The sequence below is a fragment of the Pantoea sp. S61 genome (assembly GCF_016625145.1).
Lineage (GTDB): Bacteria > Pseudomonadota > Gammaproteobacteria > Enterobacterales > Enterobacteriaceae > Pantoea > Pantoea rwandensis_B.
On the sequence record NZ_JACVUO010000009.1, the window covers coordinates 1 to 115,343 of the forward strand.

Consider the following 115,343-nt stretch of genomic DNA (forward strand, 5'->3'; position numbering starts at 1 on the left):
AACTGCCGGATCGTTCAACCGATCATTTTTGTCTTAACTGATCGGCATTACACCCAATAGGGTGCCTTTTTCATGGGCGTGATTTTTTTGATATGCTGTTGAAAAATTTCGTCGTTTGGCAGGAGTGATGTGGTTATGGTTTATGATCTGATTGTGGTGGGCAGTGGATCGGTGGGTGCCGCCGCCGGTTTTTACGCAACCCAGGCAGGCTTATCGGTATTGATGATTGATAGTGCCCATCCTCCGCACAGCCAGGGCACACACCACGGTGAAACACGCCTGATCCGCCATGCCTATGGCGAAGGTGAACGCTACGTCCCGCTGGTGCTGCGCGCACAAACCTTGTGGGATGAGCTGGAACGTCAGAGCGGTGAACGCATCATGCATCGAAGCGGCATCCTCAATCTGGCCCCCCTCACCTCCTCATTTATCCAAAATGTCATCGACAGCGCCAAAACATATCAACTGGAAGTAAAAATCCTGCAGGCAGACGAAGTGCGCAAGCGCTGGCCGCAGATCTCTGTGCCCGACGGCTATATTGGGGTATTCGAACCTCACTCCGGCTTCCTGAAATGTGAGCAGGCAGTTCGTAGCTGGATACAGCTGGCTGAACAGGCGGGTTGTGCGCAACTGTTTAATTGCCCGGTGAGTGAAATCGCTCGCGATGGCGATTTGCAGCAAGTCACTACCCGCGACGGCGTGTTTCGCGCGCGTAAATTGTTGGTCAGTGCCGGTACCTGGGTGAGTGAACTGGTAAAAGATCTGCCGGTACAACCGGTGCGTAAAGTCTTCGCCTGGTATCAGGCAGATGGTCGATACAGCGAGAACAACCAATTTCCTGGCTTCACGGTGGAGATGCCTGATGGCAGTCACTTTTATGGCTTCCCTGCCGACAATAATGCATTAAAAGTGGGGCGTCACGATGGCGGGCAGCTGATGCAGAAACCCGAAGATCGTAAACCTTTCGGCAGTATCGCTGCAGACGGCAGTGAAGCCTTCAGCTTCCTGCGTCAGTTCTTACCAGGGGTTGGCGTTTGCTTACACGGTGAGGCCTGCAGCTATGACAACACACCTGACGAAGACTTTATTATAGATACCCTTCCAGGCGAGCCCAATCGATTAATTATTACCGGCTTGAGTGGACACGGATTTAAATTTGCCAGCGTTTTAGGTGAACTTGCCAGTGAATTTGCCCAGGATAAGCCCTTCTCCTTTGACCTGAAGCCGTTTTCACTTTCGCGCTTTGCTTAACGTTGTCTCGCTGGCGCCCCAGGCGCCAGCATTATTGACGCAAGCTGACATTAATAGTTTTTTCCTGACATTTTAGCGTTAAGATTGCCGCATTAGGTGTAGCAATATTCAATTCCATTTTATTTCCCCGCCAGCCGTACAGCCATTGTCAATATTTCTGACGCAGATATCGATATAAACGCACAATTTCCGAATGTCTTGTTAAATTTTATAGAAAGGTAAGCTTAATTGCTTTCATATTTCAAAATATGGATGCTTATTACCATCTATTTCCAGATATGGATTCACTTTTATGTGGCGTAACTCCAGACAACATTTCGGGCTAATGACCATTATGTTGCATTGGCTAATGGCGCTGGTCATTTACGGCATGTTTGCGCTGGGTCTGTGGATGGTCGGATTGGGATATTACGATGGCTGGTATCACAGCGCCCCGGAAATCCACAAGGGTATTGGCATCCTCCTGTTTGCCACATTACTGCTGCGCCTTGGCTGGCGTGTTATCTCTCCCCCGCCCGCCCCCTTACCACACTATTCCCCCTTAATTCGCCGCTCCGCCAGCCTGACTCACGGGCTGTTGTATGGCTTGTTATTGCTGCTACTGGTCAGTGGCTACCTGATATCGACCGCCGATGGCAAAGCTATCTCTGTGTTTGGGTGGTTCGAAGTGCCTGCCCTGTTAAGTGGAGCAGGTGCACAGGCCGATTTGGCTGGCGCTCTGCATTTGTGGCTGGCCTGGGGGTTAGTGCTGTTTTCCGCCCTGCATGGGCTGGCTGCATTAAAACACCATTTTATTGATCGAGACTTCACATTGAAAAGGATGCTGGGTTACCGCATCCCGTTAACCTCTGAAAAGGAGAAGTAAAATGCTAAAGAAGACGCTACTGACACTGAGTGCCGCCAGTCTGTTAGGCACCAGTTTGCTGGCCAGCGCAGCAGACTATAAATTTGATAAAGAAGGCCAGCACGCCTTCGTACAGTTCCGTATTCAGCACCTGGGTTATAGCTGGTTATACGGCACGTTTAAGGATTTTGACGGGACTTTCACCTTTGACGAAGCCAACCCTGCGAGCGATAAGGTTAACGTCACCCTGAACACCGCCAGCCTCGACACTAACCATGCCGAACGCGACAAGCATATTCGCAGTGCCGATTTCCTTAACACCGCCAAATTCCCGCAAGCGACTTTCGCCTCAACGGCAGTCAAAAAAGAGGGTAACGATTACAAGATCACAGGTGATCTGACGCTCAATGGCGTGACAAAGCCGATCACCCTTGCTGCACGCCTGCTGGGCGAAGGTAAAGATCCCTGGGGTGGCTATCGTGCCGGCTTTGAAGCTAACGGTGAAATTGTGTTGAAGGAGTTCAATATCACTAAAGATCTTGGACCGGCATCGCAGAAAGCAGAGCTGATTATTTCAGTAGAAGGTGTGCGGCAGTAAGGCAGTAAGCAGTAAGGCAGTAAGGCAGTAAGGCAGTAAGGCAGTAAGCAGATCCAGCCTGAGGTCATGCGATCTCAGGCTGGATGTCGTTTACTTTTTCTCTGGCGCGGGAATCGCCATCGTCATATTGAGTAAACCACGCGACTTGTTGAACACTTTATTGCCGTTTTCACGGCCTGCGCGGCGTGAACGCTGCTCCTCCGGTGTTAATGTCGCCTCTTCCATGCACAGCGGGCTGCAGCAGTTGTGGTATTTCTCCGCACAGCTCGGGCACTGAATGAACAGCAGATGGCATCCGTCATTAACGCAGTTAGTGTGACTGTCGCACGGCACGCCGCACTGGTGGCAACTTGAGAGAATGTCGTCAGAAATACGTTCGCCCATACGTTCATCAAACACAAAGTTTTTGCCTTTGAAACGGACAGGTAAACCCTGCTCACGCGCACGGCGGGTATATTCAATGATGCCGCCTTCAATGTGGTAAACATCATTGAAGCCTTTGTGTTTCATCCACGCACTGGCTTTTTCGCAGCGGATACCGCCGGTGCAGTACATGACAATTTTTTTGTCTTTATGCTCCTGCAGCATATCCACGGCCATCGGCAGCTGATCGCGGAAAGTGTCGGCGGGGACTTCCATCGCCTGATCGAAATGGCCCACTTCGAATTCGTAGTGATTACGCATGTCGACAAACACCGCATCGGGATCATCCAGCATCGCATTAACGTCTGCGGCTTTTAAATAGGCACCGACATCGCTGGCATCAAAGCTTTCATCTTCAATGCCATCGGCCACGATGCGCTCACGAACTTTCAGGCGCAGTACCCAGAAGGATTTGCCATCATCGTCCAGCGCAATGTTCATTCGCAAGTTATTTAAGGCCGGATCAAACGCATACAGTGCGGTTTTCATGGCTTCATACTGGCTGGCAGGTACGCTGATTTGCGCGTTGATCCCCTCTTTTGCCACGTAGACGCGTCCAAATACCTTGAGCTTTGTTAGCGCAACGTAGAGGGCATCACGGAAGGCTTTCGGATCGGCAATCTGGAAGTACTTATAAAAAGAGACTGTGGTACGCGGCTCGTTTTCAGCCAGCATACGTTCTTTCAGCTCTTTATTGGAAACAAGGTTATGTAACACTGGCATGGTGTTCGATCCTGTTAGCAATCAGAGAAATTTAGCGCGCACATGATACCTGAATTCCGCTCAATGCAAAGCCCCTGGTCAGATAATCCTGAATGGCGTGATTACCGACGCAATTCTCCGCCGCAGTTGTAGATTAATGCGCAATCTGACTGCCTTACACCCGCCTGCAGGCTATGCTTGATTTCAGTCAGCACGAAAAAATGGCATAATCACGACAAATAACAGAAACCGGACTCTCTGGCACAAGACGCAGGATACTGACATTTCCATGACTCAACTTCCCCATTTTTCCCGTGAACTTCTTCACCCGCGTTACTGGCTAACCTGGATAGGTATTGTTTTTCTTTATCTGCTGGTGTTACTTCCTTACCCGGTGCTGCATACGATTGGCTGTGGCCTGGGCCGCATTGCCATGCGCTTCTTAAAACGTCGTGTGGAAGTCGCGCAACGTAACCTGGAACTCTGTTTTCCGGATATGCCTACCAGCGAACGTGAAGCCATGGTGAAGCACAACTTTGAATCGGTTGGCATGGGGCTGATTGAAACCGGTATGGCGTGGTTCTGGCCTGACTGGCGTATTCAAAAATGGGTGACCACTTCCGGGCTCGAACATGTCAGCCATGCGCTTGCGGAAAAACGCGGCATTTTATTGATTGGCATGCATTTCCTGACGCTGGAGCTAGGTGCTCGCGTGTTTGGCATGCACAATCCAGGCATTGGCGTTTACCGGCCGAATGACAATAAGCTCATCGACTGGCTGCAAACCTGGGGACGCATGCGCTCAAATAAGAGCATGCTGGATCGTAAAGATCTCAAGGGCATGATTCGCGCCATGAAGAACAACGACATCATCTGGTACGCTCCTGATCATGATTATGGCCCGCGCAGTAGCGTGTTTGCCCCTTTCTTTGCCGTGCAGGATGCCGCAACCACCACGGGCACGCATATGTTGATTCGATTGGGCAATCCCAGCGTGATCCCGTTTCTCGCTCGCCGCCTGCCCAACGGACGCGGTTATGAGCTCAAAATGATGCCTGACATTCGCCATAAGTTCTCGCTCGAGAATGAACTCGATACCGCTATCGTGATGAATAAAGTGGTAGAAGAGACCGTTCTGTTGGCACCAGAGCAGTACATGTGGTTGCACCGCCGTTTTAAAACCCGCCCTGAAGGTCAACCATCGCTGTATTGATGTGATGTGGAGCACAGTCCGTGCTCCACGCTTTCCTGAGAAAATTTGCGTTATTTCACGACGATAGTCTGTCAATTTTAGTCAAACCGGGCCAGTCTGAATTCAGGCTGATGGCATTGTTCGGTCCATATTTAACTTTATCCATGGAGCAGAATAACCTGTCGAAATGCAGAATATCAATCTTTGTTAACAAAATGTAAACACTAAAATGCGCATCTCTTTGAATTCTCATCCAGCCGCATCAAAAAGCTTCATCCATGGAAACAGGTGGTCACGGATCTAATTTTGACGCATTCCAGGCCTATTCCTATTTAATTTTGCTGAATGCTTTTGATCCGCTTATCAATCCAGTAAAATTAACTTACATAACAAGGTATTGTCTTAGTCCACCCCCTCTATATTCTGTTTCTATGAAAGAAGAGCTATGCTTATTCCTTTCTGGAATTTGTTAGCGAAATCGATTCCAGTTAATTTCAACCGTGACAGTTAGCCAAATAACTGCCCTTCTAAAAATATAAAAAGATTACACACAGCAAATATATCGCAGGAACCTATAATATGAATAAAGGCATCTATTACTACGTGACAATCAGTACTGATCAAGAGGGCTACCACCTCTTGCATCGGAAAGAGTGTAAACGTCTACCCGTTAAGGAGGATATGGTTTTTATCGGTACGCTCTATAATTTAAATCAGGCTTTATCAACCGCTCGTATTAATTTTAAAAAGGTGAAACCCTGTATTAAATGCTGCATTCGTTACTCTGCTCCTATTATTCGCGAGTCAGTACGTCCTGTACTGCATTTCCCGCAAAAGATGATCTAAACGGTTTGGGCGGTTGAATTGCATTCATCCGCCCGCCGTTATTCTATGCCCGTCCTGCACACTTCCATTTTTCGTCTATTCTTCTGTGAAATCCCTTTCAACAGACATGGAGTTCATTATGAGCTTATACAGCACGCTTGAAGAAGCTATCGACGCCGCACGCGAGGAGTTTCTCGCCAGCCAGACGGATGTGCACGAGGACGATGTCAGCGTGAGCCAGTTCTCGCTACAAAAGTACGTGATGCAGGATGGCGACATCATGTGGCAGGCAGAGTTCTTTGACGGTGAAGGTGAACAAGGTGAGTGCTTACCGATCTGCAGCGGTGAAGCCGCTCAGGCGGTATTTGACGGCGATTTCGACGAGGTGGAACTGCGTCAGGAGTGGCAGTCGGAAAACACCCTGCACGAGTGGGATGAAGGGGAATTCCAGCTGGAGCCCCCACGCGATCTTGAAGAGGGTGAAGCGGCGGCAGAGGAATGGGAAGATGACGATAGCCCATCGGATAAATGGGCGTAAGCGTTACTCGTAAGGGCCGTGGCTGGCATCGACGGGCAGCAACAGCGTATCCATCACCAGCGAGAGTGGCAGATCAAGGATGGTCAGCACGCGCCATGGCCCGTCACGCACATCCCATTGCACACCGGGATAATACTGGCTGCCATGTCCCTGTCCTGGAATGGTTCGGCTGATAATACTGCCGCAACCGCTCAGCACGAGTGTGGTGGCACACAATACGGTTAATTTAAGGAAATAATTCACAACATTTACTCACAATGAACTGGCGTTAGTTTAACCGGGTCTCGGGTGGAATAACTACACTTGCGCGCGTAAAGATTGTGTTAGTCAGAATGTTGGCAAAAAAAAAGCGGCATCGCTGCCGCTTTCAGGGTTTTCAAGGTTAGCGCTGTGGAAGCGCCTCAGGATTGAGTTTCAATTTCTGATAACTCTCCACCCATTGATGATATTTCTCTGCACTTTCCCACAGGCGTGAGTGCACGCGCGCCAGTACGACTGGGTCACTGATCAACTGCAAACGTTGTTCACGGTTGAGTTTCTCAGGCGCATCGCTCAGAGCCTGGTCGACACGACGGTCACGCGCATGATCAAGCAACGCACTCTGTTTATGGCGCGACGTGGCCATAGCGGTTGCCAGGGCGTTGAATGCCGGGTTGAACAAAGCGTGCATAAAGCCATTCTTCAACGCACGCTCGCGATTCAGTTGCAGGTAGTGATCGGTATCAACCAGTTCTTTCGGTGGTTCATACTCTTCCGGGATCAGGAACAGCTTCGCATTCTTACTCTTTTGCCCCACCGTTGCACGGCTCGACATCACCGACACAAACGGCGACAGGATCAGTGAGAATACAATCGGCGCCAGCCACCACAGGAAGTTCAGATCGAGCACACCCATACCGGCCGCCCAAACAATACCTAACAGCATCTGAGAACCATGACGACGGAAAGCTTCGCCCCATGGTGTGGCATCGTCATCACGCTGCGGTGAGTTCCACACCACTTCCCAGCCGAGGAACGCGCTGACCACGAATACCGTATGGAACAGCATACGCACCGGTGCCAGCAGCACCGAGAACAGCATTTCCAGAATCAGCGAGCAGAACAGGCGAATGGCACCACCGTACGGCTTGGCACCTTTGAACCAGATCAACACCACACTGAGCAGTTTCGGCAGGAACAGCAGGACCAACGTGGTAGAGAACAGCGCGATCGCCAAATCAGGACGCCACTGCGGCCACACCGGGAACAACTGGCGCGGTTGCAGGAAGTAGGTCGGTTCCATCAGCGTATGTACCACCTGCAACGCGGTGGACAAGGCGAGGAACATAAACCACAACGGCGCTGACAGATAAGACATCACACCGGTCAGGAACACTGCACGGTGAACCGGGTGCATCCCCTTCACCAGGAACAGGCGGAAGTTCATCAGGTTACCGTGGCACCAGCGACGGTCACGCTTCAGTTCATCCAGCAGGTTCGGCGGCAGTTCTTCATAAGAGCCCGGCAGATCATAGGCGATCCACACCCCCCAACCCGCACGACGCATCAGCGCGGCTTCAACGAAGTCATGCGACAGAATCGAACCAGCAAAAGAACCTTCACCTGGCAGCGGCGCTAACGCGCAGTGCTCGATGAAAGGCTGAACACGGATGATGGCGTTGTGCCCCCAATAGTGCGATTCACCCAACTGCCAGAAGTGCAGACCGGCGGTAAACAGTGGACCGTAAACACGGGTGGCGAACTGCTGGCAACGTGCATACAGCGTATCCATGCCTGACGCTTTTGGCGACGACTGGATAATACCGGCGTTCGGATTGGCTTCCATCATGCGCACCAGGCCGGTGAGACACTCACCGCTCATCACGCTGTCGGCATCCAGCACCACCATGTAGCTGTAATTGCTGCCCCAGCGACGGCAGAAGTCATCGATGTTACCGCTTTTACGCTTCACACGACGACGGCGACGGCGATAGAAAATCTTGCCTGCGCCTCCGACATCACGCACCAGCTCCATCCAGGCTTTCTGCTCAGCGATGGCGATATCCGCATCGTAGCTGTCGCTCAGGATATAGACATCGAAGTGCTCGGCATTACCGGTGCGCTGCACCGATTCCCAGGTGGCACGCAGACCGGCGAATACGCGTTCAACGTCTTCGTTACAGATCGGCATGATCAGTGCAGTACGATGCTCCGGATTGAGCGGCTCATCACCGGTGGTCGAATACGAGATGCTGTACTTGTCGCGACCCATCATCAACTGCAGGAAGCCCATCAACGCAGTCCAGAAACCCGCAGACACCCAGCAGAACAGAATGGCAAACAGGAACAATATCCCGGTTTGCAAAATGTAAGGCAGGATCAGCTCTACCGATTGCAGCCAGTTCTGGTTAAACAACTCGATCGGATCGAGCAGCGTCCAGCCCTGATAGGGCAGAATGGTTTTCATGTACCAGGTCGCCACTACCGTCTGCAAAATCGTCAGAATCAGCAGGACATAACGGCGCATAGAACCGACATGACGCCACTTATCCTCGGTCTTTTGCTCTTCCGCTGTGGCATAACGCGGCGTGGATTTTTTCCCACGCACAGAATCCCATGCACGCGCGATAGGGTTGGTGCGCCAGATCTCAGGGAACATCAGCGAGCGCTTCACTTTAGGCATCGCCTTCAGCGTGGTGCGGTCGAGATAATCCTTACTGAGTTGTTGACCCTCAGCCAGTGAATCCGGCCAGGCCATCTGTACGCGTGATGACACCGATTTTAGCGGCGCATCATCCGGGCGATCGCTGGCGGCAACATCTTGCCCCAGCGCCGTATGAATAGCGTGGAACGCCTGGGCATTCTGTAACGAATCACTCAGACGAGCGCGCCCCGCCGCATCAAGCGGCAGGGCCTCCACGTAAGATTGAGGTAAAAAAGTCGATTTATTCATTGGCAGGTAGCTGATAGCTCCAGGTTTCCGTCAATGTCTTGTCGCCGCTCACCAGCGCCGCACGCATTTCGGTCGGCTGCTTGTTATCTTTCACGCGCAGACGCAAGACCAGACGCCAGCCTTTAGTCACCGGGTTGTAGCGCACACTCTGCTCAACCACATCGGCGTTGTTGCCCACACTGACCTGAGGCGCAACCTGGGTATTGTCCGGCAGTTTGCTCATCGCTTTACCGACGAAGTCGATGGTAAAGGCGATAGAACCATCCGGTTGACGCACCAGGTTAGACTGCTTCACATCACCCGCAGAACGCAGTGTGTTTTTCACCCAGGCCACATCATCCTGATGCAGTTGGTTTTCATCACGCGTGAAGTGCAGACGATACTGGAAGTTCATCTCTTTGCCCGGCTCTGGCAATGACTCTGGTGTCCAGAAAGCCACAATGTTGTCGTTGGTTTCATCCGCTGTCGGGATTTCGACCAGTTCGACACGGCCTTTGCCCCAGTCACCCTGTGGCTCAACCCAACCGCTTGGACGCAGATCGTAGCGATCGTCGAGATCCTGATAATGGCTGAAATCGCGGCCACGCTGCAGCAAACCGAACCCTTTCGGGTTTTCCACGGTGAACGTGCTCACCGCCAGGTGTTTCGGGTTGTTCAGCGGACGCCAAATCCATTCACCGTTGCCAGCATGAATCGACAATCCGTTAGAATCGTGCAGCTCATTGCGGAAATTGGTCACCGGTGAAGGCTGGTTAGCGCCAAACAGGAACATACTGGTGAGTGGTGCCACGCCCAGTTTGCCGACGTTATCACGCAGGTAAACTTTAGACTGCACATCCACCGTCGACTCTTTGCCCGGTTTGATAATGAAGCGATAGGCACCGGACGCACGTGGTGAATCCAGCAGTGCGTAGATCACCAGCTGCTTGTCCTGAGGTTTTGGACGTTCAATCCAGAACTCTTTAAAGCGTGGGAACTCCTCGCCTGATGGCAGCGCGGTATCAATGGCCAGGCCACGCGCAGAAAGACCATACACCTGACCTTCGCCAATCACGCGGAAATAGCTGGCGCCCAGGAAACTGGTGATTTCGTCGTCTTTACCCTTTTTGTTTAAAGGATACAGCACTTTAAATCCGGCAAACCCGAGATTCTTGACGGAATCAGCATCGTGTTTCACGTTGCCGAAGTTGAAATAGTCAGGGTTATATTTGATTTCACGTACTGATGAGGCGGTGACTTCATTGATTTTCACCGGCGTATCGAAATACATGCCCTGATGGTAAAACTCGAGCTTAAACGGCGTGCGCAGTTTGCCCCAGTATGCTTTGTCGTGGTTAAACTGGATCTGCTGATAATCCGCAAATTTCATATCACGAAACTGAGAGGGTAAATTGCTCTTCGGCGCTTCGTAACCTTTCCCTGCCAGCGCCTTGGCTTGTTTTGCCACATCATCAATGTTGAACGCCCAGCTATTGTTGGCGTACAACGCCAGCAGAACTGCCGCGCCTACCCAGCGCATTTTTACCAGTCCCACTTTTTTATTCACATTATTTAGCACATCCCCCCCTTTCGTGTGCTCAGATCAAACCCGTTTATCTTAAAGGATTATTCGGTTTTCCGACAGCTTATGCACAAGATTGTTCCGCTGATTTGTAAGCTGAAAGTGTGCTTTTCGGATAATTAAACCCTTCAGGTTAAGATACAGAATCACCTGATAGTATACGCTGTTTACAGGCGGTAGAATTTTCATCCAGCATAATCCGGTTTCAGGGTGAAACCGGCAAGTAAACTGACAAATTGGAAGCTTATGAGTTCAGCAAAACCCGAACGCGAATATTTTCTCGACTCCATTCGAGCGTACTTAATGTTATTAGGCGTGCCCTTTCACGTCTCGTTGATTTACTCCACACAGCGCTGGGCCGTGAATAGCCACGATGCCTCGATGTGGTTAACCGTTTTGAATGACTTCATCCACGCCTTCCGCATGCAGGTGTTCTTTGTTATTTCTGGTTATTTTTCCTACATGCTTTACCTGCGCTATCAGCCTCAACGCTGGCTGAAGGTCCGCATGGAGCGCGTGGGGATCCCGCTGTTAACCGCCATTCCGCTCATTACCCTGCCGCAGTTTTTTATGCTAAAAAATCTGACCGACAAAGTGGGTAATTGGGACAGTTTTTCTCTGTATGACAAGTACAACACGCTGGCATGGGAACTGATTTCTCATCTGTGGTTTTTACTGGTTTTAGTGATTCTGACGGCACTCGGCATGCTGACCTTCCGCTGGCTGCGCACTCAGCAGCGGAAGATTGATTATCAGCAGGTAGGCTGGGGGAAACTGACGCTGACATTGATGGCTTATGCATTGGTCTGGTGCCTGTTCCGTCGCGCGCTGTTCTATGCCGTACCGGCCGTGTTCGCCGATGGTCTGTTCAGCGTGGCCGTGATGCAAACCCTGACGTTCCTGCCGTTCTTTATGCTGGGCGCATTAGCATGGAAACATCAGGCGCTGAAAGCCTTGTTTGTGCGTTTCAATCCGGTGATGTGTTTTGGCGCCATTGCGGTATTTATCGCTTACAGCCTGAATCAGCGATACAGCAGCGGTGATGGCTGGCTGTATGAAATCGATGAAGTGATCTCAACCCTGATGGGACTTTGTATGCTGAATGTCTGCTTTAGCTTTGGCCACAAGCTGCTGAATAGCCATTCACCGCGCATCATGTATTTAGTGAATGCCTCGCTGTTTATCTATCTGGTGCATCATCCGCTGACGATTCTGTATGGCATTTACGTTACCCCGCACATTAGCAGCAACACCCTGGGTTTCTTTGTCGGTCTGCTGATGGTGTTTGGGATGGCCTTTATGCTGTATGAAATCCATCTGCGCATCCCGCTGCTGCGTTTCCTGTTCTCCGGTAAACCACAGCGCAATACGGTTAAAGCGCCCTCTGCCACACGGTAATCTGCATTAGCCCCTGCAATGCGGGGGCGATTGTTGTCCGGTGCGTCAGGATGTCTTTGTCATTTACAACAACCACTCCACCGGTAAGCGCCACACCAACCGCACCAGCAGTCTTTGTATCCACGTACACTGCGGCTCATGCTTGTGCACCACCTCACCTGCTTCACCGGCATACTCAACCCAGTTCACCCGCCCCCAGTTGTCCAGACGCAGTGTCCAGGCGTGATCGCGCATCCCGGCTATAAAGCGCTGATGAGTTTGCTGCGCCAGGGCTTCACTCTCAATCACCAGTCCCATTTCGGTATTCAGCACCGCAGAGCGGGGATCAAAATTAAACGAGCCGATAAACACCTTTCGGTTATCGACAGTGAAGGTTTTCGCATGCAAGCTTGAGCCGGAATTACCGGTTAACCCACGGTCATGCGGGGCTTCACTGGCATTAGCTTGTGGCTTCATTTCATACAGCGCGATACCGTGACGCAGCAGCTTTTTACGCCAGCGCGCATAACCTGCGTGCACCACGGACACATCATTGGCCGCCAGTGAATTGGTGAGTATGGCGATTTTGACACCCCGCCGCTTCAGTGCGACCAGATGAGCCACGCCGGCACGCGTGGGCACAAAATACGCCGAGATGATATCGAACTGCTGCTGCGGCGTGCCAATCACCTCCAGCATACGTTGCGGCAATAGGCTGGAACGTTTCGCTTTGCCCAGTCCCTTGCGCGGATCATCACTCAACAGACGCGATTCTGCCCACGTCATCTGCATTGATCCCTGTTCCATTTGGCTGACAAAAGAAGAGTGCTCCAGCCGCGCCAGATAACGCTGAACGGCTTCACTCTGCTGCCACTCTGCCGGTAAACGCACAGCCTGATGGGCATCGCCCGAGACATCCACTACCGCGCGCAAGGGTGAAACCGCTTTGCTCTGCCAGTAGCGCTCGAAATCGTGCGCGACCTGATGTACCACCGGGCCAATCGCCAGCACATCCAAATCGGTAAACAGCGGCTCATCGCCAGTACCGAAATATTCGTCGCCGATATTGCGCCCACCGACCAGTGTCACGGCCCCATCCACCGTCAGGCTCTTGTTATGCATGCGTCGATTAAGCCGGGCGAAATCGGTCAGGTAGCCGAGCGCGCGTAAGGTGCGAAAGGAAAACGGATTGAACAAGCGCACCGCAATATTCGGATGGCGATCCAGTTCGGCCAGCGTGTCATCCAGGCCCGGCGTATTGTTGTCATCTAATAGCAAGCGCACTTTGACGCCCCGTTCGGCAGCATCCAGCAGCGCGCTAAACAGCAAACGCCCTGACATATCGTTGTGCCAGATGTAGTACTGCACATCAATGGTGTGCTGCGCCATGCCCATCAACAGATAGCGCGCGGCAAAGGCGTCCAAACCATCGTTGAGGGGATGGATGCCACTCATCTCGGGATGCAGCGCACAACGTGCATCAACAATCTCTCGTAACCCTTCGCCCGATGGCGGCTGCTGAACGGATGCTGCTTCACTCATACCGAATCCCTGAATTCACTGGATCTATTATTGTTGGTCTTGCCCGCGCCGGATGGCAATCAGAGACATCTGCTACTGCTCGCTGACGCGCCTTTCATTTACAGTCTAGACTTAGGCTTGCGTTCTGCCCCCGACGTTTACCGTGAGGAGAGGATGATGACTCAGCAATCCCCGCGCCATCACCCGCAGCTTTTCCGCAGTTTCTTCCAGGGTAGCTTCCCCTGCTCCACCGCCTGTCGCAGTGGTGGCCGGCGTATGGATATGGTGATCAGTAGTGGTCACGACATGTTACTGGAGAAAGATTACGCTGCACTGGCGCAGGAAGGATTACACACTGCCCGCGACGGTGCACGCTGGCATTTGATCGAAGCCACGCCTGACAAATACGACTGGCGCAGTTTTTTACCCATGGTTCATGCCGCCGCACGTCATGATATGCAGATTATCTGGGAGCTGGCGCATTTTGGATACCCGGAACATCTCGATATCTGGCGCAGCGCCTTTGTCGATCATTTTGAGCGTTTCGCACGTGCCATGGCACAACTGATGCGTGATGAAGGCGTTGAACACCCTTTTTTCACCCCGATAAACCAAATCTCGTTCTGGTCATGGGCAGGAGCCGATGTTTCCTGGCTTGATCCCTATGCCAGCGAGCGTGGCCGCGAACTTAAACGCCAGCTGGTACGCGCCTCGCTGGCGGCGATGCAGGCGATTCGTGAAGTTTATCCTGATGCGCGCTTTGTGCTCACCGATCCGCTGGTACAAATCGCCGCCGATCCCGACAACCCCGACAGTAAGCCCTATGCAGATGCACAGCATCAGTCCCAATTTGAAGCCTGGGACTGGATTGCCGGGCGCGATGCGCCGGAGCTGGGCGGACGTGAAGATTTCCTCGATATCCTCGGCCTGAATTACTACCCCGATAACCACTGGTTCTTTTCCGGCGATACCATCCCTGCTGAACACGCGACTTATCAACCGCTGCATCGCCTGATGCTGCAGTGCTGGCAGCGCTATCAACGTCCACTATTACTGGCAGAGACCGGTGCGGAAGGTGACGCACGCGCTCCCTGGCTGCGGCATGTCACGGAAGAGGCGCTGTTAGCACTGGATGAAGGCGTGGCGCTGGAAGGGATTTCGCTCTATCCGGTAGTCGAATATCCGGCCTGGGCAGACGATCGACGTTCACCTGGCGCGCTGTTTGGCCTGGGCGATCCGAATGGCAATCGCACGCTGCACGAAGCGCTGGCGCTAGAGCTGCGCAGTCAGCAAATTAAGTGGCACAAGCGGGAGCAGCAGGATTAAGAGTTTTGCGTCGGATTAACTTTTGGCGGACAGGTTTGTACATCAAGTGTGGGATCGGCGGGATGGCGCACATCAGTCAGCCACGTCATAGTGAACAGAAACACCACGCCAATTAAACAGGCGGAGAGCAGGCCAATTATGGCGATCAGTTTGTCATCTCGGGCTTCCATCGACATCTCCTTGCAGGCTTCCATGAACTGTTGCTGACCTTAGCTCATCCATAATGTCACCATCAGGACGAAGATTATAAGGGTAACAGAGGTCACTGCAAGTACCACAATAGCGAAGTGCGCATCATCCAGAGATTGTCGTAAAGGCTCGTCGTGATCGTCAGGTGGCGCGGGTGAACTCATGTTGACTCAATAACAAAGGACTTTTATGCGCAGGATTGCCGCACTGAGTGTAATGGAATGCGTGGCAAGGTACAGAAATATTTCAGTATAAAAGGACAACAGGGACGCGATGGCGTCCCTGTTAAGCGCGGATTAGAAATCGTAGCTCATGGAGACTTTCAAGGTGCGAGGATCGCCCTGGTAAATGTAGGTGCCGTAGCTTTCTACGCTTGACCAGTACTTCTCATTGGTGACGTTATCAACGCCCACGCGCCAGACCATATCATGGTCGTTCAGCTTGGTGCGGTAACGCACACCGAGATCCAGCGTGGTGTAACTATCCAGCGACTTGGTGTTCTGCGCATCGGCATACTGTGAGCCTGAATGGTTAACATAAGCCGTGGCTGTTAAGCCATCCACCGGTTTGATGTCGTATTCGGCACCCAGAACAAAGTAGTAACGAGGAACGCCAATCGCCTGTTTGCCATTCAATGTGCCGTTAGCAGATTCGGTGATCTGTGCATCCAGCCAGGTGGCACTGCCGTTCAGACGGAAACCTAAAACCGGTTCGCCAAACAGATTCAGCTCAACCCCGCGGTTACGTTGCTCGCCGTTCAGCGCATAAACATTATCGCTGTTAGTGATCGCGTTAGGTTTGCGGATATCAAACAGTGACAGCGCTCCACCAACACGATCAAAGTCAACCTTCACGCCCACTTCATTCTGCTTAGAGTGCGCGATCCCGGTGGTTTTACCGTAGTTGGCGGCGGTATTTGGCGCCGCGCTACCCGGTTGCAGGGCTTCGGTGTGGTTGGCATAGAAAGAAACCTCTTTCCATGGCTTATACACCACGCCGTAAGTTGGCATCCAGCGGCTGGCATCAAAGCGAGAATCGGTATCTTCCGCACCTGAGTTGTTATCGTAGCTACGTACCACGACTTTCTGATGACGAGCACCGGCAGTGAACAATACGGTGTCATCAAAGAAGCCTAAGGTATCGCTCAGCAGATAACCCTGAGTACGCGTGCGGCCCGTGGTCAGCGGATCGTGGTAATCACCACTCCCTGAGGTCGTTTCCGGGACAGCAGTGGTCGGGGTGTTATAAATATTGGTGTCTACTGACGCTGCGCCATAACGCCACGCCGTTTTATTCGCCTGAGTGACAGCAGAATAACCAAAGTTAACTTTGTGGGTGACAAATCCGGTGGTGAAGTTACCGCGAATACCCGTCATGCCACTGAAAGCATCGCTGATACGGTTGGTATCTAAGCGGCCATACTGCGCATCGCCGCTGGCATCGGAGACCGCCGGGCTGGCATACAGGCCAATTTCATGGGAGTGCTGAGCACCCACCGCACCGTACCAGGTCCAGCTATCGGTTAAATCATACTCGGCCTTCGCCATACCGAATTCACTCTCGATATTGCTGTAGACCCAATGCTGGCTGGTGTTATGCGTGGCAGCTGTGGGGGCAGGAATGAAGTCTAGCCCACTCACGTTGACGCCGATACGGTCACCGTGGAAGGTCTGTTTCTGGTAGCCGACGTCCAGTGAGGTACGCAGGCGATCGCCACGGAAATCCAGGCCAAGTGAAGCGGCAGTGGTGCGGCGTTTAGCGCCATGCACTGCGGTCTCACCTTCACGATCCAGTACATTGACGCGAACGCCAAATTGATTGTTATCACCAAAACGACGTCCGGCATCAACCGATCCGCCCACCTGAGAAGACGACGTGTAATCCAGGCCGACACGCGCCATTGGCGTATCTTCCGCGTGTTTTGGCTCAAGGTTGATCATGCCGCCAACGCCTGACGTTGCCGCACCGTTAACCAGTGAGTTAGCGCCTTTAAACACTTCCACGCGATCAATCAATTGGGTATCGATGACCTGACGCGGCACGACACCTGGCAGTCCGCCATAGGTCATGTCATCGCCATCCAGCTCAAAACCACGAATGCGATAGGTTTCAGCGTAGTTGCCGTAACCCTGAACGTTCTGCACGCTGGCATCATTACGCACGACGTCAGCGATGGTTTTCGCCTGCTGATCCTGAATCATTTTCGAGGTAAAGCCGATGACGTTAAACGGCACGTCCATGGCATTCTGCTCACCCAGCATGCCGAGGCGGCCGCCGTGGGCAATTTGCCCGTCAAGGTATGCGGGCACTAAATCATTGCCGCCGGATTTGAAATCAGCTTGTGGCGTCGCGGTCACGGTCAGCGTCTGCTGTTCATTTTTGGCCGCGGTTGAAGACGTTGTGGTGTTGGTGGTAGCAGCCATCACTGGCAAACAACCGGCACTGACCAGAACAGCAAGCAGCGTCGGTTTCAGTCCGGGATTGAAAGGCGAAGTACGCATGGATATCCCCTGATACGAAATATATTGATAATCATTTTTATTACGGTTTGCGATTATGCGGAGTGCCAATGCGAAAGCAAGTAAAATCGCTGAACTTACTCAACTAAACGTGGTCGGATGCGCTTCTTTGTTAAGAAAGCGAAAACACTGGGCGGTAATTGCACTTACCACTGTGATTTCACTCAGGATGTATAAGGATTTAAGGCCGGGGAAAATGAGAGTGCAGCGGCTTAGTTAATTGAAACCGCTGTCAGTCGGTGAATTTGGGCGTCGCGGCTTCGTTGATTGAAACCGCTGACAGTTGGGTGATTCAGGCGTCGCGCCAGCGTTTAAACACCAGCGAGGTGTTGATACCACCGAAGGCAAAGTTGTTGGATTGAATATAATCGGTATCAATCGAGCGTGATTCGCCAATGATGTAGTCAAGATCGCCGCACTCTGCGGCGGGCTGCGTCAGATTCAGCGTGGGCGCAAACCACCCTTCTCGCATCATCTCAATGCTCATCCAGGCTTCCAACGCGCCGCAAGCACCGAGCGTGTGACCAAAGTAACTTTTCAGCGATGAAATCGGCGTGTCATTGCCAAAAATTGCCGCCGTCGCCTGACTTTCCGCGATATCGCCCCGGTCAGTCGCCGTGCCATGGGCATTGATATAGCCAATCTGCTCCGGCGTGACGCCCGCCGTTTTCAGCGCGCGTTCGATGCAAATCTGCATGGTTTCACGCTGCGGCTGGGTAATATGTGCCGCATCACAGTTGGTGTGGAACCCCACCAGTTCGGCGAAAATCGTCGCGCCGCGTGCCTGGGCATGCTCCAGTGATTCAAGGATCAATGTTCCCGCCCCCTCGCCAATCACCAACCCATCGCGCTGTTGATCAAAAGGTGACGGCGATGAATGCGGTGCATCGTTGCGTTGACTGGTGGCAAACAGCGTGTCAAACACCGCCGCTTCGGAAGGACACAGTTCTTCCGCACCGCCTGCCACCATCACGGTTTGATATCCATGGCGGATCGCTTCCCACGCATAGCCGATCGCCTGGCTGCCTGAGGTGCAGGCGCTGGAAGTCGGGATCACACGGCCGCGCAGGCCAAAGAACAGCCCGGCGTTCACCGCCGTGGTATGCGGCATCATCTGCACATAGGTGGTGCCGGTAATGTTATTGGTGTGCTTTTCCGTCAGCATGGTGGCAAATTCACTGACCGGGCCGGTGCTGCCAGTCGATGAACCATAGGCAATGCCGGTTTCTCCGCTGGTCAGCACCGGGTGATCGATCAAGCCGGCCTGTTCCAGCGCCAGCTCGGTGGCGCGCGTTGCCATTAACGAAACACGCCCCATGGAACGAATGCGTTTACGCGTGTAGTGCGCAGGCAGTTCGAAATTATCTACCGGGGCACCAAGCAAGGTGTGCAATCCGTCGTAAATTTGCCACTCCGGCATTTTCCGCACCGCGTTTTGCCCCTGCTTGATGCGAGCGGCCACCGCGGGCCAGTTTTCGCCAAAGGCGGTGACGCCACCCATGCCCGTAACCACGACTCGCTGCATCACAGCATACCTCCGTTGATTGAAATCACCTGACGCGTAACGTAGCCCGCAATATCCGACAGCAAATAGCTGGCCAGTCCGGCAACTTCCTCAGCCGCCCCCATGCGCTTCATAGGAATGATCTTCAGCGCTTCGTCGATCACCATCGGCTCCAGTTCCGTCATGCCGGTGTCAATCAAACCTGGCGCGATACAGTTCACGGTGATTTTGCGTTTTGCTAACTCGATTGCCAGCGCTTTGGTGGCACCAATGATCCCCGCTTTGGACGCGCTGTAATTCACCTGGCCGCGATTGCCCATGATTCCGGACACCGAGGATAAGGTGACGATTCGGCCGCCTTGACGCAGACCAATCATCGGCATCACACAGGGATGAATCACGTTGTAGAAGCTGTCGAGGTTGGTGTGGATTACGCTGTCCCACTCATCTTCGGTCAGGGCCGGGAAAGCGCCGTCACGCGTGATACCGGCATTGTTCACTACGCCGTAATAGGCGCCGTGTTCGGCGATATCGTTTTCAATTGCGGTGCGCGTGGCCTCGCGCTCGGACACATCAAACTGCAGAGTGCGCCCCACTCCGCCCGCATTCGTGATGTCCGCCAGCGTCTGTTGTGCACCTACTGCATCACGGTGGTAATGCACCACCACGTTGAAACCATCCTGCGCCAGGCGAAGCGCAATCGCGCGGCCAATCCCTTTACTGGCGCCGGTCACTAATACGCTGCGCGTCATGGCTGCATCCCTTGTTGTAATTGATTAAGTTCCTGTTCATCCGGCTGATAGGTATTCAGCCGACCGCTGGCAAGGACCGCATCCTGAATGCGGATCTCGCCTTCGAAGCTACCGAGCTTGTCATCACGCATCAGCAGATGCATCTCCACCCGCAGCGTGCTGTCTGCGGCAAAGGTGGCAGCAGCGGCACGATAGCCGCGTCCACCCAGTAACATGCCGGGGCGGATATCCCGATCGCCGCGCTGTCGGGCATGAAAGCCTGACCAGACGCCAACGGTCTGCGCCATGATCTCGACGCCAAACCACGCGGGCAGTTCGCCCTGCGCATTAAGAAACGGAGCGAGTACGCCCTGGTGGTTGATGGTCACTTCACACACCACGCTCTCGTTGCTGACCTGAATCACGCGATCCAGCAGCAGCATCGGTGCACGGTGCGGCAGATAGTCGCCCACCGGCAGAAAATCAGTCATGAGGCTTTCCTACAATCAGGCAGGTGTTGTTCCCGCCAAAAGCAAAAGAGTTTGAGGCGATGATGGGACGCGCCAGCGGCTGTGGCAAAGTCAGCAGTCCGCAAACCGGCAGCGTGCTATCCAGGGTAGTGGCGCTAAAATCCTGCGCCGGTAACGCCAGATTCTGCTGCACGATAAGTGCCGCCAGCGCCGCCTCGGTCGCACCCGCCGCGCCGAGCGTATGGCCCGTTAGGTGCTTAGTGGAACTACAAGGCACGCTATCGCCAAACAAGCGATGAACCACGCCCGACTCGACCTGATCGTTGAGTGGCGTCGCGGTGCCGTGCAAATTAATGTAGCCGATATCCTGCGGCTGCAATTCGGCCTGCTTCAGCGCCATCTTCATCGCTTGCTCGGCGCCAATGCCTTCAGGATGCGGAGCCGACATATGCCAGGCGTCTGATGATTCACCCGCACCAAGCAGCGCCAGCGGCTGAGGCTCACGCGTGAGCAGCAGCAGCGCCCCCGCTTCACCGATAGAAATACCGTCACGTTCTGCACTGAACGGCGCACACTGACGCTCGGATAACGAATCCAGGCTGGCAAAGCCGTTAATTGGCATGCGGCTCAATGAATCCGCACCGCCCACCAGCGCCACATCCACCAGACCGGCCTCAATCAAGCGCTGTCCGCTGATTAACGCGCGGGCGCTGGAGGAACAGGCAGTAGAAATTGTGTACGCCGGGCCATCCAGTTCAAGATAGTGCGTCAGGAAGCGCGACGGATCACCCAACTCTTGCATGCGGTAATCGTAACCCGGCAAGCCTCCGTCGACTTGACGATCGCCCTCGTCCACCCCTGACGTGCTGGTGCCCAGCACCACCGCCACGCGCTCACGACCAAACCGGGCAATCGCCGCATCCACGGCCGGACGGATCTGCGCCAGTGCCGCCAGCAGCAGCTGATTATTGCGCGTGTTATGCGCGGCAAGTGCGTCGGGCACTGACGGCAATTCGCCCGGCACCTCGCCCAGCCAAGAGGTTTTACCTTGCTGCAACCAGCCTTCGCGCGGCTGCATACCGGGGGCATGGCCTGACGTCAGCTGCGCGGCAATCTGCTCCAGTGAGTTGCCGAGCGCATTCACCATGCCAAACGCCGAAATGTAGATCATGAGGATGCGTCCAGATGCTGGATTTGAATTTGATAACCGAATGCGCGTTGGTCGATGCTGATGGGTTCACGCACGGTTCCCCGTTGCAGATAGCGAATCAACGTCACTACGTTACCGGCAGGATCGCGCAACTCACGACGATCGCCATCGTCGATCAACTGCCAGCCTGGCGGCAACTGTGGCTGCCATGCACTCAGCGGCCAGTGGCTCAGCATGACATCCGCCAGCACCTGGCTGGCGGGCGGCATTTCGGGCAGCGCCATCATCTGCTGCGTATGAATCCCGTTTTTATCATAGGTCACGCGGAACAAGCGAATGCCCAGTGAGGACAATCCCGCCAGGCTGATTTGCTGTGAATCGGCGCTTAACAGCACCAGCAGTGACTGGGTTTTACCTTTGGCGTGGCCGGTCAGCAGTTGCTGCTGCTGAAACGCGGGTGAAATGCCTGGCGCAGGTAACGTGACGCGCACGCCCGGTTTCAGCCACGCGGTGGGCCGATTGGATGCGCTATCATGCTGTGCGCAACTGCTCAACAGCAGACTCAGCATCAACAACAAAGCACCTGTTTTCATCGTTGCTTCCTTTTCCCTGGGGCCAGCGCCAGAGGGGCCAGCAAGAATGCACAAAAGATCCCGCTGCACAGCACCGTGCCAAAACCACTGATCGCCGCCGTGCTGCTGAACACCAGCATGCCCAACGTCAGCAGTGTGGTCATCATCGCCAGCGTGACGGCCAGCATTGAGGTCAGTGGCGTACCGCGCGGATTACTGAAGAACAACGTGTAGTTGATGCCGATGCCGAGCACCAGAATCAGCGCCAGTAAGGCGAATAAGTTCAGGCTGGCACCAATCCAGCCTAACGTCGCCAGCGCCGCAGCCAGCGACAGCCAGGAAGGCAACGCGCTGCGCAAACCTGCTTGCAAACCCAGCCGTACGATATAACTGACGGTAATCAGCAGCAGCGCGAGTGCCAACAGGCCACTCAGCAGCGTACGCCAGAAGCGGAACAGCTCATCGTAGCTGGCTTTGCGATCGACCCAGCTTACGCCCGCCTGCTGCGTGGCTAAGTCCAGTAACGCCGCACTGTTTTTCACGCCATTGACCGGCACCAGCACGCTACTGCGTCCATCTGGTAACGACAGCCACAGCAAACGCCAGCCTTCGCTGAGCGGACTCGCCAGCCAGTTATCGGCTTTGACTGGCATCGCCGTTAAGTCGGCATGGGTTAACGTGATGCCTGCCTGTGTTAACCGCGCCAGGATAGTTGGCGCGGCCTGCTGCAACAGCTGAAGATCCTGCTGTTGCTGATCCAGCGAATTAAGCAGCAATACGCGATAACCCGCCATCCAACCTTGCTGCTGCGCCAGTTGCAGCTTTGGTGTTAATTCGCTGAGACGCTGCAATGCCTGCTGTTCGTTATCACCCCATACCACAAACCAGGTTTGATCGGCCTGCTGCCCCGTGAGCTGTGCCAGTTGGCGATCCTGCGCCAGCAGTTTCGCGGGAGCGCTCTGCAGATGGGCAATATCGTCATCGACATGCAGTTGCAGGATACCGCTCAATGCATAGAGCGCCACCAGAAGTGGCAATCCGACTTTTAACAGCGTGTTGCGGCGCCATGCCGCTAACCAGCGCGCCAGCCACACCATGCCGGGGATGGGGCGCACCGGCAGGCCGCGCACCAGCCATGGATAAAAACAGATCACCGTCAGGCAAGAGGCACTTAACCCGCTGGCGGCAAACACCGCCAGCTGGCGCAAACCGGGGAACGGTGCCAGCAACATCAGCAGCCAGGCAATCGCCGTGGTGCCCAGTGCCAGCAGTAAAGTGGCCCGCACCTTGTGCAGGCTTTGCCATGGCGTGGATTGTTCGCCGTGTACCATGCGTTCCGTCAGATAGTACAAGGTATAATCGGCAGAGATGCCGACAATGCTGAGGCTCATCACTAACGTCGTGAGATGCAGCTCACCAAAACAGATCAAGGTCAGCACCGTACCCGCCATCGCGCCTATCGCCACCGAGAGCGCACACAGCGCCAGGGGCCGCAGCGAGCGAAACACCAGCCACACCAGCAGCAGCAAGCCGGCCAGTGTGACGCTGCCGAGCGTTTCGACATCATGCTGCGCGCGCTGGCTGGCATCATCGCTAAACAGCACTGTGCCACGCGTTAACAGCTGGGCATCTGGCCAGCGCGTTTTTAACTGCTGTTCAAGCTGATTGAGGGCGGTCACCAACTGATGACTTTGCTGAATGCTAAAGGCGTTGCTCGCCAGTTCACCGTGCAGGAAATACCAGCGGCGCTGCTGGGCGTCATTCACGGTTAACCAGCCGTTATGCAGCACCATTTTGCTGGCATTCTGCTGCAGTGCCAGCTGCGCGCCACGCACCAGCATCAGCGGGTCGTTTTGAATTTCTTTACTGCTCACACCGGCAAACGCTGAGAACAGTTGCGCCAGAATCCAGTCGGCTTGTGCCGTACCGCCGTTTTGCAGGCGTGCGCGCGTCAACGGATCGATCAGGCCGTTACGATGCTGGAAGGCGTAAGTGCCCCAACGCTGCATCTGGTCATCATCCAGCGCACCGCTAACCTGTTTCAGCATCGGCAGCGCCTGAAGCTGCGCTTGCCACCACTCTGCCACTTCATCGCCATGCGCATCATCGGCGCTCACCAGCCACACCAGTTGGCGATCCAGCCGCTGCATAAAGCCTTGCTGGATCTCAGCGGGTGCTTGACCCAGATTTTGTTGCGGCAATAAAGCCAGCACGCTGCTGTTCAGCTGGCTGCGCGGCAACAGGATGGCCAGTGCCACCGCCAATGCCAGACATACCGCCAGCCACAGCAGCGCAGCGGTTTTCTCACTGCGCTGGGGCAAAACGTGCTCGCTCTTCATCAGTCAGTTGTTTCGGCTCGGTGCGGGTGTCACTTAAAGTGATGGCGGTTTTATCGCCCTGCTTATCATCCAGCGTAATGCTGTTAAGGAAGGCTGCGCCCTGCAGATCGATGCGATTGAAGATTTTGTTCAGCGGTGCCGCCTTCGGCGTCAGGCTGAGCTGCCACTGGTCATTCCCTTTATCGTGGAAATCGAGTTCAAAATTCTCGCGCAGCACCTTTTCGTCGGCCTGGAACAAGGCGCGCAGCAGATGATTGAACTGAAACATCTGTGGATTGCTGTCGGCGGTGATCACCTGCGGCAGCTGACCGCTCATGCTCTGAACCATCCGCTTATCATCAAGAATCAAAGTCATCACAAACGGCGTGGCCTGATGCCACCACAAACCTTGTTGCTGGGCGATTAATAACTGGCCACGCGACACCAGCAGCTGCGACATACCAGAAATGGTGCGCACCTGCTCGAAGTTGGCGCGGATTACCGGCTGGCTGGCAAAACGCTGCTGCAGCTGATCCAACGTGATGGCCTGTGCACTGGCACACAGCAACGTCAGCATCAGACAAAGAGTTCTGATCACGGTTTGACTCCCAGGCGTTCAAATAAAATATCGGGTGAAACGAAATTCATCTCCTGACTCACCGCATCCACCGCCACTTGCAGCGTGTGTGCTTTGGTGGTGACCTGGCCCGCCACATTGCGGATGACATAATCGATACGCAAGCGGTTCTCGTATTCCGTAATGCGGGCTTCCACGCGGATCACCTCTTCACAGCGTAACGGCTGGCGGTATTTGACACGCGTGTCCACCACTGGCCAGACAAAACCGCTGGCGGTCATCTCAGCGTAGCTATAGTTGATGCTGCGCAACAGCGCTTCACGCGCCACTTCAAAAAAACGGAAATAGTTGCCGTGCCACACCACGCCCATCGGGTCGCAGTCGTGGAACGACACGGTTATTTCAACCTCAGCGCGCCAGATATGTTCACTCATCGCGGCTCTTCTCCTCTGGTAACGTCCAGAAATCGTAAAAGTTAAACCAGTCCAGCGGCGCCATCAGCGCATGCTGTTGCAGTCGCTCGGCATAGCGATCCACCGTGGCCTGCAGCGCCGCCTGTCGTTGGGCTCGCGGCAGCAGGATCGGATCGGCAAAAGGCTCACAATGCACACGCAGTCTGCCCTGTTCCCGCAAGGCAAACATCAACAGCACCGGACAGCGTAAGGCGGCGGCCAGCACAAAAGGCCCCTGCGGAAACGGTGCCGGACGGCCCATAAATGCACTCCACACCACGCGGCGTTCGCCCCCGCGCTGACGATGCACGGCGGTACGATCACCGACAATCGCCACCCATTCACCGACATCCAGTTTTTGCTGCAGCAGAATGGCCGTATCCGGGCCGATATCGGTGACCGGCATCAGATTTACCCCGGCCTGCGGCGCGATGCTCTCCAGCACCTCGCGAAAGCGCTGGGCGTTATCGGTAAACACCAGCGCGTTGATCACCAGCCCGCTGACCTGCTTTGCCATCGCGCGGCAAGCTTCGATATCGCCCAGATGCGAAGCGAGGATCAAATGTCCTTTGCCATCCGCAGCACGGATGACCGCTTCGGCACCCGGCGCAAAATCAATATCGCGCCCCCACTGCACCTCTCCGCGCCAGCTGGCGACTTTATCCAGCATGCTGTAACCAAAGCGCAGAAAGTGGCGATAGCTGTTGATCGGCGCCGGCAGGGCAATCTGCTGTTTACTGGCTTCTGCCTGCACCCGCGTCAGCCATTGCTGAGAAGCGTTACGCGCCTCACGTCCGCTCAACCAGTAAACCGCCACCACCGGCCAAAGCAACAGCACAAACGGCAGCCGCCCGGCGCGACGATACAACCACAGCATAAAACGCAACCCGCTCTGACCCCGGCGTTCTGGCGTGGCGGCCCAGTGCTGCGCCGTTTTACCCCGGCTCAGTAACTGTGGGATACGCGGCACCATGCCAAAGAACAGGCGCGTGTGCATCCATGAGATACGCAGGTTGTCGCGCAAGGCATCAAAATGTGACAGGCCACTTTCCGGATAGGTGACGCGCGTGCTGATAAAGCGGCTCGGCGTACCCTGCCAGTAGAGTCGCACCATGATTTCGGTGTCGAAATCCATGCGCTGGCCAATCGGGTGGCGATCGCAGAGTGCTAATGAAGGTTGCAGCGGGTAAACACGGAAACCGCACATGCTGTCTTTTAGCGAGAAGGAGAGCGTTTCAATCCACACCCAAAAATGGGTGATGTAACGGCCATACAAACGGGATTTCGGAATGGAATCATCGTAAACAGGCTGGCCGGAGATCAGGCAATCGGGATGGCTTTCCGCTTCCGCCAGCATGCGCGGCGTGTCTTCCACTTGATGCTGACCATCCGCGTCGAGTTGGAGCGCGTGGCTGTACCCTGCTGCGGCGGCTCTGCGCATCCCGGCGATCACCGCCGCACCTTTGCCCTGATTAACCGGTAAGGTGAGGATATCCAGCTGTGGGGCCTCAAGGGCGGCGATCTGCTGCTGAGTCTGCGTATCACTGCCGTCATCGACGATAATTACCGGCAGATTAAAGGGAGCCAGGCGCGCCAGTACCGAGGCCAGCATGGCGCCGTGATTGTAACAGGGAATCAGAACACAGGGTTTGAAAGGCGCACTCAGCACAGGCGAATCTTCCCGCTGCTGGCAATCTCAATGCTGTCCACGCGAATCAGGCTGTAGCTGAAGCTCAGCAATGATTTGTCTTCCTGCCAGCTCAGCTGCAGCTCCAGCTCCGCATCAGGCGGCACCGGCTGCTGAAACTTGATGTTCTCAATAGAACGGAAATGTTTACCGATGGCCAGGCGTGACAGGCCGTAATGTAAAGCCCAGTCGAGCTGCGCCACGCCGGGTAAAATCGGTAAGGTCGGGAAGTGGCCGCGGAACCAAAACAGATCCGCGGCAGCATGCAGGCGCAACGTCAGTGTTGCGCCCTGCTGCAGGGCGTTGAGTTCAACCGGCAACATCAAACAGTTCCTCAATTTGGGGCCAGGCGCGTTTACTCTGCGCCGTCACCGGAATCGCGTTGACGACACGCCAGTAACGCGGCATGGCGACGGGGTCAAGCCAGGGTTGCAGCGCGATTTTCCATTGTTTCTTGCGTTGGGTCAGCGTTGCGGCATCCAGCGCGTCCGGCAAAGCCAGCACCACGCCAATCGCCTGGCGTCCGTGACGCTGAATCGCCAGAGCGGCAGCATCTTCCACGCCAGGTAAGGCCAGCAGTCGTCGCTCGATCTCACTGAGAGAAACGCGCTTATCTTCGATCTTCACCACCCGATCCTGACGCCCCGCCAGCTGAAATACGCCGGAGGGCTGTTGCACAATACGATCGTCAAGCGGCCAACCCTCAGTGGTTTCCAGCAACGCCGAAAACACCCGCCATTCAGCAGATGCCTGCTGCTCCAGCCTGACCTGTGGAAAACAGTGCCACGGGGCGTTTTCTTCCTGCGCACAGCGCCAGCCCATCACGCCGGTTTCGGTGCTGCCGTAAATCTCATCCACCGCACAAGCGAAGGCATCCTGAGCACGTTGCGCATCAGCCCAGGGCAAAGCCCCGCCTGCCGAAACAATCAACGCACACGACGGCGCATCCAGGGCAGGATCAAGGCGTCGCAAAAAGGCCGGACTGCTGATAAAGGCGTAGCGGCGATCGCAACGCTGATCGGCCAACTGCTCACCGTAAAAAATTTGCTGGGCGGCGAGTGGCAAACTTAACGCCATCGGTAACACAATGCGAAACGTCAGGCCATACAGATGCTGATGGCTCACTGAGGCAATGACGTGGCATTGCTGCAGACGTTCGGCCCATAACGCCGCCAGCCACTGCGCTTCGAGATCGAGTGCACGCAGTGATTTCACTACGCGACGTGGGGTGCCAGTGGAACCGGAGGTGAACAACACCAGCGCGGCATCCCCGGCGATGGCAGGCAGCTCACCCAGCGCCAGTGCACCGTCCCAGCGCAACTGTGGCAGGGACACCGCCAGCGGCATATCGCTGATCACGCCATCCAATTGTTCTGCCATCTCTTCCAGCTGCGCGGCCCGACAATGTCCTGGGATCACCGGGGTTTTACCGGCGTGCCATAACGCCAGCAGCGCAGCCGTGAAGTGATAACTGTTATCGAAGCATAACGCCCAGTGCTGGCCCGGCAGCCGTTGCAATGTTTCCACTAACGCCATCACCTGCTGGCGCATTTCCGATAACCAATGCTGTTGCTGCCCTTGCCAGGCCACGACACGATCCGGCGCTTCGAGCCAGTCGCGGATACTCACCACCTTCATGCCTTGTTCCTCATGCGCTGACGCAGCAGCCATTCGCCGCCCATCAGCGTGCCCATCAGCAGATAGCTGATGCACCCATTCCAGAGTGTCCACAGCGAGAGATCATTGAGCAGGCAAGTGACCAACGCCACGCTGCCGTTAAAAATGAAAAATCCACACCATACCTGTGTCACGCGCCGCGTATAGCGCACTGCCCGCGCGGGCAAATCCGCTTCACGCAGCCGCGCTAAACGTTCGACCAGTGGCATGGGGCTCCATAAAGATGTGCCAAACAGCAGCAGCATCAGCGTATTCACCACCACCGGATACCACAGCAACAAATGCTGGCTGCGCAGTAGCATGCTGGCAAGGCACAGTGAGGTGCCCACCAGCGCCAGCAACAGCATCACTCGCCCCATCGCGCCCTGCGCGTGGCGTAACTGCCAGATGCGCCAGCCAAACAGCAAGGCTAACAGAGCAATCACACCACGCCATTGCGGATGGGTGACAGCGAGCCACACCAGAAATGGCCAGGCCAGCAGGGCCAGACCATTTAACAGGCGCAGAAAGGCTGGCATGCCGGAAATCAGGCTTCGTCGCGCATCAGTTGATCGACGGCATCCACCACATCCTGCACGGTGCGAACCGCACGGAAGGCTTCAGGTTTGATTTTACGGCCGGTACGCTTTTGCAGGTGCACCACCATATCCACCGCATCAATGCTGTCGAGTTCGAGGTCTTCATACAGACGGGCATCCGGGCGGATATCATCGGCATCAATTTCAAACAGCGAGGTTAGTAGCGAGGCCACTTCCTGGTAAATTTCGTCTTTATTCATCATTTTGACTGTTCTCAGGCTTGCTGTTGTTCAACAAACGCGGCCAGCGTGGCCACGGAAAAAAAGTGCGCGCGTAAGGTTTCGCTTTCTGCGGAAAGCTGTACGCCGAAGCGATTTTTCACCGCCAGTCCCAGCTCAAGGGCATCGATTGAATCGAGTCCCAACCCTTCGCCAAACAAGGGTGCGTCGGTTTCTATATCGCCCGGGCTGATATCTTCCAGATTCAGCGTGTCGATAATCATCAGTTTGATGTCGTCAATCAGTGCTTGCATAACTTACTTTGTCTCTTCAGGGACCAGTGCCTGTTGCAGGTGACGCGTCAGGCGACGCGCGGCGAGCGGCTGCGCATCTTCTTCGGCTTCACTGAAGGCCTGGCTATCAATACGCGATTGTACGCGTACAGTAAAAACGGGTTTAACCAGCGGAATCTGATACCAGCGACTTTGCTTATCGAGCATACGCTGGGTGCAGCTAATATGTACCACGCGCAGATCGCATCCGGCACGCACCGCGATATTGGCGGCACCGCGTTGCAGCTTCAACGGTTCACCATAACGGGTACGCGTACCTTCAGGAAAAATCAGGATGGTATCGCCGCGCGCTAAACGCTGCTGGCTATCTGGCAATAAGGTATCGGCTTCGCTGTTAATCAGGTAATCGGCAGATTTGATTACGCCATTAAAAAAAATGTTGTGCTGCAATTCGGCCTTAACCAGACAATCCATTTCCGGCAGTACCGAAGCAATCATCACATAATCGATCAGCGAGGGGTGGTTGGCTACAATCAGGCAGCCGCGATCCTGGCGCAGTCGTTCCGCACCGATGATCTGATAATCGTAGACGCCGACAAAGCGACAGAAGCGCAGGAAACAGCGGAAGCTCCACGCAATGCTGCTGCGCGCAATCTGACGCCGACGCAGACCATCACGCTGAATCAACAGCAGCAGGTTAAACCAGGTCACAGACAACAGCAGACCGCCAACGCTGAACAGCGTAAAACTCACGGCGGTCATCACCAGTCGCCAGTAAAAGTTGCAGCCAGCACGCCAGCGCAGGGCTAACGAATTATCCGCCATGATGACGCTCCCAGTGCCACAGGTGACGTTCACCGGCAATCGTCATTCGTTCGTCACCCTGCAACATCGCCTGCAGGAATTGCAAACTTTGCGGCAAAGTTCCGGCTTCGGCGCGCGCAGGCTCTGCTGTGCAGCGCCACTCATTGCCGGATTGCAGCAACAGAGCCACCGCGTAAGGGGCGTTGAAGCGGTCAATTTCGGGTAACCACGGCTGATAATAGGCAGGTACAACGCCGTCAAAATCCACCAGCAGCACCTGCGCGTAGCCCGCCTGATGCAAAGCCGCGACCTCAAGCAAACCCTGTTGAAAACTGTCCATGCCCGCTGAAATCGACGAAGAGACCAGCGGCTGTCGCGCAGCAATGGTTAAGCTACCCACCGCAGAGTTGTGTACGGACATGGCAAAATCGGTCGGAGACAGCGCCTGCTGATCTTTTAACGCCATGAGTATGCGCAGATTACGTTCCAGCTCACCGTGGCGGCTGGTAAACACAATGGCATCCACCGTTTGACGTGCCAGTAGCGCCAGCCCGCTCTCCACAGCCGCACGGCTGCCAGCACTCAGGCGACGTGCAGTCATCATCGGCAAAAATTGGGGTTTGGCGATCGGTAGGGTGGCGTCTAACGCGTTTTGCTGCCCGGCCCAGTGCTGCCACTCATCGGCAGTGCTGTGACCTGGGGCAATCGCGTGCCAGTCAACCAGGGTGTAAGCGAGTTTCATACCTGTATTCTTTCATCAGCCTCAGGGATGGTCAGATTTTCGCTGTGCGGCATCCCTTCCCTGCTTGCGTTCGAGTCCGTCATCCGTCTCATGCGAATGTCGCCGATTAACAAGGCGGGCACATGGCCCGCCTGTTTTCTCTTTCGGCAGCGTTAGCGCTTTCTTTAAAACATTGTGTCAGCGATCACGCATGGCGCTTATTTTACGGCCTGAACCGCAAGACGCGTCTGAATACCCTGGTTCAGATTCTGAATCCAGCGGTTGTAGTTACGATGGATCTGGCCGCTGCCCGCTTTCAGATTGGTACTGCTCACGTAATCAATGCGGTAGCTGTTTGCAGCATAAGTGATGCGAATGTCGGCCGTATGACCGCGCTCGGACAGCTTACCGTTCATCACGCCCGGGCCTGCTGGGGAAATCACCCAGTGGTTGGCCGCACCGGCTTCAACAATGGCGCGCTGCATTTGACTATCCGTGTAGCTCTGCCCAACGGTCTGGCTCACGTTCTGAATGGGTGCGGTGCGCGGTGCGCAACCCGTCATTAATGCTGCTGTCACGATTAAGGCAAGCGCCGCTTTTTTATTCATCATTTCCTTTGTTTCCCCTGTCGTAGCCAATCACCACAAATGGCGACCGTGTGCGTAATTGAACTTGCACTGATCCGTTCAGACTTTGTAAAGCGCGCGAATAATACCACTATATGTAAAGACAAGTAAAAAAAAGCACGAATGACTTAAGCAGCGCCTCATTCCATGGAAAAAGCGGATATTGCCGGGTTTACAGCGTAAAATCTGCCGCAAAACCGGCTTGTGGCATGATGTTTAGCCCTGCCAGCCGCCGCCGAGCGATCGGTAAAGATCGATTTGTGCGAGCAACAGAGTGTTTTTCACTGAGACAATATTGAGCTGAGTACTGAACAAGGTGCGCTGCGCGTCCAGTTCATCCAGATAAGAGGCATAACCGTTCTGATAACGATTACGTGCGATGCGGTATGCTTCTGTCACATAGCCTTCTTGCTTCTGCAATTCCGTCAGCTGTTCCTGACTGCGACGAATGGCATCCAACGCGTTATCCACATCCGAAAAGGCACCGCGCACCACTTTCTCATAGCCATAAAGCGCCTGGTTACGTGCGGCCATCGCCACATCCACCTGCGCCGTCAGTGCTTCGCGGTTTAATAGCGGTGCGAGAATGCTGCCGCCGATGCTCCACAGGCGGAAGGGATTGTCCAGTAACTGATGCAATTGATAACTTTGCAGCGTGCCGGTCGCCGTCAGATTAAGCGACGGCAATAAATCGGCCTGCGCCGAGGCCAGCGAGGCATCCGCTGCAATCAACTGGCGCTGCGCCTGCACAATATCCGGGCGGCGGTTGAGCAACTGAGACGGCAACAACGTCGGCAGCGTCTGCGGTTTGATGTGGTCGAAGTTGCGGGTACGGGCAATCTCGCGCGGATTCATGCCCACCAGCACGCTGAGTGCATTCTCTTGTTGTTCGATTTGATGCTGTAACTGCGGCACCTGCGCTTTGGCGGTCTGATATTCCGATGCCGCCTGCATCCACTCCAGTCGCGAGGTATAGCCGGTTTCAAACTGGCGCTGTGCCAGATTTAGCGAGTTTTCACGCGTGGCCAGCGTGGCTTCAGTGACGCGCAATTGTTCGTCCAGCGCGCACAAACTGAGGTAACCGGAGGCCACCGAACTGGCAACCGTTAATTCAGCCGCTGAGGCTGCAGCACGCTGGGCATCCAGAGACGCTTGCGAGGCAAGAATGCTGTTGCTGCGACTGCCCCAGAGATCCACGTCATAGTTTGCCTGCAGCAGTCCCTGGAAGACGGCATTCTCATACGGCTGCCCGGTCACCGCCGACAATGCGCGCTGATGCGTGGCGGCAACCCCGGCGGATAGCGTGGGGAAATTATCCCCCTGCGCAGCACGCAATTGCGCGCGGTACTGATCGACCCGTGAACGGGCAATCAGGATATCGCTGTTATGCTGCAACGCCTGGTTCACTAAGCGGTTAAGGTTATCGTCGCCAAAGCGTTGCCACCACTGTGCTTCGGGAGCTGCCGATGGGCCAACCTGTTGGCGCCAGCTGTCCGGGATCGGTAAAGATGTCGGGGCCTTTTCCACTTCGGTCGCGCAGCCGCTGACCATCAACGCCATCAGCGAGGCAAGGATTAACCGCTTCATGGCGCATCCTTGTGCGGCTCTGCTGCGGTATCAATATTGACTTCAACCGACATGCCGGGACGCAATCCTTCGGTATCGCCGAGGATTTGAATACGTACCGGAATACGCTGTGCGATCTTCACAAAGTTACCAGTGGCATTGTCTGGTGAAATGGCACTGAATTCTGAACCGGCGGCGGGGGAAATAAATTCAACCCGGCCGTCAAAGCGCTTGCCGTCCAGCGCATCAACCCGAATCGTCACGGGTAATCCTGGGCGCACACGTGCCAGCTGTGTCTCTTTCAGATTGGCGATCACCCATTTGTTATCCGGCACCACTGACGTCAGGCGCGTACCCGCCGTGACATAGGTCCCTTTACGCACCGACAATTGTCCCAGCTGTCCGCTGTCGGGCGCAATAATCCGCGTATTGGCCAGATCGATATTGGCCAGTTCCAGTGCGGCTTTGGCACTGGCTACATCACCTTCCAGGGAACCGCGATTCACGATGACCGTTTGTAAACTCTGCTGCGATACCGCAACCTGCGCATCTGCCTGGCGAAGTTGCGCTTGTGCCTGCGCGTTAGCGGCACGCGCCGCGTCACGTTCACGCACGGAGAGCGACCCATCGGCCGCCAGATTTTCTACACGCTTCAGGTCAAGACTGCTTTTCAACGCCTGAGCTTTGGCATTCTCCAGCGCAGCTTTATTGCTGAGAATATTGGCTTCCGCACTGCGGCGCTGCTGTTGGTTATTGTTTTGCGCAGCGATTTTCATATCCAGCTGCGCTTGCGCCTGATGCACGCGCTGGCGATAGATCCGATCGTCAATGGTCATCAGTAACTGCCCTTTGGTGACCGGTTGTAAATCCACCACGTTGACGTCGGTCAGATAGCCGCTGACCTGCGGGCTGATAAAAGTGACCTGCCCGCGCACATAGGCATTCTCCGTTGACTGAATCGTGCTGGTAAACGGCCACAGCTGCCAGGCGTATAAAATCACCAATACGCCAACAATCACAATGCCGCTGCCGAAAGCGATGGAAAGAATGCGTCGGCGGTTGGCGCGTTCGCGCTCCGCAGCCTGAATATCGTCCTGTTGGCTCATGAATTCTCCGTCGGGTTTGAAGCTTGCTGACGCTGTTCTGTCAAATTATGGCGTGCCTGACGCCAGTTGATATAACGCAGCCGCGTCAATCGCCACAGCACCCACATCAGGGTGATCAGCGCCATCGCGGCAGTCAATAAATAGGTGTCGTTGTAGGCCAGCACGTTAGCCTGTAGTGTGGCCACGGCTTGTAGCTGGCTGCTGCTTTGCGCACTGAGCAGGACGTTGTCGGGCAACTGGCTGCTAAACAGTGAACTGTATTGGCTGAGGCGCTCGGTGACATTGGGATCAAGCTGTGACAGCTGATCGCCCAGCAGGCTGGAGTGGTACTTCTCCCGCCACGTCTGGAAGGTGCCGAGAATCGCCGAGCCAATTAGCCCGCCCAGATTTTGGCTCATGCCAAACAGCACCACAAAACTCACCAGATTTTTCGGCTGCGTCACCACACCGCCAATCCCTAACAGCATCGCGGGTGCGAGGAAGAACGCGCTGCTAAAACCGAGTAAAAACTGACTGACATACAAGTTGTTGCCACGTGTCACTGGGCTGGACTGTGCATCCATGTACGAGGCAATGATCATCACCACCAGCGAAGTGACGATCGGCCAACTGAGATGCGTCGGTTTGATGGTCAATGCACTGGCGATCATGCCAAAAATCACCCCAGCGATAATCGCTAAAGCCAAGCCACGCATCTGGTCATTCAGCAGCCCAAGCTGTTGCAGGAAGCCCACCGCGCCGGTGTTTTGCTCGGCCAACACAATACGCATCATGATCATGACAATGCCCAGTCGCACAATCATGCCGTTGCTGAGCCATCGGGTGTTAATCAGTGGATTCGCGCGGTTATGTTCCACCACCACTGCCGCAACAATCAGCACCAACGAAATGGCTAATGAAATACCTAACCACGGCGTGGTAAACCACCACTCGATGCGGCCCAGCGATAGCACGCCGCACAGCAGTGCCATGCCGGGTGCCAGCAGGATAAAAGTAACAAAATCCATCTTCTCAAAGGCCTTGATACGATCGCCCGGCGGCAACTTCACCACCAGAACACAACCGAGCGCTATCATCGCCAACCCTAACTCAAACAGATAAAGACCGCGCCACTCTTCCAGCTGGAGCAATTCGGTAGAGAACAAACGGGCGAGCGGGATCGCCAGCTGGGATGCGGTAATGCCGATCACCAGGGCTTTGAGTCGGTGTTTCGCCGGCCAGGCCTGAATTTGGTAATAGATGCCAAGCGAGCTAAGCGCCGCGCCCACCATCCCGTGAGCGGTGCGCACAATAATGGCGGAACTGAGATCGTTGGCCAGGATATGGAAGAACGCCACGATCACGTAAAGCACGAGAAAAGCTTCGGTGAACAGCCGCAGGCCAAACTGCTGACGAAATTTAACCAGCAGCAGGTTGATGGAAATGTTGCCCATCACGTAGACAGCCGGCAGCCAGGCAATCTCATTGCTGTAAGCGCCAAAGGTGCCCTGAAGATTGGTGAGATTGGCTGTCACCAGCGCATTACTGAGCGCGCCGGTGATGGAGATCAGCAGTCCGATAATGCCAAACGCCACGCGCTTTGAGGGCGAGTGGATTGGGGTGGAAGGTGAACCCGGCAGCATCGGTTTTTCATGAGGCAGCCATTCACGTTGTGCATAAGGATTGCGTTTTGCCACGATTAGATACTTCCCAATCGAGCCAGCAGCTGTTGCAGCACCTTCTCGGTCACCGCCAGCGCATCAGGATCGATATCTGCCAGCAACTGTGCGCGCAAGCTGTCTGCCTGGGTTTTCACTTCGGCAAACGCCACGCTGCCCTGCTCAGTCAACATCAGCAGGCGTTTGCGGCGATCCTCTTTCGGCTGAACGCGCGCCAGTAACTGCTGTTTTACCAGTCGATCGACCAGTGGCACCACGCTTGCTTCTTCTAATCCCAACAGTTGCGCCAGCGCTTTCTGGGTCGGCGGCTCCGTGGCCGTGGCCACTGTCGCGATGGCCATCCAGCTGCTCATACTTAAGCCACTCTCTTTCAGGCGACGATCGACCGCCAGCCGCCATGCATGTGCCGTAAGATGTAATAAACGCGAAAAAGGTTGCGGATAGTCAGTCAAAACGTAGTAGCCTAATGATTAGATACCTAACTAGACAAGTGCGTTATTATAAACAAAGTGTCAGCCTGATGAAAAGTTTGCTTACATTAGCACTGTAGTTCGCGCGCCTTAGCCCTTCCACTTTGTTCTCAAACTGATACAGCCTGCGTTAAAGCCTATTCCTGTACAGCTATTTTGTATAAGTTTCCCGTCAGTCAAATTTATCAACTAATTGATAAAAAACAATAAGCACAAATTCCTTAAAAATATCATTGTACAAGTTAAGCTTCATTGTATAAGTTTACTTCCCGTGAGCCAGCGACTGGCTCCGTAACGAATGATGCACTTTGCGTCGCCTCTGAAGGTGTTTTTGGATTTCCACCTTCAGAGGTGTCTTTTTTGCGTTGGTTGATGAGTTTGGGTCTTACGCGCCTGTCCGCGCGTGAGTTTTTTCATCATGGAACTGAAGGCCAGGTTGCCATCAGACCGATCTGAAGGGCTTCATACATGCAAAACGCCGCCACCAGCAGTGACGCTATCGCTGACTATTTTAAACTCGCCGGTAACAGCGACAGCACCGAGATGGAAGTTTTCGGGCAGATCATCGCTGAAATCCTGCAAGCCGGCATGCCGGTCACCAATAAAGCCATCATCGCTTCGCTGATTAATCGCCTTGAGATGGAAAGTGATGTGATCCAACTGGATATTTATCGTCATCTTCTCGAACTGGTGGTTAACAAAACGCCTGACGATCTCTCGGTGTAATACCGGATTCCAGGGACGGAATCACTCTCTTCTTCGCTCTCCCGCTAGCTTCATCCCTCAATGCCCGCTAACATCATCCGCGTTTAGTGTCCAACTGGTTGCTGCCATGCCGTGACGGTATGCGCAAAATAATAAAAGAGCCTGCACATTTATGAGCCCATCTACAGAACACGCCCCTGCGGCGAACGATATTACCGTGGGCAGCGTTTTACGCTCGCCTGCGCTGCTTACCCGTGAGTGTCTGGCTGGGGTGATTACCGCTCTGGCACTGATCCCAGAAGTGATCTCCTTCTCTGTTATAGCGGGTGTCGATCCCAAAGTGAGTCTGGTCGCCTCGGTGGTGCTGTGTCTGACCTTGTCGATTTTAGGTGGACGCCCGGCCATGGTCACGGCTGCAGCGGGATCGGTGGCACTGGTGATTGGACCGATGGTGCACGCGCATGGGGTTGAATACATTCTTCCTGCGGTAATCCTCGGCGGTATTATTCAGATTATTTTTGGTCTTGCCGGGCTGTCCCGCATGATGCGCTACATTCCGCGTTCAGTGATGCTGGGCTTTGTGAATGCGTTGGGCATTCTGATTTTCTTCGCGCAGGTTCCCCACGTCTGGGGGCAATCGGGATTAGTGTGGGTGCTGTTTGCCGTGACTCTGGCGATTGTGCTGCTGTTACCCAAAATCCTGAAAAGCGTCCCGTCACCGCTGGTCGCCATTGTCGTCGTCACCGGGGTGGCGTTGTTGCTGGGTTATCGCGTGCCTAACGTCGGCGATGAAGGGCCAATGAGTTCAGGCTTGCCAGGATTCACCACGCTGCTGGTGCCGTTTAATTTACAGACGTTGCTGATTGTCTGGCCTACCGCTTTGAGTATCGCCTTCGTGGGTTTGATGGAATCTCTGCTCACCGCCAAGCTGGTGGACGATATCACCGACACACCTTCGGGTAAGCGCCGCGAGTCCTGGGCACTGGGCGTCGGTAATATTTTGGCCGGTTTTTATGGCGGCATAGCTGGCTGTGCCATGATCGGTCAAACCATTGTTAACGTTGAGCTGGGCAAAGCACGCACGCGCATCTCAACCGTTGCGGCAGGTATTGTGCTGCTGCTGCTGGTCACCGGACTGAGTCAGATCATGGCGCAGATTCCTATGGTGGTCCTCGCGGCAATCATGATGGTGGTCGCGGTGAAAACCGTTAACTGGCACAGCCTGCAACCCGCCACGCTAAAACGTATGCCGTGGTCAGAAACCTCGGTGATGGCCCTGACGGTCGTGGTCACCGTTTGGACAGGCAACCTGGCGCTCGGCGTGTTAATTGGCGTGATCCTCGCCATGATGCTGTTTGCACGTCGTATTGCCCATGTTATCCATGCTGAACGCAAGTTAAGCGATGACGGTGAACAGGTCTATTACACGGTACGCGGCCCGCTGTTCTTTGGCAGCAGCAATGATTTGTTCGAACATTTCGATTACGGACACGATCCAAAAGTTGTCACCATTGACCTGACGCATGCACAAATCTGGGATGCATCCAGCGTCGCGGCCCTGGATGCCATTGAATACCGCTATCAACGTCACGGTGCGACAGTCACCGTCATCGGGCTGGATAACCGCAGTAGCGATTTCCGCGATCGCCTGAGCGGCAATTTGGGGTGATGATTTCAGTGAAGTGAGTTTGAGTCACTTCGTCCAGATTGATTTTTCTCTCAGCTGTCATCTCCAACGAGATGGCAGCTTTTTTATGGGCTTTCGTCAGCGATATATCGACTACACTTAGGAAGCAACGCTCGGTTGCCCAAATAAAGGACGTGATTAATGAAGAGTTTATTCGGTGGAATGCTGATTATCACTTGTCTGGTCTCGCTGATGGGTTGCCAGCAATCCGACAGGCCAATTGGGCCTGATGGTCGTCCAAATGTGCCCACAGAGCAGCCTGTTCCGGGCGGCCCGATGAGTAAAGGTCCCGTAGGGCAACCGCAAGCCTGAGGCTTATCGCGCCCAAAGCAGATGAGCAGATGAGCAGGTGAGCAGGTGAGCAGGTGAGCAGGTGAGCAGGTGAGCAGGTGAGCAGGTGAGCAATTGTAACGTGCAGTTGATATCGAGGTTAGATATTAGGAATTGATATTATGAAGTAATATCGCAGGCACAAAAAAACCGCCCTTGGGCGGTCACGACATTACTGCATATTGCTTTGATTTTATTTGGTTTTAGCGACTACTAAACATGGTACCCGGGGCGGGACTTGAACCCGCACAGCCATAAGCCGAGGGATTTTAAATCAGGCGCATTTGCTATTGAAAACATAGTAATAGGCAATATTTTCATAAAATAAGTTCAATAATCGTACTCCATTTATCAATGGCTTATAGCCTATCCTGTCTTAATATTATGAAGCATTTTCCGGCTTACGTACCGCTTCGCTAGCGTTTCCACGGAGCCATCCTATTATCAAATTGTCACTTCGAATCCCTGTGATGTTGACCACTAGCTCATTGGAAATGTTAGGCACAGTATTGTGTCTGGCCCGGCTGATTGGACTCATCCGGGCTTTTTATTTTTCCTTTCAGCCGCCAGCCTTACATCCTTTTCCATCTCCAGCATTCCCCCTTAATAAATCCTTCACTCTCACGATTTACCCACCGATTTTATTCTGAAAATTATACCCGCCGCTTCGCTAGCTTTTACTTGATGCCATCCTATGATCAGAGTGTCGCTTCTACTTCCCTGTACTATCGACAAACTCTGATTGATCATGATTCGCACCCATTGTGCAGCCCGGACGCCAACACTACCGGGCTTTTTTATGTTGTGAAATCATCACTACCGAAACGGAACGAAATTCGCTACTCCCCTCAGTAAATTCTTATCATCGATCATTTTGTGATCAACGCCTCAATTGTTGCTATTATAGCGACGTGATACACACAGAAAACGTGATGTTTTACGAAACAGAATTTCCCATTGAACGAATTTTTTACCCGCCTTTGTGCGGGTTTTTTTGTGCCTAAGCGGTATTGATCACATCTTTATCTGTGGCAAAGCGCATGATGCATGAAACCAGAAGGTACGATAGTTTCCCCCAAAGATTGCCCGCGCTTCATCTCACTCGCAGCGCGGGCTTTTTTGCGTAAATAGACTAGATTTGAAGTGGTACTGTCGAAAACGTGGAGGCGAGAATGCGCTATCTTTTGCTGCCAGGTATTACTACGGTTTTGCTAGTAGTTGTTGTGTTTCTGATGCAAGCACACTGGAGTCCCATGCTGTGATGATTCGACCCATCACGGCAGGCCAAGAAAAACTATAAAAGATTACGCTGAACTCTCCGCACAGGCTGAACTCAAGGGCATCCTGTGCTTTTTTTTAAGCGTGCGCTGGCTATTTCTAAGGGTAATACTATTCTCAATCGGTTCCCGTTTCCCAATGGGACGCCATCAATTACAGGCAAAACTTTTGCCGCCCGGAACCCATTGCTCCGGGCTTTTTTGAAAGCATCAAATCGGCGAGCCATCCTGCTCATGTATCGCAGTGACTTCATGTGTCACCACACCAATCACTGCCACATCCCCTGACAAATCATCTTCCAGAGTCTGGCCTTCATCGGTGATGATTCGACGCGGATGCATATAGGTGTGCCCCCATTCGTAAATGCCTGACAAATCCGGCAAGACAGCATCACCATTCTTTGGCCGCCGTTTCTCATCAACGATGCAGCTGCGCCCCTTCCATTCCACAAGGTAACAGGTCGTGCTGGTCGCAAGCACCTTCTGCACCGGCAGTGTCATCTCGCCACTCACAGGTCCGAAATTCGAGTGGTATATGCCAGCGACAACCTTTCCCGCTTCATTGCCCACGCTTTCTGAGTGCCCTGTCCTGCGAACCACAGTTTTCCCTTCCCGCTTTGATTGAGGCCGTCTACAACGCGCATCAGCGCCTCGCTATTGGCCTGTGGTTTGTGTTCGTCAAAGAGATTGAGTTAGGAGACGCCCTGACTGAAAAAATCACCCAGCATTACCCCTGCTTTCATATAACGTCGGTTATCGAGCCAGATACGACCCAGCATCTCCATAGCCACCCGGATAATGTCTCGGTTGTCGTTTGATGGCGTTTGTAAATTGCCCATAGCCTGGTTGCCATAATAAATTCCATTAACAGCGTGCAGACTGGTGCGAACAAAAACCGCTACCTGACAGCAGAACTGGCGTTCTTCGCGTAACTTCTCTGCAGCCCGCTCCGCGTAAGCGCAGATGGCCTGACACATTTCCATGTAATCGGCTAAACGTGAGAAAGCGTTTATTTCCCGTATGTATCGCTGGGGATATGAGCGCGGCATGGTGAAGGGTAATCCTACAAAGGGCGTGAAGAAGTTCAAAGAAGATTCTCGCGACCGCTACGTCACAGATGCGGAATATCAGGCGCTTTATTCTTGTGCGCCGGACATTGTGAAGGTAGCAATGGAGTTGGCGTATTTATGCTGTGCCAGACAGGCAGATGTCCTTTCCATGAAAAAGAGCCAAATCATGGAAGAAGGTATTTTGATTAAACAGAGCAAAACAAGCGTAGCGCAAATTAAGGGCTGGTCCCCTCGCCTAACTGCTGTGATAAGCATGGCAGGAGAGCTAAACCTAAAGCCAGGCATGAGCAGTATATTCATCATCCACCAGCCGAACGGTTCGGGCTATACGCGCGATGGTTTTAACAGTCGTTGGAGCGCAGCCCGTGAAGAGGCTCGCATTAAATTTCCAGAACTGCTTTTTGATTTCACCTTCCACGATCTTAAAGCAAAAGGTGTGTCAGACCTTGAGGGTGATCTTTATGAGAAGAGAGCCATAACCGGGCATAAGAACGTCGAACAAACCGCAGCATACGACCGCAAGATCGTTGTCGTTCCGGTTGTCGGTGGGCAGAAAAAAAGCGTCTGATATTATGAAGTCATATTATGAAAAGGACTGAAGACACAAAAAAACCGCCCTTGGGCGGTCACGACATTACTGCATATTGCTTTGATTTTATTTGGTTTTAGCGACTACTAAATATGGTACCCGGGGCGGGACTTGAACCCGCACAGCCATAAGCCGAGGGATTTTAAATCCCTTGTGTCTACCGATTTCACCACCCGGGCAGGGTGTAAATTGGAGGCGCGTCCCGGAGTCGAACCGAGGTAGACGGATTTGCAATCCGTTGCATGGCCACTCTGCCAACGCGCCTTTATTCTGATGTGCCATCTGTCAGCAACAAACGACTAAATTTGGAGCGGGAAACGAGACTCGAACTCGCGACCCCGACCTTGGCAAGGTCGTGCTCTACCAACTGAGCTATTCCCGCAATTCACCAAACTCGCTGATTTTACTCAGCTTCTTGCAGACTTGCTGCCGTTCGATGCGATGCATTCTACTTATCTGACGCAATGAGTCAATAGAATTATCCACACAGTGCGTCCGTTTGCTGCTTTTTAAATCGCATCGATCAGCTATCGAGCAAATCACCGCGTGCGGCGCTCAAATACTGGAACATTGACCAGAAGGTCAGCACCGCGGCGATATACAGTGCGACGACACCCACCCCCACCACCGTAGCGTCTGGACGCCACAGCAAGGCGAACAGAGAGAACATCTGCGCCGTGGTTTTCACTTTGCCAATCCAGGAAACCGCTACGCTGCTGCGCTTACCAATCTCCGCCATCCACTCACGTAAGGCTGAGATGATAATTTCGCGCGCAATCATGGTCGCTGCCGGTAAGGTAATCCACCAGGCGTGGAAATACTCGGCAACCAGTACCAACGCAATGGCCACCATCACTTTGTCAGCTACAGGATCGAGGAAAGCGCCAAAACGCGTGGTTTGCTTCCAGCGGCGGGCAAGAAAACCATCAAACCAGTCAGTCACGGCGGCAACCACAAAGATCAATGCAGTGGCAAAAGGTGCCCATTGAAAAGGCAGATAAAATGCCAGCACAAAGAATGGAATCAGTACAACTCGAAACAGGGTAAGACACGTCGGAATGTTAAATTGCATATGCCAGTAACTGTCTGGTGTGAGTAGAATTTAACGTATGTTCCTACATTGCCCCCCCTGTTTCAATGCTAGTGTTTCAGCGAGTAGTAGATTTTTTCCGCCAGCGCGAAGGAAATCCCCGGCACTTTAGCAATCTCATCCACGCTGGCATTCATCAGGGGTTGCAGGCCCCCCATGTACTTAAGCAGCTGTTGGCGCCGTTTTGGCCCGACCCCTTCAATGCTTTCTAGTGCACTGGTGTTCTTCACTTTCGCACGTTTTTTCCGGTGCCCCGAAATTGCATGATTGTGAGAGTCATCACGAATATGTTGAATCACATGCAGTGCAGGCGAGTCTGGCGGCAACGAAACCCCCTCACCTTCCGCTTCAAAGAACAACGTTTCCAGACCCGCTTTACGGTCAGTGCCTTTTGCCACGCCCAGCAAAATGGGACGATCTTTATCCCATGGCACATCCAGCTCTGCAAACACTTGTTTCGCCTGCGCCAGCTGGCCTTTACCGCCATCGATGATGATGACATCAGGGATTTTGTCCTCTTCCAGCGCTTTACCATAACGACGACGTAATACCTGGTTCATCGCGGCGTAATCATCGCCAGGCGTGATGCCTTCAATGTTATAGCGGCGGTAATCTGAACGCAGCGGTCCATCGCGGTTAAAGACCACACACGAAGCTATCGTCTGCTCACCCATGGTGTGACTGATGTCGAAACATTCCATGCGCTTGATGCTGTCGAGTTCGAGAAAGACTGCCAGCGCCGCCAGTCGCTGCTGAATAGTGGAGTGCTGAGACAGTTTCGTGGTCAACGCGGTGGCAGCGTTGGTGCGCGCCAGTTTAAGGTAGCGCGCCCGATCGCCGCGCGGTTTACTTTGAATATTGACCTTGCGGCCGGCCAATTCACTCAAAGAATCGGCCAGCAACTCGCGTTCAGGCAGGCTAAAATCCAGCAGAATATCAGCTGGCAAAGTGCGTGCTTCGCTGCCCTGCAGATAAAACTGGCCGACAAAGGTTTGCACCACTTCGGTGAGATCGGTATCGGCTGGCACTTTCGGGAAGTAACTGCGGCTGCCCAGCACTTTGCCCTGCCGAATAAACAGCACGTGCAGGCAAGCCATACCGGCGTCGAATGCCACCCCCATCACATCAAGGTCATCCCCCTGATTGGAGACAAACTGCTTCTCGGTGACGCGTCGTACCGCCTGAATCTGATCGCGCAGACGCGCCGCTTCTTCGAAGCGCAATCCATAGCTGGCCTCTTCCATGCGTTTGACCAGTTGGTTGATTACTTGATCATCTTTACCGGCAAGAAACAGCCGCACGTAGTCCGTTTGCTGCGCATACTCATCTTCGCTGACCAACCCCGCTACGCATGGCCCAAGGCAACGGCCAATCTGATATTGCAAACAGGGGCGAGAGCGGTTGCGATAAACACTGTTTTCACACTGTCGAATCGGGAACACTTTCTGCAACAGCGCCAGGGTTTCACGCACCGCATAGCCATTAGGGAAAGGCCCAAAATATTCCCCTTTCGCGTGTTTAGCACCACGATGCATCGCCAGTCGCGGATGCGCGTCTGCACTCAGGAATATATAGGGATAGGATTTATCATCACGCAGCAGCACGTTATAGCGAGGCTGATAAAGCTTGATGTAATTGTGTTCAAGCAGCAAAGCTTCGGTTTCGGTATGCGTCACCGTCACGTCGATGTTTTGGATGTTACTGACCAGGACTTCGGTTTTTCGACTGCCTACCTGAGTGCGGAAATAACTGGTCAGGCGCTTTTTGAGGTCTTTCGCTTTACCGACATAGATCACCGTGCCTGTCGCGTCATACATGCGGTAGACGCCGGGCTGACTGGTCACGGTGCTCAGAAAGGCTTTGGAATTGAAAACGTCACTCACTACTGATTAACGGCTCCGCATTATAGAGACCATGTCGAATGGCCAGATGCGTTAACTCTACGTCGCCACTGATGTTCAACTTACTGAACATGCGATAACGGTAACTGTTAACGGTTTTCGGGCTGAGATTAAGCTGCTCGGAAATTTCCGTCACCTTTTGCCCTCGGGTGATCATCAGCATAATCTGCAATTCCCTTTCCGACAAACAGCTAAAGGGCGATTCGGCTTTTTGCGGCTCGATTTGGCTAAGCGCCATTTGCTGCGCAATATCTGATGCGATATAGCGCTGACCTGAATGCACTGAACGAATCGCACTCACCACTTCCTGCGGGGCCGCACCTTTGCTCAGATAACCCGCCGCACCGGCTTGCATCACTTTTGCCGGCAGCGGATTTTCGGTATGGATGGTCAGCATAATAATGCGGATGTCAGGATTGAAGCGCACAATTTTTCGCGTGGCTTCCAGACCGCCGATGCCCGGCATATTCATGTCCATCAGCACCACGTCCACCGGATTGCTGCGGCACCATTTCACCGCATCTTCACCACAAGCCACTTCCCCGGCAATTACCAATCCCTTCATATCTTCCAGTATGCGGCGAATACCGGCGCGTACCAGTTCATGGTCATCAACAAGAAGCAGACTGATCAACGGGACGTACTCCGCAGGTTAGTGAGGGGAAAAATATATTTCAGGAGGGTCATCTTACCGGGTTTGCCGGGGAAAAAACATCTGGTTACGCAGATAAATCCCAAATGAAATGATACATATCAAATTGAGCTCATTCCCAGATATCTTTTGAGTAAAACGCACTAGCATGCAAGAATTAAAATGTGAAATTGTGACTAATATCATTATGTTATAATTTATGCTCTTTTCATTGACCGCTGGGCTTTGTAAAATAAAAATAACTTCAACGCCTGATTTTCCCTGCCTGTTAATAACGCAAACATCCATTTAATGTTGGTTTAATCTCCACCGCTTCGCCTGGGATAAATTCCTCATTCAACCATATGATATACTCTGTTTTTTACACACAAATATTGTGTCTACATTCAGTAACACCACCAAGGAGTCAAAGATGAGTGATGAAGACTTTTCAACATCGCGGGATACCCAGGCACTGGCCGACGAAGTGGCTTGCCTGAAAATGATGGTGACGCTGATTCTGAAAGGAATGGGCCAGGCGGATGCCGGTAAGGTTATTATTAACATGGAGCGCTATGTGCAAAGCGCGTTAGCGGATAAGCCGCAGGCGGAGGTGTTCAGCAACACCATTCGTCAGATTAAAACCGCCTACCGTCAGTAAGCGGTGAAGCCCCGCGCGATGCGCGGGGTGATCAACTGTGCGACTGCCAGTTCACTGAAACACCCAGTGACGGCAGCACCTCTTCCGGACTAAACCGGCGTGTGCCGCGATACTTGTCCGCCAGTGCCGGCTGATGAACCGGAATACGAATGGCAAACATATTATCCTCAGATTGAATCAAACCAGGTGATAAAGGTTCGTACACGACATGGTGCTGCTCAAACATTTTTTCCAGCATCGGCGTTGCTGAGCTGATCAGGTACTCCATACCGCTGAGTTCCGCCAACTGCACCGCATGCCACAAAATCGTCAGTGGCAGTTCTGCATCCACCTCAAGGCGTGCCGAAAAGCGTGACATTTCCCAGACTTTTTCCTGATCGAACGGCAGCACCATGCCTTCAGGCACTTCGGGTTCATGCCAGGGCAACAAACGTGCACAGCCGCAGATCCCCTGGCGCGCATTCCAGGCGATCATCCAGGTGACATCGGAGCGATCAAAGCGATCATACTCCTGTCCAGGCGTACTTAAGCGCGGCGGGATAGACCAACCTTCACCCCGCGCAAAAACGCTATAGCGATACGTTCCTAATTCTGCCAACAGAGAGGACGGCATATCCTTAAGCTGTGTTTGAATTACTTTCATCATGCGCCCCTGACATCCCCATGTTTGCAATGATTTCTTTGCGCCAGCCTGGCAAAGTTCCGGCGCAGGGTAGACAACTGACTAAAGAGTGGGAACTACTAAAATTAGTAGTTGCCTTTTTGCTATATCAGGCCAATTGCCGCCGCATAACACGCAATCTGCGTTTTATTGGAAACATTAAAACGCTTTTGCATATTCTTTTGGTGAAAATTCACCGTATGTTCTGAAATCGCTAAAATCAGTGAAATTTCCGCAGAAGTTTTTCCTTCTGCCGTCCATTTCAAAATTTCCAGTTCGCGTTGGCTAAAATCATTAGATAAAACCGCCATTGAACTATCATTTAGCCGCTCAAGCACGCGCAAACTCAGTTCCGCCAGTAGGTGCAGTTTCACCTCTAGCTGAACGCGTAAGTGTTGAGTCTGACTGTGAAGCGATGATGCTATAGATAATATACCAATGGCACGATTTGGCGCCATTGCCGAACAAGAAAAGCCGCTGTTAAGCCCTGCCGCATTCGCTTCAGCCCATAAATTACCGGCACCGGTAAATAAATCCCGTGTCCATTCCACGCCTCGTCCCGGCCGCTGACAAAGTAACAGCACCGGATCGACAGCATAATAATTTTCGCTTTCATAGCGCTTAACCCAGCTTTCCGGGTAAGTACTGAACAAAAACACGCGCGGCCGGGTAAAAGGCACGGGATGTTGAACCAGGAAAGCGAATGAATCAAAACCCATCGCTTCAATGTGTTTTTGTAATAGCGTTTTTACTTGAATCACTTCCGTCAGCGCCTGAAATTCATTTTCAGTTTTGCCACGCCAGACGAAATAATTATCGGTCGTCATTATTGCCTCAGCGTTGTTTCACGCTTTAACTTGTTATTCGTTCTGATTAACACAAAAAATAAATTAACTAGAGAAAAAATATTGATTGAAATGAGAGCAGCCCACGGGGTAACAATCATAACCATCCTGTTGTCAATGCGTTACCATTATGGGGAACTGAAAGCAGATACATTTTGCCAACAGCTTCACAACTTTAATCCTCTTTCCTGATTAGAATAGGATTTTTCCGAAGGAGTTTCAATCACCCTATTCATCGAAAATCATCATTAGATTGATAAATTTTTAGCATCGTCATTAACCAAAATCACTCACTTTGAAAGCGATTACTGAGGGTAATAGCGGTATTTGTGGGACGACGCCTATTCGGCTCATTCTTAATCCCAGTGATTTCTGTAGTGAGCGGTATAACGTGATTTCCGTCACCCTCTTTTCCAGCTACGCTTAGAGGATGTACGGGTGATGACGCTGTGGACTTTTCAGGGGAAGACGTTGCGCCCTCATGCATACTGGCGCATTGTCATGCGTATTCGAGCATCATAACGGGGCTGACTATGATGAACCAACTGGCATTACCTTTCCTTGTACTGGGCGGTTGTACAGCGCTGATGATCTTAAAAGATCTTTTCCGTCACCCGCATCCGGTGGCCATCATGAATATCATCTGGCCGCTGACCGGCCTCTATATGCCGTTCATCGGATGGTTAGCCTGGTGGTATCTGGGCCGTAAACCTTCACGTCAGGTAAAACTTGCGCTGCTGGTTCCACAAAAAATTCAGAGTAATGCCAGCTGGCAAACAATATTTATTTCCACCTCATTATCTGCTGCGGCCTGTATATTTGGCGACATAATGACCCTACCAATAATCACCTTGCTAAATCAGTTCGCCATTATGCCAACGCTTTGGATGCAGGCAATTATTTGCTTGATAGTTTCTCTGGTGGTGGGTTTATTTTTCCAGTTCCTGGCGATTCGCCAACGTGAAAAACGTTCATTTGGCCGGGCGTTATTATTAGCATTTAAAACCGAAACATTCCCCCTGCTGATTTATCAATTAGGTATTTTTATCTTTATGGCACTGGCACTAAAATTTGTTCTCAACCAGCAAATCAATCCGTTGCTGGTCGCTTTCTGGTTTATGTTACAACTGGCCATGATCATCGGTTTTCTATTCTCCTGGCCCGCTAATCATTTCCTGATAAAACGAGGGCTTAACCCCGCCGTCTAACTAACGACAGTATCCGGCGCCGCGCATGCCCAGGTGAAAATGTCCGGCATGCGCGGCGTTGTAATCCGGTCCTAACGCATTGCCAAAGGTCGCACAGCCGTTTTGCCATAAAGCGCGGAGCCCTGCAGCCGCATCCTCAGGTTGATGCCAGTTTTTTGCCACCTGCAGCCAGCGTCCATCTGCAAGCTGAAACCCTGTCACATCCCATGCATCTGCTGTTGCATGCTCGCTTAAACGCCCCTGCTGGCGATGATAGATATTTCGACAGGCGTAACTGCCGACGTGGCTGATGTGCCGAATCGGGCTGTTGATACCTGCCTGCTGCAAGGCGTGAGTGCTGTTGACGACATAGATTGTGCTGCTCACTGCCATGGGGCAACTGGCAAGAAAGCTGCTGCTCAATGTCACTTCACCAAAACCACTCACGCGCAAAGGTTGTTCAATAGGGCAATCACCTTTCAGTGCTGGCACCGCGCGAAATTCTACCCATCCCTGCTGACTGGCTCGCTGCATCACCGCCATACAGGCCGCAGGATCGTGACTCAGGCGCTGCAATTTGTAGCGCATCATCCATCCTTGTGGGTCAGTGACCGACAGCGGCGTAAACGGATTCCACTGCGGCGGCAAATGCGTTTTCAGCCACGGCAAACTCCACCAGCCACATAATGCCAACAGAGCAATCGCTAATAATGCGCGCATCACACCTCACGTTTACTCATAAAAAGAAGACGTAAGTGTAGGTGGCAAAATGGGGAGATAACGCAGAAAAGGCTTAATTGCTGAAGATTTACGCAAATGTACCGTGGATTATGCCATGTAAATATTTACTGACAGAGGAAACCCCGTAAAAGGTCACAATTGTAAAAAAACAATTACCGAGAATTGCAACCTTTCCACTATCTTATGCCACTTGCCCTATCAAACGGCACGTTATCTAACAGCCAGTAGAGCTGACACAACATCAAAACAGGAAAGATATATTTATGGTTGATCAATCCAAAGAGGCGCTTATCGAGGCCGAACAGCCCGATAAGCTCCAGCGTAATCTGCATAACCGCCATATCCAACTGATTGCTATCGGTGGCGCGATCGGCACCGGGTTGTTTATGGGCTCAGGTAAAACTATCAGCCTGGCCGGCCCCTCGATCATTTTCGTTTATATGATCATCGGTTTTATGCTGTTTTTCGTCATGCGCGCTATGGGCGAATTGCTGCTCTCAAATCTTGAATATAAATCATTCAGCGATTTTGCTGCCGACTTACTCGGGCCATGGGCGGGATATTTTACCGGCTGGACTTACTGGTTCTGTTGGGTGGTAACGGGCATTGCTGATGTCGTGGCCATTAGTGCCTATTTCCAACTCTGGTTCCCCGACTTTTCCATCTGGATGAGTGCGCTGCTGTGTATATTTGTGTTCCTGGCGCTCAATATCGCAACGGTGAAATTGTTTGGCGAAATGGAGTTCTGGTTCGCGATTATTAAAATCGTGGCGATTGTTGCTCTGATCGTGACCGGCATCGTGCTGGTCAGCATGCATTATCCTTCACCTAACGGCAGCGCCGCGGCCCTGAGCAATATCTGGGATCATGGCGGTATGTTCCCGAAAGGATTGAGCGGCTTCTTTGCTGGCTTCCAGATTGCGGTATTTGCCTTCGTCGGCATTGAGTTAGTGGGAACAGCCGCAGCAGAAACCAAAGATCCGCACAAGGTGTTGCCACGCGCGATTAACGCCATTCCGTTGCGCATCATTATGTTTTACGTTCTGGCGTTGCTGGTGATCATGGCGGTGACGCCGTGGAATCAGGTGATGCCAGACCGCAGCCCCTTCGTTGAGATGTTTGTGCTGATCGGATTACCCGCCGCCGCCAGCATCGTTAACTTCGTGGTGCTGACTTCTGCTGCATCATCCGCCAACAGCGGCATTTTCTCCACCAGCCGTATGCTGTACGGTCTGTCAGAACAAGGCGTGGCACACAAAGCGTTTGGCCGCCTGTCGGCACGCGCGGTTCCCACCACCGGGCTGTTTTTCTCCTGCTTCTGCCTGCTGTGCGGCGTGGCGCTGATTTACCTGATTCCCGATGTGATGACGGTATTCACCATGGTTACAACGGTATCGGCGATTTTGTTTATGTTCGTCTGGACCATCATCCTGTGCAGCTATCTGGCTTACCGCAAACAGCATCCACAACGTCATGCTGAGTCGAAGTTCAAGATGCCGCTGGGCAAGCTGATGTGCTGGGTGTGCATGGCGTTCTTCGCCTTTGTCATTGTCCTGCTGACCTTGCAAGATGATACTCGCCAGGCGTTGATGGTCACGCCGCTGTGGTTCGTCATTCTCACTATGGGCTGGTTGTTACGTCGTCGTAAAGCCTGATAGCCCTGCCGAAAAAAAGCCCCGAATGCTCGGGGCTTTTTTTATAACCTTTCGCGTAATTTATGCCATGCCTGCGCCAGTGAAGGCCGTACCGAAGGCTCCCTTTCCGGTGCCGGTTCGGGAACATGTGCCGATCCCAGATTGAAGGTGAAGGTGTAATTGGGCGCTTCCCCCATCCTTAAATCCGAAATCAAGGTATCTTCACCCTGCTGGCGCATGGCGTAAAAACCATGGCTGAACCACGCCACTCGCTCGGCATACCAGTCGCCTTTAAACGCATCGAACAATTCCGGGTTGCGCGGATGCCAATGAATTTCCAGTGCACGATCGGGTGACAGCAGTGACCAATAGGCTTCACCGTAACGATCGGGGGTCATAATCACGGTTCGCCACACCAGGGTATTAAACGCCGTTGGCGTCACCAGCACCTGCTGCGGCTTGATGGATTGATCGGTCAAATCACGATTGATATGCTGCGTCGCCACGCCCTGCACCACCATGCTCCAGCCGAGATACAGCGTACTGATCAGCAAGCCCGCCTGATTCCAGCGCAGCCCTACGCCATCACGCCGCCATAACGCCACCCCCAGCGTGATCAGCAATGGCAGTGTATACAACGGATCGATGATGTACATGCTGCCAATCGCGTAGGGGAAATCGGTAAACGGCAACCCCAGTTGCGTGCCGTACACCGTTGTCAGATCGAGCAATGGATGCGTAATCAGGGCCAGCCAAATTGCCAGACACCAACCGCGCCAGTGGGAGCGACTGCGGGTTGCACCTGCGATCAGCCAGGCCAGCAGGGGCGCAACTAACGTGAGCCATATCAGCGCATGGCTCTCAGTTCGATGCAGCGTCATATTGCGAATCGCATCGCCATGATCGATAAACACATCAAGATCGGGCAAGGTGCCGGCAATCGCCCCCACCAGCGCCGATTGCCATAACGGCACGCGCTTGCCCATTACCGCAACGGTGACCGCCGCGCCCAACGTCAGTTGTGATAGCGAATCCATGCACTCTCCTGGCTAAAGCGGGATCAACGCACGCGGATCCCTTCAATAATCATGCGCTGAACATTCTCCAGCGTTTGCTCAAAAAATTCAGGGTCACTCAGGGTCTGGCCGGTGATCGCTTCAACCTGCGAAGCAAAATCCGCGTAGTGTTGCGTGGTGGCCCACAACAGGAAAAACAGATGCTGAGGTTGCACACCGGCTAACCGCCCTTCTGCAATCCACTGCTCGATGATCGCCGCCTTCTCATCCACCAGCGCTTTTAAATCCCCGGCCAGTTCACCTTTGAGTAAAGGAGCGCCTTGTAGCATCTCGAGACAGAACAAGCGCGAGGCCTGCGGGTGATCGCGCGACACCTCCAGCTTAAGACGGATATATTTCCGAATGGCGGTCAGTGGGTCCTGATCGTGGCGCAGAGCACGCAGTGGTGCCAGCCATACATCAAGGATCTCCTTCAGAACCGCGATATACAGCACCTCTTTTGAGGGATAGTAGTAAAGCAAATTGGTCTTGGAGACATCGGCACGCTCTGCCACTTTATCGAGGCTGGTACCGTGAATACCGAACTGCGAGAAGAAGCTTAACGCCGCTTCCAGTATCGCAGCCCGTTTTGCGGCAACGGCACGTGAACGTCGGCCCGGTTGTTTTTCATCGCTTTTCACACTGTTACCTCTTCAATCCTGCCTGTCTGCATCATAACAAAGCCCCTCTTTCCTGCCTAATCGCTCGCCCTGCACCTTTTTTGACCACCGTGCGCATGAAAAACGTGCAAAAAGTTTTGACCAAACGGTCTGATTTAGACCAACCGCTCTACTTTCATCCTTTAAGGGTTTTTAACACATTGTTGTATAAGGCATTTAAAAATGTGGCACAGGCTTTGCAATTCTGTGACTGAGCGCCGCTCGCAGGATGCGTGCAGGAAGCAGTGCAGCGCGTAAAGCAATGCCCGTTCAATGCAGAGGGGTTTCACATGAAAATTGGCGTATTTATCCCGATTGGCAACAATGGCTGGCTCATCTCCACCCATGCGCCGCAGTACAAACCGACTTTTGAACTGAATAAAGAGATTGTGCTGAAGGCCGAGCATTATCACTTCGACTTTGCGCTCTCGATGATCAAACTGCGTGGCTTCGGAGGTAAAACCGAATTCTGGGATCACAACCTTGAATCCTTCACGCTGATGGCGGGGCTCGCGGCGGTGACCTCACGGATTGAGATCTATGCCACGGCAGCCACGCTGACGCTGCCCCCAGCAATTGTGGCGCGCATGGCCGCCACCATCGATTCGATTTCCAATGGCCGTTTCGGCGTCAATCTGGTCACCGGCTGGCAGAAACCCGAATACGAACAGATGGGATTGTGGCCGGGTGATGAGTACTTCTCCAGCCGTTACCAATACCTCACCGAGTACGTCACCGTGCTGCGCGATTTATGGGGCACCGGTCAGAGTGACTTCAAGGGTGAATTTTTCACCATGAATGACTGCCGCGTCAGCCCGCAACCGCAGAAACCGATGAAGGTGATCTGCGCCGGGCAGAGCGATGCCGGTATGGCGTTCTCCGCGCAGCATGCCGATTACAACTTCTGCTTCGGCAAAGGGGTCAACACGCCCACCGCTTTCGCCCCGACCGCCAGCCGCATGAAAGCCGCAGCGGATCACGCCGGGCGCGATGTTGGCTCTTACGTGCTGTTTATGATCATCGCCGCCGAAAGCGACGAGGCCGCGCGTGCCAAATGGGAGCATTACAAAGCAGGTGCCGATGAAGAAGCGCTTGCCTGGCTCACCACGCAAAGCCAGCAGGACACCAAATCGGGTAGCGATACCAACGTGCGTCAGATGGCCGATCCCACCTCAGCCGTCAACATCAATATGGGCACCCTGGTGGGTTCATACGCCAATGTGGCACGAATGTTGGATGAAGTGGCAGAGGTCGATGGCGCTCAAGGCGTACTACTGACCTTTGATGACTTCCTGCAAGGCATTGAAGATTTCGGCGAACGTATCCAGCCATTAATGCAGTGTCGTCAAAACGTTATCACTTCGCAGAAGGAGGTTGCCTGATGAGTACCGTAACCTGTGCCCATACGTCGAGTTTGCCCAATATCACCCTGCCCGCCCGGCCCGAAGCTATCGCACTGCCGCCGGCGCAAAGTGCCTTGATCGTCGTGGATATGCAAAACGCCTATGCCACCGAAGGGGGTTATCTGGATCTTGCCGGTTTTGATGTCTCCGCCACCAAACCCGTGATCGCCAAAATTCATCAGGCGGTCACCGCGGCACGCGCCGCTGGCATGCAGATTATCTGGTTCCAGAACGGCTGGGACGACCAGTACATCGAAGCGGGTGATGCTGGCTCGCCTAACTTCCATAAGTCGAATGCACTGAAAACCATGCGTAAGCGCCCGGAGTTACAGGGCACGCTGCTGTCGAAAGGCGGCTGGGATTATGCGCTGGTGGATGAACTGGTGCCACAGGCAGGAGACATCGTGCTGCCCAAACCGCGCTACAGCGGCTTCTTCAATACCCCACTCGACAGCATGCTGCGCAGCCGCGGTATCCGCCATCTGGTGTTCACCGGTATAGCCACCAACGTGTGTGTCGAATCCACGCTGCGTGATGGCTTCTTCCTCGAATATTTTGGCGTGGTGCTGGAAGACGCCACTTATCAGGCTGGACCGCCGTTTGCTCAGCAGGCGGCGATTTTCAACATCGAAACCTTCTTTGGCTGGGTCAGTGACACAGACACCTTTTGTGAAGCCCTGAAGGCTTAAGGCCAATCTCACCTGCAAAACCATAACGATAAGGAACTGCGACGATGCCTAAAAGTGTGATTATCCCTGCCGGTAGCGGCACCCCGATTGCGCCCTTTGTGCCGGGAACGCTGGCCGATGGCGTGGTTTACGTGTCAGGTACGCTACCGTTCGATGCCAGTAACAATGTGGTCCACGTCGGCGATGCAGCAGCACAAACCCGCCACGTGCTGGAAACCATTAAAAAGGTGATCGAGACCGCCGGTGGCAAGATGAGTGATGTCACTTTCAACTCTATATTCCTCACCGACTGGAGCAACTACGCCGCGATTAATCAGGTTTACGCCGAGTATTTTCCCGGCGACAAGCCTGCGCGCTTCTGCATTCAGTGCGGATTGGTTAAACCAGACGCACTGATTGAAATTGCCAGCGTCGCGCACATCGGTCCCCAGGAGGCGTAATGCACCTTGAGATTCATGGTTTAACCGCTGCCGACGCGCCAACGCTGGTGCTGTCGTCCGGCCTGGGTGGCGTGGCGGGCTTTTGGCAACCCCAGCTAGCGGCACTCACTCCTCATTATCGGGTGGTGACTTACGATCAGCGCGGTACCGGTCGCAGTGCCGATACGCTGCCTGAAGGCTACAGCATGGCGATGATGGCCGCCGAACTGGCTGAACGACTGGCGCAACATGACATTCACCATTACGACATTATTGGCCACGCGCTGGGTGGCCTGATTGGCCTGCAGCTGGCCCTGGATTATCCCGACCGTGTCGGCCGCATCGTGGTGATTAATGGCTGGCTGTCGCTGGATCCTCACACTCAACGCTGCTTCCAGGTGCGGCAGGATCTGCTGCTCAACGTGGGCGTTGAAGCCTTCGTGCGGGCGCAGCCGCTGTTCCTCTATCCGGCTGAATGGCTGGCGCGCCATCAGGCGCGTATCACGGCTGAAGATGCTCATCACGTGGCTCATTTTCAGGGTATGGAGAATCTGCTACGTCGATTACATGCATTAATGAACTGTGATTTTCGTGCCCATGCAGCGCGGATTCAGCAACCGGTGTTAGCCATCTGTAGCCAGGACGATCTACTGGTGCCGTGGAGCTGCTCGCCACTGCTGGCCCAGGCGTTGCCTGACAGCAGTCTGATTGAGATGCCGTGGGGTGGACATGCTATGAGCGTGACCGATGCCGATAACTTCAACGCACTGCTGCTGCAATGGTTGGCCGAAACCGCTGCACCTGCACAGCGTGCCGCAAGTTGAACAGAGGAGTTGAATCATGAGTGTGCATGAATTGCCGCTGCCGCCCAATGTTGACCGCGATGCTTTTCGCCATGCCATGGCACGATTGGGTGCTGCGGTGAATATCATCACCACCGACGGTCCAGCGGGTCGCGCCGGATTCACCGCATCTGCGGTCTGCAGCGTGACGGATACGCCGCCTACTTTGCTGGTGTGTCTGAATCGTTCGGCATCGGTCTGGCCGACCTTTCGGGATAATGGCTATCTGTGCGTCAACACCCTGGCAGCCGGTCATGAGGATCTTTCTACGCTGTTTGGTGGTAAAACGCCGATGGATCAGCGTTTTGCTGCGGCTAACTGGCACACGCTGGCCAGCGGTTCACCGCTGCTGGAGGGTGCCACCGTGTCGTTTGATTGTAAAATCACCCAGGTGGTCAGTGTTGGCACACACGACGTTTTGATGTGTGAAGCGCTGGCGCTGGTACGTAACGATGATTCCCATGGCCTGGCGTGGTTTGACCGTGGATATCATCACCTTTTACGGCAGGACGCCCGCTAACGCCGCTCTGCGCGGCCCGGTTCCACCGCTACCCTGGAGAAAACGATGGCGAATTCCTGGTTCCCCCGCTGGCAGAAAAAGTCAGCCATGACCGAAGATGGGCTGATTGCACCGGATGAAACCCTGCCGTTTGGGCAGACATTTGTCCTGGGCCTGCAGCATGCTGTAGCAATGTTTGGCGCGACGGTATTGATGCCGTTGCTGATGGGACTAGACCCCAATCTGGCGATTCTGGTTTCCGGCATCGGCACGCTGCTGTTTTTTGTTGTGACCGGCGGCCGCGTCCCCAGTTATCTCGGATCCAGCGCCGCCTTTGTTGGGGTCATTATCGCGGTGACCGGATTTAACGGCCAGGGATTGAACCCTAATCTGGCCCTGGCGCTGGGCGGGGTCATTGCGTGTGGCGCACTCTATACCCTGATTGGCCTGATTGTGATGAAAGTCGGTACGGGTTGGATTGAACGCCTGATGCCGCCTGTCGTCACCGGTGCAGTGGTGATGGCGATTGGCCTTAATCTGGCTCCAATCGCCGTGCACGGTGTTTCTGCATCGATGTTTGACAGCTGGATGGCGGTGATGACGGTGTTATGCATCGGCGTGGTCGCGGTCTTCACTCGCGGTCTGGTTCAGCGCTTACTGATTCTGGTTGGCCTGATTGTCGCCTGGGCGATCTACGCCTTGCTCACCAATGTGTTTGGCCTCGGCAAGCCGGTCGATTTTAGCGGTGTCGCCAATGCGCCATGGTTTGGTTTACCGCACACCACCGCACCGGTGTTTGATATGCAGGCGATAGTGATGATTGCCCCTATCGCCATCATTCTGGTGGCTGAAAACCTTGGTCATATTAAAGCCGTTGCCGGTATGACGGGGCGCAATCTGGATCCCTGGATGGGGCGTGCGTTTGTCGGGGATGGCCTCGCCACCATGCTGTCAGGTTCGATGGGAGGTAGCGGCGTGACAACTTACGCAGAGAATATCGGCGTCATGGCGGTCACCAAAGTCTATTCGACACTGGCGTTTGTCGCGGCAGCAGTGATTGCGCTGATACTCGGCTTTTCACCGAAGTTTGGTGCCTTGATCCATACCATTCCCGGCCCGGTGATTGGCGGTGCCTCTATTGTGGTATTCGGCTTGATTGCCGTGGCAGGTGCGCGAATCTGGGTGCAAAACAACGTTGATTTCAGTCAGAACGGCAATTTAATCATGGTGGCCACCACGTTAGTGCTGGGCGCTGGCGATTTCGCTTTGAAGATCGGCAGTTTCACCATTGGGGGAATTGGCACAGCAACCTTCGGTGCCATCATTCTTAACGCGATCCTCAAACGTCGTGGTGCCGCACTGGCAAACCAGGCGGCACGACAGCAACCTTAAGGCTCCAGCGGTGCCTGCTCAGGCACCGCTTTCTTGCGGCGAAGTCGTAGCTCGCTGACGATGACCCCACAGACGATCAGCGCACCACCCAACAGGGCGGCGGCCGGTAAACGTTCACCCGCAATACGCCCTACCACCCCTGCCCAGACCGGTTCACCGGCGTAAATCACTGTGGCACGTGTCGGCGACACGCTGCGCTGCGCCCAGTTCATTGTCACCTGAATCAACGCACTGGCCGCACCTAGCCCCAGTGCACTCAACAGCAATGGCGTTGAGAATGTTGGGACCGACTCGCCGTTAGGGATCATAAAGACAAAGGCACAGGCCGATGCGACCATCAGCTGAATCAGCGTCACACGACGCACATCTACCTGCCCGGCAAAGCGGCTAATCAGAATGATTTCAGCCGCGATGGCCAGCGTACTGAGCAATGTGGCTATTTCACCGGCGTTTAATGTCAGGCTGCCATCTTGTGGCCCGGCCACCAGCACTAAACCGGTGAACGCCAGCATGATGCCAATCCATGCCATTAATCCAGGTGGGCGGCGCAGAAATATCCATTGCAGCAACGGCACCACCGGCACATACAGCGCCGTTAAAAACGCCGACTGACTGCTGGAAATGGTTTGCATTCCCCAGGTTTGTAAGCCGTAGCCACCGGCAATCGCCAGTCCTATCAACGCACCGGCCTTAACTTCGAGCCATGTCATGTGTTTCAGGTAGCGACGAAAGAAGAAGGCCAGCAACAGCGATGCCGTCGCAAAGCGCAGCCCCACAAAGAAAAACGGACCAGAGTGCGCCATCGCCCGGTGTACCACCAAAAAGGTGCCCCCCCAAACCATGGTGATGAAGATAAGAACGAGTTCCTGACGCGTAATACGCAGGCTGAGACGTGAGCTTGAAGCGGACATAACGCACCAAAATATTCGATTGGCGGTCATTTTTGCCTGGTCATGAGGGGAAATGCAATCTTTGTTACCGCCGGGCGAACCCGGCGGAGGGGGAATCAAACACAATCACATTACTTCTTGCTGCGACTGCGTCCCCCTTTTTCACCTGCTTCGGAAGCGCGTTGCGGGTCGTTCCTAAAATTACCGCCGCTATTTTTGCCGCCTTTACGTCCGGCTTCCGCGGCTCTCTCGCGATCCTCCGCGAAATTACCTGATCCTCCACGATGTTGTGCCATCATTTCCTCCAGGGATTGAGCATCTGTGGTTAGACCTTTTCATCCAATAGGGTGAAAAGAGAGACGACGTAGTATTCGCGCCGCCTGATGAAAGAATAGTCAACTCAACTAGACATTCAGCTAATATTCACACTTTGAAACACATAATTCACTTAATTATCCATCATAAACCAGATTAATCTCCAGCTTACAAGCGGTTAGCCCGGCAAAAAGCGCAGCACTGAACTGCCCCCATATATCCTCCCTTCCGGCACCTTACGCAGTCTCTTCTATACTTCTGAATACTCATCACCCTCAGCAGGATAGAAAACCATGGCAAAAGTTTTGGTGCTTTATTACTCAATGTATGGACATATCGAAACCATGGCGCAAGCCGTGGCTGAAGGCGCAAAGAGTGTGAGCGGTGCAGAAGTCACTATTCTTCGTGTACCGGAAAGCATGGATGCGGAGAGATTTGCGCAGGTGGGCGGCAAGGTGAATCAGTCAGCGGCTGAAGCAAAACCTGAAGATTTAACCCAATACGACGCCATCATCGTGGGTACGCCAACCCGCTTTGGCAACATGGCCGGTCAGATGCGTAATTTCTGGGATCGCACTGGTGGATTGTGGGCCTCTGGTGCGCTGTACGGCAAACTCGCCAGTGTATTCGCCTCGACTGGCACCGGTGGCGGTCAGGAACAAACGATTACCTCGGTATGGACCACTCTCGCCCATCACGGCATGGTCATCGTGCCCATTGGTTATGGCACCAAAGAACTTTTCGATATTTCTCAGGTTCGGGGCGGTACGCCTTATGGCGCCACCACGATTGCTGGCGGTGATGGCTCACGCCAACCGTCTGCGGAGGAACTGGGAATTGCCCGCTATCAGGGCCAATACGTCGCCGGACTGGCGGTAAAACTGCAAGGATAAATCCACAACAGGAGACCTTTATGGCCACAGAACAGTCGAAAGCTCACCACGTGGGCGAATGGGCCACGCTGCGCCACACCTCACCTGAAATTGCTGAAGCCATTTTTGAGGTGGCGAATTATGACGAACGACTCGCGGAAGAAATCTGGCGTCAGCAAGGAAGCGACGATGTGCTACTCCGCGCTTTTGATAAGACCGATCAGGACGTTCTGACGTGGGACGACAAAACCGTCGAGCGTAAAAACGTTTAAAACGCAGGCGGGCATGTCCCGCCTTTGTCATTTTTTCTGCCAAGGAACCCTTTATGTCAGCCTACCAAAGCATCAACCCGGCCAATAATCAGTTGCTGAAATCCTGGCCTAATCACGATGACACCTTCATGCAGCAGGCACTCAGCGCGGCTGACGAACTCTACCACTCTACGTGGTGCAAAGGCGATATGCAGCCACGCCTGCAGGTGCTGCACCGACTGGCCGATTTGATTGATCAACGCGTTGATGAATTAGCGGAGATTGCGAGTCGTGAAATGGGCAAGTTAATCGGGCAGAGCCGAGGTGAAGTAAAAATTTGCGCACAGATCGCCAGATATTATGCGGAACATGCGGCTCACTTGTTACAGGCACAACCCTATCCCAGTACGGTGGGCGATGCCTGGCTTGAGTATCACCCAATAGGGGTGGTGGTGGCCGTCGAGCCCTGGAACTTCCCTTATTACCAGCTGATGCGTGTGCTGGCACCAAATCTGGCACTGGGAAATCCGGTGCTGGCGAAACATGCCAACATTGTGCCGCACTGTGCGGATGTCTTCGAAAAACTGGTTGAAGAAGCGGGTGCTCCAAAGGGTGCGTGGACCAATCTGTTTATCTCGAATCAACAAGTCGCCGATCTGATTGCCGATCCGCGCGTGCAAGGTGTCGCGCTAACGGGCTCTGAACGTGCCGGCAGCGCCGTGGCGGAACAAGCTGGTAAGCATCTGAAAAAATCCACGCTGGAGTTAGGCGGCAATGATGTATTCGTGGTGCTGGACGATGCCGATATCGACGAAGCTGTGCGCCAGGGTGCGCAGGCGCGATTGAGCAACTGTGGTCAGGTGTGTACAGCAGCTAAACGCTTTATTCTGCACGAAAAAATCGCGACTGAGTTTATGGCGAAGTTTAGTGCGGCCCTGCAATCGGCCAAACCGGGGGATCCACTGGATGAGAGCACCACGCTGGGTCCGCTTTCATCGAAAGAGGCACGCGACCGTTTAGTGAAGCAGGTTGAAGATGCGATTAAGCAGGGTGCGCATGTTGAACTGGGCGGCAAAGTGATTGAAGGCGTGGGTTGTTATTATCAGCCGACCATACTCACCGGTCTTACGCCGCAAAACCCTGCCTATTACCAGGAGTTTTTTGGACCCGTCGCACAGGTTTATGTGGTGGCTGACGATCGCACCGCCGTCGCGCTGGCCAATGATTCGCACTATGGCTTAGGCGGTTCAGTCTGGACGCGCGATATTCTGCGTGGGCGCAACATGGCATCGCAGATCGAGACAGGTATGGTGTTTATTAATTCCCAAAGCGATACCGCCGCAGAATTGCCGTTTGGTGGCGTGAAACGCTCAGGCTATGGACGCGAATTGTCCGATCTTGGCCTGAAGGAGTTTGCGAACCAAAAGCTGGTGGTCGTGGCTGGTTAACGCAAATAAAAAACCCCGTCGCGACGGGGTTTTTTCATGGTAGCAACGCTAGTTGCTGGCAGGTGCCGGTTTTGCCGCCTCGCCTTCCGGCTTGGCTGGCGTCGCATCTGACTGCGCTTTCTGCGCTGCAGCGGCATCGGCCTTCGCTTTGTCCTCCGCCGCTTTCTGCGCGGTGGCTTTCTCGGCTTTCGCTTTATCCTCTGCTGCTTTTTGCGCAGCCGCTTTATCCGCCTTCACCTTCTCTTCAGCAGCTTTAGCATCAGCCGCTTTCTGCGCCGCTGCTTTATCTGCTGCGGCTTTGTCGGCGGCCGCTTTATCAGCCGCGGCTTGATCTGCTTTGGCCTTCGCGTCGTCATTGGCAGCAGGCGCAGGTTGTGCCGCTGGCTGCGCTGCCGGAGTCGGAGCAGCTGGCTGCAGCGGTGTGCCCTGCAGAGCAGTATTCAACGCGGTAGCAAACTGATCCCAGCTGCAGTAACCATTGGCATCGGCATCGCAGCCTGCCAGTTGCAGCGTGACGCGCTTCGGCGGGTTTTTCAGGCTCAGCACATCGGCATTACGCAGTTGTTCTGCGGTCTGATAAACGTATTCCACTTTCAGCAGGTCTTTGTTGTTTTTAGCATCGTGCCAACGCTCAAACACCACCTGGCCACCGATAGGCGTTTTCTCATCGTTGCCCGGCAGCTCGTATGGCTTAACCTGCAATGCGCTGAGCAGTGAAGCAATATTCGAATCGTGCCCCACCATCACCGTGACTTTCGGTGCGTTCGCTTTGTCTTGATCCACTAACTGGCTGCGGATGTAATCCACCAGCGGTGCGGCCACTTCGCGTGCAACATCGGGAGAAGTAAACAGCGCATCCTGATAACCATTTTTGATCGCTGCGAGAGATTTCCACTGCTCAGGGGTTTTGATCTGGCCCCAGGCCACCTGATCGGCGGGGAAACCTTCGTAATATTGCAGCGTGAAGGCGTCGACCAGGGAATTACCGATTTTCAGCGGCCCGTTCACGTTAGGCTCTTTGCCATTTTCCGCGCTGAAGGTGTTATCGCCGCTGCTCAGATCACACTGTTTTTTGCCGTTACAGGCCGGTGCAGATTTATAATCAACAATCTTTTCTAACTGCTGGAAAGCCGGTTTCAGCGCCAGCTTCTCATTCGCAGCCGTCATCGCCGCCAGCGCTTTCTTATTGAATGCGTCGCTGCCGTCCGTGATCACCGGATTAAAGATAGGATCCATGGTTCCCATCGCATCCTGATGCGTCACGGAAACATCACAGCCCGGGAAAGCACCGGTAATGAAGTACTGCGCGGTCGCTACCGTACGTTGCAGGCTATTGGCATAGACGAAGATGTTGCTGCTATCCGGGCAGGTGCCGCTTTCCACCAGGCCCTGCTGTGCCAGCCACTGACGGGTATAGTTACCCATGTAGACTTCCAGCACGCCGCCTTTGGTGGTTAACTCGCCGCCGGGCACATCCCACTGCGGCCAATTCTTCTTGGTGGATTGTTCCAGCACGCTGCCGTTGTTGGCTAACGGTGCGCGCAGATTGTGACGGCTCAGCATCAGCACTTGCTGTAACTGCATATCTCCATCTGCCGCGTAAGCAGACATACCGATCGGGAGCGCAGCGATAACTGACAACGCGCAAAGACTCAGTTTCTTGATCATTGTGCCTATTCCATAATTCATCAGTGAAACACTCTGGCATTCAGACGATTAGCTCGCCATTGAGCGAATTACCGCACAGTGTAACCCAGCTTGCCTCGGAAAATCGCCAGATGTTTACAAAAACCGTGAATGGAATATAGCAGTAAACGCGCGTGCCGTCGGGTTACGGCAGCAGATTGAAAAGCAACGGGATGTTTTTCGGAATTCAGGAACGCAGAAAAGCAAAAAGCCCGCATTTCTGCGGGCTTCTTTAATATGGCGGAGGAACAGAGATTCGAACTCTGGGATGGTTTCCCATCGACGGTTTTCAAGACCGTTGCCTTAAGCCACTCGGCCACCCCTCCGCAATGAGGCGCACTATAAACATCCCCCCGAACGATGTAAAGCGTGGATTGAATCGTTCGCCTGAAAAACAGCCAAAATCCATTTTTTCGCTGTCAAAATCACCATTCTGCTCAGTGAAACAGCAATTTATCGCGTAAAGATGGGTAAAACGACTTTGCTGTCTGGGAGCCGTTGCGTATCCTCAGGCCATATTTGGTGTTCTCTCTCTATAATGGAGCGCATGATGGATAGAATAATTAGCTCGTCACAGCAGCAATCGCTGATCAGCACCCACAAAGTGCTGCGCAATACCTACTTCTTACTGGGCCTGACGCTGGCGTTTTCCGCGGTCACCGCCACGCTCAGCACCGTGTTTGCTCTGCCCTCTCCGGGCTTAATTTTGATGCTGGTCGGTTTTTACGGTCTGATGTTCCTGACCTACCGTCTGGCAAATAGCCCGGCAGGGATTCTGGCGGCCTTCGCCTTTACCGGCTTCCTCGGTTACTGCCTCGGTCCCATTCTGAGCTCTTTCCTCGCTGCGGGCATGGGCGATGTGATTGCCATGGCGCTGGGCGGCACAGCGCTGGTGTTCTTCTGCTGCTCGGCCTACGTCCTGACCACACGTCGTGACATGTCCTTCCTCGGCGGCATGATGATGGCTGGCTTCGTGGTGCTGCTGGTTGCGGTCGTGGCGAATATCTTCCTGCAACTGCCAGCGCTGCATCTGGCGATCAGTGCGCTGTTTATCCTGTTCTCTGCGGGTGCGATTCTGTGGGAAACCAGTAACATCATTCATGGCGGCGAAATCAACTACATCCGCGCCACCGTGAGCTTGTATGTCTCGCTGTACAATATCTTTGTCAGTCTGCTGAGCCTGTTAGGTTTCGCCAGCAAAGATTAAGTCATTGTAGTTAACACGACTAACCCCGCTTCGGCGGGGTTTTTGCTTTTTTACCGCAGGCGAACTTACAATACGCGCCTTAATGCTGTGAGGAATAACTGTGATTTTTGCCGGTAAAGAGATCGCCACCGATGCGGAAGGCTACTTAAAAAATAGTGCGGACTGGAGCGAAGCACTCGCTGCGGTGATTGCGGAGAATGAAGCCATTGTGATGAGTGAGGCTCACTGGGAAGTGGTGCACTTTGTGCGCGCCTTCTATCAGGAGTTCAATACTTCCCCTGCGGTGCGCATGCTGGTGAAAGCCATGGCGCAGAAATATGGCGAGGAAAAAGGCAATAGCCGTTACCTGTTCCGACTGTTCCCGGAAGGTCCGGCAAAACAAGCCACTAAAATTGCCGGTTTGCCAAAACCTGCCAAGTGTTTGTAATTAGCCAGTCGTAAATCGCGTGGGCATCGGCGTGGGTTGATGAGGTTCCACCAGCACTTTATCAACCCGAGCGCTGGTCGGCCCACCTGCTTTTAGCCAGGCGATTAACGCATCCACTTTTTGTTCATCGCCAGCGGCCAGCACTTCAACACTGCCGTCGCGCAGATTATGCGCATAGCCAGTAACGCCTAATTTATTGGCCTGTGACTGCGTGTAATAACGAAAGCCCACGCCTTGCACAATACCGTGCACCCAAATTTTATAGCAAGTGTTCGCCATGGCGATCTCCCCATTGTGCGTTGCAATTTGCCGCCATCCACCGGAAAATGGCGCCTCATTTTTTCAGGTAAGCATAGCAAACATGACTGTTCGATTGATTCTCGCTAAGGGACGTGAAAAATCCCTGCTCCGCCGCCATCCGTGGGTGTTCTCAGGTGCCGTTGCCCGTATGGAAGGCAAAGCCCAGTCTGGTGAAACCATTGATGTCTGCGACAGCAATGGTAAATGGCTGGCCCGTGCCGCTTATTCCCCGCAGTCACAAATTCGCGCGCGCGTCTGGAGCTGGCAGCAGGATGAGTCAATCGACATCGCCTTTTTTGTGCGTGCTTTCGAAAAAGCGCAGCAGTGGCGCGAATGGCTGGCGCAGCGCGATGGCCTTGATAGCTATCGCCTGATTGCCGGTGAATCGGATGGCATGCCTGGCGTGACCATTGACCGTTTCGGCAACTTTATGGTGCTGCAACTGCTCTCTGCCGGAGCTGAATATCAACGTCCGGCGATTCTCTCTGCTTTGCAGCAATGCTTCCCAACTTGCGCTATTTACGATCGTTCTGATGTTGCCGTGCGCAAAAAAGAGGGACTGGAACTGACACAAGGTCCGGTGACCGGCGAGTTGCCTCCGCCGCTATTGCCGATTACCGAACACGGTATGAAATTGCTGGTCGACATTCAGGGTGGCCATAAAACCGGTTACTACCTTGATCAACGTGACAGCCGTTTTGCCACGCGCCGCTACGCTGAGAACGCTCGTGTGCTGAACTGTTTCTCCTACACCGGTGGATTTGCCGTGTCAGCTTTGATGGGCGGCTGCCGTGAAGTGATCAGCGTGGATACGTCACAGGATGCGCTGGATGTGGCAAAACAGAACGTGGAGCTGAATGGCCTCGATCTATCGCGTGCACAGTTCGTTCGTGATGATGTGTTCAAACTGCTGCGTCGCTATCGTGACAGCGGCGAAAAGTTTGACGTCATTGTAATGGACCCGCCGAAGTTTGTTGAGAACAAGAACCAGCTGATGGGCGCCTGCCGCGGATATAAAGATATCAATATGCTGGCGATGCAGTTGCTCAATCCTAACGGCATTCTGCTGACATTCTCATGCTCAGGACTGATGGCCACCGATCTGTTCCAGAAAATTATCGCCGATGCCGCAGTCGATGCGGGTCGTGATGTACAATTTGTTGAGCAGTTCCGTCAGGCAGCCGATCATCCCGTGATCGCGAGCTATCCTGAAGGGCTTTATCTGAAAGGATTTGCCTGCCGCGTGCTGTGACTTGAAAATCTGCACCCTGCCTCCATATTAGAGACAGGGCACAGTTTTGGGAGGCACAATGATTACCAGTAAATTTGGAATTGGACAGCAGGTCCGTCACCGTCTCTCCGGGGTGCTCGGCGTTATCGTGGATGTCGACCCGGAGTTTTCACTCGATGAACCCGAACAGGATGATGTGGCCGCCAGTGAAACCCTGCGTGCCGCACCCTGGTATCACGTGGTGATGGAAGATGAAGAAGGTGAACAGGTACACACCTATGTCGCCGAAATTCAGTTAGCAGGTGAAACGTCGTATGAGCATCCTGAGCAACCTTCGATGGATGAACTCGCCGCTTCTATCCGGCAGCAGTTGCAGGCACCCAGCCTGCGCCATTAATGCTAACGGCGACCTTGGTCGCCGTTGCTGTTTTACTGCGCCAGGGGCACTATGCCCAGGCGCGGAATTTCAATTTTAGGGCAACGATCCATCACCACCGTCATGCCGGCATCTCCTGCTAACACTGCCGCCTGCTCATTGATCACGCCCAATTGCAGCCACAGTGTATCGGCACCAATGGCAATCGCTTCCTGTGCCACACCCCACGCGGCCTCAGCATTGCGAAACACATCTACCATATCCACTTTACCCGGAATTTCTGCCAGCGTGGCGTAAGCGGTCTGCCCCAGCAATTGCTGTCCCGCCAGTTTTGGACTCACCGGAATAACCTCATAACCTTGATCAAGCAAAAACTTCATCACACCATAGCTTGGGCGATCGGCGCGATCGCTCGCCCCGACCAATGCAATGCGTTTGGTTCGGCTCAACACATCACGAATCGTTTGATCATTCATTTTTTTCTCCTTGTTCGTTCGCCTGAGTGTAGTTGCCATTGCGTGACACAGTGCAAGCCCCTCGGATAAAAACTTTGCGCCTCAGCACGAATAAATATGTGAAAATGTAAATTTACTGCCATAATGTAATAATTTGCTACACATCACCCTTAATCCCCATCCTCCGGGAGTTGAAATGAAGCTGTCTTTGGCTGTTACGAGTTTACTCGTGTTACTCGTATCGGCATCCTGCCATGCCATCACCCTGAAACTCGATCCTGAAATCGATTTGCTGGTGCTCGATGGTCGCAAAATCTCAGGCTCGTTGCTGAAAGGCGCGGACAGCCTGGAGCTGGAGCGTGGGCAGCATCAATTCCTGTTTCGCGTTGAAAAACCTTGTGCGGATGCCACGCATTTTCAGTCGGTGCCGATGATCGTCACGTTCAATGCCAGCGCCACTTCAGTCGCGATTCGTTTACCCGCTTTGGCCAACCGCCGGGAACGCAGCACGTTCGATAAGGCGCTCAATTTCCAGCTAGTTGATGAACGAGGCAATGAAATCACCAGCGTGCGCGATCGCTTACCACTGGGTAGTGATAGCGATCTGGAAAAGGCCATGTTGAATTATAACCGTACTGCCCAGGCGGCATCGGTTCCTCGCTTTGCGCTGCAATCGGTGAGTGCGTCGGATGCCCAGATGAGTCTCGATTTTGCCTGGCAGGATGCGGGGGAGTTACCTTATCTGCAACAGTGGTTTCAGCGTTTTGATGCTGCTACACGCCTGAGATTTATCAGTTGGATGAAAACCTTACGCGCAAGTTGATAGTGTTGAAATGTCAGGGGTAAACTCATGCCTTAAAATTAATGCATGAGAAGAAACAGGAAGCCCTATGGAGCAGACCGTTCGTACCCTTAACGTTCAGAAACACATTGCCCTCGTTGCCCACGATCACTGCAAAGCAACACTACTGGAGTGGGTCAAAGCCAACCAGAGCGCGCTGCAACCGCATGTGCTCTATGCCACCGGCACCACCGGTAATCTGATTAATCGCCACACCGGTTTAGACGTCAACGCCATGCTAAGCGGCCCGATGGGCGGCGATCAGCAAGTGGGGGCTTTAATTTCCGAAGGGAAAATCGATGTGTTGTTCTTCTTTTGGGATCCGTTAAATGCGGTGCCGCACGATCCCGATGTCAAAGCCCTGTTACGTCTGGCCACCGTGTGGAATATCCCGGTGGCGACCAATCGCGCCACCGCAGATTTCATTATTCAGGCACCGATGTTTGCCCAGCAGTTTGAGATCCAAATCCCCGATTATCAGCGCTATCTTGCCGACCGCCTTAAAGCGTAGTGTTCAGGCCTTCCGACTTTGCGGCACGCCCAATTCGCGGAAGTGTTCGACAAAAACGGAAGGCCGATCTTTATCAAACAGCATCCACACCTGCTGACGTGCACGGGTAATGGCCACATAGGCTAAGCGCCGCTCTTCAGCATCCGGGAAATCTTCCGGCTGGGATAATAATCCCGCTTCCATAATCGATTCACGTGCCTCAGCGGGGAAGCCATCGCGCCCCTCATGCAGCCCCAGCATAATAACAAAATCAGCCTGCTGCCCTTTGCTGGCATGGATGGTCATGAAATCGATCTGCAATTTCGGCCAGCGTGTTTTCGCTTTATCGAGGATGCCCGGACGCAAATGGTGATAGCGCGCCAGCATCAGCACGCGCTCTTCCGGTTTCGCATAGCCACTTAATTTATCCAGCAACGGTTCCAGTTGCTCCTGCGGCAGCAGCGTGACTGACTTCTTATTCCCCTTGCTCAGACTGTTGAGCGGCTTGCGCAGCTGATGGGGATTCTGCTGCACAAAGCGGTTGGCAATCTCACCGATGCGATCATTGAAACGATAGGTGGTGTCCAGCACACAGCGATCGCCGTCTCCAAAGTAGTGGTGGAAAGCCGTGGTCAGACTCATCTCGGCACCGCTGAAACGATATATTGCTTGCCAGTCATCGCCCACCGCGAACAAACTGGTGCGCTTATTCTGCTGACGTAACGCAGTCAATAAAGCGGCGCGCTGTGGCGAGATATCCTGAAACTCATCCACGAGAATATGCTTCCACGGACTGATAAAGCGCCCTTTTTCGAGAATGGCAATCGCCTGATGGATCAGCCCGGAGAAATCGACTGCCCCCTCTTCTTTCAACGCACCCTTCCAGGCTTTTAATAGCGGGGCCATCAGTTTCACGCGTTTACTGAAATTATCGCGATACTCTTCTGGCACATCGGCAATCATGGCGGCCTGCGCACCGCCGTGCATACGCATCAGCCCCAGCCAGCGCTCCATGCGTGAGGCCAGCCGTTGCGCCAACTTGTCATCCTGCCAGAATGGGCCTTCAGCGACCTCCCACGCCAGTTCCTCCTGTAACCATTGGCGCCAACCGCTCGCCTGCGCTTTTTTGCTATTACACTGTTCGCGCCAGGTGTCGATCAGCAGTTGCCGCCGCGCCTTGCTGTCACTTTCAAGCTTGCTGATCACCGGCTGCTTATTGCTGCCTTCGCGGATGATGTGCAATGCCAGCGCGTGAAACGTTCGCGCCTGAATCGCACTCTCACCTAAGCGCTGCTGAATACGCTCGTTCATCTCTTCGGCCGCCTGGCGACCAAACGCCAGCAACAGAATCTGCTCCGGCTGTGCCAGCTTGCGTTTCAACAACCAGCCGGCGCGTGCCACCAGCACCGAGGTTTTACCACTTCCCGCACCGGCCAGCACCAGCAAGGCGTCTTCACCGTTGACCACCGCTTCGCACTGGGAAGCGTTGAGCGGCGTGGTTTCGACAGTGGAGAAAAATTCGTGGTAGTCCTTGATGACCTTCGTCGTCCATTCACGGTTGCGCTGGCGAATGGCGGTTTCACCTTGCTCTAACCACTGCTGGCAAAACTGCCAGCGCGCACGGCAATTATCGAACTCATTCATGCGTGAAAGTGGCAACGGTAAGGCGGAAAATTGGCGTTGAATGCTCTCTTTTACCGTAGCCAGTTCGCTGCGCTTTAACCAGCGATCCTGTTGCGTGAAGGCGATGATCTCCTGTTCCAGAGCCATCAAGACTTGTGCACTGACTTCGCTCATCTCCTGGCTCCACTGCTGCCAGGCATGCTGCAAGTAGTGGAAGAAACGCTGCGTCTCCTGCCATTCCGTGCCGTGCAGGCGTACAACCTTATCTTCTGGCAAGTGAAATTCCAGCTCTCCCCAAACCATGCCGCGTTTACAGGCAATGCTGATTAACTGATTGAACGGGATAAGATATTCGTGACGATCGCCACTGACTTCCACGCCAGCGGCCAGCAGACGCACCCGATTATAAGGATGCTGAGCCAGACGTTTGCCCATTGATGTTGCTTTCAGTTCCATGTCCGCACCGTCTTGTGGAATTCAATTATCGCGCAGTTTACCTGTCAGACCCTTGGCGCTCCAGCCCTAAAACACGTTAAACTGGGCGACACATATTGCGGATTGCAAAAGGAAAATCGTGTTATGCGCACCGTATTGAATATTCTTAACTTCGTTTTGGGTGGCGTGTTCACCACGCTAAGCTGGCTGTTTGCCACGCTTGTCAGCATTGTGCTTATCTTTACCCTGCCTTTAACGCGATCTTGTTGGGAAATCACTAAACTTTCACTTCTGCCCTTTGGTAATGAAGCGGTGCATGTCGATGTGCTGCGCCCTGACAGTAAAAGCCACGTGCTGAATGCGGGCGGAACCTTCCTCAACATTTTCTGGCTGGTGTTTTTCGGCTGGTGGCTGTGTCTGATGCATATTTCAGCCGGCATCATCCAATGCCTGACCATCATCGGTATCCCCGTCGGTATCGCTAACTTCAAAATTGCCGCTATCGCACTCTGGCCCGTAGGCCGCCGTGTGGTCTCGGTGGAAGAGGCTCAGGCTGCGCGTGAAGCGAATGCGCGTCGTCGATACTAAGGCGGACGATTGATGCTTCTGAACGCGATGCCGGGATGGCGACGCTATTTGTTCAATAGCAGCCTGCGTTATTTATTGCGCATCTTCTTTGCGCTGGCAGGGTGCGCCGCCGTTCCCTGGTGGCTGCAGCAAATAGAGTGGACCATTCCATTGACGCTCGGCGTGGTGGCGGCTGCGCTGGCCGATCTGGATGATCGATGGACTGGCCGCCTGCGCAATCTGATGATTACGCTGGTCTGTTTCTGCATCGCTTCGGTATCGGTTGAGTTGCTGTTTCCCTATCCGTGGGCCTTTACCATCGGTTTGGCGCTCTCGAGCTGGGGCTTCATTTTGCTTGGCGCTCTGGGGCAGCGCTATGCCACTATCGCATTTGGTGCGCTGCTCATTGCGGTTTATACCATGTTGGGTATTGGCTTATTCCCTCAATGGTGGATGCAGCCCGCTCTGCTATTGATTGGTGCGCTATGGTACAACCTGCTGACATTTATCGGTCATTTGATTTTCCCGGTGCGGCCGGTGCAGGAGCAACTGGCGGCCAGCTTTTCTCAGCTGGCGAGTTATCTGGAGGCCAAGGCTAATTTGTTCGATCCCGATGCTGGTGAACAGGATGATGCCAGTACCATTGCCACGGCGATGGTGAACAGCCAGTTGGTGGCGCAACTCAATCAGACGAAAACCACCATTCAGAGTCGCTTGCGAGGCGACCGTGGATCGCGCAGCACACGTCGCAGTTTGCACTACTATTTCGTCGCGCAGGATATTCACGAACGCGCCAGCTCATCCCATCTGCAATATCACCTGCTGCGTGATGACTGGCGCTATAACGAGGTGCTGTTCCGCTTTCAGCGCCTGTTGAATATGCAAGCTCAAGCCTGTCGCAAGCTGGCTGAGAGCATCCTGCTACGCCAGCCATGGCATCATGACAGCAGTTTTGAGCGCACCTTCTCCCGGCTGGAAACGGCTTTGGAACGATTGCAACAGAATGATCCCGAGGATTCTCACATCCGCGCGCTATTTTGGCTGCTGCGTAATCTGCGTGCGATTGATGCGCAACTGGCCTCGATTGAGTCTGAACAAGCGCTGGCCGAACCACCTGCCTCAGCAGATAACCATCTTTCGCGTGAAGGGCTGAGCGGATGGGCGGATATCCGGTTACGGCTAAGCCGTCATCTGAGTCCAGGTTCAGCACTATTCCGCCATGCTGTACGCATGTCCTTCGTGCTTTGCGTGGGCTACGCTTTTATTCAGATTACCGGTCTTCATCGCGGCTACTGGATTTTGCTCACCAGTCTGTTTGTCTGCCAGCCTAACTACAATGCCACTCGCCGCCGGCTCGCCTTACGTATTGGTGGAACACTAGCGGGTATCGCTATTGGCTTACCGGTACTGTGGTTAGTGCCCTCTATTGAAGGGCAACTGATTCTCATCGTGCTAAGTGGCGTGCTGTTTTTTGCCTTTCGTCAGATTCAGTATGCGCAAGCCACACTGTTCATCACCTTGCTGGTACTGCTCTGCTTTAACCTGCTGGGCGAAGGCTTTGAGGTGGCGTTGCCGCGCATTGTTGACACACTGTTAGGTTGCGGACTGGCCTGGCTGGCAGTGGCATTTGTCTGGCCCGATTGGCGTTTTCGCAAAATTAGCGCCGTGGCGGATCGCACACTGAATGCCAATTGTCGTTATCTCGATGCTATCCTGGAACAATATCATCAGGGCAAAGATAATCGTCTGGCTTATCGTGTGGCGCGCCGTGATGCTCATAATGCCGATGCGGAATTAGCATCGGTGGTCTCGAACATGAGTAGCGAGCTTAAGCTGCAGCAACCGCTGCGTGAAAACGCGTTCCGGTTACTGTGCCTGAATCACTCTTTCCTGAGCTACATCTCAGCGCTGGGCGCGCATCGCGAACAGCTTACTGATCCCGCATTGCTCAAAGTTTTAGACGATGCAGTGTGTTTTGTTGAAGATGTGTTGCAGATTGAACGCGTTGACGACAAGCAGGCATTAGCCATGCAGCAGCAGGTGATGCAGCAATTAAGTGATATTAAAAACAGTTCGGACGTGCAGGCGCCGCTGGTGATGCAGCAGTTGGGTTTACTGATTGCCCTGCTGCCAGAAATTGCCCGCCTGCGCCGCACATTATCCAGCCATTAAGTTAACGTTGCTCCACCGCGTTTTTGGGGTGGAGCGTTTTGACATACCACGCGTAGAGCTCATCTCTGATCGCTGCAGGCAATGCTGCCTGGTGATGTCCGGAAATCGCCCCTTCCAATGCCATTAACGTTTTCAGCCCGATATGTTTGTTAACGGCACGCAGTTTGAGCCAGCTTTGTCGCGATCCCATTTCATGCAACACTTTCACTGAACTGATGCCAACTTTATGCAGCATCATCTCCATGCGCAGGCTAAGGTTAGGCAGATCCTTCAGCCGTAAGGTCACTGTCCGGTTTGCTAACTCATGCTGTGCTGCGTGCAGCGCACTGGCCGACAACCGCAATAATTGCTCAGGATCCTGCCAAAGCTTTGCATCCACCTTGAAGTAATTCAGTTGCACCGGTATGCCGCGTTTGCGATAGACCAGCGGTTCAAGAGCACGTTGGGTGTGGTAAGTCTGCAATGCCTCACTGGCACGCAGGTAAAGCGCGTCTTCGTTGATATATGCAAAAATGACCTTTTCTACTGTCAGTGCATAGCCACCAAATTGCGTTCGGGATTCGATCTTTCCCAGCGGCGCCAGTTGTGTTTTGGATTGTTTAACGAGTGGATTGTTGGTTTTCATTACAGCTCCTTTCCGTGAATTCTCATTCGAGAAAATTCCTTAAAATCCTGGTTTTTCATCTGGTTAGAAGATAGAAAAAACCCATTAGCTGTTCAATGAATAAAAGCATTTGCTGTGTGCGTTGTGCACAATTTGCGAGGTGTTTTCAGAAATTGAGGTTGATCTTTATCCAGGAAGACATTACTGTACATCCATACAGTTCATTACTGAGTGATTAAAACATGCGTACTCAATTCTCTGGCCTTGCTGATCGTTCTCAACGTTTTGCTTCTTCAAGCCTGACGCAGCCTTCTCTGGGTGGAATTACTGAACTACGTTACAGCGAACAACCTGGCATGATGCAATTACTGCTGTTGCCGGTGTTAAAGCAACTCAGCGAACAGTCCCGCTGGCAGCTGTGGTTAACACCAGCGCATAAGCTGAATCGCAACTGGATGCAGCAGTCAGGATTACCGCTTGAGAAAAGTATGCATATCACCGAATCTGAACGACTCACGACATTGGAAAGTATGGTGAAGGCTCTGCGCACGGGAAATTATAGTGTGGTTTTGGCCTGGATTCCGTACGAATTGAATGATGAAGAACGGTTTGAACTCGAAATGGCAGCGGCAGAAGGTGAAGCACTGGGTTTGATTATGCGTCCGCAAGGTCACGATCGCGTCTTGTCCAGACAACCAAATACGCCAAAAATTCCGTCGGATTTGTTTCATTAAGTAAAACCAGGAATTTTCTCACGCTTTTTTTTCTTAAGGATGCTGCTAAGCCACTGATTCTTTTCCCGCCAGCTTTGACAATGGTTTAGCCGCATTTTCTCAATTCGCTGGCGAAGATTTTGGCATGTGATTTGTTAAAATGTGTGTATAAATCCCTGTTTTTTTGCTGGCTGGCCTCACATCATACTTGTAACTTTCCAATCTCGTTGTAGACTTTATCTCGCCAGGGTGCTCAATAACCTCCGTTTTTTCGGTAGAGTCAAAAGCGAGCGTTTAGACCCGGCGAAGGATTAACACAAAGAGCAACCTTTTTGCTCATTGCCTATTTGGATGATAACGAGGCGCAAAAATGAAAAAGACAGCTATCGCAATTGCAGTGGCACTGGCTGGCTTCGCTACCGTAGCGCAGGCCGCTCCTAAAGATAACACCTGGTACACCGGTGCTAAACTGGGCTGGTCTCAGTATCACGATACTGGTTACTACGGTAACGGTTACGCGAACAATGACGGTCCAACTCACGAATCTCAGCTTGGCGCTGGTGCATTCCTGGGCTACCAGGCTAACCCATACCTGGGCTTCGAGCTGGGCTACGACTGGTTAGGCCGCATGCCTAACAAAGGCGACCAAGTTAACGGCGCATTCAAAGCACAAGGCGTTCAGCTGGCAGCTAAACTGAGCTACCCAATCACTGACGATCTGGACGTGTATACCCGTCTGGGCGGCATGGTATGGCGTGCAGACTCTAAGCAGGCCAATCTGAACACTGGCGACCGTATCAGCAACCACGACACCGGCGTTTCTCCGCTGGCTGCTGTTGGTGTTGAATACGCACTGACCAAAAACTGGGCGACTCGCCTGGACTATCAGTGGGTTAACAACATCGGTGACGCAGGTACCGTTGGTGCGCGTCCAGACAACAGCATGCTGAGCGTCGGCGTTTCTTACCGTTTCGGTCAGGATGAAGCAGCAGCACCAGTTGTTGCTCCAGCACCTGCTCCAGCGCCAGTTGTTGAAACCAAGCGTTTCACTCTGAAGTCTGACGTACTGTTCAACTTCAACAAAGCGACTCTGAAACCAGAAGGCCAGCAGGCTCTGGATCAGCTGTACAGCCAGCTGAGCTCAATGGATCCTAAAGACGGTTCTGTTGTAGTACTGGGCTTCACTGACCGTATCGGTTCAGAGCAGTACAACCAGAAACTGTCTGAGAAACGCGCTCAGTCTGTAGTTGATTACCTGGTTTCTAAAGGTATCCCTTCTAACAAGATCTCTGCACGCGGTATGGGCAAATCTAACCCAGTGACTGGCAACACCTGTGACAGCGTGAAAGGCCGTAATGCCCTGATCGACTGCCTGGCGCCAGACCGTCGCGTTGAAATCGACGTTAAAGGTATCAAAGACGTTGTAACTCAGCCACAGGCTTAAGTTATCACGCAATAAAAAACCCCGCTCTGGCGGGGTTTTTTTTATCTCTTTTCAACTGACTCACAACACCATCATCCTGCACACATCAGCGCTATTCGTTCTCTGATCCGCCTTTACCCAGAATCGCCTGCAGATCCTGCTTAAGCGTTGACATCTGGCTGGCATACTTCTCTTTGCGCTCGGCATCTTCAATCAACTGCACAATGGTTTCTGATAGCGTATTGCTGCGACGCTGCGCCAATCCTGCCAGACGCTGCCACACCAGATATTCCAGATCGATCGACTTCTTACGCGTATGCTGATGTTCCGCATTAAAGTGCCGCTTACGGCGCGCACGAATAGTCTGCTTCAGACGGTTCTCGAGATCGGGGTGAATGTGCTGAGCTATCCATTCCGCTACCTCTACTGGACTATTTTCCATCGCCAGTAAGGCATCCACCGCAGCCTGCGCGGCGCTAAGCTCAAGATGACGGGTGATCAATTCACCCTCCCGATGCTTTTTCACCAGGTATTTCCACTTCCATCCACTTTCAAGATTTTCGAGTTGCTGGTATTTCATCGGAATCTCATCGTGATCACGTAACAAACTAAGAATAACAGCTTTTTTCCCGGATGCAGCAAGGAAAAACATGTAGCGGTCATCACATTTCGGGCTGGAACTCCGCAGTGCTTAACAAGGTTGATTCCTGTATAATCGCGCTTTTCCTAAATCTGACTAATGCGAATATTTTGACCAGCACTCAAATTACGTGGCAAGCCCTGCAGCCGGATAGCATCCGCTACCAATCCATTTTCTCAAATGTCTCACTGGAAGATAGCGATAGTCTTGCCGCGGTTCAGCCGCGTCTGCTGAATGCGCTGGCGCATTTGCATCATCAAACCTTAGGTTTTCCTCTGTTGCTATTACGCAGTCAGGAAAACAGCGATTATCTCGCGTGCATCGCCGAAGCCGCGCAGCGCTTCCAGCCTGAAGAGATCGCGCTGTATGGCGGTGACTATCATGTCATGGGCGACACGGTCAGCCTGATGCCGCCCAGCGATGCTAACCGGCCATTCACCAGTCAGGGCGGCGTTCACTTTGCCGACTGGATTGAAGCAGAACAGCTGTTTGGTTGTGTGCGTCAGTACAAAGATCGTATCCAGCCCGAGCCGGGATTGATTCATCAGGCCAATGGCGGCACTTTAATCCTCTCCGTGAATACGCTACTGGCTCAACCACTGCTATGGCTGCGTCTGCGTAAGTGCATCGAGCAGGGTCGCTTTGACTGGTATTCGCAGGACGAACGCCAACCGTTGCCAGTGGCCATCCCTTCTCTGCCGCTGCAACTACGCCTGGTACTTTGTGGCGATCGTGATGCGTTAGCCAGCTTCCAGGAATTGGATGCAGAAGTGCATGAAATGGCACTGTACAGCGAGTTCGAAGAGAACCTGCAGATCACCGATGAAGAGGACATGACCTTCTGGTGCCAGTGGACGCTCACGCAGGCTGAACAAGCCGGCTTGGATCAGCCTGCAGCCGACTTCTGGCCGCTCTTGATCAATGAGGCGGTTCGCTTCACGGGTGATCAAGAAACCCTGCCGCTCTGCCCGCGCTGGTTACGCCGTCAGCTGCAGGAAACCGCGCTGCACGGTGACGTCATCAATGCTGAAGCATTAAAAGAAGCACTGGAAGCACGCGAATGGCGTGAAAGCTACCTGGCTGACCGCATGCGTGACGAAATTCTGCTCAATCAGATTATGATTGAAACTGAAGGTGAAGTGGTGGGACAGATTAATGGTCTGTCGGTGGTGGAGTTTCCAGGTCATCCGCGTCCGTGGGGCGAGCCGTCGCGTATCACCTGTGTTGTTCATCCAGGTGATGGTGAATTCACTGACGTTGAGCGTAAAGCCGAGCTGGGCGGTAATATTCATGCGAAAGGCATGATGATTATGCAAGCTTATCTGATCGCTGAACTTGAACTCGAGCAACAGCTGCCCTTCTCAGCCTCGTTAGTGTTTGAACAATCCTATTCCGAAGTGGATGGCGATAGCGCCTCACTGGCCGAACTCTGCGCGCTGATTAGCGCACTGGCCAATCAGCCACTGAGCCAGCATATTGCGGTGACCGGTTCCGTGGACCAATTTGGTAATGTGCAGCCTGTTGGCGGCCTGAATGAAAAAATCGAAGGCTTCTTCAACATTTGCCAGTCACGCGAGCTGACAGGTAAACAAGGCGTTATTCTGCCAGCCAGCAATGTGCGCCATTTGAGCCTCAGCGAAGCTGTGGTCGATGCGGTGAAGCAAGAGCAATTCCACATCTGGGCAATCGAAAGCGTGGATGAAGCGCTACCCTTATTAACCGGTATCGCATGGCAAAGTGAGAGCGGCGAATCACTGCTCAATACCATTCAGGAACGTATTGCACAGCTGAACCAGCAGGAAATTCGTCATCGTCCGTGGCCATTCCGCTGGCTCAACTGGTTCAACCACAGCTGATTGATTTGCCCAGCGTACAACTGTTCGCTAATATTCGGGCTTCACTAAAAGAAGGCATATTGAGAACATGGTAGATAAACGCGAATCCTATAGCAAAGAAGACCTGGTTGCCTCAGGTCGCGGCGAACTGTTTGGCGAAAATGGACCGCCGCTTCCCTCTGATAACATGTTGATGATGGACCGCGTGGTCATGATGACCGAAGACGGCGGTAAATTTGACAAAGGTTTTGTGGAAGCCGAACTGGATATCCGCCCTGACCTGTGGTTCTTCGATTGCCACTTTAAAGGCGATCCGGTCATGCCTGGCTGCCTCGGGCTTGACGCTATGTGGCAGTTGGTTGGCTTCTACCTCGGCTGGTTAGGCGCTGAAGGTAAAGGCCGCGCACTGGGCGTGGGCGAAGTGAAATTCACCGGTCAGGTACTGCCAACCGCGAAGAAAGTCACTTATAAAATTCACTTCAAGCGCGTGATCAACCGCAAGCTGGTGATGGGCGTGGCTGATGGTGAAGTCTTCGTTGACGGTAACCTGATCTACACCGCGACAGATTTGAAAGTGGGTCTGTTTAAAGACACCTCTGCTTTCTAATTCCCCAAACGAAAACCTCCGCATTCAGCGGAGGTTTCTTCCTTCATTTATGGACATCCGACAGTGCTAGGCCACCGCCGACCTGTCCTCCATGGCTTGACGCCAACCTCCCAACCAGTAAGACCGCGCATCGATCATTTGATAAGGGCATATCTCTTTTGAGCGGCCTGTAATACCCGCTTGATAGCCTCGTGAATGTGCACGTTCCAGGCGGTCTCTTTTCTGTCTCTTCATGCCTCGATTCCCTCATTTCAGGTCTGGTGGATTCTGGGTGGAAAGAAAGAGTGGCGATATAATGTTCAACCACAGTAATGTTCTAACCCCAAGCAGAAGAAAGATCAATGCGCAAAATTCACGCCAATGTCATCAATTTGACGTTAAAACGACATCTGTAATTGTCAATTCCGTGTATATCTGGCTGATAAGACGATAAAAAAAGCCCCTGATTTGATGTCCGTCACACAACGGCAAATCAGGGACTTAGCATAAGCATCGAACAAATCTTAATTTAGCGAAATGACACTTTTTGCGATTTGTTGTGCCGTTTGCTGCCAGCCGATAGCCAGAGTCCGCACCAGCGCATCATAGCCATCTTCGTTTTGCGGCAGAGTCAGATTAAAGCCATGTTTGATTAAGCGCCCTTGATGTTGCAGGAGCCATTCTCCGCTCACCACAACCTGGCCATCATAGCGACCCTGGAAACCGGTCACATTCACCGTCAAAGTATCATGGCTTTCACCCAGCGGAGAACTGGCAACAATTCGGCCCGGCAGCGCTTTGCTGAGGTTGCTGATCAATGTCTGTTGTAGTTGTTGATCCAGCGGACTGGCCCACAAGTTATTGGCAGCAATCACATACTTTACATCGCTGGTTTGATACACCAAACCGTTCCCTGCCATATAATCCGGCACCGACACTTGCTCGACCCAAATCATTGGCTGGTTGCCGCTGGATGCGCTGTCTACACGCGCGACGTTGCTGCCCGCAGGCAGTTGATAATAGGTGTTTTCGATGGTGCTGCTACAACCTGCCAGGAGCAGCATCGCACCAATAATCAGCCCTTTTTTCACTGTTTCGCCCTCTTTGGCTGGGGATCCTGGCCCGGTTTGGCTTCAAACACCAATGCATTGCTCTTGGTATTGAGCGTTTTCAGCACCGGCTGCAATTCGCGCAGCACCTGGTCAAGTCGCTGCATGTCTCCCACCAGTTTGTTATAAGCAGGTGAACCCGGCTGCAAGCCTTTCATGCTGCGATTCAACTCGCGCAGCGTCTGCTGCATATCTTCTGGCAGCGTTTTCATCGCCGGGCTGGCAGTGATGTGATTGAGGTTATCCAGAGTTTTCTGCAGTTGCTGCATCGTACGCTGGCTCTCTTTCAGGGTGCCTGTCGCTTCGGTAATCATCGGATTTAATGGCAGACCGTTGATCTTATCCAGCGCTGCCGTCAGCTTCTGCTGGATCTGACTCAATCCACCACTGACCGTTGGAATCACCTCCAGGCCCGCAATCTCATTTGGACCTTTATACGCCGGTGCGTTGTCATAGAAGTCCAGATCGATGTACAGCGCACCCGACAACAGGTTACCGGTTTTCAGCGTGGCGCGCAGACCTCGCTTCTTGCCATCCTGCAGATGCTGCTCAAGGTTGAAATCTCCGCCCAGACGGCTGATAAAGCGATCCGGTTCGATGCGAATCAATATCGGAACACGATAATCGTTATTCAACGCCTGATTGACACCTGGAATGGTGTAAGGCACTTGTGAAACGGTACCCAGACGAATGCCGCGGAACTCAACCGGTGCGCCTACCTGCAAGCCACGAATCGAATCGGTAAAGAACAGCAGGAAATCGGTGTGGGTGGTATACAACGAATCCTGGATGCTGCGCTGATCGTCAAACAGATGGTATTCCGCTTTATTCTCGGCGATCTGCCCCAGCTCCGCGCCATCTGGCACATCAAAACTTACACCACCGCTAAACAGCGTAGTCAGTGAACCCATTTCCACCCGCATGCCGGAGGCAGACATGTCGACGGCGATGCCGCTGTCTTTCCAGAAACGGACGTTGGTAGTGATCAGACGATCGTAAGGGGCGGCGATGAACAGTTGATAGGTCATCATGCGTTTATCGGTATCAAAGGTGCTGGATTCAACCGTACCCACGCGATAGCCACGGAACAGCACCGGATCGCCCGCATTTAGCTGTCCGGCCTTTTTACTGTCGAGTGTGATGCGAATGCCTTTGGCATCCGGCGGTGCCAGAGGTGGCGCATCCAGCAGTTGATAGTGCTCAGGTTGATCGCCCTTCGTGCCTGGCTGCAATTCAATATAGGCACCCGAAAGTAATGTGCCGAGACCGGTAATCCCTTCGCGCCCGATTTGCGGTTTCACCACCCAGAATACGCTGTCGCCATGCAACAGTTTTTCCATACCAGAATTGAGGCGTGCTTTGATCTCCACATGGTGCAGATCGTCAGTTAATACCGCACTTTCCACTACACCAACATTGACACTGCGGCTCTTAATGGTGGTTTTTCCAGCCTCAATACCTTCAGCGCTTTCGGTGATTAATGTCACCTCAGGGCCCTGATGGCTGAAATGATAAAATAAGATCCAGCCACCAATGAATAGCGTGACGATGGGTACAATCCAGACCGGTGACCAGCGTTTAATCTGGTCGACCTTAGCAGTCCCGTGATGGTTGTCCGTCAAGACACGGCTCCTTTCGTTCAGTTTCCCGTAATCGATCCCAAATCAGGCGCGGATCAAACGTCATCGCTGCAAACATGGTAAGAATCACCACCATGGCAAACAGTAGCGCGCCTGGCGCAGGGTAAACACTCATCAGCTGCCCCATCCGCACCAGCGCGGATAACACAGCGATGACAAAAACATCAATCATTGACCAACGGCCAACAAATTCCACCACCTCATACACCACGTGCATTTTCTCATCATCACGCTGACCACGACCGCTGGCATGCCAGCATAGCCAGGCAATTGCCAGCATTTTGAGTGAAGGCACCATGATGCTGGCGATAAAGATCACCAGCGCCACTGGCCAGGATCCATCGCTCCACAGCAGAATCACCCCGGCCATGATGTTCGAGGGATACTGCGAGCCGAGCGTCTCGGTGACCATAATCGGCATGATGTTTGAGGGAATGTACAGCATCACCGAGGTGATCAAGAGTGCCAGCGTCCATTGCAAGCTGTGCTTACGTCGCGGTGCAGCGACCACGCCACAGCGGGGACACTCAGCTTGCCCGACAGATAAGACAGCGGTACAGCAAGGACAACTGCGCAGTCCCTGCTTCAACCCACTGATTCCGGCTTGCGGCACCATCGGCAATGCCGGGAGTGGATCTATGCTCTGCCACACCCAGCGCCGATCTACGCACTGAAATGCGCGCAGCTGTAATACACAGAATAGACACCACGGCCAGAAACTGCTGCCAAGGCCAATTTCGCCGTAGGCCATCAGTTTCACAAAGCTCACCAACACGCCCGCCATAAAGATTTCGGCCATGCCCCAACTGCGTAGCTGGAATAAAATACGCGCCAGCCCAAGACGCAAGCTGTGCGGCATACGCACGCGATTCACCAACAGAAGAATGGTGATCATGCAAAACGCGGGAATTCCCTGCACGAACAGCAGGAACAGTGTCGCCAGGCTACGGTAATCTTCACGGTCCATCACCGAGGGAATATCGAGCAGCGAGATTTGGCTGCTCAGCCCGGCCACATGCATATTGATGAAGGGAAACAGATTCGCCAACACCAGCATAAACAGCGCCGCGAAAGCGTACCCGGTGGGACGTTTTCGCGGCTCATGCCAGTTAGCCGTCAGCGTGGTATGACAACGTGGACAGCGCGCGCGACTGCCCACCGGCACGGCAGGCAGTTTTACGGTTAAATCACACTGTGGACAGAGAATCCACTGATGCGCCTGATCCGTTGCACACATACTGACGTCCTCTGTGTTACGCGCCGTTTTTCAGCGCTTCTAACTCTTCCCAGCGTTCAAACGCCACTTCCAGCTCTTTTTCGGTCTGCGCTAAGGCATCCAAAACGGGCTGAGTTTTGTCATGCGGCTGGCTGAAAAAGTCTGGATGGCTCATCTTCGCCTGCAGTTCACCAATACGCGTTTCCAGTTGCTCCAGTTTTTGCGGCAGCTGTTCCAGTTCACGCGTCAGGTTATAGCTTAGTTTGTTTGCGCTGCGTTTTGGCTCATTTTTATCCGCGGCTTTTGGTGCAGCCGAGGGGGTTTTCACCGTGGCGGATTTGGTTTGCTTATAGGCGCTGCGCTGCAGTTGTGCATCGTGATAGCCACCGACAAAGGCTCCAATCTCACCGTTGCCTTCAAAGATCCAGCACTCGGTCACGGTGTTATCGACGAATTGACGATCGTGGCTCACCAGCATCACGGTGCCCTGATAACCATCCACCAACTCTTCCAACAGCTCCAGCGTTTCCACATCGAGGTCGTTGGTCGGTTCATCGAGAATCAACAGGTTGCTGGGTTTCAGGAACAAACGCGCTAACAACAGGCGGTTACGTTCACCACCGGATAACGCACGCACTGGCGTCATCGCACGCTTCGGATGGAACAGGAAGTCCTGCAGATAGCCCAGCACATGGCGCGGCTTGCCGTTCACCATCACTTCCTGCTTACCTTCCGCGAGGTTATCCATCACGGTACGATCCGGATCCAGTTCGGCACGGTGCTGATCGAAGTAAGCGATCTCCAGTTTAGTCCCGCAGTGCACGCGACCACTGTCGGCTTTTAACTCATCCAGCATCAGACGCAGTAAGGTGGTTTTACCACAGCCGTTCGGACCAATCAGGGCGATCTTATCGCCGCGCTGCACCTGAGTAGAGAAATCACGCACCAGCGTTTTGCCATCCACGCTGTAGTTGACGTTTTCCATCTCAAACACAATCTTGCCTGAACGCGCGGCTTCCCCAACCTGCATGTTGGCTTTGCCCATCACATCACGGCGTTCTGAACGTTCACGACGCAGCGCTTTTAATGCGCGCACGCGGCCTTCATTACGGGTACGGCGCGCTTTGATGCCCTGGCGAATCCAGACTTCTTCCTGCGCCAGCTTGCGGTCAAACTCCGCGTTCTGCATCTCTTCGACGCGCAGTGCTTCTTCTTTACCCACCAGGAATTGATCGTAATCGCCCGGCCATGAAACCAGTTTACCGCGGTCGAGATCGACAATACGCGTCGCCATATTGCGGATAAACGAACGGTCGTGCGAGATAAACACGATGCTGCCGGTAAAGGTTTTGAGGAAGGTTTCCAGCCAGTTGATAGTTTCAATATCGAGGTGGTTAGTTGGTTCATCGAGCATCAGCACGCGCGGATTGCTCACCAGCGCACGGCCCAGCGCGGCTTTACGCAACCAACCGCCGGAGAGTGAGGAAAGCTCGGTGTCGGCTTCCAGACCAATCTGCTGCAATACGTCATTAATACGACTATCCAGTTGCCACAAATTCTGATGATCCAGAATGGTTTGCAGACGACCCATTTCGTTGAGGTTTTTCTCGCTAGGATCTTCCATCACCAGATGAGAAATCGCGTGATAGGCTTTCAAATGCTCAGCCTGTTCCGCAACGCCTTCAGCGACGAAATCGTAGACTGAACCGGTGATGTTGCGAGGTGGGTCCTGTTGCAGACGTGCCACCACCAAATCTTGTTCGTAAATAATGCGGCCATCATCCAGCGGTTGCTCGCCGTTGATGATTTTCATTAATGTGGATTTACCGGCACCGTTACGGCCCACCAGACAGACGCGTTCGCCCTCTTCGATGTGCAGTTCGGTGTTATCCAACAGCGGCGCATCGCTGAATGAGAGGTAAGCGCCATGGATACTGATCAGTGACATAAAACTTATTCCTTACCGGCGTGGCTAACCAGCCAGCAGTTGTGAATTTGACGGTTGCGTGCGAAATCTTGCGACAACGTTTTTTGGGTAATTTCCTGCGCCTGCAGACCCAGAGCGGCTAAGCCGTCGAGGTCCATTTTGAAGCCGCGCTTGTTATTCGAGAACATAATGGTGCCACCGCGACGCAGCAGACGTTTCAGATTCTGCATCAGCATCATGTGATCGCGCTGCACGTCAAAATCGTCTTCCATTCGTTTGGAGTTAGAGAACGTCGGTGGATCGATGAAGATCACATCAAATTGTTCGTCACTGTCACGCAACCAGCTCAGGCAATCGGCGTGCATCAGTCGATGCTGGCGTCCGGTCAGACCGTTAAGACGCAGGTTACGCTCGGCCCATTCCAGATAAGTGCGAGACATATCCACAGTCGTCGTGGTTTTCGCGCCGCCCAGACCCGCATGCACACTGGCAGTGCCGGTGTAGGCAAACAGATTCAGGAAGTCTTTACCGGCACTCATCTTGCCCAGCATTTGGCGGGCCAGACGGTGATCCAGGAACAAACCAGTGTCAAGATAATCGGTCAGATTCACCAGCAGACGCGCGTCAAACTCCTGGACTTCGAAGAAGTCGCCCTTTTCTCCCAGCTTCTGATACTGATTTTTACCCTTCTGGCGCTCACGGGTTTTCATCACCAGTCGATTGGCCGGGATCTCCAGCACGCTCAGGGTAGCGCTGATCACATCGAACAGACGCTGGCGTGCTTTATTGGCATCCACGGTTTTCGGCGGGGCATATTCCTGAATCACCACCCAGTCGCCGTAACGGTCTACCGCGACGTTGTATTCCGGCAAGTCGGCATCATACAAGCGATAGCATTCAATGTTGGACTGCTTCGCCCACTTTTCCAGCTTCTTGATGTTCTTACGCAGACGGTTGGCAAAGTCTTCGGCAATCTGTGCGCTACCTTCACCGCTGGTCGCGGCCAGCTGGTAGTTTTTCTGCACACATTCCAATGGGCCGTTTTTGGCTTTGAACTGGCGGTCGGCGCGCAGTTGCAGGCAGCTCAGCAGTTCCGGTGAAGCACTGAACAGCGACAGATTCCAGCCACCAAACTGCTGCTTCATGATACGTCCCAGCAGGCTGTGTAACGCAATCAACGCGGGTTCGCTTTCCAGACGTTCGCCGTAAGGCGGGTTGCTCAGCACGGTGCCCGTGATCTCCTGGCCCGCCAGCGGGTTTTTCAGCTTAATCACATCCTGCTGAGCAAAGGTGAACAGCTCGAACACACCAGCACGACGCGCATTGGCACGCGCGGATTCCAGCACGCGGCTGTCATTGTCGTAACCGAAGAAACGCGCGGTTGTGGCTGCGGTGCCCACACGGGCACGCTCTTTCGCCTCAGCCAGTACGTCTTGCCAGACCGCCTGATTATGGCTTTTCCAGCGGTTGAAGCCCCAATGGCTACGCAGCAGGCCCGGCGCGCGATCGGTGGCGATCAATGCCGCTTCCAGCAGTAAAGTACCGGAACCGCACATCGGGTCGATCAATGGCGTGGTGCTCTGCCAGCCAGAACGCATCACAATCGCGGCCGCCAGCGTTTCTTTCAGCGGGGCCTGGCCGGTTTGCTGACGATAGCCACGCTGATGCAGCGCATCGCCGCTCAGATCCAGTGCGATGCTCACGCGATCTTTATTCAGCCACGCATTAATGCGAATGCCCGGTTGTTCACGATCCACACTTGGACGCTCCAGGTTCTGCCGCGTGAAGCTGTCAACGATCGCATCTTTAATACGCAACGCGCCGAACTGGCTGTTACGGATCACCTCATTGGTGCCGCTAAAGTGAATCGCAAAGCTGGTGCTGCTGTCGAACATCTCGGTCCAGGGAATGCTCTGCGCGCCCACATACAGGTCGAGATCGCTCCAGACGCCAAATTCTCCCAGCGGCAGCAAAATACGCGAAGCCAGTCGGCTCCACAGCAGGCTTTGGTACATCACACGGTCATCGGCACGGAAGTGGACGCCGCCCTGCACCACCTGCAAATCCTGCGCACCCAGCGCGTCCAGCTCAGTTTTTAACAGCTCTTCGAGCCCACGCGCCGTACTGGCAAACAGAGAATTCATATCGTCACTTTTTACTCTTGCTAAAATTGTTGCGCATTATAGCGAATCAGCGTCCTATGTCATAAAGTTAGCTTCTTTTTGTCCTGTTGGAGTCTCGATGATTACGCTTTCTCGCCTCTATATCCATCCGGTCAAATCCATGCGCGGCTTGCAACTGTCTCATGCACAGGTGCTGGAGAGTGGTCTGGCGTTTGATCGCATCTTCATGGTGACCGAACTGGACGGCACCTTTATTACTGCACGACAGTATCCGGACATGGTGCGTTTTACCCCCGCGCTGTTGCCTGATGGCTTATTTTTAAATGCCCCAGATGGCAGCCAGGCGCTAATTCGCTTTAGCGATTTCACGGCGCAGTTGTCACCCACTGAAGTGTGGGGGAATCATTTCACCTCGCATATTGCGCCCGCTGAAATTAATGATTGGCTGAGCGAATTCTTCCCGCGTCCCGTGCAATTGCGCTGGACCGGTGTTGCTCCCAAGCGGCGGGTGAAAAAATTTGATGAGGTATCGCTGAGTTTCGCGGATGGTTTTCCCTTCCTGCTGGTGAATATGTCGTCACTGCAGGATCTGCAGCAGCGTTGCCCGGCCAGCGTTCGCGTTGAGCAATTCCGCCCTAACCTGGTGGTCAGCGGCGCAGCGGCATGGGATGAAGACAGCTGGAAGCAGATTAAAATCGGCGAGATTGTTTTTGATATGCCCAAGCCTTGCAGCCGCTGTGTATTCACCACCGTTGGCACCGAAAGCGGACGCAAACATCCCGAAGGTGAACCCCTGGCCACGTTACAACGTTTCCGCAGCGGTCAGGACGGTAGCGGAGATATCGATTTCGGTCTGAATCTGATCGCCCGCAACAGCGGCGTGATCCGCGTTGGCGATGAGCTCACGGTTTTGGTTCGTCAGACACCGCGAGCTTACGGCGCGGGCGCGGTGGTGGAAACCCTCAAACCGGTTACCAGCCAACAGGCAGAAGTGATTATTGGCTATCAGGGCAGTCAATTTACCGGCGACAACCAGCAAGTGCTACTGGAACAACTGGAGATGCAGGGCTTTCGCATTCCCTACTCATGCCGTGCCGGGATATGCGGTAGCTGCAAAATGACGCTGGTATCGGGCGAAGTGAAGGCGATGAAACAGAGCGCAGTGCGCGCAGACGGCACGATTCTCAGTTGTAGCTGTATTCCAGCAGGCGATATTGTTCTGGCTTAAACGCTTAAACCGCCCGCGCAAAGTGGGCGTTTTGTTCCTGCTGATGCGGTCGCAAACGATCGTTCATGATCTTAATCGCATCGCCTAACTGCATACCTTTACCGGCTACCGATAATGTATTTTGCGCCAGCAGGCACAGCGCCGCATTTTCGCCACTTTCGACCACCAGCAATTGCGCCTGTTCGCCGCTATCGGCCAGCGTCACGGCCACCATATCGCCTGATGCGGGTTGCCAGCTCTGAGCATGGCTGGTGAAATGCCAGCTTTTTGGCATGAGCGGTTTTAAAAAACGACTCGCGACTAATGCGTTTAACACTAATTCAGCGCGCTGTTCGCCTTTTAATCCACTCTGTCGGCAACGCTCTTCAAACGTAAAATACAGTGCAGCGTCATCGACACAAAAACCACTGACATTAAAGGCATCCGGTGTCAGCATTTTACGCGAGAAGCGCGAACGAAATAGCATGCCATCAGCCAAATCCAGCATCATACGATCGTGTTCTGCGTCAAAATACCAACGCCAGTTATCATCAGGTTTAAACTTCATGATATGCCCTGTAGTTATCGCTGCGCTATCCCCGTCATACTTCACTCTGCAATTGCGTTGGCTGCGTGTGCTCACTCCCGTCACTTACTTAAGTAAGCTCCAGGGGATTCACCCACTTGCCGCCTTACGACAAAGCGAATTATTTAGGGGGCCGAACGCTAGATTTAAAAATATCAGCCTAAGGAAAAGCTGAAAAAAACATCAGCAGGACAAAATATAAACGAGCCGAAGGGATAAATAAACCCCCCGGCGCGGGAAAGTGGGAAATGTCTTAGAGATGGGTCACGATATCTTTAATTAAACCTGGGCCTTTATAAATAAAGCCAGAGTATATCTGCACTAATGTGGCCCCTGCGGCCATTTTTTCACGAGCGGAAACCAGTGAATCAATACCACCGACGCCAATAATAGGTAAGCGACCCTGCAACTCTTGCGACAAGCGGCGAATCACTTCAGTACTGCGTGACTGCACCGGACGGCCACTTAATCCACCCATCTCATCGGCATATTTAAGTCCAGCAACTAAAGCACGATCAAGCGTGGTATTCGTGGCAATGACACCGTCAATTTCATGGCGCACCAAACTGTCGGCAACCTGGATCAATTCTTCTTCAGAAAGATCCGGCGCGATCTTCACCGCGACCGGCACATATTTAAGGTGCCGTTCCTGCAGCTCTTTTTGTTTTAATTTGATCGCCGAAAGCAGATCGTCCAGCGCTTCGCCATATTGCAGCGTGCGTAATCCAGGTGTGTTTGGCGATGAAATATTGATGGCAATATAACCTGCATGGGCATACACCTTTTCCATGCAGATCAGATAATCGTCTTTGCCTTGCTCCACTGGCGTATCTTTATTTTTGCCAATATTGATACCGAGGATGCCTTTGAAGCGTGCTTTTTTAACGTTCTCGACTAAGTGATCGACGCCGTGATTATTAAAGCCCATGCGATTAATAATCCCTTCCGCTTCCACCAGACGGAACATGCGCGGCTTATCATTGCCAGGCTGTGGACGTGGCGTCACCGTCCCGACTTCCACGAAGCCGAAACCCATCGCACCAAAGGCATCAATGCACTCTGCGTTTTTATCGAGGCCTGCAGCAAGCCCCAGCGCGTTAGGGAAAGTCAATCCCATGCAGGTCACCGGGCGTGACGGCAGCGACTGGCGAATCAGTCCTTCCAGCGGCGTTCCGCTGATAAAACGTAATTGTTGAAAGGTGAGTTCGTGCGCACGCTCTGGATCGAGCTTAAACAGCGCCGGCCGGACGATAGGATATAACATGCACTCTCCTGAATGGCGGAAGCGAAGAAGTCGGGTGCACGGAAATTTGTGCGCCAGAATGGTAAAGGCCTCTGGCGCAAAAGTAAATTTAATCAGGTGATGCGGAGTTGATCGAAATCAGCGCTTACCGGTATAACGCGCCAGCAGGCTGCGACTCGCTTTCAGGCCGTTGTAGAGCGTGGGATAGTACCACTGCAGTTTCATGCGTTTACTTTCGCCCGTCACTTTGCGTATCAGTTGGTCAATGGTAACATGCCACTCCTGCGGGACATTAATGTCATTTTTACGCATCTCGATCAAACACCCGTACATCACGGGTTCGTAATAACGATCAAGTAACCACTCATCCGCAGCCAATCCCCACGCCTGCATGAAGCGCTCGCTGTTACCTCGCGCAATAAAGTAGTTTTCCACCCATGAAAACGTCGCTTTTCGTTGTGAGAGCGAGGTCACCATAAATCGCTTGTAGTAATAGCTTTCGTGAGAGAACACCACTTCTTGTGCCTGCATGTACAGCGCGAACATAAAAGGAGCGTCTTCATGGTTTTGAATTGGCAAAAACGTCACACCTACGCGTTCGATAAGATGGCGAGAAACGATGCTGCTCCATAACACGCGGTGCGCTGACTGATGAGTCATCATGTGGCGCAGCGTTGTGCTGCCCCCCGGGAAAGCCCCCTGCATCTTCCGCTGATGAAACGGCTGATACTGACGCTGGCCGAGCGGTAAATCAGTAAACATTTTGGCGCCAAAGCAGAATAATTCCATTTCTGGATGCTGCGCTTTGGCCCGTTGAAAATCAGCAAACAGCGTTATACCGACGAAGTCATCTGCATCCATAAAGTAGATGAAGTCACCCGTGGCGATCTCCAGTCCGCGCGTACGAGCAGCACTCACGCCGCCGCGCTGAGATTGTAATAATGTCATTTGCGGATAGCGTTTAGCCAGCTGCTGGAGTAGCTCCACGCTGTTATCGGTGGATCCGTCATCAATGACAATAATCTGGTCGGGCGGCGAAGATTGCCCCACTAGCGAATCAATGGCTTCTTCCAGCCAGGGGGCACAGTTCCAGTTAGGAATGATCACCGTGATGGTCGTTTTCGTACGCTGATCGCTCATTCTCTCTCCTCAACATTAAAGCCCTTATTGAACGGCAGATGCAGACGTTTAATCACCAGACTGTGTAGCAGACAACACACGCCCAAATTCACCATGCCAAACAATCCAAGCCACAGCAGATTAAGCCAGCGATTTTGATCCCAACTGATCGGCAACAGCGAGCAGAGCCATGCCATCACGCCAGCCACCACCCACACCAACATTACGTCACGCGTCAACCACGTAAAATGGATGCCTGGCGCGAAACGGCGATGCACCAACCACGCCCAACCGAAGAGATAGAAGACATTTTGCCCTAACCACAGCCAGCCCGTGCCATGGGCACCGAAATGGAGAGCGGCAAAGATGTTGAGTGGCACCAGCACAATGGCGAAACAGGAGAAACCTTTAACGTGAAGCTTGAGGTTGCCGTTGATGTATTGCAGGTGATAAAGCAAACCGCAGATGGCCTGCACTCCGCTGCCCAGCGCATACAAACTGAGCACGAATGACATCTCATTCACCACTTGCTGGTTCTGTGTCCATGCCCACAGCAGCGGCGCGGAGAAACAGGCAATCGTAATACTGAGCGGGGCCATGAAGATCGCAACCGCTTGGGTGGTATAGCGATACAGCACGAGCGACTGGTCATCACCCTCTTTTTTGGTTTTCATCCCGGTCATGCGCGGCACGATGGCCTGCATAATCGGGCTGCTCAGCAAAATAATGCCAGTTGCGGCCGTGGCCACCACGGTAAAGGAGCCGTATTCACTCAGCGGCAATGTTTTTGACAGCACCAGACGGTCGATCTGGGAAATAAATGTCCAGACTGCACTGGCGTAAGCCGCGCTGAGGGCAAAGCGAATAAAAGGCTTCAATACTTCTTTAAGATTTTCATGCTTCTGCCTGCGCGCCGAGGCCGGAACCAGTTGGAAGCATTTGTAAATCAGGCACACCGCTTCGGCAATCGAGACCAACAGTTGCCAGATAAAGAAACTCAATACTGGATTAGAGAACAGCTGGATAACCAGTACGGCGCCAAAGGTGCGCAGTGTGACGATCACCAGATTGACGCCATTCAGCCAAACCTGATGTTCAAAGCCGACAATAACGCTGCGATAAGGGCTGGTCCGCCAGCGAATGGCCGCGGTAATCACCATAATTGCTACTGCGATAACCACATCCGAGGACGGCAAATGCTGGGCGTCCAGCCAGTGATGGGCAATCCACGGCGTTGCCACCCAACCGATGACCACCAGCACCACAGTTGAAATCAGGAAGAATTTCGACAGCGCAGCAAATAACGAGGGGAACCAGATAAACTCAGTTTGATTAGCGCGATAGCGGGCCGCTTCACGCATCAAAGTGGTGGATACCCCGGCATCCAGCAATTGCAACCAGGTTAACAGAATCGAAAAGAATCCGACTAAACCATACGCTTCCATCCCCAAATGATGAATATAAAGCGGTACTACCAGAATACCCGACAGTGTCAGGTAAATCTGACCAACATAGTTGGCGATGGCGTTTCGTTTAATTGACATAAGTATCGAGGCGTCTGGGAAAATTCGCTAAAAATAGAGCCTGACACAGAACAGCATAACTGCCTACCGGACTTATTCTTAATTTCAGCACTGGTGCTAAAATGCGTTTTTTCCCACATTAGGTAAGACCGATTAATGAATTCCACATAGGAATAAATATGTATCCTGCCCTTCTCGCATGCGACAAAAGAAAGGATGACAATTTCATGAATGGCTCATCATCGGTAACATTTTTATCGCTGCCGAAGCGAATTATTACATTTCACTTACTACTGTTGCCACAGAATTATTTAAACTCAGTGGAATAAACAGGAATCATGCTGCTCGTTTTAACTCTCTTCCGACTTTAAAATTCTGCAACAGGATAAACATATGCGGACGCTGAATAAGCAACCACTCTTTGATATTGGCTGGCTCAAATTGCCCACCCAAAAATCGAATGGCATTAATCACATATTCCGGCACGGCTGTACCATTGTACAACGAGAGATAAATCATCAAGCGGAAAGAGTGCATTAAATAGGCTTTCTCAATTTCCTTTTTTAATGGCGAGTCCTTTAAAGCCATTTTCAGGGTGCTGTAGGCCTGCATAAAGGCATTGTACCGTTGCTGGAAGTACTCCTGACTCTTACGGCTGTTAGTCAGTGACCCGTTGCGCACGCGTTGGTGGTAATACACTTTCTGACTTACCCACGCATGATTTGAGAGAACGAAAGCCGAAAGGGTGAATTGGTGATCCTCATGAATCCGGTCACGAAAGCGCAAACCATGCTGCTGCACCAGACTTTTTTTCACTGCATAATTCCATGCAGCAGACGTGTAACTGCCGTTGCGCAGCAGGCGCGAGAACACCTGTGAGGACGGCTGTTTCCCGAACATCTCATGCCGCACTTTAGGACGTGTAACCTGGCGTTGGTGATCCTCAAACATCTGCGAATTGAAGCAGAACAGTTCGGTCTCGGGATGCGCCTGATACACCTGCTGCAGTTCAGCCACCAAGCCATCTGCAACAATATCATCCGGATCGCAGAAAAACAGGAACTCCCCTTGGGCTGCCGCCATTCCTGTATCACGCGCCTGTCCAGCGCCGCCATTTGTCGTGGTGATGATTTTCACTTGCGGCAAATGCGCGTAATGCCGCTCGACCAACGCCAGCGTGCCATCGGTAGATCCATCATTAACAATAATAATCTCATTGGGCGAATCAATTTGTTTAAGCAATGCGTCAACACATTCGACAATATAATTCTCTACGTTATAGGTAGGAATAATAATAGATAACAGGATTTTAGACATAAACCTTTCCCGAAAACGGTTGAAAGAAATGAAATGCCACTGGCAAGAAGTGCCTGTGTAAAAGCATTGCGCTAAAAGGTTAAACGCAATGTAAACGGCCAGATTGTTATTTCGGGATCAGTTAAGCAGATAGGATTTTAGTTTCACAGGGCCAAAAATTAATTAAGAGATTTAAACCATTAGCAATACATCAATCCTGCTAACTCCTTTATGAAATAATGCATACCTCACATTAATGCCTTTAACTTTTGTCGCATCTGATGAGGGAAAGTTACACATTTTATGTGCGAATAGATGTCAGGGAATACTTATCTATAAAATATAAACAGATAGATAACCCCCTCCCGCAACGCCTGATAAGTTAAATGAAAAGTAAACAGACCTTAGCGCTCAATTGATTTATCTCATTTTTTTTCACTTTTTCAACTGTGCGACTTCACTTCATTATTTTCACTTGTCCATCAGTCCAGGTTTTTCGAAACGTAACTGTCGTTACAGATATCCGCACAGAAAATAATCTTTCTCATGCAACGATGAGTTGTCGTTTCATTCATTGTTAGTAATCATTCCCAATGGTAGTAAAGTGACCTTTTAGGACTATTCGCAATTCGTCAGCGCTAACTCTGCCACCTCTATTTTACTCTGATGAACCCTTTTGCATTTTCCGCCTTTTGATTGCCGGATAAATCATTTAAGCCCATCTCCTCGCTCTGCCAGTATTGAACACATCAGTTCTCAATATCAGATAATCAATAACTTTCAGTTATAAGGAGTGACCATGCGGGTTATTACGCTGGCGGGCAGCCCTCGCTTCCCATCGCGCTCTACTGCACTGCTCAGCCTGTGCCAGCACGCGTTGGAAGCACGCGGTGTTGAAGTCATTCCCTGGAATATTCACAACTTCCAGGCGGACGATCTTCTCTATGCACGCTTTGACTCCCCAGCCCTCAACGCGTTGAAAGCCGACCTGGCGCTGGCAGACGGACTGATTGTTGCCACCCCCATTTATAAAGCGTCATTTTCGGGTGCGCTGAAAACCCTGCTTGATTTGCTGCCAGAACGCGCCCTGGAACACAAAGTGGTGTTGCCATTGGCCAGCGGCGGCAGTGCATCCCACTTGCTGGCCGTGGATTACGCGCTCAAGCCGGTCTTGAATGCCCTAAAAGCCCAGGAAGTGCTGCATGGCGTGTTTGCCACCGACACGCAAATAGTGAATTACGACCGCCAGCCAGAGCTGGATCCACAGCTGGCCGATCGCATCGACGACGCGCTGGATACATTCTGGCATGCACTGCATCGTCGTCATCAACCTTACGCACAAGCGGTATAAAGGAAGAATCATGAAAAGGATGTTTACAGCTTTACTGCTACCGGCCTTTGCCGCGCTGGTTGCGCTGAGTGCCAACGTTATTGCCGCTGATGCCCCGGCGCAGTTGCGTGTGGGATATCAAAAGGGATCGGTGAGCATGGTGTTAGCAAAATCTCACCAGATGCTGGAACAGCGTTTCCCCCACACACAGATCAAATGGATTGAATTTCCAGCAGGACCGCAAATGCTGGAGGCGCTGAATGTCGACAGCATTGATTTAGGCAGCACCGGTGATATTCCGCCGCTGTTTGCACAGGCAGCAGGCGCGGATCTGCTTTATGTCGGTTCCGAGCCACCGAAACCTCAGGCTGAAGTGATTCTGGTGCCCAAAGACAGCCCGATTCAGCGTGTTGCCGATTTGAAAGGCCATAAAGTGGCCTTTCAGAAGGGCTCCAGTTCACACAACTTATTGTTGCGTGCGCTGGAGCAGGCCGGCCTGAGTTTTAAAGATATCCAGCCCACCTATCTGACCCCTGCCGATGCGCGAGCCGCTTTCCAGCAGGGCGATGTCGATGCCTGGGCAATCTGGGATCCTTACTACTCTGCCGCCTTACTGCAAGGCAACGTGCGCGTGCTGGCTGATGGCAGCAAGCTAAACCAGACCGGTTCCTTCTATTTAGCCACACGCAAATATGCCGAAGCCAACGGTCCATTTGTCCAGCAAGTGCTGCAAACCTTTAGTGATGCCGATGCGCTGACCCGCAGCCAACGCGCCCAAAGCATCGACCTGCTGGCACAGGCGATGGGCTTACCCAAGCCGGTGATTGCCAGCTATCTCGACCATCGTCCACCCACCACGATTACGCCGGTCAGCGCACATACTGCGCAGGCCCAACAGCAAACGGCCGACCTGTTTTATGCCAATCATCTGATGCCGGTAAAAGTGAACATCACTGACCGCATCTGGCATCCACAGTCCGCCCAGCCATAAGGAATTGAATCATGAGCATATCCGTATTCTGGTTTCTCCCGACCCACGGTGATGGGCACTATCTTGGCACCGCCGAAGGTTCGCGTCCTGTCGATCACGGTTATCTGCAGCAGATTGCTCAGGCCGCCGATCGCCTTGGCTTTGGCGGCGTGCTGATCCCCACCGGCCGCTCCTGCGAAGATGCCTGGCTGGTGGCCGCGTCACTGATTCCAGTGACGCAACGTTTGCGCTTCCTTGTGGCGCTGCGTCCGGGCGTGATTTCACCCACTCAGGCAGCGCGCCAGGCCGCGACGCTTGACCGTCTGTCCAACGGGCGCGCGCTGTTTAACCTGGTCACTGGCGGCGATCCTGAAGAGCTGGCGGGTGACGGCGTGTTCCTCGATCATCGCGAGCGTTATGAAGAATCCGCGGAGTTCACCCGCGTATGGCGTCGCGTTTCAGAAGGCGAAACCGTGGATTACGAGGGTAAACACGTCAAAGTGCGCGGTGCACGCCTGATGTTCAAACCGGTACAACAGCCACGTCCACCGCTGTGGTTTGGCGGTTCATCCGATGCCGCGCAGGATCTCGCCGCTGAGCAGGTCGATGTTTATCTCACCTGGGGCGAGCCCCCGGCATTAGTCAAAGAGAAAATTGATCAAGTGCGTGCCAAAGCGGCTGCGCAGGGCCGTAAAGTGCGCTTCGGCATTCGTCTGCACGTCATCGTGCGCGAAACCAATCAAGAGGCCTGGCAGGCAGCGGGTCGCCTGATTGCTCATCTCGACGATGCCACCATTGCCAAAGCGCAAGCGGCCTTTGCCCGTACCGATTCTGTCGGTCAGCAGCGCATGGCCGCGCTGCACGGTGGCCGTCGTGACAAACTGGAGATCAGCCCGAACCTGTGGGCAGGCGTGGGTTTGGTGCGTGGCGGTGCCGGTACTGCGCTGGTGGGCGATGGCCCAACCGTGGCTGCACGTATGCAGGAGTACAGCGACCTCGGCATCGAGACCTTTATTCTCTCAGGCTATCCGCATCTTGAAGAGGCCTATCGTGTCGGTGAGCTGCTGTTCCCACACCTTGATTTGGCTATCCCTGAAGTGCCGAAACCTCGAGTGGTGCAAGCGCACGGTGAAGCGGTTGCCAACGATTTCACCCCACAGAAAGTGTCTCAGAGCTAAGGAGTTCAGGATGGCAAAGTTTCAAAAACAGCTGAGTAATGCCCTGCTGCCCTGGGCCTTACCGGTGCTGCTGGTGGCGGTGTGGCAGCTCGCCTCTCAGGTGGGCTGGCTTTCAACACGTATTCTGCCCTCACCGGAAAACATCATTATTACGTTCTGGAAGCTGACGGTGAGTGGTGAATTGTGGCAAAACCTCGCCATCAGTGGCTGGCGTGCGGCGATTGGCTTTGCCATTGGCGGCTCGATCGGCTTGGTGCTTGGCTTGATCACCGGCACCTCACGCGTGGGTGAACGTTTGCTGGATACCTCAGTGCAGATGCTGCGCAACGTGCCGCATCTGGCATTGATCCCGCTGGTGATCCTGTGGTTTGGCATCGATGAGTCAGCCAAGATTTTCCTGGTGGCACTCGGCACCTTATTCCCGATTTACCTCAACACTTATCACGGTATCCGTAATATCGATCGCGGTCTGGTGGAGATGGCGCGCAGTTATGGTCTTTCTGGCTGGAGTCTGTTTATTCAGGTGATTCTGCCGGGTGCGCTGCCCTCGATCATGGTCGGCGTGCGCTTTGCGCTGGGCCTGATGTGGCTGACGCTGATCGTGGCTGAAACTATCTCGGCCAACTCTGGCATTGGCTATCTGGCGATGAATGCACGTGAGTTTCTGCAAACCGATGTGGTGGTGGTCGCCATCATTCTCTACGCGCTGCTCGGCAAACTGGCCGATGTCGCCGCTCAACTGCTGGAGCGCGTATGGCTGCGCTGGCATCCGGCTTATCAATTGAAGGAGAACGCATGAGCAACGCAACGTTAAGCCCGTCGCGTCTGAACAGCGGCACCCCGGTTGGCGTTAACGGCGTCAGCAAGCAATATGGTGATCGCACCATCCTCAACAACATCAATCTGCATATCCCGGCAGGGCAGTTTGTTGCGGTAGTGGGCCGCAGCGGATGCGGTAAAAGTACCCTGCTGCGCCTGCTGGCGGGACTGGAATCCACTTCGCGCGGTGAACTGCTGGCAGGGACTGCGCCGTTGGCGCAAGCTCGCGAAGACACGCGCCTCATGTTCCAGGATGCGCGTCTGCTGCCGTGGAAAAAAGTTATCGATAATGTGGGTCTGGGTTTGAAGGGGCGTGAATGGCGGGCTGCCGCGCTGGAAGCACTGGAGGCGGTAGGTTTAGCCGATCGCGCTAACGAGTGGCCAGCGGCGCTATCGGGTGGGCAAAAGCAGCGTGTGGCGCTGGCTCGCGCGTTGATTCATCGACCGGGTTTGTTGCTGCTGGATGAACCCCTGGGTGCGCTGGATGCACTGACGCGTATTGAGATGCAGGGATTGATTGAATCGCTATGGCAACAACATAACTTCACGGTGTTGCTGGTCACCCATGATGTCAGTGAAGCAGTGGCGATGGCCGATCGCGTATTGCTGATTGAAGAGGGGCAGATTGGGCTGGATTTAACCGTGGACCTCGCGCGACCACGTCGACGTGGGTCGGCGCGACTGGCGGAACTGGAAGCAGAAGTGCTGGATCGTGTGATGAAGCGCAGTCCGGCAGAGCAGCCGCTGAAATTCGCCCAGCAGCGTTAGTCGGATTCGAAGTCGAAGTCGATCGGGATAGTGCCACTGCCACTCCACGCAACCAGAGAAAGTGGCAGTGAGTTCAGCAAAAGCCGCATCATTGTGATGCGGCTTTTACCTTAACAGGCGTTCAACGCTTTGGTGATCTTCTCGTACAGATCGCCCGACAGCTTATCCAGCCCTTTTAACGTATCCAGCGCCTGACGCATCAATGCCTGACGACCGGCATCATAACGTTTCAGACGAATCAATGGCTCGATCATACGTGCCGCCACTTGCGGATTACGCGTGTTGAGATCGGTCAACATCTCCACCAGGAACTGATAACCACTGCCGTCTTTGGCGTGGAACGCTGCTGGGTTGCCGGCCGCAAAAGCCCCAATCAGTGAACGAATGCGGTTCGGGTTACCCATGGTGAAAGAACGATGATTGAGCAGTTCACGCACCTTGCTCAATGCGTTGTCCGCCGGGCTGGTGGCTTGCAGCACAAACCATTTGTCCATCACCAGGCCATCCTGATGCCAGCGCTCGTCATACGCGGCCAGCAAGGCTTCACGACACGGCAACTGCGCTGCCACTGCTGCTGAGAGCGCAGCCAGTGCATCCGTCATATTGGTGGCCTGCTGATACTGCGCCTGCACTAACTTATCCGCCTGCTCTACATCGGCGAACGCCAAATAGCTCAGGCAGACATTTTTCAGTGAGCGCTTGCCAATCTCTGCATGCTCTACCTTGTATTCCTGGCTCTGGTTTGCCAGATACACGGCATACAATTCATCGCTCAGTTCGGTTGCCAGCGCGTGTACCAGCGCGGCACGCACTGCAGAAATCGCCTGAGGATCGATCACCTCAAACAGCTCCGCGATTTCATTCTCGGAGGGCAGCGATAAAATCAGTGCCGTTAACGCCGGATCGCTCTGCTCTTCCAGTAACACCGCGCGGAAGGCATCCGCCACGTGCAACGGTAACGACAGCGGTTGTCCCTGCTGATGGCGTGCCACATTCAGGCGAATGTAGGTCGCCAGCAGGCTTTGCGCAGCATCCCAGCGCGAGAAATCATTGCGGGCGTGACGCATCAGGAATGTCAGCTGCGCATCACTCCATTTATAGTCGAGCTTCACCGGCGCAGAAAATTCGCGCAGCAGTGACGGTACTGGCTGGAAGTGCACGTTATCGAAAATAAAGGTCTGGAACTCCTCGGTGACATTCAGCACATGATGCACCGGATGGCCGTTATGCTGCAGCGGAATCACCTTGCCTTCGTTGTCGTACAGTTCGATATCCAACGGGATATGCAGCGGCAACTTCTCTTTCTGCTCGGCCGTTGGTGGCGTGTGTTGTGTCACATGCAGCGTGTACTGCTCCAGCTCAGGATTGTAGTCGTCACGCACCGTCAGCACCGGCGTACCGGCCTGGCTATACCAGCGACGGAACTGTGACAGATCAACATTGGAGGCATCTTCCATCGCCTGCACAAAATCGTCGCAGGTCGCGGCACTGCCATCATGACGCTCAAAGTAAAGCTGCATGCCTTTCTGGAAATTCTCTTCACCGAGTAAGGTATGCATCATACGAATCACTTCAGAGCCTTTCTCGTAAACGGTCAAGGTATAGAAGTTGTTCATCTCGATCACCTGATCCGGGCGGATCGGGTGCGCCATTGGGCTGGCGTCTTCAGCAAACTGCGCGCCGCGCATCACACGTACGTTGTCGATGCGGTTCACCGCACGCGAGCCGAGATCAGAACTGAACTCCTGGTCACGGAACACGGTTAAGCCCTCTTTCAGGCTCAGCTGGAACCAGTCTCGGCAGGTGACGCGGTTGCCGGTCCAGTTATGGAAATATTCATGCCCAATCACCGCCTCAATGCCGAGGTAATCTTTGTCGGTCGCGGTCTCGGCTTTCGCTAGCACATATTTGGAGTTAAAGACGTTGAGGCCCTTATTCTCCATCGCGCCCATATTGAAGAAATCCACCGCGACGATCATGAAGATATCGAGGTCATATTCGAGATTGAAGCGCTCTTCATCCCATTTCATGCTGGCTTTCAATGAAGTCATCGCCCAGTCGGCACGATCCAGATTGCCACGATCGACAAAGATCTCCAGCGCCACATCACGGCCTGAGCGCGTGGTAAAGCTATCACGCAGCACATCAAAGTCACCGGCCACCAAGGCAAACAGGTAGCAAGGTTTCGGGAACGGATCCTGCCACTTCACCCAGTGACGACCATCCTCATGACGACCGCTCTCCAGTTTGTTGCCGTTTGACAGCAAGAACGGATATTTCGCGGCATCAGCAATAATCGTGGTGGTAAAGCGCGCCAGCACATCCGGGCGATCCAGATACCAGGTAATATGGCGGAAACCTTCCGCTTCACACTGGGTACAGAGCGCATCACCCGACTTGTAGAGCCCTTCCAGCGCGGTGTTTTTGTCTGGATGGATGTCATTAATGAGGGTCAGCGTAAAGTTCTCCGGTAGCTGGCTTAACACCAACACACCTTCTTCCTCACGATAGTGTGACCAAGGATTGCCATCCACTGCCAGCGAGATCAGCGTGAGATCTTCGCCATCAAGACGCAGTTCGGCATCTGCAGCACCGAGACGCTTCACCTGACTGACGGCGGTCACGCGCGTGCAAGCCGCATCGAGGTCAAAAGTCAGGTCAATATCAGTGATGGTGTAATCGGGCGCTCGATAGTCGTGGCGATATTTAATTTGCGGCTGTTGCGTCATAAGTCCTTCTCGCATCGTTGAAATGTCTACCCGTCAAAGTCTAAGCGGGTTGCGCCTTCGTTGCCACGCACAATGCGTGCCTTTGCTGAAAAGGCTACAATTCATTAACAATGGCACAAATGACCCTCGACCTGCCACCCGCAATTATGGTGTGATCCCGGTCATTACTGTTTTATACTCCTGCGTCTTTATGACTTTGTTGACACCGGGCTCTGCTCCGCGGAAGAGGATGCTGAAACGCACCATGACTGGACATGCTTCCCCGATTTTGACCACGCTGCTTGATACCGATGCGTATAAGCTTCATATGCAGCAGGCCGTTTATCATCGTTACTATGATGTCCCGGTAACGGCAGAATTTCGTTGTCGCGGCGATGAATTGCTCGGCCAGTATGCCGATGAGATTCGCGCGCAACTCGATACACTGCCCTCTCTCACCCTGAGCGACGACGAATATAACTACCTCAGTGGCTTACCTTTCTTTGAATCCGATTACCTCAACTGGCTGCGCCAATTCCGCTTTGATCCTTCTCAGGTCAACGTACGCAATGAGAATGGCCGTTTGGCCCTTCAAATCAGCGGGCCATGGCGCGAAGTGATTTTATGGGAAGTCCCGCTGCTGGCGCTGATCAGTGAAGTGGTGCATCGACATCGCACACCGGACATTGGCGTAGAGCACGCGGTGGCTCATCTGCAGCAAAAACTGGTGACGTTCCGTGAACAGGTTGGCGATCTCGATATGTCGCGCTTCCAGCTGATGGATTTCGGCACACGCCGTCGTTACTCAAAAAACGTACAGGAAACGATCGTCGCGACCCTGAAAGCCGAATTCCCGTGGTTGGTGGGCACCAGTAACTATGATCTGGCGCGCCGCTTACAGCTCAACCCGGTGGGCACTCAGGCACATGAATGGTTCCAGGCGCATCAACAAATTAGCCCGGTGCTGGCCAACAGCCAACGTGCGGCACTGCAATCCTGGCTGGATGAATATGATGACCAACTGGGTATCGCGTTGACAGACTGCATCACCATGGATGCTTTCCTGCGTGATTTCGGTCCCGGTTTTGCACATCGTTATCAGGGCTTGCGCCATGATTCGGGCGATCCGGTGGAATGGGGCGAAAAGGCGATTGCCCACTATCAGCGTCTGGATATTGATCCTAAAAGCAAAACGCTGGTGTTCTCCGACAACCTCAATCTGGACAAAGCGCTGGCGCTCTATCGCCACTTTGGCCAACGCGCCAACGTGGTATTCGGCATCGGCACCCGCCTCACTTGCGATATCCCCGGCGTGACGCCGCTTAACATCGTGATCAAATTGGTGAGCTGTAACGGCAAACCGGTGGCGAAACTGTCTGACAGCCCAGGTAAAACCATCTGCCAGGACAAAGCCTTCGTGCGCGCCCTGCGCAAGGCATTCGACCTCCCTCTGGTGAAAAGAGCCAGCTAATCATTGATGCAGGGTGTTCGCACCCTGCGCTTTCACAACAAATCTCCCCTTTCCCCCTGCAAAATTGCTTGTTTCCTGATGGCTCGCAAGTAACATAGCAAAACCCCGAAATGGGGCTTTTATCCACTTCTATATATAGAGAGATATTTATGAGCGTAGTGCCTGTAGCGGATGTACTGCACGGCCGTGTCGCGGTTGACAGTGAAGTCACCGTACGTGGTTGGGTGCGTACCCGAAGAGATTCCAAAGCCGGTCTTTCCTTTATCGCCGTTTATGACGGTTCCTGCTTTAATCCCGTTCAGGCCGTCGTCAATAATTCTCTGAATAATTATCAGGATGAAGTGCTGCGTCTGACCACGGGCTGTTCAGTGATTGTCACCGGTAAAGTGGTGGAATCTCCTGGCGAAGGCCAGGCATTCGAATTGCAAGCGACCAAAGTGGAAGTCACTGGTTGGGTGGATGATCCGGACACTTATCCGATGGCAGCGAAGCGCCACAGTATTGAATATCTGCGTGAAGTCGCACACCTGCGCCCGCGCACCAACCTGGTCGGTGCGGTAGCCCGTACACGTCATACTCTGGCACAGGCGCTGCATCGCTTCTTCCACGAAAATGGCTACTTCTGGGTTTCCACCCCACTGATCACTGCATCCGATACGGAAGGTGCGGGCGAGATGTTCCGTGTTTCTACGCTGGACATGGAAAACCTGCCGCGCGATCCGCAAGGCAAAGTCGATTACGATAAAGACTTCTTTGGTAAAGAAGCCTTCCTGACCGTGTCTGGTCAGCTGAACGCCGAAACCTATGCCTGTGCGCTGTCAAAAGTCTATACCTTTGGCCCAACCTTCCGTGCCGAAAACTCCAACACCAGCCGCCACTTAGCGGAATTCTGGATGCTGGAACCGGAAGTCGCTTTCGCCAACCTTGACGATGCTGCTGCACTGGCTGAGGCCATGCTGAAGTATGTGTTCAAGGCCGTACTCGAAGAGCGTGCTGACGATATGGCGTTCTTCGCAGAACGCGTAGACAAAGATGCGATTGCGCGCTTAGAACGTTTTGTCACTACCGATTTCGCGCAGGTGGACTACACCGATGCGGTCGACATTCTGCTGAAAAGCGGCCAGACATTCGAAAACCCAGTCTCCTGGGGCGTGGATCTTTCTTCCGAACATGAACGTTACCTGGCTGAGAAGCACTTCAAAGCCCCAGTGGTGGTGAAGAATTATCCAAAAGATATCAAAGCGTTCTATATGCGTATGAACGAAGATGGTAAGACCGTGGCGGCAATGGATGTTCTGGCGCCGGGCATTGGTGAAATCATCGGTGGTTCACAGCGTGAAGAGCGTCTGGACGTATTGGATGCACGTCTGGCAGAAATGGGGCTGAACAAAGAAGATTACTGGTGGTATCGTGACCTGCGCCGTTACGGCACCGTGCCACATGCTGGCTTCGGATTAGGTTTCGAACGATTAATCGCCTATGTCACTGGCGTACAAAATGTAAGGGATGTTATCCCCTTCCCACGTACCCCGCGTAACGCTAATTTCTAAAATTCGCGATTAAATATAAGTAATTCATATATATAACGAGGTCGGCACTGCCGGCCTTTTTTTATTTTTGTAAATTTAGAGTTCTCTCACAAAGTTCCCGATATTTTACAAATTGTAATACATAATTTCTTTTTGATACGTAATTGCGAGATTTGAATCATTTTCGGGCTAGAAATAGCAACCCTGTGATGGAAAGATGCGTGCAGACACAGGAGACATCAAACTTCTTTCAAGGTTCCCGTAAAGGTTTCTTGACGGCAGTGGCAGATGTCCAAATAACTCCAATGAGGGTAATAAAAAATGATGAAGCGCAACATTCTTGCAGTGGTTATCCCTGCTCTGTTAGCTGCCGGCGCAGCAAACGCAGCAGAAATTTATAACAAAGACGGCAACAAACTGGACCTGTACGGTAAAGTTGATGCGCGTCATCAGTTTTCCGACAACGCTGGCTCAGATGGTGATGAGACTTACGTTCGTTTCGGCTTCAAGGGTGAAACCCAAATTAATGACCAACTGACCGGTTACGGCCAGTGGGAATACAACGTTCAAGCCAACAATTCTGAAGCTCAGGGTACTGACGGTAACAAAACCCGTTTAGGCTTTGCTGGTCTGAAATTTGGTGAATTCGGTTCATTCGACTACGGCCGTAACTACGGTGTTGGTTATGACCCACTGGCTTGGACCGATGTTCTGCCAGTGTTTGGTGGTGACTCTGGCTATTCAGATAACTTCATGGTTGGCCGTTCAAATGGTCTGGCTACCTACCGTAACAACAACTTCTTCGGTCTGGTTGACGGCCTGGCCTTTGCTGTTCAGTATCAGGGCAAAAACGAAGAGTCTGCCAACGGCCGCTCTGCATCTAAAGCAAATGGCGACGGCTGGGGTACTTCTTTAACTTATACCTCTGATATCGGTGTTGGTGTTTCAGCAGCTTATACCTCTTCAGATCGCACTAACGGCCAGCAGGGTTCATTCTACGGCAACGGCAGCAAGAAAGCTGACGCATGGTCAACTGCTCTGAAATACGACGCTAACAACCTGTATCTGGCTGCAATGTACGGTGAAACCCGTAACTCAACCTGGATCACTACTGACGCTGATACCGTTAATGAACTCAGCGGCGCGATCAACAAAGAACAGAAATTCGAAGTTGTTGCACAGTACCAGTTCGATTTCGGTCTGCGCCCATCCGTCGCATACGTCCAGTCTAAAGGCAAGGACATCGAGACTTGGGGTGACCAGGATATCTACAAATACGTTTCTGTTGGTGCGTACTACTACTTCAACAAAAACATGTCTACCTATGTTGATTATCAGATCAACCTGATGGACGAAAACGACTTCACCCGCGCAGCCGGCATCACTACTGATGACACTGTTGGTGTTGGCCTGCAGTACCAGTTCTAATCTTCGATTAGAAACGAATACTGTTTAAAAACGGAGCCTTCGGGCTCCGTTTTGCTTTTCAGTGATCAGCTTCTCAATTAGCGCCACTACTTTATACACGCGGCTTATTTCTTTTTTATGTCAGCGGTTGGCAAGCGTATCATCTGACGCTAACCTGATAGCTCATTTCGCTAAAGTTCACCCAAACGGAACTGACTCATGTTTGAATCGATCTCTGCCGCACCCGCCGATCCTATTCTGGGACTGGCTGACCTGTTTCGCGCCGACGACCGCCCGAATAAAATCAACCTTGGCATTGGTGTCTATAAAGATGAAACCGGTAAAACACCGGTACTCACCAGTGTTAAAAAAGCTGAGCAGTATCTGCTGGAAAATGAAACCACCAAAAATTACCTGAGCATCGATGGCCTGGCCGATTTTGCTCGCTGCACTCAGGAGTTGCTGTTCGGCAAAGAGAGCGCGCTGATTTCAGCGGGCCGCGCGTGCACAGCACAAACGCCAGGCGGCACCGGTGCATTGCGCGTCGCTGCGGATTTCCTTGCGACGCAGACCAATGTGAAGCGCGTGTGGGTGAGTAATCCTAGCTGGCCGAACCACAAAAACGTATTCAACGCGGCGGGTCTGGAAGTCTGTGATTACCAGTACTACGATGCAGCCAACCATAGCCTCGATTTCGCAGGCATGGTCGCCTCGTTGCAGGAAGCCAAAGCCGGTGATGTCGTGCTGTTCCACGGCTGCTGCCACAACCCGACTGGCGTCGACCCTTCCGCGGACCAATGGCAACAGCTGGCGAAGCTGTCGCAGGAAAAGGGTTGGCTGCCACTGTTCGACTTCGCTTACCAGGGCTTTGCACGTGGCCTGGATGAGGATGCCGAAGGCCTGCGTATTTTCGCCGCGTCTCATCAGGAGCTGATCGTTGCCAGCTCTTACTCCAAAAACTTTGGCCTGTACAACGAGCGTGTCGGTGCACTGACGCTGGTTGCCGCCAACAGCGATGTCGCGAAAACCGCCTTTAGCCAGGTGAAATACAGCATCCGTGCTAACTACTCTAACCCACCGTCACACGGTGCCGCTGTGGTCGCCACTATCCTCGGTAACGACGCGCTGCGTACCATCTGGGTGCAGGAGCTGACAGACATGCGTCAGCGCATACAGCGCATGCGTCAGCTGTTTGTGAATACCCTGGCAGAGAAAGGCGCGAAACAGGACTTCAGCTTTATCATTAAGCAGAACGGCATGTTCTCGTTTAGCGGCCTGACCAAAGATCAGGTTGTGCGCCTGCGTGACGAGTTCGGCGTTTATGCCGTTAACTCTGGTCGTGTGAACGTGGCTGGGATGACGCCAGACAATATGTCTGCGCTCTGTGAAGCGATTGTCGCTGTACTCTAAACAAGTCAGTAGCATGAGAAATGGGCCTAAATGGCCCATTTTTTATTGCAGGAACGGATTACTGATGCGCTCCCGACCTAAGGTGGAAATCGGACCGTGGCCCGGCACAAAGGTCACATCATCACCCAGCGGTAACAGCTTAGTGTTAATCGCATTGATTAAATCGCTGTGGCTGCCCTGCGGGAAATCGGTACGTCCGACACCGCCATTGAAAATCACATCGCCCGATATCAATAAGCGTCCAGCCCGATCAAAGAAAACAATGTGTCCCGGCGTATGACCCGGGCAAAGCAGCACTTCCAGCGTGACATTCCCAACCTGCACCGTTTCGCCCTCTTCCAGCCAGCGATCCGGCGCCAGTGGCGCACATTCCGGCAGGCCAAACATGCGGCTTTGCGTTGGCAGATTATCCAGCCAGAACGCGTCCAGCTTGTGAGGGCCAACAATAGGAATTTGATAATGTGCGGCGAGTTCAGCAGCAGCCCCTACATGATCAAGATGACCATGCGTCAGCAGAATTTGTGCAGGCGTTAATCCCCGTTCAGCCAATACGGCAATAAGGGTCTCTGCATCACCGCCGGGATCAACCAGCGCCGCCTGCTGGGTTTCGTCATCCCAGATGACCGAGCAGTTCTGAGAAAAGGCCGTAACCGGAATAATGTGGTAATTCATAGCGCTCCATGACCGACACACGCAGCGCTGCCGGTATCAGGACCAGTGCCTTGCGGGCCCGGTATCAATGTGTACGAAGTTGCTGCGCGGATAATATCCTACACCACCGGCGCGCATAGATAACGCCGCTTTGCGAACATTGCTCAATGAAATCCCCTCAATGTGGAAATCCATCGCCTGCCCTTTGGTGTGATAGCTGTGTTTAGCCACGCCAGAACCCGATTCGCGCAGCATGTTGTTAGTGGCCAGCGTACGGTAGCCTGAGATCAGCTGCACCGGTTTGCGGGTGTTGAGTACCATCTGTAAACGATAAAGTTGATCAAACAGATGCGGATCGATGTGTTTCACTTGATTGGCGCGGTAATCACGGAAGAAGTGATTTAAGCGGGCTAACTCATCCTTGTCATAACTCTTGCCGTTAAAAAACTCCGTTTTAAGGGTTTCACCGGTGTGAAGGTTATTAAGCGTCAATACTCGGGGGCGCGAGGTGGAAAGCGAAGCCAGCGCGGAACCAGGAAGCAGAGACAAACCTGCCGCTGCGCCTCCAATCAGGAGTAATCGACGACGTTGGGAATCAAAATTAGCCATGTAGCGGGGTTACCTAATCTAAAGCGACAAAAAAATGTGTAAAAAGTACACAAGGCCGAACAGTAACCGCAGCCTGGAGGTCAGTCAACCCGCAATGTGTCAAAGAATGACCAAAACCCGCGCAAAACCGAAATTTTGCGACGGGTACTGGTCTTTTCGAAGAGAGGTGAAAACTGGCAAATCAATGACTAGAGGAGAAGTTTTCCTGCTTTTGACAGAACCTGGCTACCAGAACGCGCAGGGTTATCATAATTGTAAATATCTGTACGATACTGCGGCTGTCCATCCGCCGCGACCCATGCGGTTAAGTAGTAGAGATTGACCGGGATGCGGTGGCGAATCGGCACGTAGCGCGTGTCGCCCTGTTTCAGCGTGTCGGTGATGCGGCTGTCATTCCAGCCCACATCCTGCAGCAGCAGGTCGGCCAGTTCAGAGGCCTTATTCACGCGCACACAACCGGAGCTCAGTGCGCGAATATCGCGCTGGAACAATCCGTGGTTAGGCGTGTCGTGCAAATAGATGGCATCGGAACTCGGCATATTAAACTTATAACGACCCAGCGAGTTCATCGCGCCCGGCGCCTGACGAATGCGATACGGGAAACTGGCTGCAGAAACCATATGCCAGTCAATCATCGACGGATCGATCACCTCCGCATCCGCACTCCAGCCCGACAGTAAGGTATAGCCGTGCTTGTAGAGGTATCCGGGATCTTGTTTGACCTTCGGCACGATATCCTGACGCACTAACGTAGTCGGCACATTCCACGGTGGATTGAGCACCACATTATTCAGCGCACTGCGCATCAGTGGCGTTTTACGATCGGGACGACCGACAATCACCCGCGATGACAAAATCGTGGCACCGTTGTTGTAATAGGTGAGCGAATAGTTGGGAATGTTCACCATAATGCCGTTATGCATATCATCCGGCAGCAGACGCAGGCGCTGGATATTCAGTGCCAGCAACGATGCGCGCATCTGCGGTGACACATTCAGCCACTCACGCGTGCGAGGGCCTATCGCCCCATCATCCGCCAGACCTTGCCAGTGCTGGAAGCGTTTTACCCCTTCCACCAGCGCGGCGTCATACACATTGTCGCCAGCAGGGGGCGAACCCGCCAAGACGTTACCGGTTGCCGCTGGCGCCTGCGCAGACAAATCATTGACGCTGGCCGCCGAAGGGCTAACCGCGATCGGCTGATTGCTCTGGCTGACCGGCACAGGTGCTGTCGGCACGGCATCATCAGCTGGGGTCGGTGTGCTGCTGTGCGTTGCGGCAGTCAGCATGCCGGTCCGCTGCAATATCTCTCTTAGCGCAGGCACATCGTTGCTGATTTGACCGGGGCGGAGCGTCCCGCTGTCGCGCAGTTGCGGCCATGGGCGGTTATCGGTCAGCAGCGCTTTGAGCGCACTGTGCATCGGCGCATATTGAGGATGTTGCGGTGCCAGCGAGATGACAAACGCGCGACTGCCACCACCGTTCACCGCATTCTGCCACTGGTTAATGGCAGCCACGCCCGGCATCGTCAGTTTGTAAGGGACATTGCTGTACAACCAGGTTTCGCCCTGCGTCGGCACATTGGCGACAAACTGCAAATAACCCAACATGGCATCGCTCAGCACGATGTCGCGCGCCATGCCGGTAATCGTGGGATTCGTCAGTAATTCAACCCAACGGGTAAACTGTGGCTGGACACCAGAAAGCGCCACTTCCGCCAGCTGTTGCTGGAATGCCTGCACCGCTTGCTGATCCTGCCAGAGTGGCGCCATATTACGCGCGGCGTAGATACCGGCTAATCCCGGCAGATAGAAAGGTTGCTGACTGGGGCTAAAAGCCTGCTGAATTTGATGCTGACTCGCCGCCACTGACATGGCGCTATGTGACGTTCCGGGTAAAGCGGCAATGATCGCGGCATGGCTGGTGGCCAGCGGCGACAATACCAGTGAAACACTGAGTGCGAGTACCGCACGATTCATTCTGCTTCTTCTATTCAGCCACATCCCTGCCCCCTTCTCACCTAAGACACAGCGCCCTGTTATCGCTATGTACAGCCTTACTCTTATTGTTGAGTATACAAATAAAAAACGGCATCTGCCTCAGTGTGCAGATGCCGCTTACAGATTAAACGGTGCGCTGTTTTTTAACCAGATTCAGCGTCAGGTATTTTCTGTTTCTAAATCGATATCACTCGTGTCGCGTTTTGCTGGCACAGGATCTGCCGAGAATCCACGCAGCCCCACCACATGCACGTGTTCAGTGTTGTTAAACACTTTACGCACCAGCTTGTAGGTAGTGCCTTTCTCCGGGCTGATGTTCTCTGGCGCAGCAATCACCAGCTGCATCTCCAGACGCTCACACAGTTCGAACAGGGTGGCGATGGAGCGGGCATCAAGACGTGCCGCTTCATCAAGGAAAAGCAGTCGGCATGGCGAAATATCTTTGCCGCGCAGACGACGAGATTCCTCTTCCCAGCTCTGCACCACCATCACCAGAATTGACATACCGGTACCGATCGCTTCACCGGTTGACAACGCACCACTCTCCGCGCGCAGCCAGCCATCAGAACCACGGTTCACTTCCACTTCCATCTCAAGATAGTTGCGGTAGTCGAGCAGCTCTTCACCGATGGTTTGTGGTGTGCGCTGCCCCATATCAATCTGCGGATTCAGACGTTGATAAAGTTTCGCCAGCGCTTCGGAGAAGGTCAGACGATTGCTGGTAAACAGATCCTGATGCGCTTCATGCTCTTCAGACAAGGTATCGAGCAGCGTGGAGTGCGCTTCACGCACGTTGACGTTAAGACGCACACTGCGCACCTGACCAAAACTCACGGCCTGCAAGCCCTGGTTCAGCTGGCGAATACGGTTCTGCTCACGCTGAATGGTTTTACGAATGATATTCGCCGCGCTGCGTGAACTGATGGCCAGCGTCTGCTCGCGTGCTGTCAGCTCTTCCGTCAGACGATTCAGCTCAATTTCCATCTGCTCGATGGCTTCAACCGGATCGTCAGTGCGAATGATATCCTGACGAATACGTTCGCGCAGATGTTGATACACCGCAATAAAGAACTGCACTTTACGTTCTGGACGTTTTGGATCTTCCGACATGCGCAATACATCACGCAGATGTTCGTTATCCGCTACCGCCAGACGCAGTGCACCCAATGCCTTATCTGACATTGAACGCAGTTCATCTCCGCCCAGATAGGCCATCTCACGACGATGCAGGCGACGCTCCATGCCGTTCTCTTTCACCAGACGCAGCACCGTACACCAGCCTGCTTTAGCGCTGACGACTTGCTCACGAATCTGATGATAATCGCGCTCCAGCTTGCGCAGTTTCTTCTGCAGGCCGTCCATTTCGGCTTCGCAGAACGTGAGCTGTTTCTCCAGCTGATTACGACGAGCACGGTTATGGCTTAATGCGGTATACAGTTCGTCGCGTCGGGCGCGGGCGCGCTCTTCGGCGCTGGCATCGGCATGCACACCGATATCCTGCATCTCCTGCTGCAACTCTTTCAGCATGTCGCGCTTGGCGTCATAGGAACTTTTCAGTGATGCCAGCACTTGTGAATATTGTGTCAGCTGCGCCTGATGTTCGCGCAGACGTTCACGCGCACGGCTGCGCTCCCCCTCCGCCTGCTCCAGACGCTGGCGCAGTTTTTCATTGAGATCGCTGTTGCCGGTCAGCATGCCGGCAGAATCTTCATAGCTAAAGTGGGCGCGACGCTGCACCACCTCCGTCAGGGCAAAGGCCTGCTGACGCGCATCACGCTGCTGCTGCTGTGCTTGCTGATAATCGCGCTCCAGCTGATCGTGCTGCTGCGGATCGCTTTGCAACACCGACACCAGCGGCTCCAGCTTGCTGATTTTAGCGCCATGCTGATGCAGGAAGCGCGCCGCTTCCTGAGCTTCTTCGACGCGTTCACGTATCTCTTCGCAGCGATCGCCAAGTGAATCATCCAACAGCAGATTCACGCGTGGCAGCAGGCGGTTGAGCTGGCTGACGCCCTCTTTAGCCTGCTCAAACTGGGCACGCTGCTGCTGGTTATCATTCTCATGTTGTGCCAGCCCCCGTTCCAGCTCGCCACGGCGGCTGTTCAGCTGGCGGATCAGCGCTTCAGGATCTTCATCAAACGCCACTGCTAAATGGCTACCGATAAAGCGGCTGAAGGATTGATGCAAACGCTGCGTTTTCTGTACGTCAAAGGACAAAGTGGCAAACCGTTCTGCCAGCTGGTCGCGTTCATTGTTCAGCAGTTCCAGCTGGTTTTCACGCGCAGCACGGCCAAACAGCGGCACTTTCGGGAAGCGGGAGTAGCGCCACTGACGCTCAGCCACCTTCACAACCACGGCGTTTTCCAACTCATCAACACTGAAGACGCTATCATCAAACGCCTGCGGATCCCCTTCAATCAGATAGAGATCTTCCGGGCAATCCTCCAGGCCATCCAACAGTTCACGCACCAGAGATAAATCGGGTACCACAATCGCATGACGCGATGGGCCATACAGCGCCGAGAAGTACGGTGCGTCATCCAGCGTGACGTCATCGTAAATTTCCGACAGCAGTACGCCGCCAAATCGTTCCGCCAGTTGCGTCAGGCGAGCATCTTCCGCCCCGCCAGGTTGACTTAAACGCTCGATCTGCTGCTCGACTTCACGTTTGCGTGCCGCCACATTGTCACGTTCAACGGTGGTTTCGCGCTCACGTTCCAGCAACTGCTGCATGAACTCAGTAATCTGCTGGCTGTTGGTCAGCTCTTGCCCGGTCTGCTCGCTGAGCTGCGTCAGGATTTCCTGCGCGGCCAGCCAATGCGGCGCACGTGCCGTCAGTGCAGTGATGCGTTCACGCAGCTGTTCCAGTTCCTGGCGCATCAGCATGCGGCGTTCACCGGCATCGGACACGCTTTCGTTCAACTGTTCAATCTGTGCTTCCAGCTCGCGCTGCAGCCCTTCCAGCGCTTCGGCATCGTACTGTTGCCCCTGACGCTTGCAGAAATCGGCTAACAGGCGCTCGGCATCATGCTGCTCGCGCAGGCGCGTTTCCAGCTCATTGAGACGCAGGCGCAGCGAAGAGAGCTGATCGGCATGGTGACGCTGGTTCGCGGCATCGCGCAATAAGTCGCGCCCCACTTGCCATGCATCCTGACGGCTCACTTCGCCGGCGATACTGGTCACCAGCGCTAATGCCTGCTCAAACTGGCTGTGCGCCGCTTCGGCCACACTCAG

General features: G+C 53.4%; 106 protein-coding genes, 4 tRNA genes and 2 pseudogenes (1 of these 112 running past the window's edge). 46 read left to right on the top strand and 66 right to left on the bottom strand.

What is annotated here, in order from left to right; genetic code table 11:
• Window positions 1-135 precede the first annotated feature (135 nt).
• From solA to IAE30_RS16970, 3 genes are all read left to right on the top strand, one after another.
• Window positions 136-1,251, top strand: a complete 1,116-nt coding sequence (gene solA / locus IAE30_RS16960; protein WP_034820146.1) for an N-methyl-L-tryptophan oxidase — start codon at window positions 136-138, stop codon at window positions 1,249-1,251.
• A 292-nt stretch (window positions 1,252-1,543) separates the two neighbouring features.
• Window positions 1,544-2,116 carry a cytochrome b gene (locus IAE30_RS16965; RefSeq protein ID WP_038647638.1) on the top strand — a complete coding sequence of 191 codons (573 nt, stop codon included), beginning with the start codon at window positions 1,544-1,546 and terminating at the stop codon, window positions 2,114-2,116.
• Window position 2,117: 1 nt separating this feature from the next.
• Window positions 2,118-2,693 (top strand): YceI family protein, encoded by a 576-nt coding sequence (locus tag IAE30_RS16970; RefSeq protein WP_038647640.1) that lies wholly within the window; start codon window positions 2,118-2,120, stop codon window positions 2,691-2,693.
• A 90-nt stretch (window positions 2,694-2,783) separates the two neighbouring features.
• Here IAE30_RS16970 and IAE30_RS16975 read toward each other — a convergent pair whose 3' ends face one another.
• Window positions 2,784-3,839 carry a rhodanese-related sulfurtransferase gene (locus IAE30_RS16975; RefSeq protein ID WP_038647642.1) on the bottom strand — a complete coding sequence of 352 codons (1,056 nt, stop codon included), beginning with the start codon at window positions 3,837-3,839 and terminating at the stop codon, window positions 2,784-2,786.
• Window positions 3,840-4,107: 268 nt separating this feature from the next.
• Here IAE30_RS16975 and IAE30_RS16980 point away from each other — a divergent pair, with 268 nt between their 5' ends.
• From IAE30_RS16980 to IAE30_RS16990, 3 genes are all read left to right on the top strand, one after another.
• Window positions 4,108-5,031, top strand: coding sequence for a Kdo(2)-lipid IV(A) acyltransferase (locus IAE30_RS16980; RefSeq protein ID WP_200680461.1), 924 nt, complete (start codon window positions 4,108-4,110; stop codon window positions 5,029-5,031).
• Window positions 5,032-5,589: 558 nt separating this feature from the next.
• Window positions 5,590-5,856 (top strand): hypothetical protein, encoded by a 267-nt coding sequence (locus tag IAE30_RS16985; RefSeq protein WP_034820172.1) that lies wholly within the window; start codon window positions 5,590-5,592, stop codon window positions 5,854-5,856.
• Window positions 5,857-5,974: 118 nt separating this feature from the next.
• Window positions 5,975-6,373 (top strand): MysB family protein, encoded by a 399-nt coding sequence (locus tag IAE30_RS16990; protein ID WP_038647646.1) that lies wholly within the window; start codon window positions 5,975-5,977, stop codon window positions 6,371-6,373.
• 3 nt (window positions 6,374-6,376) lie between these two features.
• Here the strand turns inward: IAE30_RS16990 and IAE30_RS16995 are convergent, their stop codons facing one another.
• From IAE30_RS16995 to IAE30_RS17005, 3 genes are all read right to left on the bottom strand, one after another.
• The gene (locus IAE30_RS16995; RefSeq protein ID WP_038647648.1) at window positions 6,377-6,616 is read right to left on the bottom strand and encodes a YceK/YidQ family lipoprotein; all 240 of its coding nucleotides are present in this window, start codon (window positions 6,614-6,616) and stop codon (window positions 6,377-6,379) included.
• Window positions 6,617-6,755: 139 nt separating this feature from the next.
• On the bottom strand, window positions 6,756-9,305 hold the full coding sequence (mdoH, locus tag IAE30_RS17000; protein WP_038647650.1) for a glucans biosynthesis glucosyltransferase MdoH: 2,550 nt from the start codon (window positions 9,303-9,305) through the stop codon (window positions 6,756-6,758).
• The gene (locus IAE30_RS17005; RefSeq protein ID WP_176505813.1) at window positions 9,298-10,833 is read right to left on the bottom strand and encodes a glucan biosynthesis protein G; all 1,536 of its coding nucleotides are present in this window, start codon (window positions 10,831-10,833) and stop codon (window positions 9,298-9,300) included. The genes mdoH and IAE30_RS17005 overlap by 8 nt, the downstream gene beginning before the upstream one ends.
• Window positions 10,834-11,112: 279 nt before the next feature.
• On the opposite strand from IAE30_RS17005, the gene mdoC reads away from it, so the two are divergent.
• On the top strand, window positions 11,113-12,264 hold the full coding sequence (gene mdoC / locus IAE30_RS17010; RefSeq protein ID WP_038647655.1) for a glucans biosynthesis protein MdoC: 1,152 nt from the start codon (window positions 11,113-11,115) through the stop codon (window positions 12,262-12,264).
• 63 nt (window positions 12,265-12,327) lie between these two features.
• Here mdoC and IAE30_RS17015 read toward each other — a convergent pair whose 3' ends face one another.
• Window positions 12,328-13,785: a phosphatidylserine/phosphatidylglycerophosphate/cardiolipin synthase family protein gene (locus IAE30_RS17015; RefSeq protein ID WP_200537235.1), complete on the bottom strand. Its 1,458-nt coding sequence runs from the start codon at window positions 13,783-13,785 to the stop codon at window positions 12,328-12,330.
• A 156-nt stretch (window positions 13,786-13,941) separates the two neighbouring features.
• Between IAE30_RS17015 and IAE30_RS17020 the strand changes: the two genes are divergently transcribed.
• Window positions 13,942-15,090: a beta-glucosidase gene (locus tag IAE30_RS17020; RefSeq protein ID WP_038647659.1), complete on the top strand. Its 1,149-nt coding sequence runs from the start codon at window positions 13,942-13,944 to the stop codon at window positions 15,088-15,090.
• Here IAE30_RS17020 and IAE30_RS17025 read toward each other — a convergent pair.
• From IAE30_RS17025 to IAE30_RS17135, 23 genes are all read right to left on the bottom strand, one after another.
• Complete coding sequence (locus IAE30_RS17025) at window positions 15,087-15,260, bottom strand: hypothetical protein (RefSeq protein ID WP_200680463.1); 174 nt, start codon at window positions 15,258-15,260, stop codon at window positions 15,087-15,089. The genes IAE30_RS17020 and IAE30_RS17025 overlap by 4 nt on opposite strands.
• A 315-nt stretch (window positions 15,261-15,575) precedes the next feature.
• Window positions 15,576-17,780, bottom strand: coding sequence for a TonB-dependent siderophore receptor (locus tag IAE30_RS17030; RefSeq protein WP_038647661.1), 2,205 nt, complete (start codon window positions 17,778-17,780; stop codon window positions 15,576-15,578).
• Between the two features lie 310 nt (window positions 17,781-18,090).
• Window positions 18,091-19,323 carry a beta-ketoacyl-ACP synthase gene (locus IAE30_RS17035; protein ID WP_038647663.1) on the bottom strand — a complete coding sequence of 411 codons (1,233 nt, stop codon included), beginning with the start codon at window positions 19,321-19,323 and terminating at the stop codon, window positions 18,091-18,093.
• A complete protein-coding gene (locus IAE30_RS17040; RefSeq protein WP_200680464.1) occupies window positions 19,323-20,054 on the bottom strand; it encodes a 3-ketoacyl-ACP reductase FabG2 in 732 nt (243 codons plus the stop codon). Before IAE30_RS17040 ends, IAE30_RS17035 begins: the two co-directional genes overlap by 1 nt.
• The gene (locus IAE30_RS17045) at window positions 20,051-20,524 is read right to left on the bottom strand and encodes a hotdog family protein (RefSeq protein WP_038647667.1); all 474 of its coding nucleotides are present in this window, start codon (window positions 20,522-20,524) and stop codon (window positions 20,051-20,053) included. Before IAE30_RS17045 ends, IAE30_RS17040 begins: the two co-directional genes overlap by 4 nt.
• Window positions 20,517-21,674, bottom strand: a complete 1,158-nt coding sequence (locus IAE30_RS17050) for a beta-ketoacyl-[acyl-carrier-protein] synthase family protein (RefSeq protein ID WP_038647669.1) — start codon at window positions 21,672-21,674, stop codon at window positions 20,517-20,519. Before IAE30_RS17050 ends, IAE30_RS17045 begins: the two co-directional genes overlap by 8 nt.
• Complete coding sequence (locus tag IAE30_RS17055; RefSeq protein ID WP_038647671.1) at window positions 21,671-22,246, bottom strand: DUF3261 domain-containing protein; 576 nt, start codon at window positions 22,244-22,246, stop codon at window positions 21,671-21,673. Before IAE30_RS17055 ends, IAE30_RS17050 begins: the two co-directional genes overlap by 4 nt.
• A complete protein-coding gene (locus tag IAE30_RS17060) occupies window positions 22,243-24,564 on the bottom strand; it encodes an MMPL family transporter (protein WP_200680465.1) in 2,322 nt (773 codons plus the stop codon). The genes IAE30_RS17055 and IAE30_RS17060 overlap by 4 nt, the downstream gene beginning before the upstream one ends.
• On the bottom strand, window positions 24,530-25,141 hold the full coding sequence (locus tag IAE30_RS17065; protein WP_038647675.1) for an outer membrane lipoprotein carrier protein LolA: 612 nt from the start codon (window positions 25,139-25,141) through the stop codon (window positions 24,530-24,532). Before IAE30_RS17065 ends, IAE30_RS17060 begins: the two co-directional genes overlap by 35 nt.
• Window positions 25,138-25,554, bottom strand: a complete 417-nt coding sequence (locus IAE30_RS17070) for a thioesterase family protein (RefSeq protein ID WP_038647677.1) — start codon at window positions 25,552-25,554, stop codon at window positions 25,138-25,140. The genes IAE30_RS17065 and IAE30_RS17070 overlap by 4 nt, the downstream gene beginning before the upstream one ends.
• A complete protein-coding gene (locus tag IAE30_RS17075; protein WP_200680466.1) occupies window positions 25,547-27,241 on the bottom strand; it encodes a glycosyltransferase family 2 protein in 1,695 nt (564 codons plus the stop codon). Before IAE30_RS17075 ends, IAE30_RS17070 begins: the two co-directional genes overlap by 8 nt.
• Window positions 27,235-27,582: a hydroxymyristoyl-ACP dehydratase gene (locus tag IAE30_RS17080; protein ID WP_038647681.1), complete on the bottom strand. Its 348-nt coding sequence runs from the start codon at window positions 27,580-27,582 to the stop codon at window positions 27,235-27,237. The genes IAE30_RS17075 and IAE30_RS17080 overlap by 7 nt, the downstream gene beginning before the upstream one ends.
• Complete coding sequence (locus IAE30_RS17085; RefSeq protein ID WP_038647683.1) at window positions 27,569-28,897, bottom strand: AMP-binding protein; 1,329 nt, start codon at window positions 28,895-28,897, stop codon at window positions 27,569-27,571. The genes IAE30_RS17080 and IAE30_RS17085 overlap by 14 nt, the downstream gene beginning before the upstream one ends.
• Window positions 28,894-29,454, bottom strand: a complete 561-nt coding sequence (locus tag IAE30_RS17090) for a hypothetical protein (RefSeq protein WP_200680467.1) — start codon at window positions 29,452-29,454, stop codon at window positions 28,894-28,896. The genes IAE30_RS17085 and IAE30_RS17090 overlap by 4 nt, the downstream gene beginning before the upstream one ends.
• Window positions 29,455-29,462: 8 nt before the next feature.
• A complete protein-coding gene (locus IAE30_RS17095; protein WP_034820249.1) occupies window positions 29,463-29,717 on the bottom strand; it encodes an acyl carrier protein in 255 nt (84 codons plus the stop codon).
• Window positions 29,718-29,728: 11 nt separating this feature from the next.
• Window positions 29,729-29,986 (bottom strand): phosphopantetheine-binding protein, encoded by a 258-nt coding sequence (locus IAE30_RS17100; protein ID WP_045816217.1) that lies wholly within the window; start codon window positions 29,984-29,986, stop codon window positions 29,729-29,731.
• Between the two features lie 3 nt (window positions 29,987-29,989).
• Window positions 29,990-30,790: a 1-acyl-sn-glycerol-3-phosphate acyltransferase gene (locus IAE30_RS17105; protein ID WP_045816218.1), complete on the bottom strand. Its 801-nt coding sequence runs from the start codon at window positions 30,788-30,790 to the stop codon at window positions 29,990-29,992.
• Complete coding sequence (locus IAE30_RS17110) at window positions 30,780-31,511, bottom strand: beta-ketoacyl synthase chain length factor (RefSeq protein ID WP_200680468.1); 732 nt, start codon at window positions 31,509-31,511, stop codon at window positions 30,780-30,782. Before IAE30_RS17110 ends, IAE30_RS17105 begins: the two co-directional genes overlap by 11 nt.
• A 197-nt stretch (window positions 31,512-31,708) precedes the next feature.
• On the bottom strand, window positions 31,709-32,101 hold the full coding sequence (locus tag IAE30_RS17115) for a hypothetical protein (protein WP_097119582.1): 393 nt from the start codon (window positions 32,099-32,101) through the stop codon (window positions 31,709-31,711).
• Between the two features lie 231 nt (window positions 32,102-32,332).
• Entirely contained in the window at window positions 32,333-33,703 is a 1,371-nt protein-coding gene (locus IAE30_RS17120; protein ID WP_038647693.1) for an efflux transporter outer membrane subunit, read from the bottom strand.
• A complete protein-coding gene (locus IAE30_RS17125; RefSeq protein ID WP_038647695.1) occupies window positions 33,700-34,788 on the bottom strand; it encodes an HlyD family secretion protein in 1,089 nt (362 codons plus the stop codon). The genes IAE30_RS17120 and IAE30_RS17125 overlap by 4 nt, the downstream gene beginning before the upstream one ends.
• On the bottom strand, window positions 34,785-36,464 hold the full coding sequence (locus tag IAE30_RS17130) for an MFS transporter (RefSeq protein ID WP_045816222.1): 1,680 nt from the start codon (window positions 36,462-36,464) through the stop codon (window positions 34,785-34,787). The genes IAE30_RS17125 and IAE30_RS17130 overlap by 4 nt, the downstream gene beginning before the upstream one ends.
• Window positions 36,465-36,466: 2 nt before the next feature.
• Window positions 36,467-36,898, bottom strand: coding sequence for a MarR family winged helix-turn-helix transcriptional regulator (locus tag IAE30_RS17135; RefSeq protein ID WP_200680469.1), 432 nt, complete (start codon window positions 36,896-36,898; stop codon window positions 36,467-36,469).
• A 486-nt stretch (window positions 36,899-37,384) separates the two neighbouring features.
• On the opposite strand from IAE30_RS17135, the gene IAE30_RS17140 reads away from it, so the two are divergent.
• The 3 genes from IAE30_RS17140 to IAE30_RS17150 all read left to right on the top strand — a co-directional run bounded on the left by IAE30_RS17140 (window position 37,385) and on the right by IAE30_RS17150 (window position 39,620).
• Entirely contained in the window at window positions 37,385-37,642 is a 258-nt protein-coding gene (locus IAE30_RS17140; RefSeq protein WP_034820289.1) for a biofilm/acid-resistance regulator YmgB/AriR, read from the top strand.
• A 151-nt stretch (window positions 37,643-37,793) separates the two neighbouring features.
• Window positions 37,794-39,290, top strand: a complete 1,497-nt coding sequence (locus IAE30_RS17145) for a SulP family inorganic anion transporter (protein WP_045831646.1) — start codon at window positions 37,794-37,796, stop codon at window positions 39,288-39,290.
• 159 nt (window positions 39,291-39,449) lie between these two features.
• On the top strand, window positions 39,450-39,620 hold the full coding sequence (locus IAE30_RS17150; RefSeq protein WP_167347096.1) for a hypothetical protein: 171 nt from the start codon (window positions 39,450-39,452) through the stop codon (window positions 39,618-39,620).
• Between the two features lie 1,505 nt (window positions 39,621-41,125).
• On the opposite strand, the gene IAE30_RS17155 is transcribed toward IAE30_RS17150, so the two are convergent.
• Complete coding sequence (locus tag IAE30_RS17155; protein ID WP_200680471.1) at window positions 41,126-41,416, bottom strand: hypothetical protein; 291 nt, start codon at window positions 41,414-41,416, stop codon at window positions 41,126-41,128.
• An 8-nt stretch (window positions 41,417-41,424) separates the two neighbouring features.
• Window positions 41,425-41,916 (bottom strand): annotated as a pseudogene (locus IAE30_RS17160) (DUF4113 domain-containing protein); the annotation flags it as partial.
• On the opposite strand from IAE30_RS17160, the pseudogene IAE30_RS17165 reads away from it, so the two are divergent.
• Window positions 41,906-42,553 (top strand): annotated as a pseudogene (locus IAE30_RS17165) (tyrosine-type recombinase/integrase); the annotation flags it as partial. The pseudogenes IAE30_RS17160 and IAE30_RS17165 overlap by 11 nt on opposite strands.
• Window positions 42,554-42,667: 114 nt before the next feature.
• Here IAE30_RS17165 and IAE30_RS17170 read toward each other — a convergent pair.
• The 6 genes from IAE30_RS17170 to uvrY form a co-directional block, all read right to left on the bottom strand.
• Window positions 42,668-42,753, bottom strand: a tRNA-Leu gene (locus IAE30_RS17170).
• An 11-nt stretch (window positions 42,754-42,764) separates the two neighbouring features.
• Window positions 42,765-42,838: transfer RNA gene (locus IAE30_RS17175), tRNA-Cys, on the bottom strand.
• 42 nt (window positions 42,839-42,880) lie between these two features.
• Window positions 42,881-42,956: transfer RNA gene (locus tag IAE30_RS17180), tRNA-Gly, on the bottom strand.
• Between the two features lie 141 nt (window positions 42,957-43,097).
• On the bottom strand, window positions 43,098-43,646 hold the full coding sequence (gene pgsA, locus IAE30_RS17185) for a CDP-diacylglycerol--glycerol-3-phosphate 3-phosphatidyltransferase (RefSeq protein WP_034820295.1): 549 nt from the start codon (window positions 43,644-43,646) through the stop codon (window positions 43,098-43,100).
• A 68-nt stretch (window positions 43,647-43,714) separates the two neighbouring features.
• Window positions 43,715-45,547 carry an excinuclease ABC subunit UvrC gene (gene uvrC, locus IAE30_RS17190; protein ID WP_038647705.1) on the bottom strand — a complete coding sequence of 611 codons (1,833 nt, stop codon included), beginning with the start codon at window positions 45,545-45,547 and terminating at the stop codon, window positions 43,715-43,717.
• The gene (gene uvrY / locus IAE30_RS17195) at window positions 45,540-46,199 is read right to left on the bottom strand and encodes a UvrY/SirA/GacA family response regulator transcription factor (protein WP_034820300.1); all 660 of its coding nucleotides are present in this window, start codon (window positions 46,197-46,199) and stop codon (window positions 45,540-45,542) included. Before uvrY ends, uvrC begins: the two co-directional genes overlap by 8 nt.
• 430 nt (window positions 46,200-46,629) lie before the next feature.
• On the opposite strand from uvrY, the gene IAE30_RS17200 reads away from it, so the two are divergent.
• Window positions 46,630-46,857, top strand: coding sequence for a DUF2594 family protein (locus IAE30_RS17200; RefSeq protein ID WP_034820303.1), 228 nt, complete (start codon window positions 46,630-46,632; stop codon window positions 46,855-46,857).
• A gap of 31 nt (window positions 46,858-46,888) precedes the next feature.
• On the opposite strand, the gene IAE30_RS17205 is transcribed toward IAE30_RS17200, so the two are convergent.
• Together IAE30_RS17205 and sdiA are read right to left on the bottom strand one after the other, a co-directional pair.
• On the bottom strand, window positions 46,889-47,500 hold the full coding sequence (locus tag IAE30_RS17205) for an acyl-homoserine-lactone synthase (protein ID WP_200680519.1): 612 nt from the start codon (window positions 47,498-47,500) through the stop codon (window positions 46,889-46,891).
• A gap of 122 nt (window positions 47,501-47,622) precedes the next feature.
• Complete coding sequence (gene sdiA, locus IAE30_RS17210) at window positions 47,623-48,345, bottom strand: transcriptional regulator SdiA (protein ID WP_038647707.1); 723 nt, start codon at window positions 48,343-48,345, stop codon at window positions 47,623-47,625.
• A 551-nt stretch (window positions 48,346-48,896) separates the two neighbouring features.
• On the opposite strand from sdiA, the gene IAE30_RS17215 reads away from it, so the two are divergent.
• Window positions 48,897-49,571, top strand: a complete 675-nt coding sequence (locus IAE30_RS17215) for a DUF4396 domain-containing protein (RefSeq protein ID WP_034820313.1) — start codon at window positions 48,897-48,899, stop codon at window positions 49,569-49,571.
• On the opposite strand, the gene IAE30_RS17220 is transcribed toward IAE30_RS17215, so the two are convergent.
• Window positions 49,572-50,270 (bottom strand): extensin family protein, encoded by a 699-nt coding sequence (locus tag IAE30_RS17220; RefSeq protein ID WP_038647709.1) that lies wholly within the window; start codon window positions 50,268-50,270, stop codon window positions 49,572-49,574.
• A 284-nt stretch (window positions 50,271-50,554) separates the two neighbouring features.
• Between IAE30_RS17220 and cycA the strand changes: the two genes are divergently transcribed.
• Window positions 50,555-51,946 (top strand): D-serine/D-alanine/glycine transporter, encoded by a 1,392-nt coding sequence (cycA, locus tag IAE30_RS17225; RefSeq protein ID WP_038647711.1) that lies wholly within the window; start codon window positions 50,555-50,557, stop codon window positions 51,944-51,946.
• Between the two features lie 41 nt (window positions 51,947-51,987).
• Here cycA and IAE30_RS17230 read toward each other — a convergent pair whose 3' ends face one another.
• Window positions 51,988-52,962 carry a metal-dependent hydrolase gene (locus IAE30_RS17230; RefSeq protein WP_038647713.1) on the bottom strand — a complete coding sequence of 325 codons (975 nt, stop codon included), beginning with the start codon at window positions 52,960-52,962 and terminating at the stop codon, window positions 51,988-51,990.
• Between the two features lie 23 nt (window positions 52,963-52,985).
• On the bottom strand, window positions 52,986-53,621 hold the full coding sequence (rutR, locus tag IAE30_RS17235) for an HTH-type transcriptional regulator RutR (protein ID WP_034820328.1): 636 nt from the start codon (window positions 53,619-53,621) through the stop codon (window positions 52,986-52,988).
• A 308-nt stretch (window positions 53,622-53,929) separates the two neighbouring features.
• Here rutR and rutA point away from each other — a divergent pair, with 308 nt between their 5' ends.
• Genes rutA through rutG form a run of 6 tightly spaced genes read left to right on the top strand, consistent with a single transcriptional unit; the run spans window position 53,930 to window position 58,883 of the window.
• On the top strand, window positions 53,930-55,021 hold the full coding sequence (rutA, locus tag IAE30_RS17240; protein ID WP_038647715.1) for a pyrimidine utilization protein A: 1,092 nt from the start codon (window positions 53,930-53,932) through the stop codon (window positions 55,019-55,021).
• Window positions 55,021-55,731, top strand: a complete 711-nt coding sequence (gene rutB, locus IAE30_RS17245; protein ID WP_038647717.1) for a pyrimidine utilization protein B — start codon at window positions 55,021-55,023, stop codon at window positions 55,729-55,731. Before rutA ends, rutB begins: the two co-directional genes overlap by 1 nt.
• A gap of 44 nt (window positions 55,732-55,775) precedes the next feature.
• Window positions 55,776-56,171, top strand: a complete 396-nt coding sequence (gene rutC / locus IAE30_RS17250) for a pyrimidine utilization protein C (RefSeq protein WP_038647719.1) — start codon at window positions 55,776-55,778, stop codon at window positions 56,169-56,171.
• Entirely contained in the window at window positions 56,171-56,974 is an 804-nt protein-coding gene (gene rutD, locus IAE30_RS17255) for a pyrimidine utilization protein D (protein ID WP_038647721.1), read from the top strand. The genes rutC and rutD overlap by 1 nt, the downstream gene beginning before the upstream one ends.
• Before the next feature lie 16 nt (window positions 56,975-56,990).
• Window positions 56,991-57,512, top strand: a complete 522-nt coding sequence (rutF, locus tag IAE30_RS17260) for an NADH-dependent FMN reductase RutF (protein WP_038647722.1) — start codon at window positions 56,991-56,993, stop codon at window positions 57,510-57,512.
• 45 nt (window positions 57,513-57,557) lie between these two features.
• Window positions 57,558-58,883, top strand: a complete 1,326-nt coding sequence (gene rutG / locus IAE30_RS17265) for a pyrimidine utilization transport protein G (RefSeq protein WP_200680472.1) — start codon at window positions 57,558-57,560, stop codon at window positions 58,881-58,883.
• Here rutG and IAE30_RS17270 read toward each other — a convergent pair.
• Window positions 58,880-59,794 carry a DMT family transporter gene (locus IAE30_RS17270; protein WP_200680473.1) on the bottom strand — a complete coding sequence of 305 codons (915 nt, stop codon included), beginning with the start codon at window positions 59,792-59,794 and terminating at the stop codon, window positions 58,880-58,882. The two genes, rutG and IAE30_RS17270, sit on opposite strands and share 4 nt — an antisense overlap.
• A gap of 110 nt (window positions 59,795-59,904) precedes the next feature.
• On the bottom strand, window positions 59,905-60,069 hold the full coding sequence (locus tag IAE30_RS17275; protein WP_071845623.1) for a general stress protein: 165 nt from the start codon (window positions 60,067-60,069) through the stop codon (window positions 59,905-59,907).
• A gap of 312 nt (window positions 60,070-60,381) precedes the next feature.
• On the opposite strand from IAE30_RS17275, the gene wrbA reads away from it, so the two are divergent.
• Genes wrbA through IAE30_RS17290 form a run of 3 tightly spaced genes read left to right on the top strand, consistent with a single transcriptional unit; the run spans window position 60,382 to window position 62,659 of the window.
• Entirely contained in the window at window positions 60,382-60,981 is a 600-nt protein-coding gene (wrbA, locus tag IAE30_RS17280) for an NAD(P)H:quinone oxidoreductase (RefSeq protein ID WP_038647730.1), read from the top strand.
• Window positions 60,982-61,001: 20 nt separating this feature from the next.
• The gene (locus IAE30_RS17285; RefSeq protein ID WP_038647733.1) at window positions 61,002-61,232 is read left to right on the top strand and encodes a YccJ family protein; all 231 of its coding nucleotides are present in this window, start codon (window positions 61,002-61,004) and stop codon (window positions 61,230-61,232) included.
• 53 nt (window positions 61,233-61,285) lie between these two features.
• Window positions 61,286-62,659, top strand: a complete 1,374-nt coding sequence (locus IAE30_RS17290) for an NAD-dependent succinate-semialdehyde dehydrogenase (RefSeq protein WP_038647734.1) — start codon at window positions 61,286-61,288, stop codon at window positions 62,657-62,659.
• A gap of 48 nt (window positions 62,660-62,707) precedes the next feature.
• Here IAE30_RS17290 and agp read toward each other — a convergent pair whose 3' ends face one another.
• Window positions 62,708-64,327, bottom strand: a complete 1,620-nt coding sequence (gene agp, locus IAE30_RS17295) for a bifunctional glucose-1-phosphatase/inositol phosphatase (RefSeq protein WP_200680474.1) — start codon at window positions 64,325-64,327, stop codon at window positions 62,708-62,710.
• Window positions 64,328-64,583: 256 nt separating this feature from the next.
• A tRNA-Ser gene (locus tag IAE30_RS17300) sits at window positions 64,584-64,671 on the bottom strand.
• A 224-nt stretch (window positions 64,672-64,895) separates the two neighbouring features.
• Between IAE30_RS17300 and yccA the strand changes: the two genes are divergently transcribed.
• Both yccA and tusE read left to right on the top strand, forming a co-directional pair.
• Window positions 64,896-65,552, top strand: a complete 657-nt coding sequence (yccA, locus tag IAE30_RS17305) for an FtsH protease modulator YccA (RefSeq protein ID WP_200680521.1) — start codon at window positions 64,896-64,898, stop codon at window positions 65,550-65,552.
• A gap of 100 nt (window positions 65,553-65,652) precedes the next feature.
• A complete protein-coding gene (tusE, locus tag IAE30_RS17310) occupies window positions 65,653-65,979 on the top strand; it encodes a sulfurtransferase TusE (protein ID WP_038647738.1) in 327 nt (108 codons plus the stop codon).
• Here tusE and yccX read toward each other — a convergent pair whose 3' ends face one another.
• On the bottom strand, window positions 65,980-66,258 hold the full coding sequence (yccX, locus tag IAE30_RS17315) for an acylphosphatase (protein ID WP_038647740.1): 279 nt from the start codon (window positions 66,256-66,258) through the stop codon (window positions 65,980-65,982).
• Between the two features lie 82 nt (window positions 66,259-66,340).
• On the opposite strand from yccX, the gene rlmI reads away from it, so the two are divergent.
• Together rlmI and hspQ are read left to right on the top strand one after the other, a co-directional pair.
• The gene (gene rlmI, locus IAE30_RS17320; RefSeq protein ID WP_038647742.1) at window positions 66,341-67,531 is read left to right on the top strand and encodes a 23S rRNA (cytosine(1962)-C(5))-methyltransferase RlmI; all 1,191 of its coding nucleotides are present in this window, start codon (window positions 66,341-66,343) and stop codon (window positions 67,529-67,531) included.
• A 58-nt stretch (window positions 67,532-67,589) separates the two neighbouring features.
• The gene (hspQ, locus tag IAE30_RS17325; protein ID WP_034820407.1) at window positions 67,590-67,907 is read left to right on the top strand and encodes a heat shock protein HspQ; all 318 of its coding nucleotides are present in this window, start codon (window positions 67,590-67,592) and stop codon (window positions 67,905-67,907) included.
• A 32-nt stretch (window positions 67,908-67,939) separates the two neighbouring features.
• Here the strand turns inward: hspQ and IAE30_RS17330 are convergent, their stop codons facing one another.
• Window positions 67,940-68,362 carry a CoA-binding protein gene (locus IAE30_RS17330; RefSeq protein ID WP_038647745.1) on the bottom strand — a complete coding sequence of 141 codons (423 nt, stop codon included), beginning with the start codon at window positions 68,360-68,362 and terminating at the stop codon, window positions 67,940-67,942.
• Between the two features lie 175 nt (window positions 68,363-68,537).
• Between IAE30_RS17330 and IAE30_RS17335 the strand changes: the two genes are divergently transcribed.
• Complete coding sequence (locus IAE30_RS17335; RefSeq protein WP_038647747.1) at window positions 68,538-69,164, top strand: DUF2057 family protein; 627 nt, start codon at window positions 68,538-68,540, stop codon at window positions 69,162-69,164.
• A 67-nt stretch (window positions 69,165-69,231) separates the two neighbouring features.
• Window positions 69,232-69,693, top strand: coding sequence for a methylglyoxal synthase (locus IAE30_RS17340; protein ID WP_034820416.1), 462 nt, complete (start codon window positions 69,232-69,234; stop codon window positions 69,691-69,693).
• Window positions 69,694-69,696: 3 nt separating this feature from the next.
• Here the strand turns inward: IAE30_RS17340 and helD are convergent, their stop codons facing one another.
• Entirely contained in the window at window positions 69,697-71,751 is a 2,055-nt protein-coding gene (gene helD, locus IAE30_RS17345; RefSeq protein WP_200680475.1) for a DNA helicase IV, read from the bottom strand.
• Between the two features lie 123 nt (window positions 71,752-71,874).
• On the opposite strand from helD, the gene IAE30_RS17350 reads away from it, so the two are divergent.
• Together IAE30_RS17350 and yccS are read left to right on the top strand one after the other, a co-directional pair.
• Window positions 71,875-72,318, top strand: a complete 444-nt coding sequence (locus IAE30_RS17350; RefSeq protein ID WP_034820431.1) for a YccF domain-containing protein — start codon at window positions 71,875-71,877, stop codon at window positions 72,316-72,318.
• 12 nt (window positions 72,319-72,330) lie between these two features.
• Window positions 72,331-74,469 carry a YccS family putative transporter gene (yccS, locus tag IAE30_RS17355; protein WP_038647751.1) on the top strand — a complete coding sequence of 713 codons (2,139 nt, stop codon included), beginning with the start codon at window positions 72,331-72,333 and terminating at the stop codon, window positions 74,467-74,469.
• 1 nt (window position 74,470) lies between these two features.
• Here yccS and IAE30_RS17360 read toward each other — a convergent pair whose 3' ends face one another.
• A complete protein-coding gene (locus IAE30_RS17360; RefSeq protein ID WP_038647753.1) occupies window positions 74,471-75,094 on the bottom strand; it encodes a TfoX/Sxy family DNA transformation protein in 624 nt (207 codons plus the stop codon).
• A 221-nt stretch (window positions 75,095-75,315) separates the two neighbouring features.
• Between IAE30_RS17360 and sulA the strand changes: the two genes are divergently transcribed.
• Entirely contained in the window at window positions 75,316-75,807 is a 492-nt protein-coding gene (sulA, locus tag IAE30_RS17365; protein WP_200680476.1) for an SOS-induced cell division inhibitor SulA, read from the top strand.
• 349 nt (window positions 75,808-76,156) lie between these two features.
• On the top strand, window positions 76,157-77,230 hold the full coding sequence (ompA, locus tag IAE30_RS17370; RefSeq protein ID WP_038647757.1) for a porin OmpA: 1,074 nt from the start codon (window positions 76,157-76,159) through the stop codon (window positions 77,228-77,230).
• 91 nt (window positions 77,231-77,321) lie between these two features.
• Here the strand turns inward: ompA and matP are convergent, their stop codons facing one another.
• Window positions 77,322-77,789, bottom strand: a complete 468-nt coding sequence (matP, locus tag IAE30_RS17375; RefSeq protein ID WP_141399037.1) for a macrodomain Ter protein MatP — start codon at window positions 77,787-77,789, stop codon at window positions 77,322-77,324.
• Between the two features lie 53 nt (window positions 77,790-77,842).
• On the opposite strand from matP, the gene IAE30_RS17380 reads away from it, so the two are divergent.
• Both IAE30_RS17380 and fabA read left to right on the top strand, forming a co-directional pair.
• Window positions 77,843-79,705: a Lon protease family protein gene (locus IAE30_RS17380; RefSeq protein ID WP_045831668.1), complete on the top strand. Its 1,863-nt coding sequence runs from the start codon at window positions 77,843-77,845 to the stop codon at window positions 79,703-79,705.
• Window positions 79,706-79,772: 67 nt separating this feature from the next.
• Window positions 79,773-80,291 (top strand): bifunctional 3-hydroxydecanoyl-ACP dehydratase/trans-2-decenoyl-ACP isomerase, encoded by a 519-nt coding sequence (gene fabA / locus IAE30_RS17385; protein ID WP_034820448.1) that lies wholly within the window; start codon window positions 79,773-79,775, stop codon window positions 80,289-80,291.
• A 66-nt stretch (window positions 80,292-80,357) separates the two neighbouring features.
• Here fabA and rmf read toward each other — a convergent pair whose 3' ends face one another.
• The 6 genes from rmf to rlmKL all read right to left on the bottom strand — a co-directional run bounded on the left by rmf (window position 80,358) and on the right by rlmKL (window position 88,306).
• On the bottom strand, window positions 80,358-80,525 hold the full coding sequence (gene rmf / locus IAE30_RS17390) for a ribosome modulation factor (RefSeq protein WP_007887362.1): 168 nt from the start codon (window positions 80,523-80,525) through the stop codon (window positions 80,358-80,360).
• 269 nt (window positions 80,526-80,794) lie between these two features.
• The gene (pqiC, locus tag IAE30_RS17395) at window positions 80,795-81,361 is read right to left on the bottom strand and encodes a membrane integrity-associated transporter subunit PqiC (protein ID WP_200680477.1); all 567 of its coding nucleotides are present in this window, start codon (window positions 81,359-81,361) and stop codon (window positions 80,795-80,797) included.
• Complete coding sequence (gene pqiB, locus IAE30_RS17400; protein ID WP_038647762.1) at window positions 81,358-83,001, bottom strand: intermembrane transport protein PqiB; 1,644 nt, start codon at window positions 82,999-83,001, stop codon at window positions 81,358-81,360. The genes pqiC and pqiB overlap by 4 nt, the downstream gene beginning before the upstream one ends.
• A complete protein-coding gene (gene pqiA, locus IAE30_RS17405) occupies window positions 82,973-84,256 on the bottom strand; it encodes a membrane integrity-associated transporter subunit PqiA (protein ID WP_200537215.1) in 1,284 nt (427 codons plus the stop codon). Before pqiA ends, pqiB begins: the two co-directional genes overlap by 29 nt.
• A gap of 16 nt (window positions 84,257-84,272) precedes the next feature.
• On the bottom strand, window positions 84,273-86,183 hold the full coding sequence (locus tag IAE30_RS17410; protein WP_038647766.1) for an ABC transporter ATP-binding protein: 1,911 nt from the start codon (window positions 86,181-86,183) through the stop codon (window positions 84,273-84,275).
• Between the two features lie 5 nt (window positions 86,184-86,188).
• Window positions 86,189-88,306 carry a bifunctional 23S rRNA (guanine(2069)-N(7))-methyltransferase RlmK/23S rRNA (guanine(2445)-N(2))-methyltransferase RlmL gene (gene rlmKL / locus IAE30_RS17415; RefSeq protein WP_200680479.1) on the bottom strand — a complete coding sequence of 706 codons (2,118 nt, stop codon included), beginning with the start codon at window positions 88,304-88,306 and terminating at the stop codon, window positions 86,189-86,191.
• 97 nt (window positions 88,307-88,403) lie between these two features.
• Between rlmKL and IAE30_RS17420 the strand changes: the two genes are divergently transcribed.
• A complete protein-coding gene (locus IAE30_RS17420) occupies window positions 88,404-89,513 on the top strand; it encodes a YcbX family protein (protein WP_200680481.1) in 1,110 nt (369 codons plus the stop codon).
• A gap of 4 nt (window positions 89,514-89,517) precedes the next feature.
• Here the strand turns inward: IAE30_RS17420 and IAE30_RS17425 are convergent, their stop codons facing one another.
• From IAE30_RS17425 to IAE30_RS17445, 5 genes are all read right to left on the bottom strand, one after another.
• Window positions 89,518-90,060 (bottom strand): cell division protein ZapC, encoded by a 543-nt coding sequence (locus IAE30_RS17425; RefSeq protein WP_200680483.1) that lies wholly within the window; start codon window positions 90,058-90,060, stop codon window positions 89,518-89,520.
• 271 nt (window positions 90,061-90,331) lie between these two features.
• Window positions 90,332-91,342, bottom strand: coding sequence for a quinone-dependent dihydroorotate dehydrogenase (pyrD, locus tag IAE30_RS17430; RefSeq protein WP_038647772.1), 1,011 nt, complete (start codon window positions 91,340-91,342; stop codon window positions 90,332-90,334).
• Between the two features lie 117 nt (window positions 91,343-91,459).
• Complete coding sequence (locus IAE30_RS17435; protein ID WP_038647774.1) at window positions 91,460-92,461, bottom strand: glycosyltransferase family 2 protein; 1,002 nt, start codon at window positions 92,459-92,461, stop codon at window positions 91,460-91,462.
• Entirely contained in the window at window positions 92,458-93,984 is a 1,527-nt protein-coding gene (locus IAE30_RS17440; RefSeq protein ID WP_045831672.1) for a lipopolysaccharide biosynthesis protein, read from the bottom strand. Before IAE30_RS17440 ends, IAE30_RS17435 begins: the two co-directional genes overlap by 4 nt.
• Window positions 93,985-94,299: 315 nt before the next feature.
• Window positions 94,300-95,280, bottom strand: a complete 981-nt coding sequence (locus IAE30_RS17445; protein ID WP_200537210.1) for a glycosyltransferase family 2 protein — start codon at window positions 95,278-95,280, stop codon at window positions 94,300-94,302.
• Between the two features lie 778 nt (window positions 95,281-96,058).
• Here IAE30_RS17445 and ssuE point away from each other — a divergent pair.
• Genes ssuE through ssuB form a run of 5 tightly spaced genes read left to right on the top strand, consistent with a single transcriptional unit; the run spans window position 96,059 to window position 100,324 of the window.
• Window positions 96,059-96,610, top strand: a complete 552-nt coding sequence (gene ssuE / locus IAE30_RS17450; protein WP_045816257.1) for an NADPH-dependent FMN reductase — start codon at window positions 96,059-96,061, stop codon at window positions 96,608-96,610.
• Window positions 96,611-96,620: 10 nt separating this feature from the next.
• On the top strand, window positions 96,621-97,580 hold the full coding sequence (locus tag IAE30_RS17455) for a sulfonate ABC transporter substrate-binding protein (protein WP_200680484.1): 960 nt from the start codon (window positions 96,621-96,623) through the stop codon (window positions 97,578-97,580).
• Window positions 97,581-97,591: 11 nt separating this feature from the next.
• Complete coding sequence (gene ssuD, locus IAE30_RS17460) at window positions 97,592-98,737, top strand: FMNH2-dependent alkanesulfonate monooxygenase (protein WP_200680485.1); 1,146 nt, start codon at window positions 97,592-97,594, stop codon at window positions 98,735-98,737.
• Window positions 98,738-98,747: 10 nt separating this feature from the next.
• Entirely contained in the window at window positions 98,748-99,536 is a 789-nt protein-coding gene (ssuC, locus tag IAE30_RS17465; RefSeq protein ID WP_034820490.1) for an aliphatic sulfonate ABC transporter permease SsuC, read from the top strand.
• Complete coding sequence (gene ssuB / locus IAE30_RS17470; RefSeq protein WP_038647784.1) at window positions 99,533-100,324, top strand: aliphatic sulfonates ABC transporter ATP-binding protein; 792 nt, start codon at window positions 99,533-99,535, stop codon at window positions 100,322-100,324. Before ssuC ends, ssuB begins: the two co-directional genes overlap by 4 nt.
• A 110-nt stretch (window positions 100,325-100,434) precedes the next feature.
• Here the strand turns inward: ssuB and pepN are convergent, their stop codons facing one another.
• Window positions 100,435-103,053, bottom strand: a complete 2,619-nt coding sequence (gene pepN / locus IAE30_RS17475) for an aminopeptidase N (protein WP_038647786.1) — start codon at window positions 103,051-103,053, stop codon at window positions 100,435-100,437.
• Window positions 103,054-103,297: 244 nt separating this feature from the next.
• On the opposite strand from pepN, the gene pncB reads away from it, so the two are divergent.
• From pncB to IAE30_RS17495, 4 genes are all read left to right on the top strand, one after another.
• On the top strand, window positions 103,298-104,503 hold the full coding sequence (gene pncB, locus IAE30_RS17480; RefSeq protein WP_038650193.1) for a nicotinate phosphoribosyltransferase: 1,206 nt from the start codon (window positions 103,298-103,300) through the stop codon (window positions 104,501-104,503).
• A gap of 149 nt (window positions 104,504-104,652) precedes the next feature.
• Window positions 104,653-106,053, top strand: coding sequence for an asparagine--tRNA ligase (gene asnS, locus IAE30_RS17485; RefSeq protein WP_038647788.1), 1,401 nt, complete (start codon window positions 104,653-104,655; stop codon window positions 106,051-106,053).
• A 300-nt stretch (window positions 106,054-106,353) separates the two neighbouring features.
• Window positions 106,354-107,460, top strand: a complete 1,107-nt coding sequence (ompC, locus tag IAE30_RS17490; protein WP_038647791.1) for a porin OmpC — start codon at window positions 106,354-106,356, stop codon at window positions 107,458-107,460.
• Between the two features lie 198 nt (window positions 107,461-107,658).
• Window positions 107,659-108,849, top strand: coding sequence for an amino acid aminotransferase (locus IAE30_RS17495; RefSeq protein ID WP_034820516.1), 1,191 nt, complete (start codon window positions 107,659-107,661; stop codon window positions 108,847-108,849).
• Window positions 108,850-108,891: 42 nt separating this feature from the next.
• Here IAE30_RS17495 and IAE30_RS17500 read toward each other — a convergent pair whose 3' ends face one another.
• From IAE30_RS17500 to mukB, 4 genes are all read right to left on the bottom strand, one after another.
• Complete coding sequence (locus IAE30_RS17500; protein ID WP_038647793.1) at window positions 108,892-109,521, bottom strand: MBL fold metallo-hydrolase; 630 nt, start codon at window positions 109,519-109,521, stop codon at window positions 108,892-108,894.
• 36 nt (window positions 109,522-109,557) lie between these two features.
• Window positions 109,558-110,109, bottom strand: a complete 552-nt coding sequence (locus IAE30_RS17505; RefSeq protein ID WP_200680486.1) for a YcbK family protein — start codon at window positions 110,107-110,109, stop codon at window positions 109,558-109,560.
• 188 nt (window positions 110,110-110,297) lie between these two features.
• Entirely contained in the window at window positions 110,298-112,088 is a 1,791-nt protein-coding gene (gene ldtD / locus IAE30_RS17510) for a L,D-transpeptidase (RefSeq protein WP_370585618.1), read from the bottom strand.
• 180 nt (window positions 112,089-112,268) lie between these two features.
• A protein-coding gene (gene mukB, locus IAE30_RS17515; RefSeq protein ID WP_038647797.1) for a chromosome partition protein MukB crosses the window boundary here: on the bottom strand, window positions 112,269-115,343 show its 3' portion. Its footprint extends 1,392 nt past the window's final position; only the last 3,075 of its 4,467 coding nucleotides appear in the window; its start codon lies beyond the right edge, outside the window; it ends in the stop codon at window positions 112,269-112,271.

Excerpts from the sequence above, each read along its gene's own strand:
- solA (WP_034820146.1), top strand. The coding sequence starts at position 136 with ATGGTTTATGATCTGATTGTGGTGGGCAGTGGATCGGTGGGTGCCGCC.
- IAE30_RS16965 (WP_038647638.1), top strand. The coding sequence starts at position 1,544 with ATGTGGCGTAACTCCAGACAACATTTCGGGCTAATGACCATTATGTTG.
- IAE30_RS16970 (WP_038647640.1), top strand. The coding sequence starts at position 2,118 with ATGCTAAAGAAGACGCTACTGACACTGAGTGCCGCCAGTCTGTTAGGC.
- IAE30_RS16975 (WP_038647642.1), bottom strand. The coding sequence starts at position 3,839 with ATGCCAGTGTTACATAACCTTGTTTCCAATAAAGAGCTGAAAGAACGT.
- IAE30_RS16980 (WP_200680461.1), top strand. The coding sequence starts at position 4,108 with ATGACTCAACTTCCCCATTTTTCCCGTGAACTTCTTCACCCGCGTTAC.
- IAE30_RS16985 (WP_034820172.1), top strand. The coding sequence starts at position 5,590 with ATGAATAAAGGCATCTATTACTACGTGACAATCAGTACTGATCAAGAG.
- IAE30_RS16990 (WP_038647646.1), top strand. The coding sequence starts at position 5,975 with ATGAGCTTATACAGCACGCTTGAAGAAGCTATCGACGCCGCACGCGAG.
- mdoH (WP_038647650.1), bottom strand. The coding sequence starts at position 9,305 with ATGAATAAATCGACTTTTTTACCTCAATCTTACGTGGAGGCCCTGCCG.
- mdoC (WP_038647655.1), top strand. The coding sequence starts at position 11,113 with ATGAGTTCAGCAAAACCCGAACGCGAATATTTTCTCGACTCCATTCGA.
- IAE30_RS17015 (WP_200537235.1), bottom strand. The coding sequence starts at position 13,785 with ATGAGTGAAGCAGCATCCGTTCAGCAGCCGCCATCGGGCGAAGGGTTA.
- IAE30_RS17020 (WP_038647659.1), top strand. The coding sequence starts at position 13,942 with ATGACTCAGCAATCCCCGCGCCATCACCCGCAGCTTTTCCGCAGTTTC.
- IAE30_RS17025 (WP_200680463.1), bottom strand. The coding sequence starts at position 15,260 with ATGGAAGCCCGAGATGACAAACTGATCGCCATAATTGGCCTGCTCTCC.
- IAE30_RS17030 (WP_038647661.1), bottom strand. The coding sequence starts at position 17,780 with ATGCGTACTTCGCCTTTCAATCCCGGACTGAAACCGACGCTGCTTGCT.
- IAE30_RS17035 (WP_038647663.1), bottom strand. The coding sequence starts at position 19,323 with ATGCAGCGAGTCGTGGTTACGGGCATGGGTGGCGTCACCGCCTTTGGC.
- IAE30_RS17040 (WP_200680464.1), bottom strand. The coding sequence starts at position 20,054 with ATGACGCGCAGCGTATTAGTGACCGGCGCCAGTAAAGGGATTGGCCGC.
- IAE30_RS17045 (WP_038647667.1), bottom strand. The coding sequence starts at position 20,524 with ATGACTGATTTTCTGCCGGTGGGCGACTATCTGCCGCACCGTGCACCG.
- IAE30_RS17050 (WP_038647669.1), bottom strand. The coding sequence starts at position 21,674 with ATGATCTACATTTCGGCGTTTGGCATGGTGAATGCGCTCGGCAACTCA.
- IAE30_RS17055 (WP_038647671.1), bottom strand. The coding sequence starts at position 22,246 with ATGAAAACAGGTGCTTTGTTGTTGATGCTGAGTCTGCTGTTGAGCAGT.
- IAE30_RS17060 (WP_200680465.1), bottom strand. The coding sequence starts at position 24,564 with ATGAAGAGCGAGCACGTTTTGCCCCAGCGCAGTGAGAAAACCGCTGCG.
- IAE30_RS17070 (WP_038647677.1), bottom strand. The coding sequence starts at position 25,554 with ATGAGTGAACATATCTGGCGCGCTGAGGTTGAAATAACCGTGTCGTTC.
- IAE30_RS17080 (WP_038647681.1), bottom strand. The coding sequence starts at position 27,582 with ATGTTGCCGGTTGAACTCAACGCCCTGCAGCAGGGCGCAACACTGACG.
- IAE30_RS17085 (WP_038647683.1), bottom strand. The coding sequence starts at position 28,897 with ATGAAGGTGGTGAGTATCCGCGACTGGCTCGAAGCGCCGGATCGTGTC.
- IAE30_RS17090 (WP_200680467.1), bottom strand. The coding sequence starts at position 29,454 with ATGCCAGCCTTTCTGCGCCTGTTAAATGGTCTGGCCCTGCTGGCCTGG.
- IAE30_RS17095 (WP_034820249.1), bottom strand. The coding sequence starts at position 29,717 with ATGATGAATAAAGACGAAATTTACCAGGAAGTGGCCTCGCTACTAACC.
- IAE30_RS17100 (WP_045816217.1), bottom strand. The coding sequence starts at position 29,986 with ATGCAAGCACTGATTGACGACATCAAACTGATGATTATCGACACGCTG.
- IAE30_RS17105 (WP_045816218.1), bottom strand. The coding sequence starts at position 30,790 with ATGGCGGATAATTCGTTAGCCCTGCGCTGGCGTGCTGGCTGCAACTTT.
- IAE30_RS17110 (WP_200680468.1), bottom strand. The coding sequence starts at position 31,511 with ATGAAACTCGCTTACACCCTGGTTGACTGGCACGCGATTGCCCCAGGT.
- IAE30_RS17115 (WP_097119582.1), bottom strand. The coding sequence starts at position 32,101 with ATGATGAATAAAAAAGCGGCGCTTGCCTTAATCGTGACAGCAGCATTA.
- IAE30_RS17120 (WP_038647693.1), bottom strand. The coding sequence starts at position 33,703 with ATGAAGCGGTTAATCCTTGCCTCGCTGATGGCGTTGATGGTCAGCGGC.
- IAE30_RS17125 (WP_038647695.1), bottom strand. The coding sequence starts at position 34,788 with ATGAGCCAACAGGACGATATTCAGGCTGCGGAGCGCGAACGCGCCAAC.
- IAE30_RS17140 (WP_034820289.1), top strand. The coding sequence starts at position 37,385 with ATGCAAAACGCCGCCACCAGCAGTGACGCTATCGCTGACTATTTTAAA.
- IAE30_RS17145 (WP_045831646.1), top strand. The coding sequence starts at position 37,794 with ATGAGCCCATCTACAGAACACGCCCCTGCGGCGAACGATATTACCGTG.
- IAE30_RS17150 (WP_167347096.1), top strand. The coding sequence starts at position 39,450 with ATGAAGAGTTTATTCGGTGGAATGCTGATTATCACTTGTCTGGTCTCG.
- IAE30_RS17155 (WP_200680471.1), bottom strand. The coding sequence starts at position 41,416 with ATGACACTGCCGGTGCAGAAGGTGCTTGCGACCAGCACGACCTGTTAC.
- pgsA (WP_034820295.1), bottom strand. The coding sequence starts at position 43,646 with ATGCAATTTAACATTCCGACGTGTCTTACCCTGTTTCGAGTTGTACTG.
- IAE30_RS17200 (WP_034820303.1), top strand. The coding sequence starts at position 46,630 with ATGAGTGATGAAGACTTTTCAACATCGCGGGATACCCAGGCACTGGCC.
- IAE30_RS17205 (WP_200680519.1), bottom strand. The coding sequence starts at position 47,500 with ATGAAAGTAATTCAAACACAGCTTAAGGATATGCCGTCCTCTCTGTTG.
- sdiA (WP_038647707.1), bottom strand. The coding sequence starts at position 48,345 with ATGACGACCGATAATTATTTCGTCTGGCGTGGCAAAACTGAAAATGAA.
- IAE30_RS17215 (WP_034820313.1), top strand. The coding sequence starts at position 48,897 with ATGATGAACCAACTGGCATTACCTTTCCTTGTACTGGGCGGTTGTACA.
- IAE30_RS17220 (WP_038647709.1), bottom strand. The coding sequence starts at position 50,270 with ATGCGCGCATTATTAGCGATTGCTCTGTTGGCATTATGTGGCTGGTGG.
- cycA (WP_038647711.1), top strand. The coding sequence starts at position 50,555 with ATGGTTGATCAATCCAAAGAGGCGCTTATCGAGGCCGAACAGCCCGAT.
- IAE30_RS17230 (WP_038647713.1), bottom strand. The coding sequence starts at position 52,962 with ATGGATTCGCTATCACAACTGACGTTGGGCGCGGCGGTCACCGTTGCG.
- rutA (WP_038647715.1), top strand. The coding sequence starts at position 53,930 with ATGAAAATTGGCGTATTTATCCCGATTGGCAACAATGGCTGGCTCATC.
- rutB (WP_038647717.1), top strand. The coding sequence starts at position 55,021 with ATGAGTACCGTAACCTGTGCCCATACGTCGAGTTTGCCCAATATCACC.
- rutC (WP_038647719.1), top strand. The coding sequence starts at position 55,776 with ATGCCTAAAAGTGTGATTATCCCTGCCGGTAGCGGCACCCCGATTGCG.
- rutD (WP_038647721.1), top strand. The coding sequence starts at position 56,171 with ATGCACCTTGAGATTCATGGTTTAACCGCTGCCGACGCGCCAACGCTG.
- rutF (WP_038647722.1), top strand. The coding sequence starts at position 56,991 with ATGAGTGTGCATGAATTGCCGCTGCCGCCCAATGTTGACCGCGATGCT.
- rutG (WP_200680472.1), top strand. The coding sequence starts at position 57,558 with ATGGCGAATTCCTGGTTCCCCCGCTGGCAGAAAAAGTCAGCCATGACC.
- IAE30_RS17270 (WP_200680473.1), bottom strand. The coding sequence starts at position 59,794 with ATGTCCGCTTCAAGCTCACGTCTCAGCCTGCGTATTACGCGTCAGGAA.
- IAE30_RS17275 (WP_071845623.1), bottom strand. The coding sequence starts at position 60,069 with ATGGCACAACATCGTGGAGGATCAGGTAATTTCGCGGAGGATCGCGAG.
- wrbA (WP_038647730.1), top strand. The coding sequence starts at position 60,382 with ATGGCAAAAGTTTTGGTGCTTTATTACTCAATGTATGGACATATCGAA.
- IAE30_RS17285 (WP_038647733.1), top strand. The coding sequence starts at position 61,002 with ATGGCCACAGAACAGTCGAAAGCTCACCACGTGGGCGAATGGGCCACG.
- IAE30_RS17290 (WP_038647734.1), top strand. The coding sequence starts at position 61,286 with ATGTCAGCCTACCAAAGCATCAACCCGGCCAATAATCAGTTGCTGAAA.
- agp (WP_200680474.1), bottom strand. The coding sequence starts at position 64,327 with ATGATCAAGAAACTGAGTCTTTGCGCGTTGTCAGTTATCGCTGCGCTC.
- yccA (WP_200680521.1), top strand. The coding sequence starts at position 64,896 with ATGGATAGAATAATTAGCTCGTCACAGCAGCAATCGCTGATCAGCACC.
- yccX (WP_038647740.1), bottom strand. The coding sequence starts at position 66,258 with ATGGCGAACACTTGCTATAAAATTTGGGTGCACGGTATTGTGCAAGGC.
- rlmI (WP_038647742.1), top strand. The coding sequence starts at position 66,341 with ATGACTGTTCGATTGATTCTCGCTAAGGGACGTGAAAAATCCCTGCTC.
- hspQ (WP_034820407.1), top strand. The coding sequence starts at position 67,590 with ATGATTACCAGTAAATTTGGAATTGGACAGCAGGTCCGTCACCGTCTC.
- IAE30_RS17330 (WP_038647745.1), bottom strand. The coding sequence starts at position 68,362 with ATGAATGATCAAACGATTCGTGATGTGTTGAGCCGAACCAAACGCATT.
- IAE30_RS17335 (WP_038647747.1), top strand. The coding sequence starts at position 68,538 with ATGAAGCTGTCTTTGGCTGTTACGAGTTTACTCGTGTTACTCGTATCG.
- IAE30_RS17340 (WP_034820416.1), top strand. The coding sequence starts at position 69,232 with ATGGAGCAGACCGTTCGTACCCTTAACGTTCAGAAACACATTGCCCTC.
- helD (WP_200680475.1), bottom strand. The coding sequence starts at position 71,751 with ATGGAACTGAAAGCAACATCAATGGGCAAACGTCTGGCTCAGCATCCT.
- IAE30_RS17350 (WP_034820431.1), top strand. The coding sequence starts at position 71,875 with ATGCGCACCGTATTGAATATTCTTAACTTCGTTTTGGGTGGCGTGTTC.
- yccS (WP_038647751.1), top strand. The coding sequence starts at position 72,331 with ATGCTTCTGAACGCGATGCCGGGATGGCGACGCTATTTGTTCAATAGC.
- IAE30_RS17360 (WP_038647753.1), bottom strand. The coding sequence starts at position 75,094 with ATGAAAACCAACAATCCACTCGTTAAACAATCCAAAACACAACTGGCG.
- sulA (WP_200680476.1), top strand. The coding sequence starts at position 75,316 with ATGCGTACTCAATTCTCTGGCCTTGCTGATCGTTCTCAACGTTTTGCT.
- ompA (WP_038647757.1), top strand. The coding sequence starts at position 76,157 with ATGAAAAAGACAGCTATCGCAATTGCAGTGGCACTGGCTGGCTTCGCT.
- matP (WP_141399037.1), bottom strand. The coding sequence starts at position 77,789 with ATGAAATACCAGCAACTCGAAAATCTTGAAAGTGGATGGAAGTGGAAA.
- IAE30_RS17380 (WP_045831668.1), top strand. The coding sequence starts at position 77,843 with ATGCAGCAAGGAAAAACATGTAGCGGTCATCACATTTCGGGCTGGAAC.
- fabA (WP_034820448.1), top strand. The coding sequence starts at position 79,773 with ATGGTAGATAAACGCGAATCCTATAGCAAAGAAGACCTGGTTGCCTCA.
- rmf (WP_007887362.1), bottom strand. The coding sequence starts at position 80,525 with ATGAAGAGACAGAAAAGAGACCGCCTGGAACGTGCACATTCACGAGGC.
- pqiA (WP_200537215.1), bottom strand. The coding sequence starts at position 84,256 with ATGTGTGCAACGGATCAGGCGCATCAGTGGATTCTCTGTCCACAGTGT.
- IAE30_RS17410 (WP_038647766.1), bottom strand. The coding sequence starts at position 86,183 with ATGTCACTGATCAGTATCCATGGCGCTTACCTCTCATTCAGCGATGCG.
- rlmKL (WP_200680479.1), bottom strand. The coding sequence starts at position 88,306 with ATGAATTCTCTGTTTGCCAGTACGGCGCGTGGGCTCGAAGAGCTGTTA.
- IAE30_RS17420 (WP_200680481.1), top strand. The coding sequence starts at position 88,404 with ATGATTACGCTTTCTCGCCTCTATATCCATCCGGTCAAATCCATGCGC.
- IAE30_RS17425 (WP_200680483.1), bottom strand. The coding sequence starts at position 90,060 with ATGAAGTTTAAACCTGATGATAACTGGCGTTGGTATTTTGACGCAGAA.
- pyrD (WP_038647772.1), bottom strand. The coding sequence starts at position 91,342 with ATGTTATATCCTATCGTCCGGCCGGCGCTGTTTAAGCTCGATCCAGAG.
- IAE30_RS17435 (WP_038647774.1), bottom strand. The coding sequence starts at position 92,461 with ATGAGCGATCAGCGTACGAAAACGACCATCACGGTGATCATTCCTAAC.
- IAE30_RS17440 (WP_045831672.1), bottom strand. The coding sequence starts at position 93,984 with ATGTCAATTAAACGAAACGCCATCGCCAACTATGTTGGTCAGATTTAC.
- IAE30_RS17445 (WP_200537210.1), bottom strand. The coding sequence starts at position 95,280 with ATGTCTAAAATCCTGTTATCTATTATTATTCCTACCTATAACGTAGAG.
- ssuE (WP_045816257.1), top strand. The coding sequence starts at position 96,059 with ATGCGGGTTATTACGCTGGCGGGCAGCCCTCGCTTCCCATCGCGCTCT.
- IAE30_RS17455 (WP_200680484.1), top strand. The coding sequence starts at position 96,621 with ATGAAAAGGATGTTTACAGCTTTACTGCTACCGGCCTTTGCCGCGCTG.
- ssuD (WP_200680485.1), top strand. The coding sequence starts at position 97,592 with ATGAGCATATCCGTATTCTGGTTTCTCCCGACCCACGGTGATGGGCAC.
- ssuC (WP_034820490.1), top strand. The coding sequence starts at position 98,748 with ATGGCAAAGTTTCAAAAACAGCTGAGTAATGCCCTGCTGCCCTGGGCC.
- ssuB (WP_038647784.1), top strand. The coding sequence starts at position 99,533 with ATGAGCAACGCAACGTTAAGCCCGTCGCGTCTGAACAGCGGCACCCCG.
- pepN (WP_038647786.1), bottom strand. The coding sequence starts at position 103,053 with ATGACGCAACAGCCGCAAATTAAATATCGCCACGACTATCGAGCGCCC.
- pncB (WP_038650193.1), top strand. The coding sequence starts at position 103,298 with ATGACTGGACATGCTTCCCCGATTTTGACCACGCTGCTTGATACCGAT.
- asnS (WP_038647788.1), top strand. The coding sequence starts at position 104,653 with ATGAGCGTAGTGCCTGTAGCGGATGTACTGCACGGCCGTGTCGCGGTT.
- ompC (WP_038647791.1), top strand. The coding sequence starts at position 106,354 with ATGATGAAGCGCAACATTCTTGCAGTGGTTATCCCTGCTCTGTTAGCT.
- IAE30_RS17495 (WP_034820516.1), top strand. The coding sequence starts at position 107,659 with ATGTTTGAATCGATCTCTGCCGCACCCGCCGATCCTATTCTGGGACTG.
- IAE30_RS17500 (WP_038647793.1), bottom strand. The coding sequence starts at position 109,521 with ATGAATTACCACATTATTCCGGTTACGGCCTTTTCTCAGAACTGCTCG.
- IAE30_RS17505 (WP_200680486.1), bottom strand. The coding sequence starts at position 110,109 with ATGGCTAATTTTGATTCCCAACGTCGTCGATTACTCCTGATTGGAGGC.
- ldtD (WP_370585618.1), bottom strand. The coding sequence starts at position 112,088 with ATGAATCGTGCGGTACTCGCACTCAGTGTTTCACTGGTATTGTCGCCG.